At 68.8% G+C, this 109,006-nt stretch carries 118 protein-coding genes, 4 tRNA genes and 3 pseudogenes (2 of these 125 only partly in view); 56 read left to right on the top strand and 69 right to left on the bottom strand.

The window, feature by feature from the left end; all coding sequences use genetic code 11:
* The 3 genes and pseudogenes from AC5Y2S_RS07460 to AC5Y2S_RS07450 all read left to right on the top strand — a co-directional run.
* Window positions 1–927: the 3' end of an adenosylcobalamin-dependent ribonucleoside-diphosphate reductase gene (locus tag AC5Y2S_RS07460; protein ID WP_499955054.1), read on the top strand. 1,149 nt of this gene lie to the left of the window's left edge; the window shows 927 of its 2,076 coding nt (coding positions 1,150–2,076); the start codon falls outside the window, past its left edge; its stop codon occupies window positions 925–927.
* Between the two features lie 170 nt (window positions 928–1,097).
* A complete protein-coding gene (locus AC5Y2S_RS07455; protein ID WP_499955052.1) occupies window positions 1,098–2,222 on the top strand; it encodes an Rv2629 family ribosome hibernation factor in 1,125 nt (374 codons plus the stop codon).
* 13 nt (window positions 2,223–2,235) lie between these two features.
* Window positions 2,236–2,886 (top strand): annotated as a pseudogene (locus tag AC5Y2S_RS07450) (dienelactone hydrolase family protein); the annotation flags it as partial.
* Here AC5Y2S_RS07450 and AC5Y2S_RS07445 read toward each other — a convergent pair.
* Window positions 2,861–3,673, bottom strand: coding sequence for a sigma 54 modulation/S30EA ribosomal C-terminal domain-containing protein (locus AC5Y2S_RS07445; protein ID WP_499955050.1), 813 nt, complete (start codon window positions 3,671–3,673; stop codon window positions 2,861–2,863). The pseudogene AC5Y2S_RS07450 and the gene AC5Y2S_RS07445 overlap by 26 nt on opposite strands.
* Window positions 3,674–3,703: 30 nt before the next feature.
* A complete protein-coding gene (locus AC5Y2S_RS07440) occupies window positions 3,704–3,985 on the bottom strand; it encodes a DUF1876 domain-containing protein (protein ID WP_499955048.1) in 282 nt (93 codons plus the stop codon).
* Window positions 3,986–4,224: 239 nt separating this feature from the next.
* Here AC5Y2S_RS07440 and AC5Y2S_RS07435 point away from each other — a divergent pair, with 239 nt between their 5' ends.
* Entirely contained in the window at window positions 4,225–4,872 is a 648-nt protein-coding gene (locus AC5Y2S_RS07435; RefSeq protein WP_499955046.1) for a TetR/AcrR family transcriptional regulator, read from the top strand.
* Here AC5Y2S_RS07435 and AC5Y2S_RS07430 read toward each other — a convergent pair.
* The 5 genes from AC5Y2S_RS07430 to AC5Y2S_RS07410 are packed head-to-tail and all read right to left on the bottom strand — an operon-like array spanning window position 4,859 to window position 8,792.
* Window positions 4,859–6,073 (bottom strand): lyase family protein, encoded by a 1,215-nt coding sequence (locus tag AC5Y2S_RS07430; protein ID WP_499955044.1) that lies wholly within the window; start codon window positions 6,071–6,073, stop codon window positions 4,859–4,861. The genes AC5Y2S_RS07435 and AC5Y2S_RS07430 overlap by 14 nt on opposite strands.
* Entirely contained in the window at window positions 6,070–6,594 is a 525-nt protein-coding gene (gene pcaG, locus AC5Y2S_RS07425; protein ID WP_499955042.1) for a protocatechuate 3,4-dioxygenase subunit alpha, read from the bottom strand. The genes AC5Y2S_RS07430 and pcaG overlap by 4 nt, the downstream gene beginning before the upstream one ends.
* Window positions 6,587–7,342, bottom strand: a complete 756-nt coding sequence (gene pcaH / locus AC5Y2S_RS07420) for a protocatechuate 3,4-dioxygenase subunit beta (RefSeq protein ID WP_499955040.1) — start codon at window positions 7,340–7,342, stop codon at window positions 6,587–6,589. The genes pcaG and pcaH overlap by 8 nt, the downstream gene beginning before the upstream one ends.
* 29 nt (window positions 7,343–7,371) lie before the next feature.
* Window positions 7,372–7,857 carry a hemerythrin domain-containing protein gene (locus AC5Y2S_RS07415; protein WP_499955038.1) on the bottom strand — a complete coding sequence of 162 codons (486 nt, stop codon included), beginning with the start codon at window positions 7,855–7,857 and terminating at the stop codon, window positions 7,372–7,374.
* Window positions 7,854–8,792: a Rieske (2Fe-2S) protein gene (locus AC5Y2S_RS07410; protein WP_499955036.1), complete on the bottom strand. Its 939-nt coding sequence runs from the start codon at window positions 8,790–8,792 to the stop codon at window positions 7,854–7,856. Before AC5Y2S_RS07410 ends, AC5Y2S_RS07415 begins: the two co-directional genes overlap by 4 nt.
* 302 nt (window positions 8,793–9,094) lie before the next feature.
* On the opposite strand from AC5Y2S_RS07410, the gene AC5Y2S_RS07405 reads away from it, so the two are divergent.
* The 5 genes from AC5Y2S_RS07405 to phtC are packed head-to-tail and all read left to right on the top strand — an operon-like array spanning window position 9,095 to window position 12,645.
* Entirely contained in the window at window positions 9,095–10,390 is a 1,296-nt protein-coding gene (locus tag AC5Y2S_RS07405; protein WP_499955678.1) for an aromatic ring-hydroxylating dioxygenase subunit alpha, read from the top strand.
* Complete coding sequence (locus AC5Y2S_RS07400; RefSeq protein ID WP_499955034.1) at window positions 10,387–10,902, top strand: 3-phenylpropionate/cinnamic acid dioxygenase subunit beta; 516 nt, start codon at window positions 10,387–10,389, stop codon at window positions 10,900–10,902. Before AC5Y2S_RS07405 ends, AC5Y2S_RS07400 begins: the two co-directional genes overlap by 4 nt.
* Window positions 10,903–10,952: 50 nt before the next feature.
* The gene (locus tag AC5Y2S_RS07395; RefSeq protein WP_499955677.1) at window positions 10,953–11,129 is read left to right on the top strand and encodes a dihydrodiol dehydrogenase; all 177 of its coding nucleotides are present in this window, start codon (window positions 10,953–10,955) and stop codon (window positions 11,127–11,129) included.
* Window positions 11,126–11,920, top strand: coding sequence for a 3-(cis-5,6-dihydroxycyclohexa-1,3-dien-1-yl)propanoate dehydrogenase (hcaB, locus tag AC5Y2S_RS07390; protein ID WP_499955032.1), 795 nt, complete (start codon window positions 11,126–11,128; stop codon window positions 11,918–11,920). The genes AC5Y2S_RS07395 and hcaB overlap by 4 nt, the downstream gene beginning before the upstream one ends.
* Window positions 11,917–12,645, top strand: a complete 729-nt coding sequence (gene phtC / locus AC5Y2S_RS07385) for a 3,4-dihydroxyphthalate decarboxylase (RefSeq protein ID WP_499955030.1) — start codon at window positions 11,917–11,919, stop codon at window positions 12,643–12,645. Before hcaB ends, phtC begins: the two co-directional genes overlap by 4 nt.
* Here the strand turns inward: phtC and AC5Y2S_RS07380 are convergent.
* Window positions 12,633–14,462 carry a PE family protein gene (locus tag AC5Y2S_RS07380; RefSeq protein ID WP_499955028.1) on the bottom strand — a complete coding sequence of 610 codons (1,830 nt, stop codon included), beginning with the start codon at window positions 14,460–14,462 and terminating at the stop codon, window positions 12,633–12,635. The genes phtC and AC5Y2S_RS07380 overlap by 13 nt on opposite strands.
* A 203-nt stretch (window positions 14,463–14,665) precedes the next feature.
* Between AC5Y2S_RS07380 and AC5Y2S_RS07375 the strand changes: the two genes are divergently transcribed.
* Window positions 14,666–15,499, top strand: a complete 834-nt coding sequence (locus AC5Y2S_RS07375) for a polysaccharide deacetylase family protein (protein WP_499955676.1) — start codon at window positions 14,666–14,668, stop codon at window positions 15,497–15,499.
* Here the strand turns inward: AC5Y2S_RS07375 and AC5Y2S_RS07370 are convergent.
* Together AC5Y2S_RS07370 and AC5Y2S_RS07365 are read right to left on the bottom strand one after the other, a co-directional pair.
* Window positions 15,487–16,275 (bottom strand): IclR family transcriptional regulator, encoded by a 789-nt coding sequence (locus tag AC5Y2S_RS07370; RefSeq protein WP_499955026.1) that lies wholly within the window; start codon window positions 16,273–16,275, stop codon window positions 15,487–15,489. The genes AC5Y2S_RS07375 and AC5Y2S_RS07370 overlap by 13 nt on opposite strands.
* A gap of 22 nt (window positions 16,276–16,297) precedes the next feature.
* The gene (locus tag AC5Y2S_RS07365) at window positions 16,298–17,365 is read right to left on the bottom strand and encodes a permease (protein ID WP_499955024.1); all 1,068 of its coding nucleotides are present in this window, start codon (window positions 17,363–17,365) and stop codon (window positions 16,298–16,300) included.
* A 110-nt stretch (window positions 17,366–17,475) separates the two neighbouring features.
* On the opposite strand from AC5Y2S_RS07365, the gene AC5Y2S_RS07360 reads away from it, so the two are divergent.
* Entirely contained in the window at window positions 17,476–18,306 is an 831-nt protein-coding gene (locus tag AC5Y2S_RS07360) for an SGNH/GDSL hydrolase family protein (RefSeq protein WP_499955022.1), read from the top strand.
* Window positions 18,303–18,962 carry a DedA family protein gene (locus AC5Y2S_RS07355; RefSeq protein WP_499883580.1) on the top strand — a complete coding sequence of 220 codons (660 nt, stop codon included), beginning with the start codon at window positions 18,303–18,305 and terminating at the stop codon, window positions 18,960–18,962. Before AC5Y2S_RS07360 ends, AC5Y2S_RS07355 begins: the two co-directional genes overlap by 4 nt.
* 106 nt (window positions 18,963–19,068) lie before the next feature.
* On the opposite strand, the gene AC5Y2S_RS07350 is transcribed toward AC5Y2S_RS07355, so the two are convergent.
* Window positions 19,069–19,689: a TetR/AcrR family transcriptional regulator gene (locus tag AC5Y2S_RS07350; RefSeq protein WP_499955020.1), complete on the bottom strand. Its 621-nt coding sequence runs from the start codon at window positions 19,687–19,689 to the stop codon at window positions 19,069–19,071.
* Window positions 19,690–19,846: 157 nt separating this feature from the next.
* On the opposite strand from AC5Y2S_RS07350, the gene AC5Y2S_RS07345 reads away from it, so the two are divergent.
* Window positions 19,847–20,284, top strand: coding sequence for an anti-sigma factor antagonist (locus tag AC5Y2S_RS07345; protein WP_499955018.1), 438 nt, complete (start codon window positions 19,847–19,849; stop codon window positions 20,282–20,284).
* 41 nt (window positions 20,285–20,325) lie between these two features.
* Window positions 20,326–21,417 carry a glutamate--cysteine ligase gene (locus tag AC5Y2S_RS07340; RefSeq protein WP_499955016.1) on the top strand — a complete coding sequence of 364 codons (1,092 nt, stop codon included), beginning with the start codon at window positions 20,326–20,328 and terminating at the stop codon, window positions 21,415–21,417.
* Window positions 21,418–21,421: 4 nt separating this feature from the next.
* On the opposite strand, the gene AC5Y2S_RS07335 is transcribed toward AC5Y2S_RS07340, so the two are convergent.
* The 3 genes from AC5Y2S_RS07335 to AC5Y2S_RS07325 are packed head-to-tail and all read right to left on the bottom strand — an operon-like array spanning window position 21,422 to window position 23,958.
* Window positions 21,422–22,192, bottom strand: a complete 771-nt coding sequence (locus AC5Y2S_RS07335) for a sulfite exporter TauE/SafE family protein (protein WP_499902630.1) — start codon at window positions 22,190–22,192, stop codon at window positions 21,422–21,424.
* A 36-nt stretch (window positions 22,193–22,228) separates the two neighbouring features.
* A complete protein-coding gene (locus AC5Y2S_RS07330; RefSeq protein WP_499955014.1) occupies window positions 22,229–23,152 on the bottom strand; it encodes a catalase family peroxidase in 924 nt (307 codons plus the stop codon).
* A 17-nt stretch (window positions 23,153–23,169) separates the two neighbouring features.
* Window positions 23,170–23,958 carry an SDR family NAD(P)-dependent oxidoreductase gene (locus tag AC5Y2S_RS07325; RefSeq protein WP_499955012.1) on the bottom strand — a complete coding sequence of 263 codons (789 nt, stop codon included), beginning with the start codon at window positions 23,956–23,958 and terminating at the stop codon, window positions 23,170–23,172.
* Window positions 23,959–24,067: 109 nt separating this feature from the next.
* Here AC5Y2S_RS07325 and AC5Y2S_RS07320 point away from each other — a divergent pair, with 109 nt between their 5' ends.
* The gene (locus AC5Y2S_RS07320; protein ID WP_499955011.1) at window positions 24,068–25,636 is read left to right on the top strand and encodes a long-chain-fatty-acid--CoA ligase; all 1,569 of its coding nucleotides are present in this window, start codon (window positions 24,068–24,070) and stop codon (window positions 25,634–25,636) included.
* 6 nt (window positions 25,637–25,642) lie between these two features.
* On the opposite strand, the gene AC5Y2S_RS07315 is transcribed toward AC5Y2S_RS07320, so the two are convergent.
* From AC5Y2S_RS07315 to AC5Y2S_RS07285, 7 genes are read right to left on the bottom strand one after another with little or no spacing between them, the layout of a single operon-like run.
* Window positions 25,643–26,848: a TetR/AcrR family transcriptional regulator gene (locus AC5Y2S_RS07315; RefSeq protein WP_499955009.1), complete on the bottom strand. Its 1,206-nt coding sequence runs from the start codon at window positions 26,846–26,848 to the stop codon at window positions 25,643–25,645.
* Entirely contained in the window at window positions 26,848–28,389 is a 1,542-nt protein-coding gene (locus tag AC5Y2S_RS07310) for a long-chain-fatty-acid--CoA ligase (RefSeq protein WP_499955007.1), read from the bottom strand. The genes AC5Y2S_RS07315 and AC5Y2S_RS07310 overlap by 1 nt, the downstream gene beginning before the upstream one ends.
* A 25-nt stretch (window positions 28,390–28,414) precedes the next feature.
* Window positions 28,415–29,563: an acyl-CoA dehydrogenase family protein gene (locus tag AC5Y2S_RS07305; protein ID WP_499955005.1), complete on the bottom strand. Its 1,149-nt coding sequence runs from the start codon at window positions 29,561–29,563 to the stop codon at window positions 28,415–28,417.
* 9 nt (window positions 29,564–29,572) lie between these two features.
* On the bottom strand, window positions 29,573–30,400 hold the full coding sequence (locus AC5Y2S_RS07300) for an SDR family NAD(P)-dependent oxidoreductase (protein WP_499955003.1): 828 nt from the start codon (window positions 30,398–30,400) through the stop codon (window positions 29,573–29,575).
* Window positions 30,401–30,419: 19 nt separating this feature from the next.
* Complete coding sequence (locus tag AC5Y2S_RS07295; RefSeq protein ID WP_499955001.1) at window positions 30,420–30,830, bottom strand: MaoC/PaaZ C-terminal domain-containing protein; 411 nt, start codon at window positions 30,828–30,830, stop codon at window positions 30,420–30,422.
* Window positions 30,827–31,285, bottom strand: a complete 459-nt coding sequence (locus tag AC5Y2S_RS07290) for a MaoC family dehydratase N-terminal domain-containing protein (RefSeq protein WP_499954999.1) — start codon at window positions 31,283–31,285, stop codon at window positions 30,827–30,829. The genes AC5Y2S_RS07295 and AC5Y2S_RS07290 overlap by 4 nt, the downstream gene beginning before the upstream one ends.
* Window positions 31,286–31,287: 2 nt before the next feature.
* Entirely contained in the window at window positions 31,288–32,475 is a 1,188-nt protein-coding gene (locus AC5Y2S_RS07285; RefSeq protein WP_499954997.1) for a lipid-transfer protein, read from the bottom strand.
* Window positions 32,476–32,618: 143 nt separating this feature from the next.
* On the opposite strand from AC5Y2S_RS07285, the gene AC5Y2S_RS07280 reads away from it, so the two are divergent.
* The gene (locus AC5Y2S_RS07280; RefSeq protein WP_499954995.1) at window positions 32,619–33,395 is read left to right on the top strand and encodes an MBL fold metallo-hydrolase; all 777 of its coding nucleotides are present in this window, start codon (window positions 32,619–32,621) and stop codon (window positions 33,393–33,395) included.
* On the opposite strand, the gene AC5Y2S_RS07275 is transcribed toward AC5Y2S_RS07280, so the two are convergent.
* Both AC5Y2S_RS07275 and AC5Y2S_RS07270 read right to left on the bottom strand, forming a co-directional pair.
* Window positions 33,390–34,217 carry an enoyl-CoA hydratase/isomerase family protein gene (locus tag AC5Y2S_RS07275; RefSeq protein WP_499954993.1) on the bottom strand — a complete coding sequence of 276 codons (828 nt, stop codon included), beginning with the start codon at window positions 34,215–34,217 and terminating at the stop codon, window positions 33,390–33,392. The two genes, AC5Y2S_RS07280 and AC5Y2S_RS07275, sit on opposite strands and share 6 nt — an antisense overlap.
* 55 nt (window positions 34,218–34,272) lie before the next feature.
* Window positions 34,273–34,566 (bottom strand): hypothetical protein, encoded by a 294-nt coding sequence (locus AC5Y2S_RS07270; protein WP_499954991.1) that lies wholly within the window; start codon window positions 34,564–34,566, stop codon window positions 34,273–34,275.
* A gap of 100 nt (window positions 34,567–34,666) precedes the next feature.
* Between AC5Y2S_RS07270 and AC5Y2S_RS07265 the strand changes: the two genes are divergently transcribed.
* Window positions 34,667–35,593, top strand: coding sequence for a heme o synthase (locus AC5Y2S_RS07265; RefSeq protein ID WP_499954989.1), 927 nt, complete (start codon window positions 34,667–34,669; stop codon window positions 35,591–35,593).
* A 24-nt stretch (window positions 35,594–35,617) separates the two neighbouring features.
* Window positions 35,618–36,220 (top strand): isopentenyl-diphosphate Delta-isomerase, encoded by a 603-nt coding sequence (gene idi, locus AC5Y2S_RS07260; RefSeq protein ID WP_499954987.1) that lies wholly within the window; start codon window positions 35,618–35,620, stop codon window positions 36,218–36,220.
* Here the strand turns inward: idi and AC5Y2S_RS07255 are convergent.
* The 7 genes from AC5Y2S_RS07255 to AC5Y2S_RS07225 form a co-directional block, all read right to left on the bottom strand.
* The gene (locus AC5Y2S_RS07255; RefSeq protein WP_499954985.1) at window positions 36,155–38,491 is read right to left on the bottom strand and encodes an ABC transporter permease; all 2,337 of its coding nucleotides are present in this window, start codon (window positions 38,489–38,491) and stop codon (window positions 36,155–36,157) included. The genes idi and AC5Y2S_RS07255 overlap by 66 nt on opposite strands.
* 9 nt (window positions 38,492–38,500) lie before the next feature.
* Window positions 38,501–39,211, bottom strand: a complete 711-nt coding sequence (locus AC5Y2S_RS07250; protein WP_499954983.1) for an ABC transporter ATP-binding protein — start codon at window positions 39,209–39,211, stop codon at window positions 38,501–38,503.
* Window positions 39,212–39,218: 7 nt separating this feature from the next.
* Window positions 39,219–40,076: a class I SAM-dependent methyltransferase gene (locus AC5Y2S_RS07245; RefSeq protein WP_499954981.1), complete on the bottom strand. Its 858-nt coding sequence runs from the start codon at window positions 40,074–40,076 to the stop codon at window positions 39,219–39,221.
* Window positions 40,077–40,137: 61 nt separating this feature from the next.
* Complete coding sequence (locus tag AC5Y2S_RS07240) at window positions 40,138–40,527, bottom strand: PAS domain S-box protein (protein WP_499954979.1); 390 nt, start codon at window positions 40,525–40,527, stop codon at window positions 40,138–40,140.
* 80 nt (window positions 40,528–40,607) lie between these two features.
* Window positions 40,608–41,204 carry a TetR/AcrR family transcriptional regulator gene (locus AC5Y2S_RS07235; protein WP_499954977.1) on the bottom strand — a complete coding sequence of 199 codons (597 nt, stop codon included), beginning with the start codon at window positions 41,202–41,204 and terminating at the stop codon, window positions 40,608–40,610.
* Window positions 41,205–41,208: 4 nt separating this feature from the next.
* Window positions 41,209–44,073 (bottom strand): MMPL/RND family transporter, encoded by a 2,865-nt coding sequence (locus tag AC5Y2S_RS07230; RefSeq protein WP_499954975.1) that lies wholly within the window; start codon window positions 44,071–44,073, stop codon window positions 41,209–41,211.
* On the bottom strand, window positions 44,070–44,507 hold the full coding sequence (locus AC5Y2S_RS07225; RefSeq protein ID WP_499902352.1) for an MmpS family transport accessory protein: 438 nt from the start codon (window positions 44,505–44,507) through the stop codon (window positions 44,070–44,072). Before AC5Y2S_RS07225 ends, AC5Y2S_RS07230 begins: the two co-directional genes overlap by 4 nt.
* Before the next feature lie 306 nt (window positions 44,508–44,813).
* Between AC5Y2S_RS07225 and AC5Y2S_RS07220 the strand changes: the two genes are divergently transcribed.
* The 3 genes from AC5Y2S_RS07220 to AC5Y2S_RS07210 all read left to right on the top strand — a co-directional run bounded on the left by AC5Y2S_RS07220 (window position 44,814) and on the right by AC5Y2S_RS07210 (window position 48,942).
* Window positions 44,814–46,076: a TolB-like translocation protein gene (locus AC5Y2S_RS07220; protein WP_499954973.1), complete on the top strand. Its 1,263-nt coding sequence runs from the start codon at window positions 44,814–44,816 to the stop codon at window positions 46,074–46,076.
* A 1-nt stretch (window position 46,077) separates the two neighbouring features.
* Window positions 46,078–47,736: an NHL repeat-containing protein gene (locus AC5Y2S_RS07215; protein ID WP_499954972.1), complete on the top strand. Its 1,659-nt coding sequence runs from the start codon at window positions 46,078–46,080 to the stop codon at window positions 47,734–47,736.
* A gap of 180 nt (window positions 47,737–47,916) precedes the next feature.
* A complete protein-coding gene (locus AC5Y2S_RS07210; protein ID WP_499954971.1) occupies window positions 47,917–48,942 on the top strand; it encodes a beta-propeller fold lactonase family protein in 1,026 nt (341 codons plus the stop codon).
* A gap of 124 nt (window positions 48,943–49,066) precedes the next feature.
* On the opposite strand, the gene AC5Y2S_RS07205 is transcribed toward AC5Y2S_RS07210, so the two are convergent.
* Window positions 49,067–49,138, bottom strand: a tRNA-Val gene (locus AC5Y2S_RS07205).
* A gap of 177 nt (window positions 49,139–49,315) precedes the next feature.
* Here AC5Y2S_RS07205 and AC5Y2S_RS07200 point away from each other — a divergent pair.
* From AC5Y2S_RS07200 to AC5Y2S_RS07190, 3 genes are all read left to right on the top strand, one after another.
* Window positions 49,316–49,388 (top strand) — tRNA-Gly (locus tag AC5Y2S_RS07200).
* Window positions 49,389–49,417: 29 nt separating this feature from the next.
* Window positions 49,418–49,491, top strand: a tRNA-Cys gene (locus AC5Y2S_RS07195).
* A 14-nt stretch (window positions 49,492–49,505) separates the two neighbouring features.
* Window positions 49,506–49,580, top strand: a tRNA-Val gene (locus AC5Y2S_RS07190).
* A 28-nt stretch (window positions 49,581–49,608) separates the two neighbouring features.
* On the opposite strand, the gene AC5Y2S_RS07185 is transcribed toward AC5Y2S_RS07190, so the two are convergent.
* Window positions 49,609–49,950, bottom strand: a complete 342-nt coding sequence (locus AC5Y2S_RS07185; RefSeq protein WP_499954970.1) for a hypothetical protein — start codon at window positions 49,948–49,950, stop codon at window positions 49,609–49,611.
* Window positions 49,951–50,121: 171 nt separating this feature from the next.
* Here AC5Y2S_RS07185 and AC5Y2S_RS07180 point away from each other — a divergent pair, with 171 nt between their 5' ends.
* Entirely contained in the window at window positions 50,122–50,511 is a 390-nt protein-coding gene (locus tag AC5Y2S_RS07180; RefSeq protein ID WP_499902379.1) for an Rv1352/Rv1906c domain-containing protein, read from the top strand.
* Between the two features lie 21 nt (window positions 50,512–50,532).
* Here the strand turns inward: AC5Y2S_RS07180 and AC5Y2S_RS07175 are convergent, their stop codons facing one another.
* From AC5Y2S_RS07175 to AC5Y2S_RS07150, 6 genes are all read right to left on the bottom strand, one after another.
* Entirely contained in the window at window positions 50,533–50,817 is a 285-nt protein-coding gene (locus AC5Y2S_RS07175) for a hypothetical protein (RefSeq protein ID WP_499954969.1), read from the bottom strand.
* A gap of 76 nt (window positions 50,818–50,893) precedes the next feature.
* Window positions 50,894–51,394 (bottom strand): Rv2253 family sensor-like surface protein, encoded by a 501-nt coding sequence (locus AC5Y2S_RS07170; protein WP_499954967.1) that lies wholly within the window; start codon window positions 51,392–51,394, stop codon window positions 50,894–50,896.
* A gap of 97 nt (window positions 51,395–51,491) precedes the next feature.
* On the bottom strand, window positions 51,492–51,839 hold the full coding sequence (locus AC5Y2S_RS07165) for a DUF732 domain-containing protein (RefSeq protein WP_499954966.1): 348 nt from the start codon (window positions 51,837–51,839) through the stop codon (window positions 51,492–51,494).
* 105 nt (window positions 51,840–51,944) lie between these two features.
* Entirely contained in the window at window positions 51,945–52,247 is a 303-nt protein-coding gene (locus tag AC5Y2S_RS07160; protein WP_499954965.1) for a hypothetical protein, read from the bottom strand.
* 138 nt (window positions 52,248–52,385) lie between these two features.
* Window positions 52,386–52,673: a hypothetical protein gene (locus AC5Y2S_RS07155; RefSeq protein ID WP_499954964.1), complete on the bottom strand. Its 288-nt coding sequence runs from the start codon at window positions 52,671–52,673 to the stop codon at window positions 52,386–52,388.
* Window positions 52,674–52,725: 52 nt separating this feature from the next.
* A complete protein-coding gene (locus tag AC5Y2S_RS07150) occupies window positions 52,726–53,892 on the bottom strand; it encodes a glycosyltransferase (protein WP_499954962.1) in 1,167 nt (388 codons plus the stop codon).
* 50 nt (window positions 53,893–53,942) lie between these two features.
* Here AC5Y2S_RS07150 and AC5Y2S_RS07145 point away from each other — a divergent pair, with 50 nt between their 5' ends.
* Window positions 53,943–54,863 carry a cation diffusion facilitator family transporter gene (locus AC5Y2S_RS07145; RefSeq protein WP_499954960.1) on the top strand — a complete coding sequence of 307 codons (921 nt, stop codon included), beginning with the start codon at window positions 53,943–53,945 and terminating at the stop codon, window positions 54,861–54,863.
* Here the strand turns inward: AC5Y2S_RS07145 and AC5Y2S_RS07140 are convergent.
* From AC5Y2S_RS07140 to AC5Y2S_RS07125, 4 genes are all read right to left on the bottom strand, one after another.
* Entirely contained in the window at window positions 54,860–55,822 is a 963-nt protein-coding gene (locus AC5Y2S_RS07140) for an alpha/beta fold hydrolase (protein WP_499954959.1), read from the bottom strand. The genes AC5Y2S_RS07145 and AC5Y2S_RS07140 overlap by 4 nt on opposite strands.
* Window positions 55,819–56,454 (bottom strand): hypothetical protein, encoded by a 636-nt coding sequence (locus AC5Y2S_RS07135; RefSeq protein ID WP_499954957.1) that lies wholly within the window; start codon window positions 56,452–56,454, stop codon window positions 55,819–55,821. The genes AC5Y2S_RS07140 and AC5Y2S_RS07135 overlap by 4 nt, the downstream gene beginning before the upstream one ends.
* A gap of 139 nt (window positions 56,455–56,593) precedes the next feature.
* Entirely contained in the window at window positions 56,594–56,953 is a 360-nt protein-coding gene (locus AC5Y2S_RS07130) for a DUF732 domain-containing protein (RefSeq protein ID WP_499902389.1), read from the bottom strand.
* Between the two features lie 49 nt (window positions 56,954–57,002).
* Window positions 57,003–57,920: a cytochrome c oxidase assembly protein gene (locus AC5Y2S_RS07125; protein ID WP_499902390.1), complete on the bottom strand. Its 918-nt coding sequence runs from the start codon at window positions 57,918–57,920 to the stop codon at window positions 57,003–57,005.
* Between the two features lie 399 nt (window positions 57,921–58,319).
* On the opposite strand from AC5Y2S_RS07125, the gene AC5Y2S_RS07120 reads away from it, so the two are divergent.
* From AC5Y2S_RS07120 to AC5Y2S_RS07110, 3 genes are all read left to right on the top strand, one after another.
* On the top strand, window positions 58,320–58,838 hold the full coding sequence (locus AC5Y2S_RS07120; RefSeq protein ID WP_499902391.1) for a DUF5994 family protein: 519 nt from the start codon (window positions 58,320–58,322) through the stop codon (window positions 58,836–58,838).
* On the top strand, window positions 58,835–59,032 hold the full coding sequence (locus AC5Y2S_RS07115; RefSeq protein WP_499902392.1) for a hypothetical protein: 198 nt from the start codon (window positions 58,835–58,837) through the stop codon (window positions 59,030–59,032). Before AC5Y2S_RS07120 ends, AC5Y2S_RS07115 begins: the two co-directional genes overlap by 4 nt.
* Before the next feature lie 355 nt (window positions 59,033–59,387).
* Complete coding sequence (locus AC5Y2S_RS07110) at window positions 59,388–60,191, top strand: transglutaminase-like domain-containing protein (protein WP_499902393.1); 804 nt, start codon at window positions 59,388–59,390, stop codon at window positions 60,189–60,191.
* Window positions 60,192–60,261: 70 nt separating this feature from the next.
* Here the strand turns inward: AC5Y2S_RS07110 and AC5Y2S_RS07105 are convergent, their stop codons facing one another.
* From AC5Y2S_RS07105 to AC5Y2S_RS07095, 3 genes are all read right to left on the bottom strand, one after another.
* Window positions 60,262–61,896 carry a fatty acyl-AMP ligase gene (locus tag AC5Y2S_RS07105; protein ID WP_499954955.1) on the bottom strand — a complete coding sequence of 545 codons (1,635 nt, stop codon included), beginning with the start codon at window positions 61,894–61,896 and terminating at the stop codon, window positions 60,262–60,264.
* 234 nt (window positions 61,897–62,130) lie between these two features.
* Window positions 62,131–63,618: an alanine/glycine:cation symporter family protein gene (locus AC5Y2S_RS07100; RefSeq protein ID WP_499954953.1), complete on the bottom strand. Its 1,488-nt coding sequence runs from the start codon at window positions 63,616–63,618 to the stop codon at window positions 62,131–62,133.
* A 103-nt stretch (window positions 63,619–63,721) separates the two neighbouring features.
* A complete protein-coding gene (locus AC5Y2S_RS07095) occupies window positions 63,722–64,051 on the bottom strand; it encodes a DUF732 domain-containing protein (RefSeq protein WP_499902396.1) in 330 nt (109 codons plus the stop codon).
* A gap of 106 nt (window positions 64,052–64,157) precedes the next feature.
* Between AC5Y2S_RS07095 and AC5Y2S_RS07090 the strand changes: the two genes are divergently transcribed.
* The 3 genes from AC5Y2S_RS07090 to AC5Y2S_RS07080 are packed head-to-tail and all read left to right on the top strand — an operon-like array spanning window position 64,158 to window position 65,935.
* Window positions 64,158–64,895 carry a Clp protease N-terminal domain-containing protein gene (locus AC5Y2S_RS07090; RefSeq protein ID WP_499954952.1) on the top strand — a complete coding sequence of 246 codons (738 nt, stop codon included), beginning with the start codon at window positions 64,158–64,160 and terminating at the stop codon, window positions 64,893–64,895.
* A gap of 21 nt (window positions 64,896–64,916) precedes the next feature.
* Window positions 64,917–65,426: a hypothetical protein gene (locus AC5Y2S_RS07085; protein WP_499954951.1), complete on the top strand. Its 510-nt coding sequence runs from the start codon at window positions 64,917–64,919 to the stop codon at window positions 65,424–65,426.
* A complete protein-coding gene (locus AC5Y2S_RS07080; RefSeq protein ID WP_499954949.1) occupies window positions 65,414–65,935 on the top strand; it encodes a GNAT family N-acetyltransferase in 522 nt (173 codons plus the stop codon). Before AC5Y2S_RS07085 ends, AC5Y2S_RS07080 begins: the two co-directional genes overlap by 13 nt.
* On the opposite strand, the gene zapE is transcribed toward AC5Y2S_RS07080, so the two are convergent.
* Window positions 65,892–66,968 (bottom strand): cell division protein ZapE, encoded by a 1,077-nt coding sequence (gene zapE, locus AC5Y2S_RS07075; protein WP_499954948.1) that lies wholly within the window; start codon window positions 66,966–66,968, stop codon window positions 65,892–65,894. The genes AC5Y2S_RS07080 and zapE overlap by 44 nt on opposite strands.
* On the opposite strand from zapE, the gene AC5Y2S_RS07070 reads away from it, so the two are divergent.
* The 4 genes from AC5Y2S_RS07070 to msrB are packed head-to-tail and all read left to right on the top strand — an operon-like array spanning window position 66,967 to window position 71,024.
* Complete coding sequence (locus AC5Y2S_RS07070) at window positions 66,967–67,722, top strand: pyrimidine reductase family protein (RefSeq protein WP_499954947.1); 756 nt, start codon at window positions 66,967–66,969, stop codon at window positions 67,720–67,722. The genes zapE and AC5Y2S_RS07070 overlap by 2 nt on opposite strands.
* Window positions 67,719–69,296, top strand: a complete 1,578-nt coding sequence (locus AC5Y2S_RS07065; protein ID WP_499955675.1) for an alpha/beta fold hydrolase — start codon at window positions 67,719–67,721, stop codon at window positions 69,294–69,296. The genes AC5Y2S_RS07070 and AC5Y2S_RS07065 overlap by 4 nt, the downstream gene beginning before the upstream one ends.
* Before the next feature lie 4 nt (window positions 69,297–69,300).
* Complete coding sequence (gene aftC, locus AC5Y2S_RS07060) at window positions 69,301–70,605, top strand: arabinofuranan 3-O-arabinosyltransferase (RefSeq protein WP_499954945.1); 1,305 nt, start codon at window positions 69,301–69,303, stop codon at window positions 70,603–70,605.
* Window positions 70,602–71,024 (top strand): peptide-methionine (R)-S-oxide reductase MsrB, encoded by a 423-nt coding sequence (gene msrB, locus AC5Y2S_RS07055; protein WP_499954944.1) that lies wholly within the window; start codon window positions 70,602–70,604, stop codon window positions 71,022–71,024. The genes aftC and msrB overlap by 4 nt, the downstream gene beginning before the upstream one ends.
* A gap of 100 nt (window positions 71,025–71,124) precedes the next feature.
* On the opposite strand, the gene AC5Y2S_RS07050 is transcribed toward msrB, so the two are convergent.
* Window positions 71,125–72,615: a PE family protein gene (locus AC5Y2S_RS07050; RefSeq protein WP_499954943.1), complete on the bottom strand. Its 1,491-nt coding sequence runs from the start codon at window positions 72,613–72,615 to the stop codon at window positions 71,125–71,127.
* Between the two features lie 127 nt (window positions 72,616–72,742).
* Between AC5Y2S_RS07050 and AC5Y2S_RS07045 the strand changes: the two are divergent.
* Window positions 72,743–73,015, top strand: a pseudogene (locus AC5Y2S_RS07045) (amidohydrolase family protein); the annotation flags it as partial.
* On the opposite strand, the gene AC5Y2S_RS07040 reads toward AC5Y2S_RS07045, so the two are convergent.
* Genes AC5Y2S_RS07040 through hemE form a run of 4 tightly spaced genes read right to left on the bottom strand, consistent with a single transcriptional unit; the run spans window position 73,012 to window position 76,916 of the window.
* Entirely contained in the window at window positions 73,012–73,764 is a 753-nt protein-coding gene (locus AC5Y2S_RS07040) for a class I SAM-dependent methyltransferase (protein WP_499954942.1), read from the bottom strand. The pseudogene AC5Y2S_RS07045 and the gene AC5Y2S_RS07040 sit on opposite strands and share 4 nt — an antisense overlap.
* Before the next feature lie 25 nt (window positions 73,765–73,789).
* Window positions 73,790–74,485, bottom strand: a complete 696-nt coding sequence (gene hemQ / locus AC5Y2S_RS07035; protein ID WP_499954941.1) for a hydrogen peroxide-dependent heme synthase — start codon at window positions 74,483–74,485, stop codon at window positions 73,790–73,792.
* Between the two features lie 5 nt (window positions 74,486–74,490).
* A complete protein-coding gene (locus AC5Y2S_RS07030) occupies window positions 74,491–75,846 on the bottom strand; it encodes a protoporphyrinogen oxidase (protein WP_499954939.1) in 1,356 nt (451 codons plus the stop codon).
* A complete protein-coding gene (gene hemE / locus AC5Y2S_RS07025) occupies window positions 75,843–76,916 on the bottom strand; it encodes a uroporphyrinogen decarboxylase (RefSeq protein ID WP_499954937.1) in 1,074 nt (357 codons plus the stop codon). Before hemE ends, AC5Y2S_RS07030 begins: the two co-directional genes overlap by 4 nt.
* Before the next feature lie 57 nt (window positions 76,917–76,973).
* Between hemE and AC5Y2S_RS07020 the strand changes: the two genes are divergently transcribed.
* From AC5Y2S_RS07020 to AC5Y2S_RS07010, 3 genes are all read left to right on the top strand, one after another.
* Window positions 76,974–77,780 carry an enoyl-CoA hydratase/isomerase family protein gene (locus AC5Y2S_RS07020; protein WP_499954936.1) on the top strand — a complete coding sequence of 269 codons (807 nt, stop codon included), beginning with the start codon at window positions 76,974–76,976 and terminating at the stop codon, window positions 77,778–77,780.
* A gap of 164 nt (window positions 77,781–77,944) precedes the next feature.
* Complete coding sequence (locus AC5Y2S_RS07015) at window positions 77,945–78,481, top strand: DUF3000 domain-containing protein (RefSeq protein ID WP_499955673.1); 537 nt, start codon at window positions 77,945–77,947, stop codon at window positions 78,479–78,481.
* Between the two features lies 1 nt (window position 78,482).
* Window positions 78,483–79,781, top strand: coding sequence for an HRDC domain-containing protein (locus AC5Y2S_RS07010; protein WP_499954935.1), 1,299 nt, complete (start codon window positions 78,483–78,485; stop codon window positions 79,779–79,781).
* A gap of 15 nt (window positions 79,782–79,796) precedes the next feature.
* Here the strand turns inward: AC5Y2S_RS07010 and dxs are convergent, their stop codons facing one another.
* Entirely contained in the window at window positions 79,797–81,719 is a 1,923-nt protein-coding gene (gene dxs / locus AC5Y2S_RS07005) for a 1-deoxy-D-xylulose-5-phosphate synthase (protein ID WP_499954934.1), read from the bottom strand.
* Between the two features lie 53 nt (window positions 81,720–81,772).
* On the opposite strand from dxs, the gene AC5Y2S_RS07000 reads away from it, so the two are divergent.
* Both AC5Y2S_RS07000 and AC5Y2S_RS06995 read left to right on the top strand, forming a co-directional pair.
* A complete protein-coding gene (locus AC5Y2S_RS07000; protein ID WP_499954933.1) occupies window positions 81,773–82,216 on the top strand; it encodes a CBS domain-containing protein in 444 nt (147 codons plus the stop codon).
* 24 nt (window positions 82,217–82,240) lie between these two features.
* Window positions 82,241–83,530 (top strand): ArsB/NhaD family transporter, encoded by a 1,290-nt coding sequence (locus tag AC5Y2S_RS06995; protein ID WP_499954932.1) that lies wholly within the window; start codon window positions 82,241–82,243, stop codon window positions 83,528–83,530.
* A gap of 6 nt (window positions 83,531–83,536) precedes the next feature.
* Here the strand turns inward: AC5Y2S_RS06995 and AC5Y2S_RS06990 are convergent, their stop codons facing one another.
* From AC5Y2S_RS06990 to AC5Y2S_RS06970, 5 genes are all read right to left on the bottom strand, one after another.
* On the bottom strand, window positions 83,537–84,286 hold the full coding sequence (locus tag AC5Y2S_RS06990) for an Rv2686c family ABC transporter permease subunit (RefSeq protein WP_499954930.1): 750 nt from the start codon (window positions 84,284–84,286) through the stop codon (window positions 83,537–83,539).
* Entirely contained in the window at window positions 84,280–84,990 is a 711-nt protein-coding gene (locus AC5Y2S_RS06985) for a fluoroquinolone export ABC transporter permease subunit (RefSeq protein ID WP_499954928.1), read from the bottom strand. Before AC5Y2S_RS06985 ends, AC5Y2S_RS06990 begins: the two co-directional genes overlap by 7 nt.
* A complete protein-coding gene (locus AC5Y2S_RS06980) occupies window positions 84,987–85,853 on the bottom strand; it encodes an ABC transporter ATP-binding protein (protein WP_499954927.1) in 867 nt (288 codons plus the stop codon). Before AC5Y2S_RS06980 ends, AC5Y2S_RS06985 begins: the two co-directional genes overlap by 4 nt.
* A 194-nt stretch (window positions 85,854–86,047) precedes the next feature.
* Window positions 86,048–87,274, bottom strand: a complete 1,227-nt coding sequence (locus AC5Y2S_RS06975) for a class I SAM-dependent RNA methyltransferase (RefSeq protein WP_499955671.1) — start codon at window positions 87,272–87,274, stop codon at window positions 86,048–86,050.
* A complete protein-coding gene (locus AC5Y2S_RS06970) occupies window positions 87,271–89,265 on the bottom strand; it encodes an APC family permease (protein WP_499954925.1) in 1,995 nt (664 codons plus the stop codon). The genes AC5Y2S_RS06975 and AC5Y2S_RS06970 overlap by 4 nt, the downstream gene beginning before the upstream one ends.
* Before the next feature lie 90 nt (window positions 89,266–89,355).
* Between AC5Y2S_RS06970 and AC5Y2S_RS06965 the strand changes: the two genes are divergently transcribed.
* Window positions 89,356–90,039 carry a potassium channel family protein gene (locus AC5Y2S_RS06965; protein ID WP_499954923.1) on the top strand — a complete coding sequence of 228 codons (684 nt, stop codon included), beginning with the start codon at window positions 89,356–89,358 and terminating at the stop codon, window positions 90,037–90,039.
* The gene (locus AC5Y2S_RS06960; RefSeq protein WP_499954921.1) at window positions 90,036–90,710 is read left to right on the top strand and encodes a potassium channel family protein; all 675 of its coding nucleotides are present in this window, start codon (window positions 90,036–90,038) and stop codon (window positions 90,708–90,710) included. Before AC5Y2S_RS06965 ends, AC5Y2S_RS06960 begins: the two co-directional genes overlap by 4 nt.
* A 139-nt stretch (window positions 90,711–90,849) precedes the next feature.
* Here the strand turns inward: AC5Y2S_RS06960 and AC5Y2S_RS06955 are convergent, their stop codons facing one another.
* Entirely contained in the window at window positions 90,850–91,479 is a 630-nt protein-coding gene (locus tag AC5Y2S_RS06955; RefSeq protein WP_499954919.1) for a DUF3159 domain-containing protein, read from the bottom strand.
* On the bottom strand, window positions 91,476–91,844 hold the full coding sequence (locus tag AC5Y2S_RS06950) for an OB-fold nucleic acid binding domain-containing protein (RefSeq protein ID WP_499879717.1): 369 nt from the start codon (window positions 91,842–91,844) through the stop codon (window positions 91,476–91,478). Before AC5Y2S_RS06950 ends, AC5Y2S_RS06955 begins: the two co-directional genes overlap by 4 nt.
* A 135-nt stretch (window positions 91,845–91,979) precedes the next feature.
* On the opposite strand from AC5Y2S_RS06950, the gene AC5Y2S_RS06945 reads away from it, so the two are divergent.
* Window positions 91,980–92,678, top strand: coding sequence for an alpha/beta hydrolase (locus tag AC5Y2S_RS06945; protein WP_499954917.1), 699 nt, complete (start codon window positions 91,980–91,982; stop codon window positions 92,676–92,678).
* Between the two features lie 3 nt (window positions 92,679–92,681).
* On the opposite strand, the gene AC5Y2S_RS06940 is transcribed toward AC5Y2S_RS06945, so the two are convergent.
* The gene (locus AC5Y2S_RS06940; RefSeq protein WP_499954915.1) at window positions 92,682–93,419 is read right to left on the bottom strand and encodes a DUF3710 domain-containing protein; all 738 of its coding nucleotides are present in this window, start codon (window positions 93,417–93,419) and stop codon (window positions 92,682–92,684) included.
* On the bottom strand, window positions 93,419–93,883 hold the full coding sequence (gene dut / locus AC5Y2S_RS06935) for a dUTP diphosphatase (RefSeq protein ID WP_499954913.1): 465 nt from the start codon (window positions 93,881–93,883) through the stop codon (window positions 93,419–93,421). The genes AC5Y2S_RS06940 and dut overlap by 1 nt, the downstream gene beginning before the upstream one ends.
* Window positions 93,884–93,908: 25 nt before the next feature.
* On the opposite strand from dut, the gene AC5Y2S_RS06930 reads away from it, so the two are divergent.
* The gene (locus AC5Y2S_RS06930; protein WP_499954911.1) at window positions 93,909–94,394 is read left to right on the top strand and encodes a DUF3093 domain-containing protein; all 486 of its coding nucleotides are present in this window, start codon (window positions 93,909–93,911) and stop codon (window positions 94,392–94,394) included.
* Between the two features lie 4 nt (window positions 94,395–94,398).
* Here the strand turns inward: AC5Y2S_RS06930 and AC5Y2S_RS06925 are convergent, their stop codons facing one another.
* Window positions 94,399–94,701, bottom strand: a complete 303-nt coding sequence (locus AC5Y2S_RS06925) for a DUF4193 domain-containing protein (RefSeq protein WP_003919098.1) — start codon at window positions 94,699–94,701, stop codon at window positions 94,399–94,401.
* A gap of 171 nt (window positions 94,702–94,872) precedes the next feature.
* Between AC5Y2S_RS06925 and cei the strand changes: the two genes are divergently transcribed.
* Complete coding sequence (gene cei, locus AC5Y2S_RS06920; protein WP_499902423.1) at window positions 94,873–95,523, top strand: envelope integrity protein Cei; 651 nt, start codon at window positions 94,873–94,875, stop codon at window positions 95,521–95,523.
* A 5-nt stretch (window positions 95,524–95,528) separates the two neighbouring features.
* Here the strand turns inward: cei and AC5Y2S_RS06915 are convergent, their stop codons facing one another.
* On the bottom strand, window positions 95,529–96,416 hold the full coding sequence (locus AC5Y2S_RS06915) for an inositol monophosphatase family protein (protein WP_499954909.1): 888 nt from the start codon (window positions 96,414–96,416) through the stop codon (window positions 95,529–95,531).
* 103 nt (window positions 96,417–96,519) lie between these two features.
* Here AC5Y2S_RS06915 and ppgK point away from each other — a divergent pair, with 103 nt between their 5' ends.
* Both ppgK and AC5Y2S_RS06905 read left to right on the top strand, forming a co-directional pair.
* On the top strand, window positions 96,520–97,326 hold the full coding sequence (gene ppgK, locus AC5Y2S_RS06910) for a polyphosphate--glucose phosphotransferase (protein WP_499902425.1): 807 nt from the start codon (window positions 96,520–96,522) through the stop codon (window positions 97,324–97,326).
* 178 nt (window positions 97,327–97,504) lie between these two features.
* A complete protein-coding gene (locus AC5Y2S_RS06905; RefSeq protein WP_499954907.1) occupies window positions 97,505–99,049 on the top strand; it encodes an RNA polymerase sigma factor in 1,545 nt (514 codons plus the stop codon).
* Between the two features lie 8 nt (window positions 99,050–99,057).
* On the opposite strand, the gene AC5Y2S_RS06900 is transcribed toward AC5Y2S_RS06905, so the two are convergent.
* From AC5Y2S_RS06900 to AC5Y2S_RS06890, 3 genes are read right to left on the bottom strand one after another with little or no spacing between them, the layout of a single operon-like run.
* Complete coding sequence (locus AC5Y2S_RS06900) at window positions 99,058–101,703, bottom strand: FAD/NAD(P)-binding protein (RefSeq protein WP_499954905.1); 2,646 nt, start codon at window positions 101,701–101,703, stop codon at window positions 99,058–99,060.
* 28 nt (window positions 101,704–101,731) lie between these two features.
* Window positions 101,732–102,154, bottom strand: coding sequence for a nuclear transport factor 2 family protein (locus AC5Y2S_RS06895; protein ID WP_499954903.1), 423 nt, complete (start codon window positions 102,152–102,154; stop codon window positions 101,732–101,734).
* Window positions 102,151–102,303 (bottom strand): hypothetical protein, encoded by a 153-nt coding sequence (locus AC5Y2S_RS06890; protein WP_499954901.1) that lies wholly within the window; start codon window positions 102,301–102,303, stop codon window positions 102,151–102,153. Before AC5Y2S_RS06890 ends, AC5Y2S_RS06895 begins: the two co-directional genes overlap by 4 nt.
* 74 nt (window positions 102,304–102,377) lie before the next feature.
* Here AC5Y2S_RS06890 and AC5Y2S_RS06885 point away from each other — a divergent pair, with 74 nt between their 5' ends.
* Window positions 102,378–102,800 carry a RidA family protein gene (locus AC5Y2S_RS06885; protein WP_499954899.1) on the top strand — a complete coding sequence of 141 codons (423 nt, stop codon included), beginning with the start codon at window positions 102,378–102,380 and terminating at the stop codon, window positions 102,798–102,800.
* Here AC5Y2S_RS06885 and AC5Y2S_RS06880 read toward each other — a convergent pair.
* Entirely contained in the window at window positions 102,740–103,120 is a 381-nt protein-coding gene (locus AC5Y2S_RS06880; protein WP_499954897.1) for a DUF952 domain-containing protein, read from the bottom strand. The genes AC5Y2S_RS06885 and AC5Y2S_RS06880 overlap by 61 nt on opposite strands.
* Before the next feature lie 108 nt (window positions 103,121–103,228).
* Here AC5Y2S_RS06880 and AC5Y2S_RS06875 point away from each other — a divergent pair, with 108 nt between their 5' ends.
* A complete protein-coding gene (locus AC5Y2S_RS06875; RefSeq protein WP_067156959.1) occupies window positions 103,229–103,414 on the top strand; it encodes a DUF7455 domain-containing protein in 186 nt (61 codons plus the stop codon).
* A gap of 65 nt (window positions 103,415–103,479) precedes the next feature.
* Window positions 103,480–104,466 carry a YihY/virulence factor BrkB family protein gene (locus AC5Y2S_RS06870; RefSeq protein ID WP_499954895.1) on the top strand — a complete coding sequence of 329 codons (987 nt, stop codon included), beginning with the start codon at window positions 103,480–103,482 and terminating at the stop codon, window positions 104,464–104,466.
* Here the strand turns inward: AC5Y2S_RS06870 and AC5Y2S_RS06865 are convergent, their stop codons facing one another.
* Window positions 104,467–104,706, bottom strand: a complete 240-nt coding sequence (locus AC5Y2S_RS06865; protein ID WP_066935025.1) for a DUF3039 domain-containing protein — start codon at window positions 104,704–104,706, stop codon at window positions 104,467–104,469.
* 45 nt (window positions 104,707–104,751) lie between these two features.
* On the opposite strand from AC5Y2S_RS06865, the gene AC5Y2S_RS06860 reads away from it, so the two are divergent.
* The 3 genes and pseudogenes from AC5Y2S_RS06860 (at window position 104,752) to AC5Y2S_RS06850 (ending at window position 107,096) form a co-directional block, all read left to right on the top strand.
* Complete coding sequence (locus AC5Y2S_RS06860) at window positions 104,752–105,153, top strand: DUF3099 domain-containing protein (protein ID WP_499902433.1); 402 nt, start codon at window positions 104,752–104,754, stop codon at window positions 105,151–105,153.
* A gap of 146 nt (window positions 105,154–105,299) precedes the next feature.
* Window positions 105,300–106,262, top strand: a pseudogene (locus tag AC5Y2S_RS06855) (sigma-70 family RNA polymerase sigma factor); the annotation flags it as partial.
* Between the two features lie 138 nt (window positions 106,263–106,400).
* Window positions 106,401–107,096 carry an iron-dependent transcriptional repressor DtxR gene (locus AC5Y2S_RS06850; RefSeq protein WP_499902434.1) on the top strand — a complete coding sequence of 232 codons (696 nt, stop codon included), beginning with the start codon at window positions 106,401–106,403 and terminating at the stop codon, window positions 107,094–107,096.
* A gap of 29 nt (window positions 107,097–107,125) precedes the next feature.
* On the opposite strand, the gene AC5Y2S_RS06845 is transcribed toward AC5Y2S_RS06850, so the two are convergent.
* Window positions 107,126–108,181: a DUF4192 domain-containing protein gene (locus AC5Y2S_RS06845; protein ID WP_499954893.1), complete on the bottom strand. Its 1,056-nt coding sequence runs from the start codon at window positions 108,179–108,181 to the stop codon at window positions 107,126–107,128.
* Window positions 108,182–108,295: 114 nt separating this feature from the next.
* On the opposite strand from AC5Y2S_RS06845, the gene sthA reads away from it, so the two are divergent.
* Window positions 108,296–109,006: the 5' portion of a Si-specific NAD(P)(+) transhydrogenase gene (sthA, locus tag AC5Y2S_RS06840; RefSeq protein WP_499902634.1), read on the top strand. It continues 696 nt past the right edge of the window; only the first 711 of its 1,407 coding nucleotides appear in the window; its start codon is at window positions 108,296–108,298; its stop codon lies beyond the right edge, outside the window.

Genomic DNA, 109,006 nt, shown 5'->3' with positions numbered 1-109,006 from the left:
TACGAGTCGTGCAACCTCGGCTCGATCAACCTCGCCCGGATGGTCACCGGTGGTCGCGTCAACTGGGATCGGCTGGCCGCGGCGACGGGGATGGCGGTGCGGTTCCTTGACGACGTCATCGATGTCAGCCGGTACCCATTCCCCCAGTTGGGCGAGGCCACCCGGGCGACCCGCAAGATCGGGCTGGGCGTGATGGGTCTGGCCGAACTACTTGCCACGCTGGGCGTCCCGTACGACAGTGAGGATGCCGTGCGGTTGACGGGCCAGGTCATGCGTCGCATTCAGCAGGAGGCACACGCCGCGTCGAGGCAGCTGGCAGAAGACCGGGGCTCGTTCCCCGCGTTCGCCGACAGCACGTTGGCGCGCTCAGGGCCGCGGCGAAACGCACAGGTCACCTCCGTCGCTCCGACAGGCACCATCTCGCTGATCGCCGGCACCACCGCCGGGATCGAGCCGATGTTCGCCATCGCCTTCACGCGCGCCATCGTCGGCAGACACCTACTGGAGGTCAACCCGTGCTTTGACCGGCTGGCCCGCGACCGGGGCTTATACAGCGACGAGCTGATTGCCGAGATCGCACAGCGCGGTGGAGTGCGAGGCTATCCGCAGCTGCCGGACGAGGTACGGTCGGCCTTCCCGACCGCAGCCGAGATCGCCCCGGCGTGGCATCTGCGTATACAAGCCGCCGCGCAGCGTCACGTCGACGCCGCCGTTTCCAAGACGATCAACTTGCCCGCGACCGCGACTATCGATGACGTCCGCTCGATCTACCTGGCCGCCTGGAAGGCTAAGGTCAAGGGCATCACGGTGTATCGGTACGGTAGCCGCGGGAACCAGGTGTTGGCCTACGCCGCGCCGCAACCGGCGCTGGCCCAGGCCGACACCGAGTTCAGCGGCGGCTGCGCCGGGCGATCCTGCGAATTCTGATGGCATTTCCTAGCAGCGAGGACGCGTCAGAGCTGGGCAGTTCATTCCGGTCCGGAAATCGCGCCTCGGTGACCTAAGACCCGAATTCGGGGGCTAACGGCCCTCCCGCCGCCACGTCCGTCGTCCATACGGTTGCCAACGTCAATGCTGCAACAGCGGAGAGGGACGGCATGCGATCAGATCGCCTCAGGTGGCTGGCAAACGCGGAAGGCCCGTTTGCCTCGGTCTATTTCGACGACTCACACGACACCGCGGATGCTGGCGAGCAGCTCGAAGCGAGATGGAGCGACATCCGCAAACATCTCGACGGTCTGGGGGCGGGAGCGGACATACTCGGCACGCTCGAGGAGGCCGTGCTGAACCATCGACCGGCGGTCGGTCGGCGCGGCCGCGCCGTGATCGCTACCGCTGATCAGGTCCTGATCAACGAGCCCCTGATCGACCCACCGCCGACGCTGGTGGTTCGCCTGTCGGATTATCCGTACGTGGTGCCGTTGATCGAACTCGAGATGGACCGGCCGACATACATTTTCGCCGCGGTTGACCACGCCGGCGCCGATGTCACCCTGTTTCAGGCAGACAGCGTCAGCTCCACAACGATCGAAGGCGCCGGGTATCCGGTGCACAAGCCGTCGACCGCCGGCTGGAACGGCTACGGCGACTTCCAGCACACCACCGAGGAAGCCATCCGCATGAACTGCCGTGCGGTTGCGGACGAGATCACGCGGCTGGTGGACGAGGCGGACCCGGAGGTGGTGTTCGTGTCCGGCGAGGTCCGCTCGCGTGCGGGCGTTGTTGCCGAATTGCCGCGGCGCGCGGCCCGGCGGGTGTCGGAGCTACACGCCGGATCCCGCAAGAGCGGCATCGATGAGGAGCAGATCCGCCGGCTGACGGCGGGCGAGTTCGACCGGCGCCGCGGCATCGAGATGACCGCGATCGCTGACCGGTTCGAAGCCGAAATCGGGCGCGGGTCGGGCTTGGCGGCCCAGGGCATCGCCGCCGTGTGCGCGGCGCTCCGTGAGGGCGACGTCGACACGCTGTTCGTCGGTGAGCTCGGCGACGCGACCGTCGTTACCGGCAAGGCGCGCACCATGGTCGCGCCCGACGCCGACGTGTTGTCCAGCTTCGGCGAACCGGTGCAGCGCGTGGCACGGGCCGACGAGGCTTTGCCGTTCGCCGCGATCGCGGTGGGCGCATCATTGACGCGGGCAGACGACCGCATCAGACCAGCGGACGGGGTCGGTGCGTTGCTGCGATATGTCGCCACTGAGGCGGCCAATCGCCGTGGCGCATAACCTCTTTCGGGAGCCGCCGCCTCTCCTGCGCGACGAAGAAATCCGAGTCACCTCTGGACAGGTCTCGGTGGCCGGACGCCTGACGATCCCCGAGCACCCGAAGGGTGTTGTCGTGTTCGCGCACGGCAGCGGAAGCAGCCGGCACAGCCCGCGCAACCAATTCGTCGCCGCGGTCCTCAACCGAGCGGGGTTCGCCACGGTGCTCTTCGACCTGCTGACGCCCGACGAAGAGCGCGACCGCACCAACGTCTTCGACATCGAACTACTCGCCCGACGATTGGTTGACGTCACGGGCTGGCTGGCCGGTCAACCTGACACTGCATCACTGCCGGTCGGTTACTTCGGCGCCAGCACCGGTGCGGGCGCGGCGCTGGCCGCAGCGGCGCATCCCGCTGTCAAGGTAGCGGCGGTGGTATCTCGCGGCGGGCGGCCCGACCTGGCCGGCGAGTCGCTTCGCGACGTGCACTCCCCGACCCTGCTGATAGTGGGCGGACGCGACGAAATGGTCCTAAAGCTGAACCGGCTGGCGCAAACGTTGATACCGGCCGAGTGTCAGGTCGCCGTCGTCCCCGGTGCCACCCACGTGTTCGAGGAACCCGGCGCGCTCGAGCAAGTGGCTGTGCTGGCGCGCGACTGGTTCATCGACCATCTAGCGCGGGCGTGATGAGCCCGTAGTGCCCGTCGTAGCGGTGATATATGACGCTGCCACGATCGACCGCGGCGTCGACGAAGAACAGGAACGGCAGGCCCGTCAGTCCGATCCGCTCGATCGCCTCGTCCACGGTGAGTCGCGGCGCGGGTTGGGGGCTGATGCTCAGCGATATCTCGACCGGGGCCAGCTCGTCCGCGAGATCCGGATTGACTTGTGCCAGGCGGTATTCCGCGGGAGATTGGCGATACAGCACGCTGTCCTGATTGGTGCCCGCCTCGGTGAACAAATGGAAGTCGTAGTCAAGCAGCTCCATCTCGAGGGCCGCCTCGTCGACGGTGCAGGTGGGCAGGCTGTATGACTTGTGCCGCATGACGCGGCGTTCGCCTACGGGCCTCGGGAAGTAGTGCGGCCGGTGGCTGGGCTCGGACTGATGCCGCCATTCGTGCGGGTCGGTCTCGGGAAGGCGCCCGCGCCGGGCCTCCCAGTGTTCGGCGCCGCGTTCTAGCCGTCGACGCAGCCGCGCCTCGAGGCGATCGACCGCCTCGGTCGCGGTGACGCCGTCGACCTGCGCGCGGACCGGCCGCCCGTTGACGTCGAGGTTGGCTTGTGCGACCACCCTGCGGGCCACCGCGGGATCACCGTGCTGGGTCAGCCTCACCCGAGCGTGCAGCACCGGTGCGTGGGTGAGGTGGCCGAGCTCGCCGATCTTTTTGCGCGCGTAGTCCGCGGCACCGGGCAGCTGCTCGTGCGTCGTCACCTCAACCTCAAGGACGGCCGGTAAATCGGGTCTCTGTCTCACGATTCGTTCACTACGCTTCCTGTGTCGCAGTCAGCGGTGCAGACCGATGACCGGCTGGTGGGTGCTGGCCTGGATATCGGTTGAGGTCAAGGCCATTAGCTGGTTCGACAGATCGGACAGCGCGCGGGCGATCGCCAGTTCGTCGCCGATCCGGGCCACCGGCTGGTCGGCGGGATCGAGTCGCGCCAGACCAATCCCGACGTAGTCCTTGCCCGCCCAGGACAGCCGGGCCTTCGCCCGCGTGCGCTCTTCGTACTCTTCGATCACCAGGTCGATTTGGCAGGTCTTGGTGCCGTCATCCTTGCCCGTCATCGCCGGTCTCCTCGTCTAGCCGGGTGTTTACCCACCTAGATGCGACCACCACCGGGCGCCACGAAGTAGGGGCGAAAGTCACCAGTGATCGACGGGCCGACGACGATTCAACAAATTGGTCGATAAATCAACCGTCGATATTAATCGACAATATTGTTGGTTGTAATCAACAATTCGTTGACTTATATCGACGCGTCCATAAAGTAACGTTCGTGTCCGACCTCAGGCAGGCCGAGTAGATGCACGCGTCCCGGGGCCGCCGTTCGGCGCATCATTTGGGCGACGACCGGGAACGAGCCATTCTGGCCACCGCCGAGCGCCTGTTGCAGGAGCGGCCGCTGGCCGATTTCTCCGTCGACGACCTGGCCAAGGGCGCGGGCATCTCCCGTCCCACTTTCTACTTTTATTTCCAGTCGAAGAATGCCGTGTTGTTGTCGCTGCTGGACCAGATGAACGGCAAGGCGCACGCGGCGCTTACGGCGCTGGGCGGCAAGCTGTTCGGCGACCCCACCGCGCTGTGGCGGGCGCGCATCGAGGCGTTCTTCGAGGTGTCGGGCTCGCACCGGGCGGTCGCCGTGGCGGGTGCCGCGGCGAAGGCCACCAACCCCGAGGTGCGGCAGCTGTGGTCGACGCTGATGCAGAAGTGGATTTCCCACACCACCGCGGCGATCAAGGCCGAGCGCCGGCGCGGCGCCGCCCCCGACACCTGCCCCGCCGAGGATCTGTCCGTCGCGCTGAACATGTTGAGCGAGCGGGTGATGGCCGCGACGTTCACCGCCGAGGAGCCGGCGATCCCCGAGGACCGGGTAATCGACATGCTGGTGCACATCTGGCTGGCCAGCATCTACAAGGCCGACGCCGAGGCGTTGGCGACTAGCGGTTTCTGAGGATCCGCCCGGCGCGGTCCAGGCTCTGGTCGATCAGCCGGTCGACGTCACCGAAGTAGGTCGGCGACGGGGCCCTGCCCGCCAGTTCCGAGACCGCGCGCTGTTCACCGTAAACGTCCGCCAGGCGCAGGTTTTCGGCCATCCGCTCCGAGCGCACCGCCAGCCCGGCCAGCAGTTCGCCACACTGCGATCCCGCGACGACGGTCCGCCGGGTCAGCGTGCGCAGGGTGTCCCATTCGGCGTGCCATGGGCCGTCGGGCCGTTCGTCGTTGGCCAGCGCGGCGGCGGTGTGCAGCGTCGCCGCCAAATGCGGCGCCGCGACGGCGGCCCGCCGGATCAGGATGGACAGCACCGGATTGCGCTTGTGCGGCATCGACGACGACCCGCCGCGGTTTTCGGCCGCCGGCTCGCCCAGTTCGCCGATCTCCGGGCGGACCAGGGTGACGACGTCCGACGCGATGCGGCCCCAGGCGTCGGTGCACCCGACGAAGGCGTCCCCGGCCGCGGTGACCGGCGTCCGCGTCGTGTGCCACGGCGGCCGGTTGCTCAGCCCCAAAGACGTTGCGACGCTTTGTGCCAGGCGATCGGGGTCGGCCGCCGCGCCGAGCAGCACCGCCAGTTCGGTGGTCGCGGCCCGCGTTCCGGCGGCGCCGCCGATCTGGATCGGGGTGACCAGCCCGGCGAGCCGCTGGTAGGCATCGACGACTCCGTCCAGCCACCCCGCCGCCTTGGCGCCGAACGTGGTGGGCGCCGCGTGCTGCGTGAGGGTGCGCGCCACCATGGGCGTGCCGCGGTGCGCGGCGGCGAGGTCGGACAGCGCCGAAATCTGCCGTGCGAGTTGGGCTGCGAGCTCATCGGCGGCGGCGCGCACGCCGAGCATCAGGGCGCTGTCCAGGACATCCTGGCTGGTGAGTCCGCGGTGGATCCACGGTGCGACGGCCGGGGCGGCCCGCCCGCGCAGCAGGTCGACCAGGCCGATGACCGGGTTGCCGCCGTCCTCGGCACCGGCCGCGAGTGACTCGCGGTCGCCGTCGCGCAGCAGGGCCGCCAGGTCGGCTCCGGCGCAGTCGGCGGGCGCCAGGCCGGCGGCGGCCAGGGCCGCCAGCCAGGCGGATTCGACCGCGACCATCCCCGCGAGCAGCGCGGCGTCCGTCATGTGCGCGCCCGCCCGCTGGTCGCCGGGCCACAGCAGGTTGGTCATCGCCGATACTCCAAAAAGACGGTCTCGTTCGGGCCCTGCAGGTGGATGTCGAAACGGTATCCCGCGCAGCCGCTTTCGGGGATACACACCAGGCCGGCCAACGCCGGGTCGACGGCGTCGTGGGGCAGGTAGGCGCGGGTGAACAGCCGGTCCAGCAGGCCGCGCGCGAAGACGGCCAGCGCGAAGAACGGGGCGGCGCCGGGTTCATGCGGGCCGGGCGCCACCGTGGTGAAGCCGTAGCGCCCGGCCTCGTCGGTCGCGCACCGGCCCCAACCGGTGAACGACGTTTCGTCGCGCCGCAGCGAGCCGGCCAGTCGCGGGATGCGCCCCGTGCCGTCCGGCTGCCACAGTTCGACCAGCGCGTCGGGCACCGCGTGGCCGGCGCCGTCGTAGACCGTGCCGTGCAGCCGGACCGCCTGCGGATGCCCGTCGGCGACCAGTTGGCCGTCACCGGGATACGGCAGCCCCAGCCCGAGAAAGGGGCCGACCGTTTGCCCTGGGGTGCACGCCAATTCAGCCATCGTCCGCGGTCCAGGTCCGGTGGGCGCCGCAGACCACGATGTCCCAGCGGTAGCCCGTCGCGTACTCCGGCTGGGTGAGGTCGTGGTCGTAACGGGCGATCAGCCGCCCCCTGGCGGCGGGATCGAGGACCGATTGGAAGATCGGGTCCAGGTCGAACAGCGGGTCGCCCGGGAAGTACATCTGGGTGACGAGGCGTTGGGTGAAAGTCGTTCCGAAGACCGAGAAGTGGATGTGCGCGGGGCGCCACGCGTTGCGGTGGTTGCGCCACGGGTACGGGCCGGGCTTGATGGTCAGGAACCGGAACGAGCCGTCGGGTCCGGTGAGGCAACGGCCGGCGCCGACGAAGTTCGGATCCAGCGGCGCCGGGTGCTGGTCGAGCCGGTGGCGGTAGCGGCCGGCGGCGTTGGCCTGCCAGATCTCGATCAGCTGTCCCGCCACCGGCTTGCCCGAGTCGTCGAGCACCCGCCCGGCCACGACGATCCGCTGTCCGATCGGCTCACCGGGATGGCCCGCCGTCAGGTCGGCGTCGCGAGGGTCGACGTCGTGGGCGCCGAAGCACGGCGCGTGGCGTTCGAGTTCCTCCGGGTCGACGACGAGCGCGGGGCGTTTCGGATGGCGCAGGGCGCTGCTGCGATAGGGCGGATAGTCGAGGCGCGGACGGGCCGGATCCCCGAGCCGGGCGTCAACCGTGATCGCGGCCATCTCCGCCGTGATGTCGTCCTGGGACGCGACATCCTCGGCGGTCATGAGCCGTGAGGCTACTCCCGATCGCCCGCCTAGAGGGCGCGAACCAGCGAGGCCCTGCCCCTGGTGCGCAGCCGGTGCAGCGCGGAGCCGCGGTATTGCTCCATCTTCGCGGCCATCTTGTCGCCCAGCTCCTCGAGCTCGGCGTCGGTGATCTTCACCTCGGGGGGCGCGGGAATCAGGTCGCGCTCCTCCTCGTCGGCGTGGGCCTCCAGCACGGTCTTGAAGGAGTTCCACTCGTCGGTATAGCCGGGCGCGCTCTGCGGCGTCTTCAGCAACACGGAAAGCTGGTCGACCACCTGGCGGTGCTCGGCGTGCGCGACCGCGATCAGCTTGCCGGCGTCCTTGAGCGCCGGGTAGTACAGGTCGTCCTCGATGCGGAAGTGGATGTCGAGTTCGATCAGCATCTCGTCGAAAAGGTCGTGGCGCTCTTCGCTGTTCACCGGCGCCTCGCTGACCTTGCGGCCGAGGCCCTTGATCACGACGTGGTGCTCCTTCAAGACGTCATAGGCGTTCACTTCGCTACCTCCTCGGCGCGTACCTCAACCATTCCGTCGGCCAACCTGGCCTCGTAGCACGGCAGCGGCGCCGCCGCGGGACCGCGCAACACCTCGCCGGACTCGGCGGCGAACCACGAACCGTGCCAGGGGCACACGACCCGCCCCCGATCGACCCAGCCGTCGGCCATCGGCGCGGCCAGGTGCGGGCAGAACTCGCCGAACGCCGACACCTCCCCCGGCTTGGTTTGGCACACAACCAATCCCACGCCGTCAACCTCCACGCGGACCGGCTTTCCGTTCAGCGAGCCGGCGGGCAGCACCGGCGTCCACTCGGTGGCGCGCAGCCGCTCACCCGACCGGTCGATGCCGATGCCGGACTCGAACACCAGGGACCCGCCGAGGTAGCTGCCGCCGAGGGTGATCGCGTAGCCGAGCGCGGTCAGCGCGATGCCGCGGCGGTGGCGGCCTTGGCGGCGGTCCCACCAGGATTGCGCGTAAAGCGCCGTGGCGGCGAGGTTCACCAGCCCGTGCACCAGCCCCACCCGGCGGTCCTCCTCGTGGGTGTGCTGCCAGTCGGTGGTGCCGGTGATCGCCGACCCGATGCTCGCCAGGATCCCCACCCCCAGCGCGCGGGAGGCGAACCGCGACGCGTCACGGACCTCGCTGGGCCGTTGGCCGGGCAGCAGGCTCAGCGCGTCCAGCGCGACCGTGGTGCCGAGCGCTCCGCTCGTCAGCGACGCGAGCGGCGGATGCACCGGATGCCCCAGCCAGACGCCGTGCAGGGCGTTGGTAACGGTGTCGCGGGCGCCGCCCAGCGCGTTGTAGCCGAAGCTGAACAGGTGTTCGAGGCGATAGCTCGGCCGATCCAGCCACTCCTGACGCCCGATAGCTGACAGCACTCGCGGTCCGAGTTCCCGCAGCCGACCACCGGCCCCCCGGGACCGATCAACCATGACACCGCCCTTCCTCAGATAGGGAGATAATCGCCGATACCACCCGTGAAATCGGCGATTATCCCGGCGTTACGTCGCGCTCACGTTCGTGGTGAGCCCGACGTGACCCACCGTAGCGGCGTCACCTGGTTCGTCGGTTGTGTGACGCCTGTGAGTTAGCCACCAGGATGCTCCGAGGTCGCTCGCCATGGGGATTGACCGGGCGGGCGGTGTGCGGGATTCTATTGAGCAGAACGTATTTCTGCATAACAGAGGGCCGAGTGAGCGATCTTCGCAGCGTTTTCGACAACGTCCGGCGCGGAATGATCCCCGCCCACATCTACAACGACGGGCAGCTGTTCGCGCTGGAAAGGGAGCGCCTCTTCGGCCGGGCGTGGACGTTCGTGGGCCACGAATCGGAGATCCCGCACGACGGCGACTACGTGGTGCGCCGGGTCCTCGACGACTCGTTCATCGTCGCCCGCGACTCGAACGGCGAGGTGCGGGCCTTGTTCAATATGTGCCTGCACCGCGGGATGCAGGTGTGCCGCGCCGAGCTGGGCAACGCCTCGAACTTCCGCTGCCCGTACCACGGCTGGTCGTATCGCAACGACGGCCGGCTGATCGGTCTGCCGTTTCACCGCGAGGCCTACGGCGGCGACGAGGGGCTGGTCCGGGACGCCCAAAGCCTGCTTCCCGCACCGAGTTTCGCGAGCTACAACGGGTTGCTGTTCATCAGCATGGACCCGGCGGCCGAACCGCTGGAAGATTACCTCGGCGACTTCCGGTTCTATTTGGACTTCTACACCAAGCAGAGCGCGGCCGGCCTGGAGGTCCGGGGGCCGCAGCGCTGGCGCATCAAGGCGAACTGGAAGATCGGCGCCGAGAACTTCGCCGGCGACATGTACCACACGCCGCACACGCACGCGTCGATCGTCGACATCGGCCTCTTCCGCGAGCCAAAAGCCCAGAAGCGCAAGGACGGAGCGACCTATTGGGCGCACCGCGGCGGCGGCACCACCTACAAACTTCCGCCGGGCGACTTCGATCGGCGGATGCGCTACGTCGGCTACCCCGACGAGATGATCGGTCGCATCAAGCAGGCCTGGACGCCGCGGCAGCAGCGGGTGGTCGGCGAGGACGGCTTCATGATCTCGGCGGCCACCTGCTTTCCCAACCTCAGCTTCGTGCACAACTGGCCGAAAGTGCGCTCTGGTCCGGGGGACCAGAAAGATGAAGTCTTGCCCTTCATCTCGATCCGGCTGTGGCAGCCGATCAGCGAGAACGAAACCGAGGTGTGTTCCTGGTTCGCGGTGGACGCCGCGGCGCCCGAACAGTTCAAGAAGGACTCGTACAAGGCCTATTTGATGTGCTTCGGGTCGACGGGCATGTTCGAACAGGACGACGTGGAAAACTGGGTCTCGCTGACCACCACCGCGGGCGGTTCGATGGCGCGGCGGCTGTTGCTGAACAGCCGGATGGGGTTGCTCGGCGACGGCAGCCCCGTGGTTCAGGCGCTGCCCGCTGACGCTTTCCACGGGCCCGGGCGCGCCCAGGTCGGCTACAACGAGCACAACCAACGCGAACTGCTCAAGCTGTGGGCGGACTACCTGCAATGAGAAAACCCCTGTCCTTCAACGATATTCGGCACATGGCGGCCCACCAGTTCCTGGTCGACGAGGCCTACCTGCTGGATGCCCAGCAATACGAGGCGTGGCTGGACACCCTGACCGACGACGTCCGCTACGTCATGCCGGTCCGGGTGACGACGGCGCGCGGCGCAGGGTTCGACACGTCGCCGGGCATGGCGCACTTCGACGAGGACAAGTATTCGCTCCGCCAGCGAGCCGCTCGCTTCGCCACCGAGCACGCCTGGACCGAGGACCCGCCGTCACGGTTGCGCCACTTCATCACCAACGTGCGCACGTATGCCGATGACGACACACACCTCATCGTCGAGTCGGCCGAGCTGCTCTTCCGCAGCCGCGGCGACGTCAACGAGAGCGCGCTGGTGTCCTGCGGCCGCGAGGACCTGCTGCGCTGGTGCGACGATCGATGGAAACTGGCCCGGCGCAACATCTTTGTCGACGAGTCGGTGCTGCGGATGCAGAATCTGGCGGTGTTCCTGTGAGCGAACCCATCTCGATAACCAACGAATTCACCGAAGTGCTGATCCAGCGGATGGACACCCGCAACGGGTCGCGGCTGCTGATCAGCGCACCCAAGACCGGGCGCTCGATCTCCCTCGACGCGCTCGAGATCGAGGCGCTGACCCGGCAGAACACCCGTACGCTGGCGGCCATGGTCGGCAATCCCGATGGCCCGCTGCTGCCCGACGAACCGCAGGCCCAACCGTGACGGCCTGGCTCGACGGCAAGCGGGCGCTGGTGGTGGGCGCCGGTTCGGGGATCGGCCGCGCCGTGGTGGACGCGTTTCGCGCCGAGGGCGCCAAAGTCGCCGTGCTGGAACGGGACTCCGGCAAGTGCGAACGCTTGCGGCAGGAAGTGCCCGACGTTCCGGTGGTCGACGGCGACGCCATCACCCGCGAAGCCAACGAGCGCGCCGTCGCCGCGGCGGTGGATGCGTTCGGCGGGCTGGACACCCTGGTCAACTGCGTCGGGATCTTCGACTTCTACAAGGGCATCGGCGACATCGACGCCGACGACCTCTCCCCCGCGTTCGACGAGATGTTCCGCACCAACGTGCTGAGCCACCTGCAGTCCGTCAAAGCCGCCCTGCCCGCGTTGCGGTCGGCCGGCGGGTCGTCGATCGTGTTGACCGAGTCGACGTCGTCGTACCATCCGGGGCGCGGCGGCGCACTGTACGTGTCGTCGAAGTTCGCCGTTCGCGGGCTGGTCGCCACGCTGGCTCACGAACTGGCACCGCGGATTCGGGTCACCGGGGTGGCCCCCGGCGGCACCCTCAACACCGACCTGCGCGGCCTAGCCAGCTTGGGGCTCGACGGTGTCCGCCTCGACGACACCCCCGACCGGGCGCGCGACATGGCGGCGCGCAGCCCGCTCGGCGTCGCGCTGACCGGCGTGGACCACGCCTGGAGCTTCGTGTTCCTCGCCTCCGACCGATCCCGCGGCATCACCGGCGAAACCGTCCACCCCGACGGCGGATTCGGGCTGGGCGCACCGCGATGACGCGCCTCGACGAGCAACGCGAGCTGGTGGCGCAGGGCTGCCGGGTAGCGGCGGCGCGCGGTTTGGTCGACGGCGTCCTGGGCCACCTGAGCCTGCGCGTCGACGACGAGCGGCTGCTCGTCCGCTGCCGAAGCGACACCGACCGCGGGGTGGCGTTCACGCGGCCCGGCGACATCCGGCTCGTCACATTCGACGGAACCGCCGGCGCCGCAGGCGAACTCGACGGCTACCGGGTGCCCAACGAGCTGCCCATCCACACCGAAACCCTGGTGTCCAACCCAGCGCACCGGGCCGTCGCGCACCTGCACCCGCCCGCCGTCGTCGCCGCCGACCTCGCCGGCATCGCGCTGAGGCCGATCTACGGGGCCTTCGACATCCCCGGCGCCTGGCTCGCGCGCGGCGGCGTGCCCGTCTACGAACGCGCCGTGCTGATCCGAAACTCCGCGCTGGGCAAGGAAATGGTCGGGGCGATGGGTGGTCGGCCGGTGGTGATCCTGCGCGGGCACGGGATCACCAGCGCGGCCGACACCGTTCAGCGGGCGGTGCTGCAGGCGATCGGCGTCGACGCGCTGGCGCGCATGTCGCTGCGGGTGCGCGCGGCCGGCGGCACGCTGCGCGACATCGATGACGCGGATTGGGATGACTTGCCGGACTTAGGTTCTGGCTTCAACACCGATGCCGCGTGGCGGCACGAGGTCGCGCGCTTGGACACTCAGCCGGTTTGACCCGGCGAACCGTCGCTGCCCGCGGTGCCGGCCGTGCCGTCGGCTCCGTGCGTTGCCCCGGTCCCGTGCGTGCCCGCGTCTCCGCCGTTGACCCCGCTGCCGCCGCCACCGCCGGTGCCGCCGCTGCCCACCGCGCCGTTGGTGCCCGCCTGGCCCAAAAGCCCACCGGTGCCACCGATGCCGACCGTGCCGGCGCCGCCGCCGTTGCCACCGTTGCCGCCGCCACCACCATGGCCGCCATTGCCGCCACCACCGCCGAAGGTCGACGTGTCGCCCGAGGTCGCCGAGGTATCCCCGCCGTGGCCGCCGCCACCGCCAATTCCCCCGCCGCCGCCCGCACCGCCTTGGCCGCCCAACCCGGCGTTGCCGCCGGCGCCGCCGTCGCCGAAGAGGCCTCCGGCACCGCCGGTTCCGCCGGCACCGCCCGCACCGCCGGTTCCGCCCGTGCCACCGGAACCACCCGCGCCACCGTCGCCACCCGGAGCGCCAACGGCCTGCGCAGCATTGAGCCCGGTATTGGCCGAACCGGCGTCGCCGCCAACGCCGCCGATCCCGCCAGCGGCTCCAATGCCGCCAGCGCCGCCCATACCCCCTGCGCCGCCCGCCCCGCCGGTGCCGGCCATCATCCCGCCATGACCACCGTTACCGCCCGCGCCGCCGACGCCACCCGTGCCGCCCGACATGCCCGTGGCGCCGCCGCCGCCACCGCCACCGGCCCCGGAGAAGGCGGAGGTACTAGAACCGAGTGCCACGGCCCGCCCGCCGTCGCCGCCGGCGCCTCCCGCCCCGCCGGGGGCCGAAGCGTTGGTCCCGTTACCGCCCGCGCCTCCTTGTGCCGTCAGGCCAAAGGTGGCATTCCCGCCAACGCCGCCGGCACCCCCGTTGCCGCCCGCGCCTCCGGTGCCGCCATTGCCCGCGACCGCCTCAGCGACCGTGCTATTGCCCGCCAACGCGCTTCCGCCGGTGCCGCCGGTGCCGCCGGTGGCGCCGAGGCCGGCGTCGGCGCCGTCGCCACCGGTCAACCCGAACGAGGAGCCGTCGCTGCTGTTGAAGATGTTGCCGCCGGTGCTGCCGGTTGCGCCCTGCCCGCTGACGATGGGGTTGACTCCGTTTGCCCCGGCCAGGCCGGTGCCGCCCTGACCACCGGCACCGCCGGCGCCGAACAGCATGGCGCTGCCGCCGTCGCCGCCTCGCCCGGGCATGCCGCCGCTGAAGCCCGCCGCGGCGGCGCCGCCCTGTCCGCCGCTGCCGCCGTTACCGCTCAGCCAGCCGCCGTTGCCGCCCCTGCCCCCCGCCTGGCCCGCACCGCCCGCGCCGCCCGACCCGCCGTTGCCGAGCAGCCCCGCGCTGCCGCCGTTGCCGCCCGCCTGGCCCGCCCCGCCCGACCCGCCATTGCCGCCGTTGCCCCACAGCAGTCCGCCGGCCCCGCCGTTCGCGCCGCTTCCGGCGGCGCCGTTGGCGCCGTCGCCGATCAGCGGGCGCCCCAGCAATGCTTGTGCGGGCGCGTTCACCGCACCCATCACCGCCTGCTGCGCGTTGGTCGCCTCGGCGGACGCGTACGCGCCCGCGCCCCCGTTGAGAAGCTGCACGAACTGCTCGTGGAACGCCGCCGCCTGCGCGCCGACCGCCTGATAAGCCTGCGCGTGGCTGCCGAAGATCGCGGCGATGGCCTCTGACACCTCGTCGGCTGCGGCCGGCAACAACTCCGTCGTCGAGGCCGCCGCGGTGGCATTGGCCGCACTGAGCGCCGAGCGGATACCCGCCAAATCGGTAGCCGCGGCCGAGACCATCTCGGGCATCGCAATGAGGAAAGACATGGGAGGCTCCCATCGACAGAGGACGATTCGACTCATACCCGGACGGGGCGAACCACCGCCAGGCGCAAACTGTATGCCCCTTCCTGCCGCTTATCGGTACTTTCCGCATTAACGGATGGCGCACCGAAGGTCACAGGTTCATATCCGGCGCGCCCTGCACGGTTGGCGGGGGCAGCGGGCTTAACCTGGCCGACGTGAGCGAACTGGACCGGCGGCGCTTCCTGGTCGCGGTGGCCGCGACGGTGGCCGTCACCGGGATCTCGTTGTGCTCGGAAGGCGGGCCCCGGGGGACGGTCGCCCGCGCCGAGGTCCCCGGACCCACGCCGACCCCCGCGGCCCCGGCGCTGCCGCCGTTGCTGTCGCCCCCGGACCGCGCATCGCGGGTCGCGCTGCCGGGCGGCGCGGCGCTGAGCAAGCTCCCCGGCAACGGTGACCTGCTGGCGTGGACGGTCGACGACGGCGTCAACACCGACGTGGTCCGGCTTTACACGGAATTCGCCCGGGACACCGGCGTGCGGCTCACCTATTTCGTCACCGGCTCCTTCCGCTCGTGGACCGATAACGCCGAGTTGCTTCGGCCGCTCGTCGAATCCGGGCAGATTCAGCTCGCCAACCACACGTGGTCGCATCCGGACCTGACGAAGCTTTCGGCGAACGAGGTCGCCGACGAGCTCGGCCGCACCGACCAGTTCCTGCGCGACACCTACGGTGCGGACGCCACCCCGTACTTCCGGCCGCCGTACGGCCGCCACAACGCCGTGGTCGACGCGGTGGCCGCCGACATGGGCTACCAGGTGCCCACGCTGTGGTCCGGCGACCTGCGGGATTCCGCGGTGCTGACCGAAGACCAGATCGTCAAGATGGCCGACCTGTCCTTCACCCCGCAGAACATCGTGATCGGGCATCTCAACCACACACCGATCACCCGCGTTTACGGGCAGCTGGTGGACATCATCCGGGCCCGCAGGCTGCGCACCGTGACGCTCAACGACGTCTTCCTGAAGCCCGAAATCCCGCACCGGCTTCAGCCGAGCTGATCGCCGATCTCCTTGGCCGCGTTGACAAGTGCGGCCGCCACCGATGGGTAGCGGGCGCTGTCGAGCCGGTCCTGCGGCGCGGAGGCGTTGAGCGCGAGCCGCACGCCCGGCGCTCGCGTCGGGATCGGCACCGCGACCGAGGCGACGCCGTCCTCGCTCTCCTCCCGGTTGATGGCGTAGCCTCGCTCGCGGATGCGCGACAGCTCGGCCTCCAGCTCGGTGCGGCTGCCGATCGAATGCGCGGTGACCCGTTCCAGTTCCTCGTGCGGAAACAATTGGCGCAGTTCGGTTTCCGACAGTTGGGCGAGCATCGCCTTGCCCGTCGAGGTGCAGTGCGCCGGCAGGGTGCGCCCCAGCCGGGATGCCACCCGGACCGCCGCCGGGCCCTCGACCGCGGCCACGAAGTGGACGTGGGCACCGTCGAGCATCCCGACATGAATCGTCTCCCGCAGTTGCTCGCCGAGGGCGCGCATGACCGGGGCGGCCGACCGCTGAATGTCGAGGCGGCCGAAGACCGCGAACGCCACGCCGGTGAGCGAGGGGCCCGGCAAATACGCCTTGGACACCGGGTCCTGGCGCACGAAGCCGCGGTAGGCCAGCATCGCCAGCAACCGGTGCGCGGTCGAGGGGGCGACACCCAGGTCCCGGGCCGCGTCGCTCAGCCGGATCTCGGGGCGCTCCCCCAAGAGCAGCAGCAGCTTCAGCGCCTTGTCGACCGACTCGATCGGATACTGCGGCGCGAGCGGGTCGGCGGCCGGCTGCCCCTTTTCCCGCATAGACAGTGACGGTACCCGCCGCTCACAGCGCGCTGAGGACGATCGCCCCGGCCAATCCCGCCCCGATCACCCCGACGGTTGCGGCGGCGACGGCCTTCCATCCGAAGCTGCGCGCGACCATCACCGCGCCCGGCATGCTGACCGCCGGCAGCGTGATCAACAGCGCGCCGAGCGTCCCCGACGAGACGCCGAGCAGCGCGAGGCCCTGCAGGATCGGGATCTCCCCGGCCGTCGGAATGACGAGGAGCGTGCCGACGACGGCGGCGAGCACGACGATCAGCAGGCCCCCGTGCGGGAGGCGGCCCAAGCCGAGCACCCAGCCCCGGAACGCGCCCAGCACCAGCACGACGACCGCATACTCCGGCAGCAGGATCACGGACAGCCTGAGCAGGGCTCGCGCGAACCTGCGGGCGGGCGCCTCGGGTTGGTGCCCGTCCCCGGCCGCCGGGCCGGGCGCCGGTTGCCCGGTGCGGGTCACCAGCGCCACGGCCGCCCCGACGCCGACCACCGCGGCGATCCCGACCACCATCCTGGTCAGCGTCCACTGCCACGGAGCGACGAAGAGCAAGAACACCAGCACCGCCGGGTTCAGCAGCGGATTGCCGAGCCAGTACGCGATGGCGGCGACGCGCCCGACACCGTTGCGGCGCAACGTGACGGCCACCGGGGCGGCACAGCACGTGCACATCATCGACGGCATGCCGGCCGCCCCACCGGCCAGCGCGCTCGAAATCACGCCGCGCCGGTTCAACAGCCGCGGCAGCCACGACGGCGGCATCAGGGCCTGAATCGACGCGCTGATCAGCAGCGCCGCCAGCAGTGCCTGCCAAATCGAGAGGAAGTACGCGTGGAAGAAGGTCGTGGCGGCGTGCCAGGTCGGGCCGTCGCCGGCGCGGACCCCGCCGACGGCGAGGATGTTCGACCCCGACCAGTGGTGGGTCCGGTGGGCCCGCAGGGCCTTGGCCGTGTAGGGCATCCACTTGGCCCACAGCAGCCCGGTGACGAACGCCGCGAGCGTCAACGCGACGCCAATGGCGACGCCCGTGCGGTCCCGACCGCGAATTGCGTTGACCCTCAACGACGCCGCCATGGTCAACGACGCTAGCCGACAAACCACCCACGGGCTGGACGAGAGGGACCGCGCGCGCCACACCCCCGGTAGAGCACCCGGAAACGAAGTTTCCGGTTAGTCTCTGCATCGTGTACGGGGCTACCGAGACCGGATACAGCCGATACGTCGCCATCGGGGACAGCCAGACCGAGGGCCTGTGGGACGGTAACGACGCCGTCGGCTTCCTCGGATTCGCCGACCGGCTCGCGGCGATCATCGATTCGCTGTATCCGGGCCTGCACTACGCCAACCTGGCGATTCGCGGCAAGCTGGTGGCCGACGTGCTGCACGAGCAGGTCCCGCCCGCGCTGGCGATGCGGCCGGACCTGATCACCGTGTGCGTCGGGATGAACGACGTCATCCAGCCGGGAAACTCGTTCGGCCGCGCCCTGACCAACCTGGAGCGCATGTACGCGGCGCTCGCCGACTCGGGGGCGACGGTGGTGACCACCACCTTCCCGAACGTCGCGCAATTCCTGCCGCTGGGCCGGCTCGTGTCCGGGCGGCTCGCCCGCATCAACGACGCGATCGCGGCGGCCGCCGACCAGTACGGCTTCCGGCTCGTCGACCTCTACGACGCGGCCTCGATGCGCGACCTGGACACCTGGGACGTCGACCGCGTGCACGCGTCCACCAAGGGGCACATGCTGTTCGCCGCCGCGGCCGCGGAGGCGCTCGATCTGCCTGGCAGCAACCATGATTGGGCCGAGGCGAGCGGCAGCGCCACGCGGCTGCCGTTCGGGTCGCGCACCTACGGACAGGTTCGCTGGGCGCAGGAGAAGTTCATGCCGTGGGTGTGGCGGCGGCTGCGCGGCATGTCGTCGGCCGACGGGCGGGTGCCCAAGCGGCCGCGGATGGAGCCCCTGACCGCGCCAAGTGCGGCGCGCTTTGTCCGCCGGTCAGGCATCCTTGACCCATGAACGTGGAGGCTCTGCTGCAGTCGATCCCGCCGCTGCTCGTCTACCTGGTGGTCGGCGGTGTGGTCGGGGTGGAGAGCCTGGGCATCCCCCTTCCCGGTGAGATCGTCCTGGTCAGCGCGGCGCTGATGTCGTCGCACCACGACCTGGCCGTCAATCCGATCGGCGTCGGCGGCGCCGCGGTGATCGGCGCGGTGATCGGCGACTCGATCGGCTACTCGGTGGGGCGCCGGTACGGGTTGCCGCTCTTCGACCGGCTCGGCCGGCGATTCCCCAAACACTTCGGCCCCGGGCACGTCGCCCTCGCCGAAAAGCTGTTCAACCGTTGGGGAGTTCGCGCGGTGTTCTTCGGCCGCTTCATCGCCCTGCTGCGGATCTTCGCCGGCCCCCTGGCCGGCGCGCTCAAGATGCCCTACCCGCGCTTCCTCGCGGCCAACGTCTCCGGCGGCATCTGCTGGGCGGGCGGCACCACCGCGCTGGTGTACTTCGCCGGGATGGCCGCCGAACGGTGGCTGGAGCGGTTCTCCTGGATCGGGCTGGTGATCGCCGTCGTGTGCGGAATCGCCGCCGCGATCCTGCTGCGCGAGCGCACGTCGCGGATGATCGCCGAGCTGGAGGAAGAGCACTACCGGAAAGCCGAAGCCACCGACGCCGCGTGAATCCACGGCTTTGCGCGTGCGTCCAGGGCGGAAAAGTCGCCCGGATCCCGCCATCAGCTCACACTGAAAGCCCAGAATTCACACGCAAAGCGCTGGGCAGCTTGAACTAGCCGACCGCCTCGCCGATGTCGGCGGGCTCCGCCGGGCGGTGCTCCTTGATCAGGGAGACGCCCATCCTGCGGGCGCGCCGCGCGGCGTCCAGGTCACCCACGGCCGCGAGGATCATCGCGCCCTTCATCAGGATGTGCCAGGACGACGCGAAGTCCTCGACGTCGGCCAGCCCGGCCGCGACGGCGCGGCGGCGCACGATGTCGCGGACGTGGTCGATGTGGGCGATGCATGCCTGCCCGGCAGGGTGACCCGCCCCCAGCTCCAGGAAAACGTTGATGAACGAGCAGCCCTCGTAACCGTCGCGCGACTGGAACCAGTCGTGCATGACGTCGAAGATCGCGAGCAACTGTTCCTCGGGCGTGCTGCCCCGCTGCCGGGACTGCTCCTCGATCAGGCCGTGCGTCCACACCTCCTCGCGGCGCTGTAACACGGCCAGGACCAGCGCGTCCTTGGTCGGGAAGTGGCGGTACAGGGTGGCCCGCGCGACGCCGGCCCGCACGATCACCTCGTCGGTGCCGACGGCGCGGATTCCACGCCGGCTGAACAGCTCATAAGCCGCGGTCAGGATGCGCTCGCGGGCCGAGCTGGTGACAGGAGTGACATCGTCGCTTGTCATACCGGGCCTTACCGTACTCTTAACGGCCCGATGTAGACAGACCGCCCTGTCTCGTTATACAAATGAGATTCGCGCACATCGCGCACAGTCTGTCTTCAGACGGAAGGACGGGCACCCCGCCCGGCGTCCCCTCGCCGGTAGCTTAGGAGAGTCCATCATGAGCCCGATCACCGCGGAACAGATGTCCAGCCCCCCGCCGACGCTCAGCACGCGTCTGGTCCACGAGCTGGGTGACCCGCACAGCACGCTGCGGGCGACCACCGACCGCAACGGCGCGGCGGTGATCGTCAACGCCGGCGGAGAGATCGACGCCTGCAACGAGCACACCTGGCGCCGGCTGATCGGCGAGGCGGCCGGCATCGTCATCCCACCCGGCCCCTTCGTCATCGACGTCAGCGGCCTCGAATTCATGGGCTGCTGCGCATTCGCGGTGCTCGCCGACGAGGCGCGACGGTCCCGCGAGCGCGGCATCGAGTTGCGCCTGGTCAGTTGCGAGCCGTTCGTCGCCCGAATCGTCGACGCCTGCGGGCTGAACCGCCTGCTGCCGGTGTACCCCACCGCGGACGACGCGCTCGCGTCGACCACTCGCCGGTAAGCCCGCCTCGCAACGAGTCAATCGGCCGATAATCGGCTGAAATGAGCGGCCTTCCCACCTTCGGTGCGGAGGAAGAATTCCTCCTCGTCAACCCGCGAACCGGCGAACCGGCCCCGCGCAACACCGCGGTGGCCGAGGAGGCCAAGCGGCGGGGCGCGACCCTGCAGCTGGAACTGAGCAGCTGCCAGGTCGAAACCAACTCCGACGTGACGGCGACCAGCGCGGAACTCGGCGAGCAACTCACCCGGCTGCGGCGCGCCGCCGCCGAGGCGGCCGAGGCCGCCGGGGTGCAACTGCTGGCCGCCGGCCTCCCGCCCGCCACGCCGCACGAGTTCCCCGTCACCGACACGCCCCGGTACCGGCGGATCGGCGCGGCGTATGGGATGGTCGCGCACGAGCAGGGCATCTGCGGGTGTCACGTCCACGTGCAGGTGCCCGACCGGGCCGGCGCCATCCGGGTCAGCAACTGGCTGCGGCCGTGGCTGCCGTCGTTGCTTGCGCTGTCGGCCAATTCGCGGGTGTATCGCAACGCCGACAGCGGCTACGCGAGCTGGCGCAGCGTGCTGTGGCGGCGCTGGCCGGTGGCCGGGGCGCCGCCGTTCTTCCCGGCGCCCGACGAGTACGACCGCACCGTACGCATGCTGATCGACAGCGGGGTCATCCTCGATCACAAGATGGTCTATTGGGACGTGCGCGCGTCGGAGCACTTCCCGACCGTCGAGATCCGGGTGTCCGACGTGCCGGCGACGGTCGCCGAGACGGTGCTGCTGGCCACGCTGGTCCGGGCGGCGGTGATGACCGCGCTCGACGAGCGGGGCGCGGACGCCGAGCGCCTGCCGCCCGCGGCGCTGCGGGCGGCGTACTGGAAGGCCGCGCACGACGGGCTCGCGGGCGACGCGCTCGACCTGATCCACGGGCGCGGCGGCGCGGTGCCGGCGCGCGAGGTCCTGGGCGCGCTGGTGCGACGGGTGCGCCCGGCGCTGGAAGCGCTCGATGAATACGACCGCGTCACAACGGAACTCGACCGCGTCGTCGCCCAGGGCAACGGCGCGATGCGGCAGCTGCGGGCGTGGCAGAAGCGCCACGAGGTGATGGACGTCGTGGCGGAAGCCGCCGCCGCCACGCTGAGTTGACCCGTCAGCCCACGGCGAGCAGGCGGTACAGGCCGATCAGCCCGACCACCACGATGGCCGAGCGCAACGCCGTCGGCGAGAGCCGCCGCCCGTAGCGCGCCCCGACCAGTCCCCCGACCAGCGAGCCCGCCGCGATGAGCCCGGCGACCGGCCAGCTGATCCGGCCGAAGGCCACCAGCGAATAGCTCACCGCCGCAACGACGTTCACCACCAGCGTCAGCAGGTTCTTGGCGGCGTTCATGCGCTGCACCGACTCGGGCAGCAGCGCGCCCATGATGCCGACCAGGAGGATGCCCTGCGCGGCGGTGAAGTAGCCGCCGTAGACCCCGACCGCGAAGGTCCCGAACACGAGCACCGCCATCCGGGCCGGCGTGATGTGTTCGGCCGAGCGCCCCTGTTGTTCGGCGCGCTGGGCCGCCCACCGCTGCAGCCGCGGCCCGAGCACCACCAGCACCAGGGCCAGCACCAACAACACCGGCACGACGCGGGCGAACACCGTGGGGGGCAGGTGCAGCAATAGGAAGGCGCCCAGCACCGCGCCGGCCAGCGACGCCGGCAGTTGCCAGCGCAGCCGGTCCCACTGCCCGGCCAGCTCGGCCCGATAGCCCCAGGTGCCCGACACGCTGCCCGCCACCAGGCCGACCGCGTTCGACATGGTGGCGGTGACCGGTGGATAGCCGAGGGCGACGAGAGTCGGGAAGGTGATCAGGGTGCCCGATCCGACGAGGGCGTTGATGGCACCGGCGCCGAACCCGGCCACGGCGATCAAAACCATATGGGAGAGCAGCACTCCCGAAAAGCTTAGTCGCCCTTAGACGTGCGGCGCTTCGGGGCCGCGGTCGACGCCGGTGCGCAGCTTGACCGACGCAGAATAGGCGAGGCTGCGGAAGTGCAGCACCGGATCGTCGGAGGGTTCGATGCCGTCGGTGACACGCATCGGGTCGAACACGACGATGTCGCCGTCGTGCTCGCGCTGCGTGTCGAGGCCGTCGATCTCCAGGATGCCGACGGTGGCGATCTGCGTGCTCTCCCAGGCGGCGGACGGGTCGACCGTCGAGTCGTTGGGCCCGGCGATCTGGACACGGAAGTCGAACCGCACCGGCCCGCTCGCGAGGCGGGCATTCAGCTCGTCCGTCAGAAAGTCGGGGCCGTCGCCCTCGGCGGCCGGCCGCTTTTCCCCCACAACCGGAACCCAGTGGTAGCGAACGAATCTGGCGCTGCCGTCGGCGGCGACCCAGCGGAAGGCGTGCAGGCCGTGGTACTCGATGGTGGCGTAGCTCGTCGGGACCTTGTTGGCGTCGCGCAGCACGGGCAGCGCGCCGAACAGCCGCGGATGGGTCAGGAAGTACTTGGCCATCCGCAGCGGCGTCGTCGGGCTGGGCCGCATCGCCTTGAGCAGATCGACGAATCCGTCCGGCGTGCTGGAGACGAACAGCCGCGCGGTCTGCGTCGATACGTCGGTGGTGGACCCGTCGGGCAGCGTGAACTTCACCGCCATCCCCCGCACCCCGGGCGCGCCGTCACGCTGCGACGGGTTGCCCGAACCGTTGGAGAAGCGGATCAGCGCGGGAACCGACGAGCCGTCGAAGTGCTTGGCGCGCGAAAGCCCCGCCGCCTCGGGGGCCGCGGTGAACGTCCCGCGGTACAGCGTGCCTTTGGCGTGCAGCGCGCGACAACCGGGCTGCGCGCCGCCGGTGCCTCGAATCGCCGCAATCGCCTCGTCGGGAGTGACCATTCGCGAATCTTAAGGCGCTAGTCGGGCAAGCCGAAGAGTTTGACGACACCGTGATCGCGACCGGCGGTGTAGCCGCCGTCGACGGCGATGGCCTGGCCGCTGACGAACGAGGCGTCGGGCGAGAGCAGGAACGCCGCCATCGCCGCGACCTCCTCGGGCCGGCCGAACCGTTGCAGCGCGTGCTCCTCGGTGATCGAGGCCAGCGGGCCCTCCATCCCGGGCAGGCCGAAAACGTTTTGGGCCATGGGAGTTTCGATGAAGCCGGGGCAGATGGCGTTGGCGCGGATGCCGCTGGGCCCGTAGTCGAGCGCGATGTTCTTGGTGAGCAGCACGACGCCGCCCTTGGCCGCGTTGTACGAGCTGCCCCCGGCCGTGCCCTCCAGGCCCTCGATGCTGGCGACGGTGACGATCGAGCCCCGTTCGCCGTCGACGCGGGGTTGCTCGATCATCCTGGCCAGCGCCGCCTTGGCCACCAGGAACGTACCGGTGAGGTTGATCCCGATCACCCGCTCCCATTCCTTGCGGTCGAGCAGGTGCACGGGGCCGCCGCCGGCGACGCCCGCCGCGTGGAACACGCCGTCGAGGCGGTCGGGCACGGCGGCCAGCACCGCGTCGATCGCGGCCTCGTCGGTGATGTCGGCGGTGACGAAGTGGAAGTCGGCCCCGAGGTCGGGCGGGGCGGCGATGTCGGCGCCGACGACGGTGCCGCCCTCGGCGAGCAGGCGCCGCGCGGTGGCCAGGCCGATACCGGACGCCGCTCCCGTCACGACGAAGGTGCGGGAGCGGGCGCGATCGGCGTTGACCATGGCAGTGATAGTGGCACACCGGCGCCCGGTGTGCGCCGACGGCGTCGCGTGTGAGCCCAGGGCGTCGCGTGTGAGCCCAGGGCGAGAAACTGACCCCCGGATTCCCGCCATGTGCGCACACGCAAAGCCGCCAAGGCACACTCAACGTGTGGAACACACTCACGCCGACGGCACGCTCGCCGGGTTCGTCGAGCGACACGCCCAGCAGCGGCCCGACGACGTCGCGATTCGCTACGGCGAGCGGCAGTGGACGTGGGCCCAGTGGGCATCCCGGATTCGGCGCGCGGCCGGGGCGCTACAGGCCGCCGGCGTGCGGCGCGGCGACTGCGTCGCGTTCCTGGACAAGAACCACCCGGCGTGCCTGGAGACCCTGTTCGCCGCGGCGTCGATCGGCGCCGTTACCACCGTTGTCAACTGGCGGCTCAGCGGCGACGAGCTCGCCCACGTGCTCGAGGACAGCCGCCCGCGGTTGCTGTTCGTCGGCGCCGAACTGCGCCCCGCGGTCGAAGCCGCGGGCGTGGACCGCATCGTGGTGATCGACGACGAATACGAATCCCTGCTCGCCGCGGCGCCATCCGCGCGGACCGCCGAGGTCGACGAGCGCGACACCGCGCTGGTGATCTACAGCTCCGGCACAACCGGGCGACCCAAGGGTGTGCTGCTGAGCCAGCGCGCGCTGGCCAATCACCCGTCGAACCTAGCGCCGGCGTTCCCGTTCGCCGACGGGGACGCGAATCTCGTCGCCATGCCCCTGTTCCACGTCGGTGGGATCGGCTATGCGCTGTTCGGCATCGCGGCGGGGGTGCCGACGATCATGGCCCGCGAGCCCGACGCCGCGGCGTTGATCGGGGCGGTGCGCGCCGGCGCGACCCACGCGTTCTTCGTGCCGCCGGTGATCGCCCGGTTCCTGGAGGCCGGCGAGGCGGCGACCGCAGCGCTCGCCGGGCTGCGCTACATCGTGTACGGGGCCGCGCCGATGCCGCTGCCGCTGCTGAACCGGGCGCTGGAGACCTGGCCCGAGACCGGCTTCGTCCAGGTGTACGGGCAGACCGAACTGTGCGGGGCCGTCACCGCGCTCGGCGACGACGACCATCGCGACCCCGACCGGCCCCACCTTCAGCTGTCGGCCGGAAAGGCGGTGCTGGGCACCGAGATTCGGGTGGTCGATGTCGAGACCGGCGACGTGCTGCCCGTCGGGCAGCCGGGCGAGATCTGGGTGCGCAGCAACCAGAACATGACCGGCTACCTGAATCGCCCGGAGGCGACCGCCGAGACGATCACCGACGACGACTGGGTGCGCACCGGCGACGTGGGCCGCCTGGACGCCGACGGCTACGTCTACATCGAGGACCGGCTCAGGGACATGATCATCACCGGCGGCGAGAACGTGTACGGGCCCGAGGTGGAAAGCGTGCTGATCGAACACCCCGCCGTCGCCGACGCCGCGGTCATCGGCGTGCCCGACGACTTCTGGGGCGAATCGGTGAAGGCGATCGTCGTGGCCACCGAGGAGGTCGACGCGCAAGACATCATCGAGTTCTGCCGACGGCACCTGGCCGGCTACAAATGCCCGCGGACGGTGGACTTCGCGTTGTCACTGCCCCGCAACGCCAGCGGCAAGATCCTCAAAACCGCGCTGCGCGAGCCGTATTGGCGGGACCGCCCGCGGGGAATTTGAGGCGACTCAGGCCTTGACCGCACCTGCGGGCGCAGCCAACAGGTCGACCGCGATGTCGACCAGAACGGTCGGGACTCCCGGAAGCGCGCGGAACCGCGGAATCACCACGACGTCGTTGATCATGATTTGGGCCGCCTGCACCCGGATCCGCGCCTCGGTAAGCGTCCAGTTCGGGTGCAGTTGTCGCGCCAGGTGCACCCATTCGTCGATATAGGCTCGCTGCGCGCTCCTGACGCTGTGGCTCTCGGATGCCGGGAGATGCGCGACCTCGGTGATGAGGACTTCGACAATGTCCGGGTTGGCGAATGCGAAGGTCTGGTAGCTCAACACCACGCGGCGCAGTGCTTCGGCCGCGTCGGGGGCGTCGGCAACGGCACGATTGAAGTCTGTCCAGAGCAGTTCGTTACCGCGGAACATCGCCGCTATCAGAATGTCGGCCTTGGAGGCGAAGTGGTTGTAGACACTGGGTCCGGCGATACCGACAGCGGCGCCGATGTCGTCGACGCTGACCCCTGAGAAGCCCCTTTCGGCGAACAGCGCCGCGCCGGCCGACAGAATCGCCTCTCGTCGTGAGCGGGTAGTCAGCGCGCCACCCGACCCACTGCCGCCCGCTTCGCCGCGCAGCTCGGCGTCCGCGCTAAGTGGCACCGCGATCAAGGCGGCGAGGAGAGCCGAAAATCCCGGCTCTGGCATCGAAAGTCGGTGAAATGAAACGCTATTCGCGATGCCGAGCGCACACCATGCCAACAGGTCGGCCTGCGTCGCCGCCAGGTCCGGTCGCCGATATCGAATATGTTGGGCGAGCCGATCACCGATCCGCCGGGCGACCCGGCGCAGTCGTCTGCGGTCCTGCTCGGTCAGGTGACGACCTTCTCGCCGCCACAGCACGCCGACGGTGCGATGATCCAGCACCAAGCGGGCCAAGACGGACGCCAAATCCGCGGAGGCGTCGGCTGCCTTCAAAGCCTGGTCCAAGGTGCCGAGCGCGTCCTCGATCACCGTTGCCAGTAGCGCCTGTTTGCTCCGGAAGTGCCGGTACAGCGCCGACGCGCCGACGGCGACGGCGTCAGCGACATCGCTCATCGAGACACTGCCGTATCCCTTGTCGCAGAACAGGGCGGCCGCCGCGTCAATGATCAGCTGGCGCCGATTGCGGGGCCGCGTTCCCCTGGCGGGCGGACTGGACGATAGGGGCTGGCGTGGGCTACCCATTATCGGTCGTCGGCGGGGCTCCGATAGCGTTCCCGCAGCTCACGTTTGAGAACCTTGCCCGCGCCGGAAATGGGTAACTCGGTGACGAATTCCATGCTGCGTGGCACCTTATACCCGGCGATGAGCTCCCGGCAGTGCCCCCTTATCGATTCCTCCGTGGTCTCGCTCCCGGGGCGCAACACGATGACGGCGTGGACCCGTTCACCCCATTGATCGTCGGGCACGCCGATGACCGCCGCGGCGGCGACCGTGGGATGGCCGGCGAGGGCGTTCTCGACCTCGGCCGAGTAGACGTTCTCGCCGCCGGTGATGATCATGTCTTTGAGGCGGTCGATGAGGAACAGGTAGCCCTGCTCGTCCATGCGCGCCATATCACCCGTGTGCATCCAGCCGTCGCGAACCGTCGCGGCCGTATCGTCCGGTCGGTTCCAGTAGCCGAGCATGACGTTGTCGCCGCGCACGATCACTTCCCCGATGTCGCCCACGGGCACCTCAATGTCGTTCGCGTCCACGACCCGCACTTCGACATGAGGGAGGGCCCTGCCGGCGGATCGCTGCAGTCTCGGGTTGTCATGGTCAACGGGCGCGAGGAAAGTGGCCGCCGGGGCCAGCTCGGTCATCCCGTACGCCTGCGCCAAACCGGTAGTCGGAAACGCCTTTTGGGCGCGGTCAACCAGCGCTTCGGAGATCGGTGAGGCCCCGTAGATGAGGTGGCGCAGTGAGGTGAGGTCGAATCCGGCGGCGTCGGGGTGGTCGATCAGCATCTGGATCATCGTCGGTACCAGCAACACGTCGGTGATGTGATGGTTGCTGATCGCTTCGGCCGCGCCGCCGGGGGTGAACGACGGCACCATCACGTGGGTCGATCCCGCGACATTGCCGGCAATCCACATACCAATCGCGGCGAGATGAAACAGTGGCGCGGCGTGCAGAATTCGGCCGTGATCGGTGAGGAACCGGCCGGTGGCCAGGCAGCCCAGCGCGGAGGTCATCACGTTGTCATGGCTGAGCATCACTCCTTTCGGATGCCCGGTGGTGCCGCCTGTGTAGAAGATGCCGTAGAGCTCGTCACCACCGCGTCGCGGGTCGGGGATCGGCTGCGCGCCGTCGATGAGCGATTCGTAGTCGAGCATCCCCGGCGGGCAGGGGCCATCGCCGCAGTAGATGAGCGTCGACAGCTCGGCGCCCGCCGCGCTCACCTGTGGGATGGCCGGGGCGAATGCGTCGTCGACGAGTAGCACGGTGCTTTCCGAATCACGGAGGGAGTAGGCGATTTCGGCGGGGCTCCAGCGAATATTGACGGGATTCACGGCCGCGTCCGCCCATGGCACCGCGCACAGGTATTCGTGGTACCGGTCGGAGTTCAGGCCCAAGAATGCCACCCGCTCCGAACGTCGCACGCCGTGCGCTTGCAGAGCGCCGGCCAGCCTGGCGATGCGATCGGCGGACTGGCGCACCGTACGTTGGCGGTCGGCGAACACCGTCAGCGGCATGTCCGGACACTGCTGGAGCATGCGGTGAAGCGACTGTGTCACATACATTTTCTTCTCCATGCTGGGACTGCGGTCACAGCGAACGCGCGACCAGCTCCTTCATGACCTCGTTGGTGCCGGCATAGATCTTCTGGACGCGTGAGTCGGCGTACATCCGGGTGATCGGGTACTCCAGCATGTAGCCGTATCCGCCGAACAACTGCAAGCACCGGTCGATGACCGCACACTGCATGTCGGTGACCCACGCCTTGGCCATCGACGCCGTCGCGGCATCGAGTTCACCGCGCAGGTGCTTGACGATGCAGTCGTCGACAAAGGTTCGCGCCACCTTTGCGATGGTCGCGCAATCGGCGAGTTCGAACCTGGTGTGCTGCATGGTAAACAGCGGCGCTCCAAAGGCGTAACGCTGCTTGGTATAGGCAACGGTTTCGGCCACCGCGGTTTCCAGCGTCGACACGCCGATGATGGCGATGATCAAGCGTTCGTGGGCGAGCTGCTTCATCGCATAGCCGTAGCCCGCGCCCTCCTCGCCGAGCAGGTTGCCGACGGGGACCCGCACGTCGTCGAAGAACAGCTCCGCCGTGTCCTGAGCTTTCATGCCCAGCTTGTCCAGTACACGCCCAACCCGGAAGCCCTGCGCCCCGGCGGTTTCCAGGACGAGCAGGGAGGTGCCCTTGGCGCCGGCCGATGGGTCGGTCTTCACCACCAGCACGATCAGGTCCGCGCTGGCGCCGTTGGAGATGAACGTCTTGGATCCGTTCAATCGGTAATGATCACCGTCTCGAATCGCGGTCGTGCGCAAGGCTTTGAGATCCGAGCCGCCCCCGGGCTCCGACATCGCGATCGCGCCGATGTATTCGCCGGACGCCATCTTGGGCAGCCACCGCCGTTTTTGTTCCTCTGTGCCGTAGGCGAGCAGGTAGTGAGCCACCAGGCCGGTGTGGACTTGGTTGCCGAATCCGCTGTCGCCGCATTCGGCCTGCGCCTCGAAGATGGCGAAATCATGTGCCAGCGTTCCGCCGCCCCCGCCGTACTCTTCGGGAATCGATGCGCATAACAGGCCCAACCGGCCCGCGGCTAACCAAAAGTCGCGGTCGACGCGCTTTTGCCGCTCCCAGCGTTCCCGGTTCGGAACGGCTTCGGCCTCGAAGAACTTGGTCGCCATGTGTTTAAGGTCGGCGACCTCATCGTCGACCCATGGCGAACGGTGTACCGCGCCCACATCGTCCTCCTAGATGTTGACTCCGCCGCCACAGACGAGGGTCTGCGCGCTGACGTAGTCCGATTCGGGCGTGCACAGCAGGTAGACCGCACCCGCGGCTTCGGCGGGAGTGCCAGCCCGTCCCAACGGGATCAATTGTTCCATCGCGGCGAGCAGACCCGGGTTGACTCCAACCTGAATCTCCTTGCCCTGCACGGTGATCTTGCCGCCGCCGGCCGTCGCCTCTGTCAGCCGAGTCTTGATGAATCCGAATGCCACCGAGTTGACGGTGACGTTGTAGCGGCCCCACTCCTTGGCCAGGGCCTTGGTGAGGCCGAGGATGCCGGCCTTGGCCGAAGCGTAGTTGGCCTGCCCGGCGTTGCCGCCCACGCCGGCCAGCGATGAGATGTTGACCACCTTGCGGCATGGCACCGGCCCGCCGGATTCTCTGGCGCGCTTGACCAACCCACTGATCACCGGTTGCGCGGCGCGCAGGATGTGAAAGGGCGCCTTGAGGTGCACGTCAAGGATCGCGTCCCACTGTTCATCGGTCATCTTCTGGATCACCGAATCCCAGGTGTAGCCTGCGTTGTTGACGATGATGTCGAGGCCGCCGAAGGTGTCGACGGCGGTTTGTACGAACCGCTCGCCGAAGCCGGTATCGGTGACACTGCCGACACAGGTGACGGCCTTGCCGCCGACCGCCTCGATGGCGGCGAGGGTCTCGGCGGCGGGGTCGGCGTCGAGGTCGTTCACCACCACGCGTGCCCCTTCGGCTGCCAGCTTTACCGCGATCTCACGGCCGATGCCGCGACCGGAACCTGACACGATCGCCACTTTGTTTTCCAGAGTTCCCATGCTTGACAGTGCCTTTCGATCAGACGGCGACAACGGCATCGCCGGTGAGAGTGGTGGTCCCGTCCGGGAGCCGCACGGAAAGTTCGACGGTGGCTCGCCGTTCGCCGTCGACGTCGTCCACGCGCGTTACCCGGCCGGTGCAGGTCGGCTCGCCGTGCGCCGGGGTGATCGCCACAAACCGGACCCGGTAGGAGCGGAGGCGCTGCTGGGGAACCCAGTTCGTCAGCAACCGGCCCAGGTACGCCATGGACAGCATTCCGTGTGCGAAAACGTCCGGCAGGCCGACCGATCTGGCGGCGTCAATGTCAACGTGCATCGGGTTGTGGTCGCCGGAAGCTCCGGCGAACAACGTCAGCGTCAGCCGCGAGATCGGTTCAACCGGCAGCGGCGGCAGTTCGGTGCCGACGGTTACGGACTCGGCGAGCGTCATGGTGCTACTCCGGGGTTTTGGATGACGATGACGGATTGCAGTTCGGCGATCGGCGTCCCGTCGGCCCGGGTGATCGCGGTCTCCTTGACCACGAATTCGAGCGCACCGCCCTTTTTGGCGTACACGTCAGTGATGCGCGGCGTGGCGACGAGTTCGTCCCCGGGATAGGCGATGGCATGGTAGGTGAAGGACTGCTCACCGTGCAGAACCATCCGCAGGTCGACGCCCAGCGATGCGAGGAACGCGAACGGGTCCGGGTTCTCCAGTTCGACCGAGAACAGAAAGGTGGGGGGCGCCGGAATATCCGGGTGGCCAGCCTTTTTGGCGGCTTCGACATCGAGGTAGACCGGATCGGTCTCGCCGATCGCCTTGGCGAAGAATCGCAGCCGCGCTCGTTCGACGGTCAGCATGGCGGCAGGCAGGGTGGTTCCGATGACGGCCTTGTCGATCGCCACGATCAGGCCACCGTCTCGTAGAGCGTGACCACGGCCGCTCCACCGAGTCCGATGTTGTGCTGCAGCGCCACGCTGACATCGTCGACCTGCCGCGCCCCCGCCTGACCGCGCAGCTGCCACACCAATTCGGCGCACTGGGCAAGGCCAGTTGCCCCGAGGGGATGTCCCTTCGAGAGCAGTCCGCCCGACGGGTTGGTCACGACTCGTCCCCCGTAGGTGTTGTCGCCGTCGAGGATGAATTTCTCCGCGGTGCCCTCTGGCGTCAGGCCCAGGCCTTCGTACGTGAGCAGTTCGTTGGCGGTGAAACAGTCATGCAGTTCCACGACCCGGATGTCTTCCGGTGCCACACCGGAGGTTTCGTAGACCTGATCCGCGGCGGCCTTGGCCATGTCGTAGCCCACGACCTTGATCATGTCGGCGCCTTCGAAGGTGGAGGGGAGGTCCGTCGTCATCGCCTGAGCCTTGATGGCGACCTTCGGCGACAACCCGTGCCTGCGGGCGAACTCCGCGCTGACCAGGACCGCCGCGGCGGCGCCGCAGGTCGGTGGGCAGCACTGCAGCCTCGTCAGCGGCCCGTAGATGTGCGGCGATGCCAGCACCTCGTCGACGGTGACCTCGTCGCGAAACACCGCATAGGGATTGTTCTTCGCGTGCCGGCGCGCCTTGACCGAGATCCGGGCGAACGTCGCGGGATCTGTGCCGTACTTGTCGGCGTACTGGCGGCCCGCGCCACCGAAGTACTGGGCGGCCATCGGCGCGGCATCGTCCCACCCTTGTGCGGCTCGGGTGACGTCGTCGAAGCGGGTGAAGGGGCTGGGCCTGTCGGTCCACATCGATCCCAGCGCGCCGCGCTGCATCTGCTCGAACCCCAATGCCAGGACGCAGTCGGCCGCACCGTTCTCGATGGCCTGGCGCGCCAGCCACAGCGCCGTCGACCCGGTTGAACAGTTGTTGTTGACGTTGACGACCGGAATGCCGGTCTGTCCCAATCCGTACAGGGCCGCCTGTCCTGATGTCGAGTCTCCATACACATAACCCACGTAGGCCTGTTGGATCGACGCGTACTCGACCGCAGCGTCGGCCAACGCAGCCCGCACCGCTTTTTCGGCCATTACCTGGTATGTCTCGGAACGACTCGGGGTGGTGAAAGGGATCATCCCGACACCGGCCACCATGACTCGATCGGCCACGACGCCTCCACGGATAACTAGGGAATATTCACTTATGTGTAGCAGGCGGCGCCATGAGAAAGCAAGATGGAATCCGCGGCGGCGTTGGTGCGCGTGGTAATCGGTTGCCTAGAATTCTTGGCCGACGGTTAGGGAGGTAGCGGGTGGACGAGTGGCGACGCGATTGCGCCATCAGCGTGCTGGGCGGCCCGACGACGGTGATCGACATCGCCGGGCACCGGATCGTGATGGACCCGACCTTCGATCCACCCGGTGAGCACGCCTACCTGACCAAGCTCGCCGGGCCCGCGGTGGGCGACGACGCGCTGGGGCCGGTGGACGCGGTGTTGATCAGCCACGACCAGCATCCCGACAACCTGGACGACGCGGGCCGCCGGATGGCGCTGGCCGCCCCGCTGGTGCTCACCAATCCCGGCGCCGCCGATCGGCTGGGCCCGCCGGCGGTCGGGGTGCCGGCCTGGGAGTCGTATGAATTATCGGGTTCGCTTGCGGTGCAAGCGGTGCCGGCGGTCCACGGCCCGGCCGACGGGCAGCGCGACGCCGGCGGCCACGTCAATTGCGAGGTGACCGGATTCGTGCTGTCGGGCCCCGGCATGCCCACCGTGTACCTCAGCGGCGACAACGCCTCGATGAGCGCGGTCAGGCAGGTCGCCGACCGCGTCGGCGAGATCGACGTCGCGGTCCTGTTCGCGGGGGCGGCACGCGTGCCGGCGAAGGAGAACGGCCGGCCGTTGACGCTGACGTCGGCACGGGCGGCCGCCGCCGCCGAGGTGCTCGGCGCCAAGGTGGTGATCCCGGCCCACGTCGACGGCTGGGCGCACTTCAGCGAGGGCGTCGACGAATTCGCGGCGGCATTCGATCAGGCCGGGATCGGCAGCGTGCTGCGGGTCGCGGCCCACGGCGAGTGGATCGACCTATAGCCGTCCTTCGGCGCGCAGCTCCGGGTGCACCCAGTCCGGCGAGCGGCGCTCCTTGAACGCGCGGAAGCCGTCGCGGGCCTCGGCGTCGGTGAGGCTGGCGGCCATGCCGATCCGGTCGTACAGGCCGAGGTAGTTGTCGATGCTGGCCTTGATGACGCCGCGGGCGCGCGGCGCGGTCCGACACACCTGCGCCAGCAGGTCTTTGGCGGTGGCGAGCAGCTCGTCGTGGGGCACCACCCGGGTGACCAGGCCCCAGTCGAGGGCCTCGGTGGCGGTCAGCACCCGGCCGGTGAACATCAGGTCGCGGGTGCGCACCGGCCCGATCAGCCGGACCAGCATCTGGCTGTAGTAGGTGTCGGCGAAGCCGCGGAACAGCTCGGGCACCCGGAAGGTGGCCCGCTGGCTGACCACGGACAGGTCGCTGCACAATGCGATCTGCATGCCGCCGCCCTGGCACAGCCCGTTGACGGCGGAGACGACGGGTTTGGCCGACGTCCGCACCGCGTCGAACGGCGTGACGTCCATGCCCAGGGCCGAGCCGAAAGTGATCCAGTTGTCCGTGGCTCCCCCGCCGCCCATGTCGCCGCCGGGCGCGAAGACGTCACCGGTTCCGGTGAGCAGCAGCCCGGCCAGGTCCGGGTCCTCGTTGACACGCCCTACGGCATAACGGATTCCGAAGTACATCGCCGGGGTCAGGGCGTTGCGCGCCTCGGGGCGGTCGATCGTGCATACCGCGATCGGCCCCTGGCGCTCGAAGGTCAGGTACGGGGTGCCCAGCCAGTCGCCTTCGGGAGGACGGGGGCTGCTGTCCGGTGTCGCCACGGGGCTCCTCTCACGCGTGCGCGCGTAACATCTCGCCCCCAGACTGTAACCCTCCCTAGACGAACTGCATCGTGACGGTTCCTATCGTCTGCGAGGCGTCGGCGACCAGGGTGGCCAGTTGGCCCTGCAGGGTGCTAGTGGCTTCGCCCACCGGCTTGTCGCAGAAGCGGCAGTGCGTTTTGAACTGTGGCTGGTCCTCCTCGTTCGGCCAGAATCGGCGTTCTCCAGCCATTGCGCCAGGGTCGTACATGACCGACTGGTGCGGGGCCTCCTTGAGGATCCGGCCCACGGGGTGGCGTTGCGGGCATTCGAGTTTCAGCACGCCGATGCCCTCTTGGTTGGCTGCCATCGTCCACCGTCCTTGTCGGTCTGGTCCGCTTGTTGCTCATTGAACGCTATTCGCTCGCCATTCGTGTTCCTAATGTCGCGGAGCATTGGGGGATGCCATCGTGAGCATTTCTGACCGGGGAGTCGTTTCTAGGCGCGATCGAGTCCGCACCACGCTGTCCGATTACCTGGCCCTGACCAAACCGAGGTCCATCCATCTCGTGGTCGGCGCGATTCCCGCAATGCTGCTCGCCGACCGTGGCGTGGTGGCCCCGGTGCCGATGATGAGCGCGCTCACGGGCTTGATCCTCATGACGGCGGGCGCCAACACGCTCAATTGTGTCGCCGACGCCGACATCGACAAGCTGATGGAACGCACCGCAAACCGGCCGCTGGCGCGCGGCACGATCTCGACCGAGCATGCGCTGATGTTCGGGTTGGCGCTCAGCGTCGGCGCTTTCGCGTGGCTGTGGTCGACCGCGAACCTGTTGTCCGGTCTGCTGGCGGTGGCAACGATCGTGTTTTACGTGGTGGTCTACACGTTGTTGATCAAGCGGCGCACCGCGCAAAACGTCGTTTGGGGCGGCGCGGCCAACGGTATGCCGGTGCTGATCGGCTGGTCCACCGTCACCGGCGGCATCGGGTGGCCGGCCCTGGCGATGTTCGCGATCATCTTCTTCTGGACCCCGCCGCACAGCTGGGCGTTGGCCATGCGGCGCACGGAGGACTGCCGCGCCGCGGGGGTGCCGATGCTCCCGACCGTCACGAGCGAACGTCACGTCGCCACCAGGATCTTCGAATACACCGCCTTTACGGTGTCGGCGACCCTGTTGCTCGCGCTGGCGACCGGCTGGCTGTACGACGCGGTCGCGTTGCTCGCCTCGTCGTGGATTCTCGCGATGGCCTACCAGCTCTACGCCCGAGCGCGTGACGGCCGGCCGGTCCAATCGCTTCGGTTGTTCCGGCGCTGCAACAACTACCTATCCGCGGTGTTTTTGGCGCTCGCCGTGGATTCGGCGCTGGGGCTACCGACGCTCCTGGGTCGCTGACCATGAGATGGCGGAGGCACGGCCTTGAGTGAAGAGGACCGACTGGTCTTGGTGGATAGCGACGACCGCGAAATCGGCTCCCTCGCAAAGGCCGACGCGCACTTCGGCAGCGGAGTGTTGCACCGCGCGTTCTCGTTGTTCGTTTTCAATCCCGACGGCGAGCTGCTTGTGCAGCAGCGCGCGCCGGGCAAACGCCTGTGGCCGGGCTACTGGTCCAACACCTGCTGCTCGCATCCCCGCAGCGGTGAGCGGATGGACAACGCCGTCACGCGTCGCCTACGCGAGGAACTCAGCATGAGGGCGGAGTTGGGGTTCCTCTTCAAGTTCGAGTACCAGACGCAGTACGACGCGCTCGGCGCCGAGCACGAGCTCTGCTGGGTCTATGCCGGATGGAGCGCCGACCGGCCGTGCGCGAATCCCAGCGAGATCGCGGCCTGGCGCTACGTGGCGCCGCAGGATCTGCAGGATGAAATGATATGCGCGCCTGAGCGATTCACGCCATGGTTCAAGCTCGAATGGGAGCGCGTCCGGCGCGCCCACTCGTGGGTGCTGGGCGCGAATTTACTGCGAGCGCTCCCGAACGACTCGGGCCACGTCAATCCGCGTTATCAGCCTTGCCGCGGGTAGCTGAGAGACCGCGGCGGCCACCGTCACCGTAACGGTGGCGAGGACAAGCACGGTGGCGCCGACGGACAGGTGCAGGCTGAACAGGTCGTTGTTGAACGAGCGCAGGAACATCCATCCGGCCCCTAGGCCGGCCGCGAGGCCGATCGGAACGGCGAGCAATGTGGCAGCGAGGTTCTCGATGGCCACTGTGGCGGTGAGTCGGCGGATCGGTGCGCCGGTAGCCCGCAGCGTGGCGAGTTCGGTGGTCCGTTCGGCGAGGTTGATGGTCATCGTGACGTAGATGACGGTGAACGCGAGCAGGGCCCCCAGCACCAGGGTGGCGCCGGCGAACACCCAGAAGATGACCAGGTAGCTCCGAAGTTGGCGTTCGACCGCGTGATTGTCGGTGTAGGCGGCCACACCGGCGAGTGCCGTGGCATCGGCCCGGATTCGGTCGCGGTTGACTCCCTTGTCGAAGCGAAGCAGGTACCCGCCGGGTTCGCCGTTCGTGATGGCTCGAGCGGTGTCGTTGGTGGCGTACACCGCGGTACCCAAGGGTTCGTCTACGAGCCCGGCGAGCCGGACCGTCCGGGCGGGTCCGGCAGCGGGAATAACGGTCAGGTCGTCACCGACGCGCACGCCGAGCTTGTTCGCGAGGGCCGCGCCGGCGAGAACGCCGTCGGCAGGCAGCGTCCGGAAGGTACCGTTCGGGTTGCGGAATCCGTGCATGACCGTCGCCGGTTGCAGCCCGGTCAGTGACGTCGGGTACGTGTGCCCATTGGCGGCGACGGCCACCCGCGCTATGGTTGCCGGTTCGACGACCGCGACACCGGGAAGCGAATTCAACTTGTCTCCAACGTCATTCGCCCCCCGCGTGGCCAGGACGGTGGCGTCCTGGCGCTGCACCTGGGCGAACTCGACGTCGACCATCGCACGCACACTGGCGAGCAGGGCTGCCGTGGCGAGGATCAGCACCAGCGCAAGGACACCGCCGACCATCGTGGCGACCGTGCGGCGCCGGCTGCGGGTCAGGGAACGCAGCGCCAACCGGAACACGACGGGCACTCGCGTCCACCGCGCGGACACCCTAGTCAGCAGGCCGATGCGGGCTGGGCGGTCCCCGTCGCCGCGCATCGCCTCGGCGGGCGCGGTCCGGGCGGCCGCGATCGCGGGCATTAGCGCCGCGATCACGCCGGTGACCAGTCCGAGCACGAAACCGATGACCGCGGTCGGGATTCGGTGCTCGATCACGGTGTCCGGAAGGTTCAGCAGGGACGCGTAGGCCCGCGTGTAGACGGACGTCGCGACTCCCCCGACCAGGACGCCGGCCAGCGCGGCGACGGCCGCGACGACCGCGCCGTACCACGCGTAGTGCCACACCACTGCGCGTCGACGCGCCCCAAGCGCGAGCAGTGTCCCGATGACCGGTCGTTCGGTGTAGATCAGGCGGGCCAGCAACAGGTACTCGGCGATCGCCGCGGCGCTGAGGAACATCGCCGGAAACCCGATCGCCATCCCGCGGAAGCCGTTGAAGTTCTGCCGAAGCGCGGCGTTGGAAGGTTGGTCGGCACGGTCCTCGATATCAGTGGCACCGGCCGAATGCAGCAGGCGGGTGATCCGGTCGCGATCGGATTGCGTAGCAACGCTTGTCATCTCGACGAGAACCTGATTGGGCGCCGCGCGCGCCGACAGCGTCCTGGCCAGTGATTCGGGTGCGAACAGCACGGCGAACGCATGGGGGTCACCGAGGATGTCCTGCCGGTTCCGCGCGGGCCAGAGGTATTCCGGGGACTGCACGACGCCGGAGACGATCACGTCGCGCCATCCCGTGTCGTCGGACACCCGCATGCCCTTGCCCGGGGTGAGGCCGAAGGTGTCGGCGGTGTGCCGCTCGACGGCCACTTGGTCGTGGTCGAGATCGGGAAGGTGCCCGGAGACGAGGTCGACCACGTTGATGCCGTTTTCCGTCGGCATTCCGACGACTCGGCCGACGAGTTTGGTGCCACCGATCGCCAGCGGACGATCGGCCTGGGTGCGGATCGCGACGCGGCCGACGCCGCCGGCGTTACGGACCGCCGCGGCGATCGCGGCCGCATCGCCGCCCGTCACGGTCAGGTCGGCGAAATGCGTTCTGGCGTAAGTCCGGTCGTACGACGCCTGCACGTTGCGGAAGGAGTCGTAGCTGGCTACGAACAGCAGCACCCCGAGCAGCACCGTCGCGCCGATCGCGGCGACCTGTGGCAGTCGCCGCCGCAAGTCGCGCAGGGCCTTCTTGTACAGTGCGGTGCTCATCGTGGCGCGTCACCATCGAATGGTCGCGGCGTCGGCCGGCGAGCTGTTTCGGTCCGTGGACACGATGGCGCCGTCGCGCATCCGCACTACGTGATCGGCGACCCCGGCCGTGGCCTCGTTGTGCGTGACCATGATGACGCCGCATCCGGTGGTGCGGCTGGTCTGCTGCAGCAGCTCCAAAATGCGACGCCCGGTCGCCACATCAAGCGCGCCCGCCGGTTCATCGGCCAGCAACAGATCCGGATCCGTCGCGAGCGCGCGGGCGATCGAAACCCGCTGCTGTTCCCCGCCCGACAGCTGAGCCGGGAAATGCGAGGCACGGTCCGACAGGCCGACCGCGGCAAGCAAATCGGGAACGCGACCGGCGTCGCCCCGGCCGGTGAGTTCCATCACGACCTGCACGTTTTCCCGGGCGGTGAGGGTGGAGATCAGGTTGAAGAACTGGAACACAAAGCCGACGTGTTCGCGGCGGAAGGCGCCCAGGTTGCGCGGCTGCTGTCCCGAAATATCCTGTCCAGCAACGACTATCGTACCGCGATCCGCCGATTCAATGCCGCCGACGATGTTGAGCAGCGTCGTCTTGCCCGACCCACTCGGACCGAGGACCGCGACGAATTCGCCGGCACGGAAATCGATATTGACCTCGCGCAGCGCAGGTACCGCCGCCGCGCCCTCGCCGTAGGTCTTGCTGACCCCGCGTAGCCGGACCCCGCCGCGCACAGACGGCCTAAGAGCCAATCGCCCTGCCATGCGCCCGCCACCTGGTGGATCGGATGTGCCAGGGGTCGCTCTCCGGCTCCGGCCGTCGCGCCATGACGAATTGAGATATTCCGTGTAGCTGCTGCTCGATATCGACCAGTCCGGCCGCCGCAAAGAAGCCAGGAACGGTGGTGCGGTCGAATACGCGCACCCCACACATTTCGGCCCCGATCTCGAGACCCTTGCGTATCAGCAAGGACTCGCGACCATAAGTCGTCATCACGGCGATCCGCCCACCGGGCGAAAGCACCCGGATCATCTCTTGGAGCATCCGGATCGGTTCTTGGACGAGATGCAGCGCGGCAAAGCAGCACACGACGTCGAAAGTGCAGTCATTGAAGGGAAGGCTGAGCGCATCGGCGCGCATGTAGACCGCCCGGGCCGCGCTGTTGTCACGGACGGCCCGCTCCATCATCGCGATGGAATTGTCCAGCCCAATGACGAACCCGTCCCCACTGAGCTGGTCAGCGAAGAAGCCGGTGAAATTGCCCGGGCCGCATGCCACGTCGAGCACGCGCTGCTCACCGCCCAGATATAGTGCTTCGGAAGCCCTTTGACGTTCAGCGTCGATCGAAATTCCATGTAGTCGCATGATCGCGACCATGATCGGGCGCCAGAAACGCTCGTACAACGCCGCCACCATGGGGCTCTGCATGAATCGCTGCGCCAAGCTTGGCCGGGTCGGGACGCTACAGCCCAGCAGATCGGTATACCCGTCGCGGTAGTGCATCGAGCGCATGAAATCGTCGCGGATCAACCCGCGCGCTAGCGCCGGCGACCACATCGCATCGGGGACGGCCTCCGCCCCCGGCTGTCGGGCGGTCATACCTTAGGCACGCAGCCTGGCGTTCGATGGTTCACCGCAAACGGCACAAAATTTGTAGCGTCTAGTGTGCTCGGGCCCTCTGCCAGGCGCGATGCGCGAAATCGATTGGGGCGAGCGCGACTTGCCAAGCCTTGCCGCGCCACGGAGCCCCGACCCCGACAAAGGTGACCACGGCGCCATCCGCGCCCCGGCCCTTTCCGGGGATCAGGTCGATGGTCGCGTGGGCGACGATGACGCGCCCGTCCTTGCGCAAGGCCGGGACCTTGAACAGCTTGCAGTGCAGCCGGCCGGTCTTCATTGCGTAATCGAAGCCCCACCAGTGCACAGGGCGAAGGGCGGGCGGTATCACCACGTTGAGACTTTCCCCCAACGCGTCGTTGGCCGAATGACCCACGACGTCGGTGACCGCATCACCCCATTGATGGATGATGCCGTCGCGGTCGACGGTCACCGTGGCACGGCCCTCATGGGCTGGCCCGGAAGCGTCCATACTCGGATCACGACCGGCGCCGCCGCCGGGTTCAAACCGTTCTAGGTGGACAGCGCGGGAAGAACGAGTGTGTCGATGACCTGTCGGAAGAAACCCGCGTCGACGGTTTGTCCGTTGAGCACCCGGAACAAACTCGTCGCGGTGAGCACGTCGGCGACCAGGGACCAGTCGCGGTCCGCGGCGATTTCGCCGCGCTCCGCGGCGCGGGCCAGGATCGTCGACATAATGCGCCTGCCCTTTAGCAGCAGCAGGTCACCGAGGGCCTCGGCGAGCTGGGGGTCGTGGGTGGCTTCCAGGGCGACGCGGAGCACCAAATCGTTGGTGATCAACTCGTTGTCGTTGCGCACCGCGCGCTCGACGACGGCGTCCAAGTCACCGGCCAAGCTGCCGGTGTCGGGGACGTCATCGGTGCACAGATCGGGCCGCCAGTAGACGAGGACGTCGGTCATCAGCGCCGCTTTCGATGACCACCGCCGGTAAATCGCGGCCTTGCCGACGCCGGCGCACGCCGCGATGTCGTCCATGTTCGTGGCGTCGTACCCGTGCTCCGTCAGCGCGGCCAGGGCGGCGTTGAGGATCGCGGGATCGCGGGACCGGTCCAGCCGGCCCTCCGTGCGCTGGCGGAGCTTCGATTCCATTGCGCTACACCCCCGTCAGTTGCGGGACGGGCGCGGTGTCACCCTCCGGCTCCGGCTCAGGGGCCTGCCTCTTCCTCATGGCGAACGTGTCCAGCGGCCACCAGAACCAGCGGCCCAGCGCGGCGGCGATCGCCGGAGTCATGAACGCCCGCACGATAAACGTGTCGACGAGCAGGCCCAACCCGATCGCGGTGCCGAACTGCCCGATCACCACCAGGTCGCTGACGATCATCGACGCCATGGTCGCCGCGAATATCAGGCCGGCCGCGGTGACCACCCGGCCGGAGGCTCCCATGCCCCGGATGATGCCGGTGTTGAGGCCGGCCGGGATTTCCTCCTTCAGGCGAGAGACCAGCAGCAGGTTGTAGTCGGACCCGACGGCCAGCAGGATGATGACCGTCAGCGGTAGCACGATCCATTGCAGGCCCACCCCGAGGATGTCCTGCCAGAGCAGCACCGACAGACCGCACGCGGTGCCCAGCGACGCGAGCACCGTACCGACGATCACCAGGGATGCCACCAAGCTCCGGGTGATCAGCAGCATGATCGAGAAGATCAGGATCAGCGTCGCGATGCCGGCGATCGTCAGGTCGATCTTCACGCCGTCCTGCATGTCGCTGTACATCGAGGCGGTGCCGGCCAGCGAGACCTTCGCAGACTCCAGCGGAGTTCCCTTGACCGCGTCGGCGACCGCCTGCTTGATGCCCTGCACGTGCCGGATCCCATCGACCGAGGCGGGGTCGCCCTGGTGGGTGATGATGAACCGGACCGCCTTACCGTCGGGCGAGACGAACATTTTCAAACCGCGCTTGAAGTCGGGGTTTTGGAAGACTTCGGGCGGAAGGTAGAAGCTGTCGTCGTTCTTGGCTTCGTCGAAGTAGTTCCCCATCATCGTGGAGCCTTCGGCGTTCTCTTGCATATGGCGCTGGATGCCCGCCATGGCGCTGTGGGTGGACAGCATGAAGTCGCGCATTCTTTGCATCGACTCGATGGTCTTGGGAAAGTCGGCGAGCAGCTGTGGCATCAACCGGTCCAGGGCGTCGAAATCGACTGTGAGGCCGGCGAATTTGTCGGAAAGCTCGTCGATGCCGTCGAGCGCATCGAAGATGGAGCGCATGGACCAGCACATGGGAATGTCGAAACAGTGTCTCTCCCAATAGAAATAGCTGCGAATGGGCCTGAAGAAGTCGTCGAAGTCCGCGATGCGGTCCCGCAGCTCGTTGGTGGTGTTCACCAGGTCGTGCGTTCGGCCATCCATGCTGTGGGTCGTGGCCGTCATCTGCTGCATGACGCCATACATGTGCTGCATGACGCTGATCGTTCGGCCCATCTCGTCGGCCTGCTCGAGCATCGACGCCATGCTGTCGTTCATGAATTTCGCGGTTTGCAGGGTGCTGGAACTGTTCATGGCGATAACGAAGGGGATCGAACTGTGCTCGATCGGCGCCCCGAGCGGGCGGGTGATGGTTTGCACCCGCCCGATGCCGCGCTCATGGAAGACGCTTTTGGCGATCCTGTCGATGATCAGCATGTCCGCCGGATCGCGCAGATCATGGTCGGCCTCGACCATCAGTAATTCCGGATTCATGCGCGCCGGGCTGAAGTGCCGCTCGGCCGCCGTCTGCGCGACGTTCGCCGCGATGTCCGGCGGGGTGAACTTCCTGTCGTTGTAAGTCGGGACGTAGGTCGTCAGGCTGACGAAACCGATAATCGCGACAAAGGACGCCACGACGATGATGGGTACCGGCCACCTCGTCACCATCGTGCCGACTTTGCGCCAACCTCGTTCCGACACTTGACGTTTCGGATCGAAGAAACCGAACCTGGACGCGACCGCGAGCAACGCGGGAGCCAGCGTCAGGCCCGCCAGCATCGTCACCACCAGGGCGATGGCGCACGGGATGCCCATCGTCTGGAAGTACGGAAGCTTGGTCGCGGTCAGGCACAAGCAAGCGCCCACGATCGTCAGACCCGACCCCAGGATGACGTGCACCACGCCGTTGTAGGCGCTGTAGTACGCCTGCTCTCGATCCTCGCCACGGGATCGGGCTTCGTGATAGCGGCCCAACAGGAAGATGAAATAGTCGGTTCCCGTGGCGATGGTCAGCATCGTGACCATGCTGACGGCGTACGGGGTCAGACCGATGATGTCCAGGTTCCCGGCCGTCGCCACGATGCCTTCCGCGGCATAGAGCTCGAACCGGACCAGGATCAACGCCAAAATCGCGTTCTTCAGCGAGCGATAGATGATCAGCAGCATCACGAAGATGACGCCGATCGTGACCATCGTCATCAGTTCCATGCTGTTGTGCGCGGCGATCAGCGTGTCGGTATTGAGCGCGGTGTTACCGGCCACGTAGGCCTTGACCCCCGGCGGCGGCGGGACGCTTTTGACGATCTTGCGGACCTCGGCGACCGACCTGTGGGCGGGCGTGGTGCCCTGCGCGCCGTCGAGGAAGACCTGCACGTAGGCGGCTTTACCGTCCGGACTCTGGGAGCCGGCGGCGGTCAGCGGGTCACTCCAGAAATCCTGCAGGAACTGGACATGCTTGCTGGCCTTGAGCTTGGCGACGATCTTGTTGTAGAACTCGTGCGCGCTGTCGCCGAGTTTGTCGTCGCCTTCCAGCACGACCATCGCCGTGGAGTCGGTGTCGAACTCCTGGAACTTGTGGCCGATTTTCATCATGTCTTTGAACGCGGTCGCGTCCCGAGGGGTCATGGGCACCGAGTGCCTGCCCGCGACGTCGCCGAGCGAGGGCGTGAACAACGTGGTGCCGAGCGCGACGAGCAGCCAGAGCAGGATGATCGGCACCGCCAGGACGCGGATCATCCGGGCGATGCGGGAGCGAGAGCCAGGTTCGTTACTCATACGGATTTCACCAGGCAGTAGATGAAGGGTTCGTATTCGTCGATGGTGCGGTCGTCGCGGACTTGGCCGTCGACGACGACCCGACATCGGATGTTGCGCAGGCCTTTGTCACCTTGGGCGACGATGTTGGCCGACATCGACGGCAGGGTCGTCACGATCGTGTACGACCATGGCAGCGGGGCGTGCTCGACCAGATGGGGTTGCCCGTTCTCGTCGAGGTAGTTGGCGCTGACGCTGCCCCCCGTTGGCGACGTGACCTCGTAGGTGATGTGTTTCGGGTTGAACGGTTTCGTATCGTCGGCGTTGGCGTCGTGGCTGGAGGCGTGTGCGGTGGCTCCGAAACTGGCGCGGACCCGAAGCACGACATAGGAACCGAGCGCGACGACGACGACGAGAAGTAGCGGGATCCACACCTTCTTGAAGAGTCGATACACCCGCCATCTCCTCCCTACCGCCACCGCCGAAGTCGACACGCCGAGCCGCACCCACGCGGAACGCCAGTTCCATGCTCGGTCGGTCAGGACATTACCGCATCGCCGAGCGCGCCGCCCGAGAAGGTCGGTGGGCACTGCGGCTGTCGGTACTGGGATGCCCGGCCGGCTTGAATCCTTTGACTACTGCGGTATTTCGCGCGATGTCCCGGCGGCGCACAAGAACCGCGCAAGAATCACGCAAGGTATCAGCGACATCGTTGCGGTGACTGCTCCCGACCACCTACCGCTCGCGGGAAAGGAACCGAAATGCTCACGAGTTCGCGCCACTCCACCGGCGGCCACGAAGCCCTAGGGCGGACATGGCGACGGCGCGCAGGCCTCATCGCGCTGACCGCGGTTCTGGCGGCCGGCTGCTCGTCGAACGATGCGACCGCATCGCACCAAGCGCCGGGTAACCCCGCGACATCCGTGCCGACCGCGGCTACCGAGATGGCGGCTCACGGTGTCGAGAAATCGATCGGCGACGTGCCATGGTCGCAAGTCGGTCCGGGCTGGATGCTCGCCACCTGGAGCCCGGCCGCGAGCGTGCCTCCCGGCGTGTCGCCACCTCCGGGCTCGCCGGCGCCCGACACGGTCCCCGTCACCCTGTACCTCGTCGACCCGGTGGGCGGTCGCTACGCGATCACCACCTTCCCACCGAAGGCTGGACCCCATGGGGTCGAGTGGTCGGGCGACGGCAGCCACGCCCTTTGGGCCTCCGCGGGCCCCGAAAAATCGACGGTGATCACCGAGCTCGACCTGCACAACGGCACCCGCACCACGTTCACCGTTAACGACTCGTCCGTCACCCCTCGCTTCACGCGCCCCGACGGCAAGGCGCTGCTGCTGACAGTGGGCAAAAAACTGATGCGGGTCGACCTGGCCGGCAATCCGCAGCTGACCTATCCGACCGACAAGCTCCCGAGCGCCTTCGGCGGCCAGTACCTCTCAACCCCGGACGGCACGCAGCTGGTGCTGGGTACCGCCTCCGGTCTTGCTCTGATGGGCAACGACGGAACAGTCGGTAAGGAGCTGTCGTCTACGGGCGGAAGCTGCTCACCGGTGCGATGGTGGGACACCGGCGCGAAAACCGTCCTCGCCAACTGCAGCGCCGCAAACCAGCGCGGACGGCTCTGGCTGGTCCCCATCGACGGTTCAGCACCGACCGCGCTGACCGCGCCGATAACGGACCCGGCGTCGCACGACACCGGCGACATCAGCGCATGGCAACTGCCGGCCGGCACCTACGTCCAGTACGCGGGCGGATGCGGCGCCATCCACCTCGGCAAGCTCAACCCCGATGGCACGGTGTCCAAGGTGGCGGTGCCCAACGTCGATCCGAGTCACAGCATCTACGTGATCGGCGTCCACGGCGCCAACCTCGACCTCAAAGCCACGGTCGCCGGTTGCGGGCCCGCCCAGTCGCTGCTCGAGTACGACCCCGCCGCCGGCACCACCAACGTTCTGTTGGGACCGCCGCTCAACGGCGGCGCGGTCATCAGCGCGGTGCCTTACCCGGGCGAGAAGTAGCGTGCGACCGCACCAGCGGCGGCGGCGGCAACGCCGAAACGCCACGATCGTCGCCCTCGCCCTCGCCGTCGCCGTCATCGGCGTCGCCGCATGCCACTCGTCGCCGCCGTCGACGCCAGCGCCCCAACAAACCGTGCTGCCGCTGGGCGGTCTCAACCACCCCGCCGGCGTCGCGGTGGACACCAACGGCGCGGTGTATGTCGCCGATAGCGGCAACAAACGAGTGCTGAAGTTGGCCCCCGGGTCGAACAGCCCGACGGTGCTGCCGTTCACCGGGCTCAACTACCCCGACAGCGTGGCGGTGGACGCCGCCGGCGCCGTCTACGTCACTGACGACCACAACAACCGGGTGGTGAAGCTGCCGGGCGGGTCCAACACCCAGACGGTGTTGCCGTTCACGGGCCTCAACGGCCCGGATGGCGTGGCAGTGGATGCGGCCGGCGCCGTTTACGTCGCCGACTACCTCAATGCTCGGGTGGTCGAGTTGGCCGCGGGGTCGACCACCCAGACGGTGCTGCCATTCACCCAACTCGGGCTCCCGCGCGGTGTCGCGGTGGACGGCGCGGGCACCGTCTACGTCGCCGACTTCGGCCGCAAGCGGGTGGTGAAGCTGGCGGCCGGTGCGACCACCCAGGCCGTACTGCCATTCGACGGCCTCCGAGGCCCCATCGGGGTGGCGGTCGACACCGCCGGAAGGGTTTCTGTCACAGACTATTTCAACAACGCCGCGGTGACGATGGCGGCCGGATCGTGCGCCCAGACGACGCTACCGTTCACCGGCCTCACCGGCCCCGAGAGTGCGGCGGTCGACACCGCCGGAAATGTGTATGTGGTCGACGCCCAAAACAACAGAGTCGTGAAGCTTTCGTCGGCGCAATCAACGGCGCCGGCGTGCCGGCAGACGGTGCTGCCGTTCACCGGCCTCGACGATCTCTGGGCCGTGGCGGTGGACACCGCCGGCAATGTCTATGTCGTCAACAACACCTCGGGCGACCACCGCAACCGCGTAATCAAGCTGGCGGCCGGGTCCAACACCCAAACCGATCTGCGGTACACCGGCCTCGGCTTCCCCGAGAGCGTGGCGGTCGACACCGCCGGCAACACGTACGTCGTCGACAACAAAACCAATCGAGTGTTGAAGTTCGCGCCAGACTCCAACACCCAGACCGTGCTGCCGTTTTCCGGCGTCGCCCCCCGCGCTGTTGCGGTCGACACCGCGGGCGATGTATTCGTCACCGATTACCGCAAACATCGGGTGCTGAAGCTGGCCGCCGGGTCTGACACGCCAACTGCCCTGCCGTTCACCGGAATCGGCGACCCTTGGGGGATTGCGGTGGACACCGCCGGCGACGTCTACGTCGTCGACTTCGACAAGGTCCTGAAGCTGGCGGCCGGGTCGAACACGCCGACGGTCCTGCCGTTCACCGGCCTCAGCCGAGTCGACGGCGCGCATGGCGTAGCGGTGGACACGGCGGGCGCCGTCTACGTCGCCGACTCCGCCAACAAGCGCGTCCTGAAGCTCGCGGCCGGGTCGACCACCCAAACTGTGCTGCCGTTCGCCGGCCTCGGCGAGCCTTGGGGGGTGGCGGTGGACGGGTCGGGCGCCGTCTACGTCACCGACCGCGACAACGCCGAGGTGGTGAAGCTGGCGGCGGGCTGATGCGTCGAAGTGCCGGTTCGCTCGCTTTTCCTGCGCTGCACTGTCTTTGACAGCGAACCGGCACAAGAACCAAGCAAGAAACATGCAAGGCGCCCACCGCAGCCTTGGCGTGACCGACCACAACAGCCGCCGTCGCGGCATCCCAGCCCGGACACGTTCGGCGGAAAAGGAAAGCAAACCATGAAGAACGCAAGAATCGCGGCGCTCTCCATCGCCGCGCTCGTGCTGCTCGCCGTTACCGCCATCGGCGTCACCGGATGCAGTAAGACGCCTCCGACTTTCCGGGTTGCCGCCACGGTGCCCGTCGGCAAGTGGGCGTCGGGGGTGGCGGTGGACCCGGTCACCCACACCGTCTACGTCACCAACCGCGACGACGACACGGTGTCGGTGATCGACGCCTCGACGCGCACCGTCACCGGCACCGTGCCCGTCGGCAAGCCGTTCTATGGCCCGGAGGGGGTGGCGGTGGACCCGGTCACCCACACCGCCTACGTCACCAACTACGGCGTCACGGTGTCGGTGATCGACGCCTCGACGCGCACCGTGACCGCCACCGTGCCCGTCAGCACGGGGCCGGACGAGAACCCGGCGGGGGTGGCGGTGGATCCGGGCACCCACACCGTCTACGTCGGTCGACTTCGAACGGCGGCTGCCCACGTCGGCGACTACGACGGCACCGTTTCGGTGATCGACGCCCCGACGCGCACCGTCAGCGCCACCGTGACCGTCGGCAAGCAACCACACGAGGTGGCGGTGGATCCGGGCACCCATACCGTCTACGTCACCAACGTCACGGACAACACGGTGTCAGTGATCGACGCCTCGACGCGTACGGTCGTCGCCACCGTGCCCGTCGGCAAGAGCCCGGGCGGCCTGGCGGTGGATCCGGGCACCCACACCATCTACGTCACCAACGGCGGCGACAACACGGTGTCGGTGATCGACACCTCGACGCGCACCGTCAGCGCCACCGTACCCGTCGGCAAGCACCCGGACGGGGTGGCGGTAGACCCGGGCACCCACACCATCTACGTCGCCAACAACGCCGACAACACGGTGTCGGTGATCGACGCCTCGACGCGCACCGCCACCGCCACCGTGCCCGTCGGCAAGCACCCGGGCGGGGTGGCGGTAGACCCGGGCAGCCACACCGTTTACGTCACCAACGGCGGCGATAACACGGTGTCGGTGATCGAATCTCGATAGTGGTTGTGGACAAGGCCCCGGGCAACGGATTGTCTTGTCCGCCAAGGATCGTGGGTGTACCAAGAACCGGACGGATCCAACCAATCACAGAGTGCACAAGCCGTGTTCGTGCAGGTCAGCAGGGTGGTCCCGGCTGGGATCGAACCAGCGACCTTCCGCGTGTGAAGCGGACGCTCTTCCACTGAGCCACGGGACCCGGCGCCGAGGGGCGGACGACGTCGAAGGGTAGCACGAATCGCAGAGCGCCGAACTCGCCGCGTGCGTCGCCGGGCGCGCTAGCCTAGAGCCGCAACGTAACCAAGAGATTTGTGCGTGCCCGCTCAGGTGGACTATCGTCGTCCTTCGCGACGGGCGACGATCTCGCCCGTTGCGCGCGGACGTAGCGCAGTTGGTAGCGCATCACCTTGCCAAGGTGAGGGTCGCGGGTTCGAATCCCGTCGTCCGCTCGAAGGTGCAAGTGGCATCAATCCCCCGCGGTGGAGTGGCCGAGTGGTGAGGCAACGGCCTGCAAAGCCGTGCACACGGGTTCGATTCCCGTCTCCACCTCCAAGTTTGATCCCCAGGCGCGATTAGCTCAGCGGGAGAGCGCTTCCCTGACACGGAAGAGGTCACTGGTTCAATCCCAGTATCGCGCACCAGATAACTGCTGGTCAAAGCCACTTTTCGTCAGGGCGCTTTCGTCAGTCGGAAGTTCAAGGTATATGACTGCGGCGGATGGTCACAGACGCCCCGGTTTTGGATGACTTGGACCGTGCCGGTCAGGGTGTTCGCATCCCACGTGTAGTGCGCGCTCGCCGCATTGCCTTCTGTGATACCGCCCTTACATACGATGTCCTCGGTGCTATCAATCGTCCATTGACCATCCACCAACATCGCCCGGCCGCTGACGCCGGACGCTGGGCTCGACATGTCGGCGCACCCGTCACCACATGGAGTGAAGTACCAGTTCTCGGTGTACGTGCGGCCGCCGCCCGGATCGGTGGTGGTCTTGAGGTAGTGGCCAATCATCACCGGAGCGGCGGATGCGGGAGCGGCCGCCCCGACAGCTACTGCGGCGAAGGTGGCCGCGGTGGCAAATCTTCGGGCGGCGGGTAGATCAGCCCTCGACACGCGTTTAGCTTGACACCACCACCAGCGCCTGCACTGGAGGTCCGAGCATCCGATGCTTACCCTCCTTCAATGCACGGCAAGCACATCGCAATCGCGGGCGCGGCGATAGTTCTCGCGGGTTGCGGCGGGTCGGGCAAGACGGCGACGACGGTGACGTCCGCGGTGGAAATCACGAAAACCGTCACCGTGACCGCTCCGCCGCCACCGTTCGCCCCCAGGACCGTCATCGAAACCGACGGCACCTATCGCGTCGGCATCGACATCGTGGCGGGCACCTATCGCTCGGGCGGTCCCAGCCCCGAAGGCGGATCCGATTGCTATTGGGCGCGGCTGAGCAGTCTCAATGCAACCCACATCATCGATAGCGACATCGGCACCGGTCCTCAGGTGGTGATGATCGCGCCAACCGACAAGGCGTTCCTGACGCGGAGCTGCCAGACCTGGCACAAGACCGACTGACTGGCCCTCAACGCGTCGCGACTATGGGTTCTCCTCGATGACGCACTGCACAATCGTGGCGGCGGTCTGCTGGTCGAATCCCATCCGCGCTACCTTCTGGGCTTCCGCGTCGGGGGAAACGCCCGATTTGAGGTCCTGCTCAATAACTCCGGCGCGCTGGAAGTTTTGTGGGTCCGGTTCACTCAGCGGGAGTTGCTTGATGCCCGCGACGCAACGATTGAAACCGCTGATGTCGGCATGAGCGGGCGACGCGCCGAGCAGCGCAAGAGCCGTGCCGACCGCGGCAGCGAAATAGGGGAAACGCATGCCCGCATCGTATCGCCGAGCATGCCGCAGGCAAAGGGCTAACCGAATTGAATTGCAGCGCAATCGCTTAGGGAATTCACGCCCGCTCGGCCTTCATGTCCATGTCGATCGTGCCCTGGCACGCGCCGCTGAGGATCTCGGTGTGCATGACGCCGGAAAGCGATCCGTCGGGTTGGGGCGTGTAGCGCACGGTGGAGTGGGCCGGATTCCATTGGATGCTGGTGTCGGGCATCATGCAGTCCCACTGAAAATCGCTGACCTGCGTCCATGACGACCCGTCCCAGGTGAATTGGACCGGCTGGGGAACCGTCGGGTTGCTCGGCGGGGGGCCGCTGACGATCGTGGCGACGCATTTTCCGCTCGAACAGCTCGAGCGGAACCCGTAGGTATCGGTGTGCTGCACCTCGGGGTCGCCGACCGCCATGCTGGTCCCGGACTTCGGGCCGACCATGAACGTGATCGCATACGTGCCGTTCCACGACGCGGCGTCGGCGGCTGCGGTCGGGGCAAATAACAGGGCGACAGCGAGCGGTGCGGCACACAAACCAACGAGACCGCTGCGACCGTTTGGGGCCATCGGCTTTCTCCTCTCAGTCCGCGACAACTGCGGAACTAGAGCGAAGTGCATATACCCCTTCTATACCCTTATTCCACGCCGGAAAAGGGACGGGGTATCAGCAATGAGCGGCCCAGCACTGCTGCAGCGGGCAATAGGTCGCGTGCGCGATTCTCACCATGGACCCGATCTCCCCGAGCGTGACGTTCCTCGGGTCCAAGGTGGAATGAATGTTTTGCGCGATCTGGTCGTAGGTCCAACCCCACCCGAGGTCGTCGCAGATGAGCCGCCCCATCGCGGTGAGGGCCTCGGCGTGGTCGGGCGGCCAGCTGAAGCCGGCCCCGCGCAGCTGGGTGAGGTACGCGTCGTCGGCGGGATCGGCGTTCGCGACCGCAGCGCCGGAAACCAGGGCGGCGCCGGTCATGACGGGAATGGCCAGTGTGGCCAGCCAGCGAAGTGCGGACATTTGCTGCGCTCTCTTTCTCCTCGGCGTTGAGGGGGCCGTAGAAGAATAGAGACAGCCGGCAAAAAGCAGCTTATGCGCTGAATAGTCGGCTTTTCGGGCGATTATCTACGCGGCGTGGGGGTGATGCGGCAGCGCTTGCGCCGCAGCCTCATTCGCGTCGTATTGGCCGAGCCACTCCAAACGAAGCCGAGTCACCGCAGCCTCAGGCGCGTCGTGCCGCTCGAAGCGGCGCTCGATCTTCCGGTAGATCCACGCGACCGCGGTCAGCATCGCGACCGCGGCAACCAGGACGGCAACAGCGTCGCCGAAGGCGATCAGGAGGATGACGCCGCCGAAGACCCAGAACGCGGCGGCCTCCAGGTCGCGGTTGCCGTGGTGTCCATTGATCGTGCTCGTGATGTGCCGCATGTCCGCCTCGCTCCGATTCGGGTCGCCGTCCGTTGAGACAACCGTCCCGTGCAACACCGGAGCGATGGCAGGGCTGCCCAAATCCGCCGCAGTCGTGACCGACGTCACGAGGCGGGGCCACTCAGATGAAAACGACGCCTATTCGTCGCCCTCGTCTTCGTGGTCTTCTTCGCCGAGATCGTCGTCGTCTTCGTAGTCCTCGTCGTCTTCGTCGTCGAACACGTCGAGTTCCAGGTCGAGGGGGTCGTCGCCGTACGGGTCGACCACGTACTGCTGCCAGTAGCCCGGGGAGAAGTAGATCTTGTCGGCGTGGTCGGCGTCGTCGCCGACCTCGACCATCAGGATTCCGTCTTTGATGTCGTAGCCGAATGCGTTGGGGTATTGGACACCGCCGTCGGCGGTTCGGATGTGAACGTCATATGCCACGGGCGGAAGTCTACGGAGTCGGCGGCTGCGGTGGCGGGTCAGGCGGCGGGGGCTACCCGCAACTCGAGGCGGCGTCTTCCAGCAGATCCGCGGCGCGGGCGACGCTCTCGGCCGACGCGGTCATCCGGGCGGCGACGTCCCGGACGCGCACGGCGTAGTCCGGGGCGAGAATAGACCGCAGGTCGGCAACCAGCGTTTCCCGGTTCGTCATCGAAAGTTGACGCGCGACACCGACTTTCAGCCGTTCGATGCCGGCCGCCCACAGCGGCTGGTCGAGCCAGAGCCACAGGACCACCGCCGGGATGCCGGCCCGCAGGCCCGCCGCCGTCACACCGGCGCCGCCATGGTGCACGACGGCGCGGCACGCCGGCAGCACGACCGCATGGTTCACCGCGTCCACGATCTTGACGTGATCGGAGCGCGGCAAATCGGCAAAGTCGTTGGGGCCACTGCAAATCAGCGCCCGCTCCCCCAGCTGCGCGCAGGACGTATCGATCATGGCGACCAGCTCCGCCGGAGCCGAGACCGGCGTGCTGCCCAGGCCGAAGCAGATCGGCGGCGTCCCGGCGGCGATCCACGCCAACGCCTCGTCGTCGGCCGGAGCCGGCAACTCGAGCGTCAGCGCGCCGACGAAGGGCCGCCGGCCGTCCGGCTCGACCCAGTCGGCGGCCGGACCGGGCAAGCAGAGCTCGTCGTAGGCCTGGATCTCCAGCGACGTCGGTGCGGTCCCTTCCGGCAACCCGACCTCCCGGCGCTGGGCCGCCGCGATGTCCTTGACCATGTTCGAATACAGCACCCCGGTGGAGAACACCCGCGTCGGGAAGAGATGCAGCGCGGCCAGCGGAATGCCGCGATGCTCCGCGACGGTGGCGGCCAGCTCCTGCTCGTTGAAGCCGGCCACCAGCAGGTCGGCGTCCTTCGCGGCCGACGTCAGCGTGGCGGTCTTGTCCGCCCAGACCCGGGTGAGTTGGTCCATGACCTCGGGCAACGCGGCGAACGGGTTGTCGACGCGGCGCACGAAATTCGCGGCCGAGTCCATCCGCTCCCGCGTATCCGGTCCGTAGGCGACCGCGGTCAGCCCCGCCGACGCGACGAAGCCGACCTTGTCGGGCGGCACCGCCATGCGAACGTCGTGGCCCCGGCGCAGCATTTCGCGCGCCGCCGCCACGCAGGGCTCGACATCGCCCCGGCTTCCGTAGCCCACCACCACGACCTTCACGGACGGAACCTAACCCACGCCGTAGGCGGCAAGCTCGTAGCCTTGGCGGTATGCACGTGGTCAACGGAGTCCGCGACCCGGCGGCGAGCTTCCCTCTGGAGATCCTGGCCGACGACGCGGGCGAGCGCCGCCAGGCCAACCGCGCCGTCGCCGTCAGCGCGGTCGGATTGGCGCTGACCGGCCTTGTCGAACTGGCCATCGCGCTGGTGTCCGGGTCGGTGGCGTTGCTCGGCGACGCGCTGCACAACCTGTCGGATGTTTCGACCAGCGCGCTGGTGTTCGTCGGTTTCCGGGCGTCCCGCAAGCTGCCCACCGAGCGCTATCCCTACGGCTATGAGCGCGCCGAGGACCTCGCCGGAATCGGTGTGGCCCTGGTGATTTGGGGCAGCGCCGCGGTCGCCGGGTTCGAAAGCGTCACGAAGCTGCTCCGCCACGGCGGGACCGGACACCTGGGCTGGGGCATCGCCGCCGCGGCGGTGGGCATCGCGGGCAATCAGCTGGTGGCCCGCTACAAGCTGGTGGTGGGCCGGCGGATCCGCTCGGCGACCATGGTGGCCGACGCCAAGCATTCCTGGCTCGACGCGTTGTCCTCGGCGGGCGCGATGCTGGGGCTGATCGGAGTGGCGCTGGGCTGGGGCTGGGCGGACGCGGTCGCCGGGATCGTCGTCACGGCGTTCATCTGCCACGTCGGCTGGGAGGTGACCGCCGACATCGCGCACCGGCTGCTCGACGGCGTCGACCCGGAAATCATCACGACGGCCGAGACCGCAGCCGCCGCGGTTCCGGGCGTCATGCACGCCCACGCCCGGGCCCGCTGGACCGGGCGCACCCTGCGGGTCGAGGTGGAAGGCTTCCTGGACCCGAAAACCCCACTGGCGGAAGCCGATCGGATCGGTCGCAGCGTGGCCGCGGCGCTGACGCCGCAGATCCCCGAGATGCACAGCTTCAGCTGGACCGCGCGGGCCGCCTAAACGCGTTGCGCCGGAAACGATTCGACGACCTTGATCAGTTCGTCGGGCGCTTCCCAGTTCAGCAGGTGTCCCGCGTCGGGCACGGTGACGAGCCGCGCGCCGGGAATGCCCTCGGCGAGCCGGCGCGAATGACTCGTCGGCGTCGTGCGATCCGCGGAGCCGACCATCACGGCGGTCGGTACTGCGATCTCGCCCAGCCGCGGGTAGCGATCCTCCTGTGAGAAGGCCCGCACGATCGGCAGCAGCGGCCCGTGTTCGTCCAGGTGTTGGTTGAAGAAGTCGATGAACACCGAGATCATCGCCGGTGACGGGCGCGCGCCGCACTGCGCGGCACCGAACAGTGTCCCAATGGTCTGGTTGCGCATCAGCCGTTGCAGGATGCCGTATTGCAGCAGCGGGATCTGCAGCCGGTTCTGCGGCGCCCCGTCCAGGATGCGGCCCGCCCAGGTGGCGAACAGCACCAGCCCGCGCAGCCGCGGCGCCACGTCGGCGTGGTCGAGCACGGCGCGGATGGTGACGAATCCGCCCATCGAGTGCCCGACGAGCACGCCGTCGCGAACGTCGAAGTGCTGCAGGACCGCGGCGAGGTCGGCCGCCATGGGCTCCGACCCGATGCCTTCGGAGCCCAGCGTGGAGCGCCCGTGGCCGCGTTGGTCGAACGCGATGACGCGAAATCCTCTGGCCTGCAGCTCATCCCACACGAAATTCCATTCGAGGACCCGCGCGGTGTAGCCGTGGACGAGGATCACCGGCGGCCCCTGCCCCGCGACGAGCGCGTGCAGCACCGTCCCGTCGGGTCGGGCGATCCGGACGGGCTCGCCATCCTGCTCGGCGAGAAGCCGTTCGCGCGGGTACGGATCCGGGTTGCGCGCTATCCGCGCGGCCATCGCCCGCGCGGCGCCCCAACCCAGCAACCCGGCCGCGCCCAGCGCGGTCCCGGCGCGCAAATCGGCCCTCACGACGGCCGGGCGGCGCAGCAGTCGGGCAGTCCGCTCTTGATCGCGGCATCCTGCTTCTTGGCGAGATCGAGAACGAAGTCCGATTGCAGCGGATCGTTGGGCCCGCTCTCGAACTCGAGGACCGCAAAGACTTTGCCCTCGGTGAACATCACGATCGCCTTCGACTTGGCGCCGTCCGGCGACGGCCCCACGGCGATCTGGCCGCCCGTTCCCACGTCGGCCGGCCCCGGCGCCGCCTTCACGCTCAGCTCCTGGATGCCCTTGCCGCTCTGATCGAGTGCCTGCGAAGCGGCGGCGGCATCGGGATAGATGTAGATCGTGTCGTCGACCTTGCGGGTGCCGGCCTGGTTCATGAACACGCCCTCGGTTCCCCCCGGGTTGGGAACGGGCAAGGTCTGAGACAGGGTGAAGGTGTCGCCCGGCACGACGATGTCGGTCGGCTTGATCAGCATGTTGCTGTAGTCGGAGGGCTGGACGGTCGGGCTGCTCGATGTCGCCGCGGTCGAGGTCGACGTCGCGGAGGCCGACGTGGCGGACGACGCGGATGACGGCGGGCCGGACGACTTGTTGCCACCACATCCTGTCGCCGCGGCGCCAACCACCAACGCGCTCGCGGCCAGGCCGGCCGCCACCACCGATACCTTCATTCCCATTGGCTCCTTACGGTGCTGCCGATCTTTCGCGCAACATAGCCGATGCCAAGCGGGTTCGCGCAGTGGAACGTCCAAGAACCCGGCAATCGGTGCGAGACTCCGGGCGGTTTAGCCGGGGTTAGTCGCCGACCGCGCCCTCGGGCTTGGGGCCCCGGCCCTCGCCGGTGATGTACTTGGGGCAGTAGGCGCCGAGCGCGATCACCGTGAATTTGGCCGCGCCGTTGCCGGTAAACCCGTTGCGCTGCTGAAGGTTTCCGATGATCTCGTCCTCGGTCGACCCGGTGTCCTCCAGCTGGCACAGCGTCTTGGCGGCCGAAATCGCGGCGTTCGGGTCCTGGTAGGTGATGCCGGCGAACTTGAGCGCGGACAGGAAGTCGGCGTCGGTGGCGGGATCGGTGGCGGCGTCGGGGTCGGCGTACGCCGGCGCGGCCAGGCCGAGCACGGCGACCACGGTTGCCATCCCCCACAGCAGTCTCATGACGCCGCCATCGTGCCAGACCCGCGCCCTTCCCGCATCCCCGGCCGACCTAGCGGTGCCGGAATCGCTCGCGCAGTTGGGGATCGTTTTCCCACCACAATCCCGACGGCGCGGCGCTCTCGGTTTCGGTCGCGTCCAACTCGGCGTCGACGGCGGCCGCGTGCGTCTTCTCGTCCCGGGACAGCGCGCGCATCAGCAGCAGCACGAACGGCCACCCGACCAGGTCCCCGAGAATCCACAGAACACCGGCGCCGATCGTCTGGTCGAGCCGCTGATCGGGCCCCCACGATCGGTGCAATTCCGCGTAGTACGCCGCGCCGATCAACGAGCCCTGCCAGATGACCAACCCCAGCACCCCGTCACCCAGGGCTTCGACGACCGTGATCAGCAACGAGATGGCCTGCGAATACCTGCGGGGAACGGGATCCGCTTGCAGTCGGGCGTAGAAATAGCCAAAACCGATCGCCACCAACAGGATTCGCGTGGGTGCGCCGACCCACTCGTTCTGCAGGGACGCGGTGTACCAGGGCGTCAGGTAGAGCAGCCAGGGTGTGCCCAGCATCGCCAGCGATGTGGTCAGCGGGTGCGCGAGCACCCGCGCGAGCCGCGTCGCCAGTAGCCCGTCGATGCGGTCGCGCCCGGCCGCAGCGAGCGCGTCACGCAGCACGGTGACCGGCTTGGCCTGCGCGATGAAGAAGGGCACGACGTACAGCAACAGCAGCACTTGCAGCGCCCGCATCCAGAACAGGGCGTAGGCGTACGCGCCGATCGCGCTCATCGTCGCCAGCGCCCACAGCGCCGCGCCGGCCGCGAAGCAACCGGCCTGCGCCGGTCGGACCGATCGCCCGCGCCGGTAACACCAGGCGTACGCGGCGCCCACCAGCACGATCACCGCCGCCGAGGCAAGGTCCACATGCCAGGTCTGGGCCAGGGCGGACCACGTCAGCGGTCCAGGATCGACGCGCATGGCCTCTTAGCCTATTGCCGCCCGCCCGCCTGGCGGCGCCCCGCCCGTCGCGAACGCCGTCTTGCTCGGGCTGCGGGCAGTTTTCCCGGCGTTCCCCAGCACCTCGGAGGCGTACGATCAACACACTGGGGCCATCCGGACCCAGTCATCAAAGGGTTAGTAATGCCGGCATTTCCGAAGAAGCGGGCAGTCAAGCGGGCCAAGGCAAGCGCGCATGGTCGACTGCCAACCCGCCTTGCATCCGGAACCGTTGATATACAACACCTTTGACGAGGCTTTGCACCCCTTCGGGATGCGAGGTGCATCGGGTCGGTGGTATGTCGCGCGCGACCATCTGAGATCGCGCCGTCGCCGATTCGGCTAAGTTGGCCGGTTCGCGGCCAAGACGGGATCGTCGCTATGACACGACACGAAGGCCGCGCGGTTTCCGGCGGCCACCGCGCAGGACCGGAGAACACGCCGCGGCTGCGTATGAAGCCGAAGGCGCGGCCGACCGGGCACGTCGACGGGGCATGGTGGCCGCACACCGATGATCTGCAAAACGAACTGCCTGATCTGTTGGCGGTGCTGTCGGTGCGACTGGGCTCCGTTGCGCGGGTCATGTACGACCTCTCCGCATGGGCGAAGGCGCCGACACGGCTCACGACCGGTGGACGATCCGTCCGACTCGACGGCTTCGGTTACCAACCGGCCAACACCCTCGAAGTGGTCGGGCTCGGCCGCGAGAGGATCCTCCTGATGGTGGTGCCCCCGAGCACTGATCCAGACGTCGCACACAAGGCGATGATGACAGCGGCGGCGCCGGACAACGCTTCCACGGTCGGCGACATGCTCGGGATCAGCGACGGCGGCCAAGCAGCGCCGGTCGCGGCTTACCGACCGGCATTTCACCGGCGTGTCCGGAGCTTTCGGGCATGACGGTCACCGTGGCGCTGCCCGGCGGGGGGAGCGACAAGTACATGCGGTTCGGTGACGTGTACGTCGAGCACAGCAACGGCACGCTCGACGTCTTCCGGGTCGGCGCCAAGGACGCATACAGCTACGCCTGCGGTGAGTGGACCGACGTGGAGGGCGACCGAAAGAGGATCAAGAGGCGCAGTTTCTGGAGTTGATCAACGCCGCCCGTGGTTCGGCGAGACGTCTTACCAGCGGCTCACGTGTAGATTGATTGGTAAGCCGTTCGTTTTCGCGCTGCCACCGTCCACATTTTTGTGTGTAGATGCAGCTCACGAATCGATCGCCCGAACCAATTTGAGGACCACGCATACATGAATTCGTCCGATTTGTTTTCACACCGCTACGAGCCCGAGGTCGTGTCCGACACCCCTCGCGACTCGGAACCGGTGCAACTTCCCACCTTCTCCGACCGCCCCAAGAGCGATTCCTCGGCTACGCCACCGTCGTAAAAGGCGCGGCGCCGCGCTTGGCCGCGACCGAGGGTTGACTGTCAGGCGACAGGAGGGACAGATGAGACGAGAGGTCGCCGCTGAACTCGAGGTCGAGATCACCGCCCCGACGACCTTGGAGTTCCAGATCGCCGTTGCACCGCATCCCAACACCGAGGTGTCCGAGTCGATGTCATTTGTCTTGGATGGAAATCTTCTGCGGCCGTTGGAGATCAGCGGTGTGCATGGTAACCGCATCCACAAGCTGGACGTCCCTGTGGGTAAACTCAAGGTCGACTACGCGGCCACGATCGTTGGGCAAACCGACCCGGCACCGGTGACCGAGTATGACCTATCGATGTACCTGCGTCCGAGCCGCTACGCCGAGTGCGACAAGTTTTTCGGTTTCGCCGCAACCGAATTCGGCAGTTATATCGATTCGACGACTCTGTTGGAGAAGGTTTCCCTTTGGGTCGGCAGCCGGCTGAACTATGTACCAGGCTCGAGTGACGCCATCGACGGCGCGGTGGATACGTTGCTCTCCGGTGCCGGCGTATGTCGAGACTTCGCGCATCTCGTGGTGGCGCTGTTACGGGCTGTCAAGGTGCCGGCCCGCGTTGTTTCGGTGTATGCGCCCGGCTTGTACCCGATGGACTTTCATGCGGTAGCCGAGGCGTTCGTCGAGGGCCACTGGCGAGTGGTTGACGGCACTCTCTTGGCGCCGAGGCAAAGCCTCGTGCGCATCGCCACTGGACGCGATGCCGCCGACATCGCCTTCCTCGACAACCACAACGGCGCGATCACACTGGACAAATTGGTGGTGACCGCGGTCGTTGACGGCGACCTGCCCAGGGACTCGATCGGCCAGCTGGTGTCGATCCGCTGAAGGCGGGCCTCGTCGTTGCGAAAGCTGTCGTGGGTGCCGAAATACTCGCCCTGCGACGGGATGCGCCGATTCAGCTGACGAGGCCCAGCGCATGGGCGCGCCGCAGCTTGCCCGACGGGGTTTTCGGGATCATCCCGGGCTGCAGCACCACCACGTTTCGGGGGCGGACATCGACCTCGGCGAACACCTCGTGCGCCACCTGGCGCTCGATGCGGCGCACTTGCGCCTGGTCGTCGCACTCCTTGGATTCCACCGCCACCGCGAACGTCTCCCGCGATTGCCCGGCGTCGAGGCGCACCGCGACCGAACAGCCCGGCCGCACCCCGGCCACCCGGCAGGCGGCGCGCTCGATGTCGGTCGGGTAGATGTTGCGGCCAGCCATGATGATCACGTCCTTGAGCCGCCCGCACACCACGACATTGCCGTCCTCGGTGAGATAGCCCAGGTCGCCGGTGTCATACCAGCCCCGCTCATCCTGCGCGGCGATGAACCCGGCCACCGTGGTGTAGCCATCGGTCACAGGCTCGCCGCGCACCTCGATGACGCCGACGCCGCGCGGCGGCAGCACGCTCCCTTCCTCGTCGAGGATCCGCAGCTCCAGCCCCTCCAGCGGCCGGCCCAGTGAGACGAGCCGGCGGGTATGTCCCCTGCTCGCGGGGACGGCGCGGTGCAGGATGGCCAGCAGGTCGGCGTCCACCTCGTCGACGAGCATGCCCCCGCCGCACGCGGAGAACGACACCGCAACCGTCGTCTCGGCCATGCCGTAGGCGGGGATGATCGCCTCGGGCTTCAACCCGAACGGCGCCCCGGCCACGCAGAGGTCCTCGACGTCGAGCGGATCCACCTGTTCGGCGCCCGAGAGCGCCCACCGCAGCGAGGACAGGTCGAAGTCCCCGGGCGTCGCCTGTCGGCGTAACCGCTTGGCCAACAGGTTGTACGCGAAGTTGGGCGCGGCGGTCATGGTGCCCTTGTATTTGTCAATCAGCTTGGCCCACAATAACGTATCGCGCAGGAAGTCCATCGGCGTGACCTTTACCAGCTCGGCGCCGACGTACATCGGCACCGTCAGATAGCCGGTCATGCCCATGTCGTGGAAGCACGGCAGCCAGCTCACGATCACGTCGTTATCGAGGTCGAAGTTGCACCCGACCATCATGGCTTCCGCATTGGCGACGATATTGGCGTGCGTGATCTGAACCGCCTTGGGCGATCCCGTCGAGCCCGATGTCAGCTGCATCAGCGCCACATCGCCGTCGCAGGTGTCGACGGGCCCGATGGGGGCGCTCGCAAGCAGCGTCTCGACGGTGAGCACCGTCACACCGAGACCCGACAGCACCGGCGCGGCGGCCATGAACGGCTCCGAGATGACAACGGCTTTCGCCGACATCATGTCGACGACGCCGGTTGTCTCCTCGGCCCAACGTGCCAGGTCGGTGCGCGGGGTGGGCTGATGCAACATGGTCACACTGGCGCCGCGCATCCAGATGCCTTGCGCGGTGGGCGCGATCTCGACCGGTGCGCCCGCGAGCACGGCGACGGCGTCGCCGGGCCCGATGCCCGCCGCCGCCAGCCCACCCGCCACCCGGCGAGCCCGCGCGTGCACTTCTGCCCAGGTATGCCGGGCGGGCGCATGCGGCTCGCCGGTGACCATCCCCTTGGGGCTTGACCGCGCGTTTTCGTACATCGTCTCGGTAAATCGGCTCACGGCGATCCTTTGGCTTAGGTGTTTGCGGGCGCGCTAGGGGTTTTTGAAGCCGCTGGGGTTCGGCCGTCGTCGAGCACTGGTCGGCGTCGACGATGACGTCGGGAGCACTAAACCCTTCGTATTCAGCCCAGATGGCAGGTCAGACGGGCTGACTGTATCGAGCCAATGCCCCGCGCACCGCGGAGCGCGCGGAACTCGGTACAGATCGTGACAATTGGGCCGAAGCGGCGACGGCTACGCCGCCGGCCGGCTCAGCCGCAACGAGTCGGGCAGCGCACCGACCTGCCGGCGCCCGGGGGCTTCCCAGATGTCGCCGGGCAGAACGCCGGGCAGCCCGGCCTCGCTGGCGATGAAGACGGGATGGTCGCCGCGCATGGACTGGCGGTGAAAGTCGCGCACCGTCGCGAACGCCCACTTGCCCAGCAGGCAGATCGCGACCAGGTTGGCGATGGCCATCAGCGCCATCGTCAGATCCGCGAACGCCCACACCAGCTTGAGCTGAGCCATCGCTCCGAACACGATCGCCCCCAGCGTCACGACTTTCAACGCGTTGGTCGCCAGGTGCCGACCCCCCAGGAAGAACAGGTTGGCCTCGGCGCACACGTAATTGCTGAGCACCGAGGCGAATCCGAACACGCATACCACGGCGGTCATCACCACGGTGGTCCACGATCCCAGGCCGGCGGCGATCGCCGACTGCGTCAGGCTGGCACCCGCGACCGAGCCGGTGTGAGCCGGATCGTAAACGCCGGGACCCGCCATGAGCACGATGAACGCCGTCGCCGTGCAGATCACTATGGTGTCGACGAAAACGGCGAGAGACTGAATCAGACCCTGCTCCACCGGATGTGACACCGTCGCAGCGCCCGCGATGTTGGGCGAACTGCCCATCCCCGCCTCGCAGGCGAACAGGCCGCGCTTGACCCCGGTCAGCATTGCCGTCGCGATGCCGCCGGCGAAACCGCCCGCCAGCTGCCTGATTCCGAATGCGCCGCCGACGATCTCCTCGAGGACGGCCGGCAGCGCGGAGATGTTGACGGCCACGATCGCCAACGCCAGCAACGCATACGTCAGCGCAGCGGCCGGGATGACCCATTCGGCGAACTTGGCGACGCTGCGCACCCCGCCGAAGAGGACCGCCGCCAGCACGGCCAACCCCATTGTGGTCCAACCGATATCGATGCCATGCGACGACTTCAGCACCCCGCTGATCGCGTTGGTCTCCACCATGTTGAACGCTGTCGAGAACGTGACCACGAGCAGCACGGCGAAGAAGACGCCGCCCGTCCGGGAATGCAGGCCGCGCTGGATGTAGAAGGCGGGGCCGCCCCGGAAGGCGCCGTCGTCCGAGCGGACCTTGAAGACCTGGGCGAGGGTGGCCTCGATCAGCGCGGTCGCCATGCCGACCCCGGCCACCACCCACATCCAAAAGATCGCGCCCGGGCCGCCAACGGTGAGCGCGATCGCGACGCCGGCGATGTTTCCGGTGCCCACCCGGGACGCGAGGCCGACGCAGAAGGCCTGAAAAGACGAGATCCCACCGTCTTGGCGGTGGGACCTGCGGAGCTGGCGAACCATGCGCCCGAAGTACCGGATCTGAATGAATCGAGTGCGCACCGTGAAGTAAATGCCGACACCGATGAGCAGGTAAACCAGGACGTGACAACTCAGGGCATTGCTCAGCGGCTCGATCAACCGTGCCTGAACGAAGTCCAAATCCATCCCCAACCTGGGCCGTTTGTCCGCAGCAGCGTAAACGCGAAATGTTGAGGACAGGTTTCGTTAACCGGCCGTTGGCCGGCGTGTTTGTAAAAATCCAGTGACGCTAGCCGCCGCTGACCTTGCCGCCGCTGGCCGCAAGCGTTTGCGGGCAGTACACGTTGGCCGCGATCGCGCTGAATCGCGCCGCGTTGTCCCCGTGCAGCCCGGGGTTCTGGGCCTGGACCGTCTTGATGACGTCCGCCATCTGCGTCCCCTTGCCCATCGCGTCGCACACCCACCTTCCGGCCCCGATCGCCGGCCCCGGGTCGGGGAAGGTGATGCCGACCGCGCGCAGCGAGACGAGGAACGCGTCGTCAGTGCTGTCCGCCCGCGCGGGCCCCGCCATGCCGACCAAGGCGGCAAGGCTCGTCAACGTCAAGAGCAGCGGTTTCACGGCCCTGATCGTGCCAGAGCGAATCGACGGCCGCACCCCAAATCGCGAATTGCCTGCGTCAACCCAGGGTTGACAGCATTGCCGTCGTCAACCTACTGTTGACGGCATGTCCGAGCCGACCCCGATCGCCTACCCCGTCCGACTCGACGAACTGATCAACGCCATCAAACGGGTGCACCCGGACGTGCTGGACCAGCTCGCCGACGCCGTCCTGGCCGCCGAGCACCTGGGCGAGGTCGCCGACCACCTGATCGGGCACTTCGTCGATCAGGCCCGCCGCTCCGGAGCCTCCTGGACCGACATCGGCAAGAGCATGGGCGTCACCAAACAGGCTGCCCAGAAGCGGTTCGTCCCGCGCGCCGAGCCCACCACCCTGGACCCCGAGCAGGGCTTCGGGCGGTTCACGGCGCGGGCCCGCGGCGCGGTGGTGGCGGCCCAGAACGCCGCGCACGAAGCCGGCAACGGCGAGATCACCCCCGACCACCTGCTGCTCGGCCTGCTCACCGACCCGGCCGCCCTGGCGACGGTTCTGCTGAAACGGCAACAGGTGGAGGCCGACACGATCCGGGCCGCCGTCAGCCTGCCCCCGGCCGCCGGCGAACCCCCCGAGCTCATCCCGTTCAGCGGCCCGGCGCGCAAGGCGCTTGAGCTGACCTTCCGCGAGGCACTTCGGCTGGGCCACAACTACATTGGCACCGAACACCTGCTGCTGGCGCTGCTCGAACTCGAGGACGGCGCGGGGCCGCTGCACCGGTGCGGCGTCGACAAGGACCGCGTGGAGGCGGATCTGGTCGACGCGCTGGAGTCGCTGAGCGCCGGAACCGACCCCTCCCGTTCGCCATAGACCCTGTGCGATCATGCGAGGATGCATCGCTGGCTGATCGCCCTGTCCGTGTTGATCGTCGCGACCGCGAGCGTTTCGGCGCCGCGCGCGTGGGCGTCCGATGCGCCGATCGGTCACATCGGTGACACCCTGCGGGTGGACACCGGCAAGTACATCGCCGACATCACGGTCAGCAGCGTGGCCCCGTGCGACCCGCCGCCGGGATTCGGCTACACCCGCGAGGGCGTTCCGATCAAAAGCTTTCCGGGCAGCACCGTCGACCGCGCCGACGTGACGGTCCGCGCGGTCCGGGTGCCCAATCCGTTCATCATGGCGACCGAGTTCAGCTTCGACGGCGTGACCCCGTTCGCCGACGCCTACAAGCCGCGCGCGTCCGATGCGCCCGACGCGCTGGACAACGTGCTCGTCAACGCGCCGAACGGGGCGATCGTGCGGGGCGCGGTGTATTGGGACGCCTACCGCGACCCGGTCTCCACCGTCGTCCTGCTGGACAAGAAGACGGGCTATCACCTCGCGCAGTGGAATCTCTGACGCTCGCGAGGGGTAGTGTCGACGCCGGGGACCTGGCTGCCGTTGCCGCACAAACCTTTCCGCTGGCCTGCCCGCCCTCGACGGCTGCCGAAGACATCGCGTCGTTCATCGAGACCAACCTGTCGGCCGAGCGCTTCGCGCAGTACCTGGCCGACCCGCGCCGCGCGATCCTCACCGCCGCGCGCGACGGCCGAATCCTCGGCTACGCCATGGTCATTCGCGACGCCGACGACGCCGCCGCCGAGCTGTCGAAGATCTACGTGCTGCCCGACCACCACGGCTCCGGCGTGTCGGCGGCGCTGATGGACCTCGCCGTCGCCACCGCGCAGCAGTGGGGCGTGCGCCGCGTGTGGCTGGGCGTCAACCAGGCGAACGAACGCGCGCAACGCTTTTATGCCAAGCACGGCTTCACGGTCACCGGCACCAGGACGTTTCGAGTGGGCGCCCGCCTCGAGAACGATTACGTCATGGTTCGCGAGCTTGGGTCAGCGCCACCAGCCGCGACGTAGCCCGCAGGTACTTCTTTCGATAGCCACCGGCCAGCATCTCCTCGCCGAAGACGCTGTCCAGCCTCGCGCCGGAAGCGGCCACCGGGATGCCCGCGTCGTAGAGCCGGTCGGTCAGCGACACCAGCCTCAGGGCGACGTTCTGGTCGTCGATGCGGTGCACGCCGGTCAGGAAGACCGCGGTCACGCCCTCGATCAGCGTCAGGTACCGCGACGGGTGCATGGTGGCCAGGTGCGCGCACAGCGCGTCGAAGTCGTCCAGCGTCGCCCCGTCGACGGCCGCGGCGCGCGCGGTGACCTCCTCGTCCGACGGCGGCTCCGGCGCCGGGGGCAGGCCGCGGTGCCGGTAGTCGGGCCCGTCGATCCGCATTGTGGTGAAAATGCTTGCCAGCGTGTTGATTTCGCGCAGAAAGTCCTGCGCGGCGAAACGGCCCTCGCCGAGTTGCTCGGGCAGGGTGTTCGAGGTGGCGGCGATCGACACCCCCCGCTCCACCAACGACGAGAGCAGCCGCGCGATCAGGGTGGTGTTGCCGGGGTCGTCGAGCTCGAACTCGTCGATGCACACCGCGGTGTAACCGGCCAGCATCTCGATGCATTCGGCGAAGCCGAACACCCCGGCGAGCTGGGTGAGCTCGCCAAAGGTGGCGAACGCCTTGGGAGTTGGGGGCTCGGGCCCACTGCCGGGCAGCTGGTAGTAGGCCGAGGCGAGCAGGTGGGTCTTGCCCACGCCGAAGCCGCCGTCCAGATACAACCCGACGCCGGGTGACACGGCCCGCTTGCCCAACAGTTTTCGCCGGCCGGCCCGGCGCTCCACGGCCTGCCGGCAGAAGTCCCGGCAGGCCGCGACGGCGGCGGCCTGGCTCGGTTCGGCGGGGTCCGGGCGATACGTCGCGAAGCTCACGTCGGCGAACGTTGGCGGCGGCCGCAATTGGGCGATCAGCCGCTCGGGCGACGCGCTCGGATGCCGATCCACCAGACGCCCCACGCGGCCCCCGTGCATGCAGGAACTGTAGCGGCGTGCTGCAATCAAGCTCATGCCAGAGACCCCGCTGACGCTGCTCGGCTCGGCGCGGGAGATCGACGACGCCGAACTCGCCCGGCTCTACGGGTATCCGGAGGGCGACGGCACGTGCGTGCGGGCGAATTTCATCACCAGCGTGGACGGCGGGGCCACCGCCGACGGCAACAGCGGCACCATGGGCGGGCCGGGCGACCGGCACATCTTCAACCTGCTGCGCGAACTGGCCGACGTGATCGTGGTCGGCGCGGGCACGGTGCGCATCGAGGGCTATTCCGGCGCGCACCTGGCCGTCGCGCAGCGCCAGGGACGGCAGGCCCGCGGGCAGAGCGAGGTACCGCAGCTCGCGATCGTCACCAAGTCGGGCCGCCTCGACCGCGACATGGCGGTGTTCACCCGCACCGAGGTGCCGCCGCTGGTGCTCACCTGCACCGCGACGGCCGCGGAGACCAGCCGGCGGCTCGGCGACCTGTGCGAGGTCCTCGACTGCTCCGGCGGCGATCCCGGGCAGGTCGACGAGGCCGCCCTGCTGGCGGGCCTGGCGGCGCGCGGGATGCGCCGCGTGCTGACCGAGGGCGGCCCGATGCTGCTCGGCGCGTTCGTCGACCGCGGCCTGCTCGACGAGCTGTGCCTGACCATCGCGCCCTACCTGGTCGGCGGCCTGGCCCGGCGCATCGCGACGGGCCCAGGCCAGGTGCTGACCCACATGCGGCGCGCCCACCTCCTCACCGACGACGACGGCTACCTTTACGCCCGCTACGTCAAGGCATAGCTACTGTTGTCGGCATGAGTCGGCAGATCGCGTCCGCCACGATCCTGGTGGCGGTGACCGCGCTCGTCGCCGGCTGCGTTCCCGGCCTGGGCGCGGACCCGCGCTTCGCCACCAATTCCGGCGCCCGGCCGCAGGGCGCGGCCACCACGAAACCGCCGCCGGCCGGCCCGCCGCCGATCGCCGCGCCCAAGAACGACCTGTCATGGCGCGACTGCACGGCGAAGGTGTTCGGCGACGCGGCCGTGCCCGCGGCACCGGACGTGCAGCTGGACTGCGCGACCTACGACGCCGACCTCGACCCCGTCAACGGTGGGTCGGGGACGCTCAGCATCGGCGTGGTCCGCGCCCGCTCCTCCAAGACGCCGCACGACGCCGGTCCCCTCGTCTTCACCACCGGCTCGGACCTGCCCTCCTCGACGCAGTTGCCGGCCTGGCTCGCCCGGGGCGGCGCCGACGTGCTGCAAACCCACCCGATCGTGGCCGTCGACCGCCGCGGCATGGGGATGTCGAGCCCGATCGACTGCCGCGACCAGCTCGACCGCCAGGCGATGCGCGACCAGGCGCAGTTCCAGAGCGGCGACGACCCGGTCGCCAACCTGTCCGACATCTCCAACACCGCGACCACCAACTGCACCGACGCCATCGCCCCGGGCTCCTCGGCCTACGACAACTCGCACGCCGCGTCCGACATCGAACGCCTGCGAAGCCTGTGGGACGTGCCCGCCGTCGCGCTGGTCGGGATCGGCAACGGCGCGCAGGTCGCGCTGGCCTACGCCGCGTCGCGGCCCGACCGGGTCGCAAGGCTGATCCTCGACTCCCCAATTGCCTTGGGCGTCAACGCCGAAGCCGCCGCCGAGCAACAGGTCAAGGGCCAGCAGGCCGCGCTCGACGCGTTCGCCGCCCAGTGCGTCGCCGTCAACTGCGCGCTGGGCCCGGACCCCAAGGGCGCCATCAGCGCGATGCTGGCCGACGCCCGCGCGGGCAAGGGCCCCGGCGGCGCGCCGGTGTCCGCGGTGGCCAACGCCATCACCGTCGCGCTGGGCTTCCCCTCCGGCGGACGCGTCGGCGCCACGCAGGCCCTGGCCAACGCGCTGGCGGCCGCCCGCTCCGGGGACGCCAACCAGCTGAACAACCTGATCGGCCACGCGTACTCCCTCACCGACTCGGACGGCCAGTTCGTCAACTCCTGCAGCGATGCCATCAACCGGCCGACCCCGGACCGGGTGCGCGAACTGGTGGTGGCGTGGGCGAAGCTCTATCCCCAATTCGGCACCGTCGCCGCGCTCGGCTTGGTGAAATGCGTGCACTGGCCCACAATTCCGCCGCCCGCGCCGCCCAAGGACCTCAAGGTCGACGTCCTGCTGGCGGGCGTGCAGAACGACCCGATCGTCGGCAACGAGGGCACGGCCGCGACGGCGGCGATGATCATCAACGCCAACGCGGCCAGCAAGCGGGTGATGTGGCAGGGCATCGGCCACGGCGCCAGCATCTATTCGCCCTGCGCGGTCCCGCCGCTGATCGGCTATCTCAACAGCGGCAAACTGCCCGGGACCGACACCTACTGTCCCGCCTGATACTTTGCGCTTCGTGACGGCAGCTGACTCGACCCGAACCGGCCTGCGCGACCGCCTGCTGGCCGCGTTCCGTCCCCGCACCGGCGCACCGAGCACCGCGACGATCGTGCGGTCGGTGTTGTGGCCGTTGGCCATCATGTCGGTGCTGCACCGCAGCATCGTGCTCACGCTCAACGGCAACATCACCGACGACTTCAAGCCGGTCTACCGGGCGGTGCTGAACTTCCGGCGGGGCTGGGACATCTACAACGAGCACTTCGACTACGTCGACCCGCACTACCTGTACCCGCCCGGCGGCACGCTGTTGATGGCGCCCTTCGGCTACCTGTCCTTCACGCCGTCGCGGTATCTGTTCATCCTGATCAACACCGTCGCGATCCTGCTCGCCTGGTACCTGCTGCTGCGGCTGTTCAACTACACGCTGTCCTCGGTCGCCGCCCCCGCGCTGCTGCTCGCGATGTTCTGCACGGAATCCGTGACCAGCACGCTGGTGTTCACCAACATCAACGGCTGCGTGCTGCTGGCCGAGGTGCTGTTCCTGCGGTGGCTGCTGGACGGGCGGGTGGGCCATCAGTGGTGGGCGGGTGTCGCCATCGGGCTGACGCTGACGCTCAAACCCGTGCTCGCGCCGCTGCTGTTGCTGCCGCTGCTGAACCGCCAGTGGCGGGCGCTTGTGCCCGCGGTCGTCGTCCCGCTCGTCATCAACGCCGCGGCGTGGCCGTTGGTCAGCGACCCGATGGACTTCGTCACCCGCACGATGCCCTACATCGGCGGCGTGCGGGACTACTTCAACAGCTCGATCGAGGGCAACGGCGTGTACTTCGGGCTGCCGACCTGGCTGATCGTATTCCTGCGGCTCCTGTTCGTCGTGCTCGCGATCGGCGCGCTGTGGCTGCTGTACCGCTACTACCGGACCCGGGACCCGCTGTTCTGGTACACCAACTCGTCGGGCGTGCTGCTGCTGTGTTCGTGGCTGGTGCTGCCGCTGGCCCAGGGCTACTACTCGATGATGCTGTTCCCGTTCCTGATGACGGTGGTGCTGCAGAACTCGCTGATCCGCAACTGGCCGGCCTGGCTGGGTGTCTACGGCTTCCTGGCGCTGGACGACTGGCTGATCTACCAACACATGCGCTACGGCCGCGCGCTGCACTACCTCAAGATCACCTACGGCTGGTCGCTGCTGCTGATCGTGGTGTTCACGGTGCTCTACTTCCGTTACCTGGACGCCAAGGCCGAAAACAGGCTGGACGAGGGCATCGATCCGGCGTGGCTGTCTGTCGACCGCGAGCGCGCTAGCGTGGAGGCATGACCTCCCCCGATGCGTCGCCGAAGGTGCAACTCTCCGACGACGAGTGGCGCCGAAAGCTGAACCCGCAGGAGTTCGAGGTGCTGCGCCGCGCCGGCACCGAGCGCCCGTTCACCGGTGAGTACACCGACACCAAGACCGAAGGCATCTACCAATGCCGGGCCTGCGGCGCCGAATTGTTCCGCAGCACAGAGAAATTCGAGTCGCACTGCGGCTGGCCGTCGTTCTTCGACCCGGCGAACTCCGACGCGGTGATCCTGCGTCCCGACCATTCGATGGGGACGACGCGCACCGAGGTGCTGTGCGCGAACTGCCACAGCCACCTGGGCCACGTGTTCGCCGGGGAGGGCTATCCGACGCCGACGGATCAGCGGTACTGCATCAACTCGATCTCGCTGAGGTTGGTGCCGACGGGCGCGTAACTCGCCGGCTCGTCCGCGTCGAGATCGACGCTGGCGCGAAGAAGTGCGAGTGCGGCCCACGCTGACGTCGATCTCGGCGGTCCAAGTACCCGCCCGGTGCCTAGACCCCGTCCATCCCGGGCTGGCCGAACAGGCTGCCGCCCGCGCCTCCGGTGCCGGGCGTGCCCGGAGTGGGACCGCCCCCGGCGCTGCCGCCGTTGCCGCCGTTGCCGACCAGCACGGCGACGCCGCCGTTACCGCCGTTGCCCCCGGTGACCAGGCCCTCCCCGCCGGCGCCGCCGACCCCGCCGTTGCCGATCGGCCCGGCGGTGCCGCCGACCCCGCCGTTCCCGCCGGTCGTGTAGCCGAACCCGCCGATGCCGCCGGCCCCGCCGGAGCCGTTGAATCCGGCGCCGTTGCCGCCCGCCCCGCCGTCGCCGCCGGTGGTGGCGCCGACGCCGCCGCGGCCGCCGGCCCCACCGGCGCCCTGGTAGGGATTGGAGTTGCCGCCGGCGCCGCCGTTACCGCCGTGTCCGGTGACGCCCGTGCCGCCCGCGCCGCCAAGCCCGCCGTTGCCGGAGACGCCGCCCGCGGTGCCGCCGTTGCCGCCGGTGCCGCCGTTGCCCCCGACTCCGGTGCCGCCCGCGCCGCCGATACCGCCGCCGCCCTCGAACGGGCCGCCCGTGCCGCCGGTGCCGCCGTTGCCGCCGTCGCCCGTGCTGCCGGTGCCCCCGGGGCCGCCGGGCCCGCCGTTGCCCCACAGCAGGCTGCCGCCGCCGGCGCCGCCGTTGCCACCGGTTCCGCCGTCCCCGCCGGGGCCGCCGAACCCGCCGGAACCCAGCAGCCCGCCGGTCCCTCCGGCTCCCCCGGTCCCGCCTGTTCCACTGGACCCCGCGGGACCGCCGGCGCCACCGGCGCTGCCATGCGTCTGATCGGGTCCGCCGAAGCCGAGCAGCCCGCCGGACCCGCCGGGCCCGCCGTTACCGCCCTGGAGGAGCCCGTACCCGCCGGTGCCACCGGTGCCGCCGCCGCCGAACAGCAGCCCCGACCCGCCGGCCCCGCCGTTACCGCCGGCGCCCGTCGGGCTGGCGCCGCCGGCACCGCCCGGGCCGCCCACGCCAAACAATCCGGCCGCCCCGCCGTTGCCGCCCGGCGCTCCAGGCGTGGTGCTGTTCCCGCCGGCCCCGCCGTTGCCGACCAACAGCCCGCCGGGCCCGCCCGGCTGCCCGATCCCGTTGACGGTGCCGCCGTTGGCGCCGTTGCCGATCAGCGGGCGCCCCAGCAGCGCCATCGTGGGCGCATTGACGGCGTCGAGCAGACTGTCCTGCACGTTGGCGGCCTCGGCGCCGGCGTACGCGGCCATGCCCGATGTCACGTTCTGCACGAACTGCGCGTGAAAGGCAGCGACCTGGGAGCTCAGCGCCTGGTATTCCTGCCCTTGGGCGGAGAACAGCTCCGCGACCGCCGCCGACACCTGATCGGCTCCAGCCGCGACCACGCCCGTCGTGGCGGCCGCCGCGGCCGAGTTGGCCGCCCTGATCGCCGAACCGATGCCCGCCAGATCGTTGGCCGCCGCCATCACCGCGTCTGGAGCCGCGATCACGAACGACATGGAATACCTCCGCAATTCGATGCGCCATGACCAACAGGTCATCTCCCCCGGCGCCGGTCACCAGAGAACGCAGCCTACGCGCTCCGGCGGCGCGACATGCGGGTTCGGCGCGAAGATCGAGCTCGGCGACTCGATGTGGCCCGGCGCGCCCGAGGAACTCTGGGATGTGCTGGGCCAGCACGACGTCTCGGACACCGACATCAACAAGATGACCCACGAAAACGCCATGCGCTGGTACTCATTCGACCCGTTCGCCGACCATCCGCGCGAGCAGGCCACGGTGGGCGCGCTGCGGCGGGCGGCCGAAGGCCATGACGTGTCGATCCGGGCGCTGAGCCATCACCAGAAGGGCGAGCGGGTTGCCAACGCCCTGGCCGACGCGACGCGCGGCAACAGTTAGTCGACCCGGGTGGCGTGCACTTCCCAGAACGGCGCGTGCACCTGGCCGCCCTGAAGCCACGGCTCCACCGCGCGGAAGCAGTCCATCATGGTCTTCGTCTGTTCGGCCGCGTCGGGATTGCGCGCGGCCATCATTTCGAGCGTCTCGATGCTCATGTTGACCCGATACGTCGTCGGGCCGAGGTAGGTGATCTCCCAGCCGCCGACCGGCAGCACATCGCGAAAGTCGGCCTCCGACAACGACCGCGGCATCTTGACGCCGTTGACGTTGCCCTCGCCGAACTCGAACATGTACAGCCGCGCGCCCGGCTTGGTCGCCCGGTGCAGCGCCCGGGCGTAGGACTTCTGCAGCTCGGGCTCGGTGCTGAAGGTGTGGTAGAAGGCGCAGTCGACGACGGTGTCGAAGCGGCCGTCGAACCCGTCCAGCTTCGTGGCGTCGGCCACCTCGAAATTGACTGACACGCCGGCCTTCTGCGCGTTGGCCCGGGCGCGCTCGATCGCGCCGGCCGACCCGTCGATGCCGGTCGCCGAGTATCCCTTGGCGGCGTAGTAGATCGCGTGGTGGCCCGGGCCGGTGCCCGGGTCGAGCACCTCACCCTTGATGGCGCCCAGCGCGACGAGCTGCTGCACCACCGGCTGCGGGCCACCGATGTCCCACGGCGTGGCGGCCGGCAGTCCGTTCGACAGCCGGTCGTCGCGGTACATCTCCTCGAAACGGGTGGGATCGGTCGGGTCGAATTGAGTAGTCATGTGTCCCCCTCGATTTCGGCTTAACTCAAGGCAAAGCGTTCACCAACTGCTCGACCGGAACCCGCGGCCCGGTGAAGAACGGCGTCTCCGCCCGGGTATGCCGGCGGGCGTCGGTGGCGCGCAGCTCGCGCATCAGGTCCACGATCCGGTCCAGCTCTGGGGCCTCGAACGCGAGGATCCATTCGTAGTCGCCCAGCGCGAACGCCGGCACGGTGTTCGCGCGGACGTCCTTGTACTCGCGGGCGGCCATGCCATGTTCGGCGAGCATCCGGCGGCGTTCCTCGTCGGGCAGCAGGTACCACTCGTAGGACCGCACGAACGGATACACGCAGATGTAGGCGCCGGGCTCCTCGCCGGCCAGAAACGCCGGGATGTGGCTCTTGTTGAACTCCGCGGGGCGATGCAGCGCCACGCTGCTCCACACCGGCGCGCAGGCCCGGCCCAGGGCGGTGGTGCGGCGGAAGTCGGCGTAGGTCGCCTGCAGCGCTTCGACGCGTTCGGCGTGGGTCCAGATCATGAAGTCGGCGTCGGCACGCAGGCCCGCCACGTCGTAGAGGCCGCGCACCACGACACCGCGTTCCTCCTGCAGCTTGAAAAACGTCGTCGCGTCGTCAATTACGGCGTCACGCTGCTCGCCGAGCTCGCCCGGCCGCACCGAGAATACCGAGAACATCAGGTAGCGCAGCTGCGAGTTCAGGGCGTCGTAATCGAGTTTGGCCATGACTCCTATCGTGCCACTTCCGTCCGCAGTGCCTCGACCGCCCGGCCCGCCGCCCCGACGCACGCCGGCACGCCGATGCCGTCGAGGTAGCTGCCGGCCACGGCGAGGGTCGGCGGCAGGCCGGCGCGCACCTCGGCGACCACCTCGGCGTGGCCGGGGCCGTACTGCGGCATGGCGTCGATCCAGCGCTGGACGCGGGCATCGACGGGGTCGACGGTCAACCCGAACACGTCGACCAGGTCGCTCAGCGCCCAGCCCAGCAATTCGTCATCGGGGGTGCCGGCAGCCACATCGTCGCCGAACCGGCCGAACGACAGCCGCAGCAGCTGCGTGTCGCCGCGCGTGCCCCATTTGCGCGACGAGAGCGTGATCGCCTTGGCGCGCAAGGATTCTCCGCTGGCGACCAGGACCCCGGAGCAGTTCGGGAACGGGGTGTCGGCGGGCACGGCCAGGGCCACCACCGCCGACGACGCGCTCTCGATCCGCCGCGCCGCGGCGGCGCTGCGTGGGGCGATCTCGTCGAACAGGGCCGCCAGCCGCGGGGCCGGAATGGCCAGGATCACCGCGTCGGCGTGCCAGCGGGTGCCGGTGTCGTCGAGCAGCGACCAGCCCGGCTCGGCGGGGTCGAGGCGTTCCACCGCGGCCCGGACCCAGCGCGGCCGGGCACGCCCAACGAGCTCGTCGACCAGCACCTGGTAACCGCCGTCGATCGCCCCGAACACCGGCGCGCCGGTGGCCGGCGGCAGCGCCTGCCGGACGGCGTCGGTCAGGCTGGCGGCGCCGCGGTCGAGCGCCGCCGCCACGCCCGGGGCGGCCGCGCGCAGGCCGATCGTCGCCGCGGAGCCGGCATACACCCCGCTCAGCAGCGGATCCACCGACCGCGCCACCACCTGCGCGCCGAACCGGTCGCCGACCAAGTCGGCCACCGCGGGATCGCCGCCGGGCCGCCAGCCCAGCGGCCGAGTCGGCTCGGCGTCGATGCGCGCCAACGTCGCCTCGTCGACCAAACCGGCCAGCGACGCCGCCGACGACGGGATGCCCACCACCGTCCCGGCGGGCAGGGGGTGCAGCTGGTGGCCGCTGTAGATCAGCGGGCGGGCGCCGGTGGTGCCGATTTGGTGCCCGGACAGGCCGAGCTCGGCCAGCAGCGCCGGCATCTCGGGGCGGCGCAACACGAACGCCTCGGCGCCCAGGTCCATCGGCCGGCCGCCCACCCGCTCGGTGCGCAGGATGCCGCCGAGCCGGTCGGCGGGATCGAACAGCGTGATGGTCGCGTTGTCACCGGCGGCCGCGCGCAGCCGGTATGCCGCCGTGAGCCCCGAAATCCCCCCGCCCACAACACAATACGAGCGGGTGGTCATAGCGAGTGGACCAGCGCGACCAGGTCGGTCAGCACGCCGGGGTCGGTCTCGGGCAGCACCCCGTGGCCGAGGTTGAAGACGTGGCCGGCCGCGCCGGCGTCCACCGCGCGGCGCCCGTCGTCGACGACGGCCCGCGCCGCGCGTTCGGCCACCGGCCAGCCCGCCAGCAGCACCACCGGGTCGAGGTTGCCCTGCAGCGCCGTGCCGGGTTCGACCCGGGCGGCGGCGTCGGCCAGCGAGGTCCGCCAGTCCACCCCGACGACCGTGGACTGGCCGGGTTTCATGCCGCACTTCAGCGCCGCGGACATGGCGCCCAGCAGTTCGGCGGTCCCGACCCCGAAGTGGGTCATCGGCACGCCGTATTCGGACAGCTCCGCGAAAACCCTTGAGCTGTGCGGCAGCACGTACCGGCGGTAGTCGGCCAGCGACAGCGTCCCCGCCCACGAGTCGAACACCTGGATCGCGTCCACGCCGGCCTCGAGTTGCCCGCGCAGGAACGCGACAGTGAGGTCGGCGAGCTTCGACATCAGCGCGTGCCAGCTGGCCGGCTCGGCCAGCATCATCGCCTTGGTGCGCGCGTGGTTACGGCTGGGGCCGCCCTCGACGAGATAGGACGCCAGCGTGAACGGCGCCCCGGCGAAACCGATCAGCGGGACGTCGCCCAGCTCGCCGACGAGCAGCGAAACCGCCTCGCAGATCGGCCGGATCGCTTCGGGGTCAAGGGGTTTGAACGCGTCGATGTCGGCGTCGGTGCGGATCGGGTGCGCGATCACCGGCCCGACGTCGGCGACGATGTCCAGCTCGATGCCCGCGGCCCGCAGCGGTACCACGATGTCGGAGAACAGGATCGCCGCGTCGACGCCGTGGCGGCGTATCGGCTGCAGCGTGATCTCGGCGGCCACCTCGGGCTCGAAGCAGGCCGCCAGCATGCTGTGCCGTTCGCGCAGCGCGCGGTACTCGGGCAGCGAGCGACCGGCCTGCCGCATGAACCACACCGGCACCCGGCTGGGCTTGCGCCCGGTGACGGCGGCCAGGTACGGCGACTCGGGGAGGTCGCGACGCGTGTTCATCGGCTCCAATGCTGCCACGACGGTCCGCCGGCATCGCCGCTGCGTAACATCACGCCAATGCCGATCAGTTACGACGAGTTCCCCAGCCTGCGCTGTGAACCCAGCGAGAGCGGCGTGCTGACCCTGGTTCTCGACGCGCCGGGGCTGAATTCGGTCGGGCCCCAGATGCACCGCGACCTGGCCGACATCTGGCCGGTGATCGACCGCGACCCCGCCGTGCGCGTCGTGCTGGTCCGCGGCGAGGGCAGGGCGTTCTCCTCGGGCGGCAGCTTCGACCTGATCGACGAGACCATGAGCGACTACCAGGGCCGGATCCGCATCATGCGCGAGGCCCGCGACATGGTGCTCAACATGGTCAACTTCGACAAGCCGGTGGTCTCGGCGATCCGCGGGCCCGCCGTCGGCGCCGGCCTGGTGGTGGCGTTGCTCGCCGACATCTCGGTGGCCGGCCGGACCGCAAAGCTGATCGACGGGCACACCAAGCTCGGGGTGGCCGCCGGCGACCACGCCGCGATCTGCTGGCCGCTGCTGGTCGGCATGGCCAAGGCCAAGTACTACCTGCTGACCTGCGAGACGTTGCTCGGCGAGGAGGCCGAGCGCATCGGCCTGGTCTCCACCTGCGTCGACGACGACGACGTCCTGGCCACCGCGAAGCGCCTGGCCGAGGACCTGGCCCGGGGCGCGCAGGACGCGATCCGCTGGACCAAGCACAGCCTCAACCACTGGTATCGCATGTTCGGGCCCGCCTTCGAAACGTCGCTTGGCCTGGAATTCCTCAGTTTCAGCGGCCCCGACGTCCGGGAGGGCCTCGCCGCGCACCGCGAGAAGCGCCCGGCCCGATTCACTGGGGGAACAACGCCCTGATCAGGCACGACGTCCTTGGAGGGACCGCGAAAACCCCTGGTAACGGCTTGGTCGCGACGGGCGCGAAACTCGGCGCGCCTGTTTTCCCGTGTCGGGTGATGGGTCTAGCGTCGAACGCTGTGAGCTCGACTGAACCGGCCCCATTCCGCGAGGCGGTCGCGGCGATGAACACCGTCTCCGTGCGGCCGGAGATCGAGCTGGGCCCGATCCGTCCACCGCAGCGCCTGGCGCCCTTCAGCTACGCCCTGGGCGCCGAGGTCAAGCACCCCGACCTCGAAATCGTCCCGGAGCGATCCGAGGGCGACGCGTTCGGCCGGCTCATCCTGCTCTACGACCCGGACGGCGCCGACGCGTGGGACGGGACGATCCGGCTGGTCGCCTACATCCAGGCCGACCTGGATCCCAGCGAGGCGGTCGATCCGCTGCTGCCGGAGGTGGCGTGGAGCTGGCTGGTCGACGCGCTGGAGTCGCGGCTCGAGCACACCACGGCCCTCGGCGGCACCGTCACCGCCACCACGTCGGTGCGCTACGGCGACATCTCCGGACCGCCGCGGGCCCACCAGCTGGAGCTGCGGGCATCGTGGACGGCGACGACCCCCGCCGTCGGGGCCCACGTCGAGGCGTTCTGCGAGGTCCTCGAGCACGCCGCGGGCCTGCCGCCGTCCGGAGTCACCGACCTGAGCTCCCGGTCACGCGCCTGACATGGGGGAACCGGGGGCCCCCGGGCCCGACAGCAGCGCGCCCGAAAGCACCCCACCCGAAGCGACCCCGCTACTGCGCCCGGCCGAGGGGGTGCCCGACCTCGCGGTCAGCGCCCGGCAGATCGAGGCGGCGGCGCGCCTCCTGGACCGGGGACGTGGGCCGTTCGCGGTCGACGCCGAGCGGGCGTCGGGCTTCCGCTACTCCAACCGGGCCTACCTGATCCAGATCCGGCGCGCCGGGGCCGGCACCGTGCTGATCGACCCGGTCAGCCACGGCGGCGACCCGCTGACCGCGCTGCGGCCGGTCGCCGAGGTGCTGGGCAGCGACGAGTGGATCCTGCACTCCGCGGATCAGGACCTGCCGTGCCTGGCCGAGGTGGGCATGCGGCCGCCGGCGCTCTACGACACCGAGCTCGCCGGGCGGCTGGCCGGCTTCGACCGGGTGAACCTGGCGACCATGGTGGAGCGGCTGCTGGGGCTCGGGCTGGTCAAGGGCCACGGCGCGGCCGACTGGTCCAAGCGCCCGCTGCCCGGCGAGTGGCTGAATTACGCGGCGCTGGACGTGGAATTGCTGATCGAGCTGCGCGCGGCGATCTCCGGCGTGCTCGACGAGCAGGGCAAAACCGGTTGGGCCGCAGAGGAATTCGACTATCTGCGAGATGTGGGCGCCCGGGACGCTGCTCCGGTGGTGAAGCGGGACCGCTGGCGCCGAACGTCGGGCATCCACCGGGTCCGCGACCGACGGGGCCTGGCGGCGGTCCGCGAATTGTGGACGACGCGCGACCGGATCGCGCAGCGCCGCGACGTCGCGCCGCGGCGGGTGCTGCCGGATTCGGCGATCATCGACGCCGCCCTCGCCAACCCGAAGACCGTCGAGGACCTCGTCGCGTTGCCGGTGTTCGGTGGGCGCAACCAGCGCCGCAGCGCCGAGGTCTGGCTGGCGGCGCTGAAAGCGGCCCGGCAGACCCAGGACCCGCCCGACGAGGCCGAGGCGCCCAACGGGCCGCCGCCGCCGTCGCGGTGGAGCCGGCGCAAGCCGGAGGCCGCGGCGCGGCTGGAGGCGGCCCGGGCCGCGCTGGGCGAAGTGTCGGAGCGGGTGCACGTCCCCACGGAAAACCTGGTCGCGCCGGACCTGGTGCGACGGCTGTGCTGGGACTGGGAAACCCTCAGGCAGGGATTGCCCGACCCGGACGAGGCGGTCGACGCGTTTCTGCGCGCTGGGCAGGCGCGGGCCTGGCAACGACAACTCGTCGACCCGGTGTTGGCGCGGGCGCTGCAGCCGCCGGAAGACGCCGACTAGCGGCGCCCGCCGCCACTAGTCGAGGTGTTCGCGGATCTCCGCTTCGGTGACGCTGCTACCCAGCGCCGCGACCCAACCGGTGATGCGGCGGGCGATGTCCTGGTCGGTCAGCCCGAAATCGGCGAGCACCTCGCCGCGCGAGGCGTGCTCGTAGAACCGTTGCGGCAACCCGACATCGCGGCAGGGCGTGTCGATCTCCGCGCGGCGCAGCGCGGCCGACACCGCCGATCCCACGCCGCCGTTGACGCCGTTGTCCTCGCACGTGACGACCAGCTTGTGTTGCGCCGCCAGTTCGACGACGGCGTCGGACACCGGCAGCACCCAGCGCGGGTCGATCACCGTCACGCCGATGCCCTGGTTGTGCAGCCGCTTGGCCACCTCCAGCGCCATCGGCACGAACGCGCCGACGCCGACGAGCAGCACGTCGTGGTTCAACCCGGGGCCGGGCACCGCGAGCACATCGATACCGGAGATCCCACCGCGCCGCTCGATGGCCGGAATGTCTTCGCCCACATCGCCTTTGGGAAAGCGGAGGGCCGTCGGGCCGTCGTCGATATCGAGGGCCTCGCCGAGCTCTTCGCGCAGCCGGGTGGCGTCGCGGGGCGCGGCCACCCGGATGCCGGGCACGATGTTCAGCATCGACAGGTCCCACATGCCGTTGTGGCTGGCGCCGTCGGAACCGGTGATCCCCGCGCGGTCGAGCACCATGGTGACGGGCAGCTTGTGCAGCGCCACGTCCATCATGATCTGGTCGAAGGCGCGGTTGAGGAACGTCGAGTAGATGGCCACCACCGGGTGCATGCCACCCATCGCCAGGCCGGCCGCCGATGTCATCGCGTGCTGCTCGGCGATGCCGACGTCGAACAGCCGATCCGGGAACTGCTGGCCGAACGCCGTCAGCCCGGTGGGGCCGGGCATCGCCGCGGTGATCGCCACGATGTCGCGGCGCTTGCGGGCGTAGCCGATGAGCGCGTCGGAGAAGGTCGCCGTCCAGCCCGGGCCGGCGATCTTGGTGGCCTGGCCGGTGGCCGGGTCGATCACGCCGCACGAATGCATCTGCTCGGCCTCGTCGTCCTCGGCCGGCGCGTAACCCATGCCCTTGCGCGTGACGACGTGCACGATCACCGGTCGCCCGAAGCCGCGGGCGTGCCGCAGCGCCATCTCGACGGCGTGTTCGTCGTGGCCGTCGACCGGGCCGACGTACTTCAGTCCCAGATCGGTGAACATCAGCTGCGGCGACAGCGAGTCCTTGATGCCCGCCTTGACGCTGTGCATGAAGCGGTACGCGATCTTGCCGAACAGCGGCATGGAGCGCACGACCTCGCGGCCCTTTTCCAGCACCTGCTCGTAGGCGGGCTGCAGCCGCAGCGAAGCCAGGTGGTCGGCGACGCCGCCGATGGTGGGCGCGTAGCTGCGGCCGTTGTCGTTGACGACGATGATCACCGGGCGGTGCGAGGCGGCGATGTTGTTCAGCGCCTCCCAGCACATGCCGCCGGTGAGCGCGCCGTCGCCGACGACGGCCACCACGTGCCGGTTGCGGTGCCCGCTCAGCTCGAACGCCTTGGCCAGGCCGTCGGCGTACGACAGCGCGGCGCTGGCGTGGCTGGACTCGACCCAGTCGTGTTCGCTCTCGGCGCGCGACGGGTACCCCGACAGCCCGCCTTTTTTGCGCAGGCTCTCGAAGTCGTTGGCGCGCCCGGTCAGCATCTTGTGCACGTAGGCCTGATGGCCGGTGTCGAAGATGATCGGGTCGTGCGGCGAGTCGAACACGCGGTGCAGCGCCAGCGTCAGCTCGACGACGCCGAGGTTGGGCCCGAGATGCCCCCCGGTCGCAGCGACCTTGTGGATCAGGAACTCGCGAATCTCGGCTGCCAGGTCGCGGAGCTGCTGTTGGGAGAGGTACTGCAGATCAGCGGGCCCGCGGATCTGTTCCAGCATCCCGCCAGTCTACGCAGGCACGGCCGGATCACTACCCGACTATTGTTTGCCCTATGCGCGCCGAGGAACTCGCCGAGGACTTCCCGGTCGTGACGGTCGACTCCGACGCCATCGACGCCGCCCGCCTGCTCGCCGAGCACAGGCTGCCCGGGATCGTCGTCACCGACGCGTCCGGCAAGCCCTCCGCGGTGCTGCCGGCCTCCCAGGTGGTGCGGTTCATCGTCCCGAAATACGTGCAGGACGACCCGTCACTGGCCGGCGTGCTCAACGAGTCCATGGCCGACCGGGCCGCCGACAAGCTGGGCGGGAAGACGGTCGGGGACATGCTGCCCGACCACCTGACCGATGTGCCGTGGGCGCACGCGGACGACACGATCATCGAGGTGGCCGCCATGATGGCCCGGCTGCGCAGCCCGCTGATCGCCGTGGTCAAAGACGAGACACTGGTCGGCGTCATCACCGCATCGCGTCTATTGGCCGCCGCACTCAAACACTGAAACCTTGAGCACACAGGACATTCGATGAGCGTCGTCGCGGTCGTCGTGTTCGTCGTCGCCTACGCGCTGATCGCCAGCGACCGCGTCAACAAGACCCTGGTCGCGCTCACCGGCGCCGCGATCGTCGTCGCGATGCCGATCATCAACTCCGACGACGTCTTCTACTCGCACGAGACCGGAATCGATTGGGACGTCATCTTTTTGCTGCTGGGCATGATGATCATCGTCAGCGTGCTGCGGCAAACCGGTGTGTTCGAGTACGTCGCGATCTGGTCGGCCAAGCGGGCCCGCGGCTCCCCGCTGCGCGTGATGATCCTGCTGGTGCTGGTGACCGCGATCGCCTCGGCCCTGCTCGACAACGTCACCACGGTGCTGCTGATCGCCCCGGTGACTCTGCTGGTGTGTGACCGGCTGGCGATCAACGCGGCGCCGTTCCTGATGGCCGAGGCGTTCGCGTCGAACATCGGCGGCACGGCGACCTTGATCGGCGACCCCCCGAACATCATCATCGCCAGCAAGGCCGGCCTGAGCTTCAACGACTTCCTGATCCACCTGGCGCCGATCGTGATCATCGTGATGGCCGTCCTGATCGCGGTGCTGCCGCGGCTGTTTCGCGGTTCGTTCGCCGTCGACCCCGAACGGGTCGCCGACGTCATGTCGCTGGAAGAGAAGGAGGCGATTCGCGATCGCCGGCTGCTCATCGCCTGCGGGGTGGTGTTGGTGGCGGTGTTCGCGGCGTTCATCGGCCACTCGGCGCTGCACATGGAACCGTCCATCGTCGCGCTGCTGGGCGCCGGCATCCTGATCGTGGTGTCGCGGCTGGAACATTCCGACTACCTGTCCAACGTCGAGTGGGAGACGCTGCTGTTTTTCGCCGGCCTGTTCGTCATGGTCGGCGCGCTGGTGAAGACGGGCGTCGTCAAGCAGCTGGCGCACCTGGCGATCACCGCCACCGGCGGCAACACCCTGCTGGCCACCATGGTGATTCTGGTTGCGTCGCTCGTCATCAGCGGCGTCGTCAACAACGTGCCGTACGCCGCGACGATGGCCCCCATCGTCGCCGACCTGGTGCCGGCGCTGGGAGACCACGTCAACCCCGGGGTGCTGTGGTGGGCGCTTGCGATCGGGACCGATTTCGGCGGCAACCTGACCGCCGTCGGCGCCAGCGCCAACGTCATCGTGCTCGGGCTCGCCGCGCGCGCCGACAATCCCATCTCGTTTTGGGAATTCACCCGCAAGGGCGCGATCGTCACGGCGATCTCGGCCGCACTGTCCGGGCTGTACCTGTGGCTGCGGTATTTCGTGCTGGCCTGACGCAGTCTACGTATGCTTGGCGCGGAATCGGCCGAACAGCAGCCAGCCGATGGCCAGGTTATAGATAACGCCCGCAACGAGATACGGCCACCACGTGTGATGCTCACTTGCAACCCAGAATGCCTTCGCGGCCCAATATGGCGGTAACACACCGAACGCGAGGTTCCAGTTGGAGTGGATGAACCAGGGCAGGCAGGGCAGGCCCGCAATGAGCATTCCCAGCGCGCGGACCGCGGCCAGACCCTGAACCTTGTTGTTCGCCATGGCGATAATCAGCAACAGGGTCACGACCGCCGACAGTCCCGAGAGCAGCCCGATCGGAATCAACTGCGGTATCAGGCTCAAGTCGAGGATCCCGCTGAACGACATCGTCGCGACGACGTAGATCGTCGTTACCACCATGACGGTGGCCGCGCGATAAGCAAAGAAGACCGACAGCGGTACAGGGGTGACCCGCAGCGCGGTCAGCGTGCCGGCGTCGACCTCATCCAGGACGAGGAATGCGGCCAGGCCGCCCACGATGATGACGCTCGTCAGGAGCAGGAATGCGGTGAGGATCAAAGGGTAGTACGGAACCAGGTCAAACCCGTTGCGATCGGCCAACATCGACGTGACGCGCGGGGTCAGCAGTGCGACCGCGCTGGTCCAGATGACCGGCGCGACAACGATCATGACGAGCAACGGGTCGCGGTAGGTGCCGCGAAGGTCGTTGCGTCCGAAGGTAGTCAGGGCCCGCGCGTGGTTGGCCCTCACCATCCACCGCCCTTGGCGACGACGCACCGAGCGAATACCGCCTGCGCTGCCCGGTACAGTCCCGTCACGCACACCATCGGATACAGCACCGCGTACCCGACCTGCCAAGGCTGTAGCCGCAGCTGGTCGAAGGCCGCCGCCAGCAGCAACAGCGGTCCCTGCGTGGGCAATAGGTACAGCATCGGGTTGGGCCATACGCCGGACAGATACAAGATCGGCAGGTTCATCACGGCGAGCGGGATGGTCGCCGCCAGAAACCAGTCACTGACCGAGCGGAACGGCAACGAGCTGGTGAAGCCCACCAACAGCATGAGCATGGTTCCTAACACCACCCCGAGAACCATCGGCAACGGATGGTACGAGAACCCGTGCACGATGGTAGCCACTGCGACCGCCACCCCCAGCGAAATAACCAGCAGCACAGCAAGTTTGGCGGCCAAGTATTCACTGAACCGCAGTGGGCTCGCGATGACCGCACTGAGCGTGCGTTCCTGCTTTTCGAAGAACACCGTCCCCGCGACGAAGAAGAACCCGATGATGGTGACGTCGCCCGCAAGCACGTAGGGCTCGGCGGCCGAGCGCAGCTGCGCCGGCATCGGCAGCAGGACGGCCAGCCAGATCAACCCGGAGAAGGTGGCCGCGTATAAGAACCGCTGCCGCAACTGCAGCGTCAGCTCCAACCGCAGCGCTCGCACCAGCCGCATCACGACAACCGCCTGCCGGTGACCTCGACAAACACATCATCGAGGCTCGCTTCCATGCTGTGAATGGTCTCAACCTGGTGTCCACGCAGCACGGTGTGGAACGCCGCGTCGTCGGCCAGGGTGTCCATCGAGAAGTCGGCGGCCTGCAGATCACCTCCGTCGCCGCGATATTCGACCCTGACCGACCGCCGGCCGCGGGCGATCTTCAACTCAACGGGTCGATCCAATGCCGCGATCGTCCCGTCCACGACGAAGGCCACCCGATCACACAGCTCGTCAGCCGTTGCCATGTCGTGCGTGGTGAGAAAGACCGTGCGGCCGCGCGCCTTCAAGTCCAAGATCATGTTCTTGACGACGCGGGCGTTGACCGGATCCAAGCCCGAGGTCGGCTCGTCGAGGAAGAGCAACTCGGGATCGTTGAGCAGCGACCTTGCGAAGGTCAGCCGCATTTGCATGCCCTTGGAGTAGTTGCCCACCCGGGTATGAGCATCCGCGCCCAGGCCGACGGCATCCAGCAGCTGGATCGGGTCCCTCGTGGCGCGTGCGTAAAGCGACGCAAAAAATCGTAGGTTCTCCAGGCCGGTGAGCTTCTGGTAGTGGTTGGGCAACTCGAACGACACGCCGATGCGCTCGTAGTAGTCGGATCCCCATGCCGCGGGTTCCTTTCCCCAGACGGCAGCCTTGCCGCCGTGGCCACGAAGCAGACCGATGAGAAGCCGCTGCGTCGTCGATTTTCCCGCGCCGCTGGGGCCGAGGAACCCGAGGATCTCGCCGCGATCGACGGTGAAGTCCAAGCCGCGCAGCGCGGGTGCCGACGCTTTTGGATAGGTGAAGGTGAGGCCGCGGACCTCGATTACCTCGGTCATGACGCACGCTCCCAACCGGTGAGCGCGGCATGCCGGGCCGGGCCGTCGTGCCGCGCGGAGGCGGATTCAGTTCCGACCAGACTTCCCGGAGCGCCATCGCCAGCATAGTCAAGATTCGGGCTCCCGCCGAGACTGCGTGCAGATCGCCCGAAACGCCCCGAGGCACGCTCTGAGCGCAGTCTCGATGCGGAAAATTAAAGCGTCAGCAGCGCCACGCTCTCGGTGTGGTGGGTCAGCGGGAACGCGTCGAACACCCTGATCCGCTCGACGGCATAGCCGTGGCCGCGGTACAGGCCGATATCGCGCGCGAAAGACGCTGCCTCGCAGCCGATGTGGACCACGCGCGGGACCCCGGCCGCGGCCAGCAGGTCGATGACGTCGCGCCCCGCACCTGCCCGCGGCGGATCCAGCACCGCGACGTCGGCTTTCGAGGCGCTCGCGCCCCGCGTGGTCAGCGCTCGGCGGACCGAGTCGGTGACGACGTCGACCTGCGGCAGGTCGGCCAGCGCGGTCCGTGCGGCCCGCGTCGCCGAGCGCGAGGTGTCGACGGTCATGACCCGCCCCGACTCCCCCACCGCGTCGGCGAGCGTCGCGGCGAAAACGCCCGCGCCGCCGTAGAGGTCCCAGACGGTCATGCCGGTGGTGGGTTGCGCCCAGTCGGCGATCAGGCCGCTGTAGACCTCGGCCGCGTCCCGGTGCGCCTGCCAGAACGCGGTGACCGGCACCCGCCAGGTGCGCCCGCCCACCCGCTGCACTGCCTCGTAGCCGCCCTCGGCGACCGCGGTCGCGGTTTGCCCGCCCTGGCGAAGGGTGCGCACCACGTGGCGCTGGCCGTCGTCGTCGACGGCCACGTGCAGCTGCGCGCCCGCGGGCCAATCGGCACCGGACGAATCATGAGCCAGCCCGTCCAGCATCCCCGGCAGTAGCTGCGCGCAGCGCAGGTCGGGCACCAGCTCGTCGCTGTGATACCGGTGGAAGCCGGGCCGGCGATCCGCGCCCACGTCCAGCCGGACCCGGGTGCGCCAACCGCTGGGGCCGCAGTCCGACAGCGGCTCTGCGCCCGCCTCCGCGCCGCCCCATTGGTGGCCGCCCAGCCGCTGCAACTGATTGGCCACCACGTGCGCCTTGAGCGCGCGGGCCGCCTGCGGCGCGGCGAACGCCAGGTCGCAGCAGCCGGCGCCGCCCACGCCGGCGATGGGGCACATCGACTCGACCCGATCGGCCGACGGCTCGATCACCTCGACTACCTCTGCGTGCCAATAGGATCCGCGCTCGGCGGTGACGCGCGCCCGCACCCGTTCGCCGGGCAGCGCGTAGCGGACGAACACCACCCGGCCCTCGTGGTGCGCCACGCAACTGCCCCCGTTGGCCGGGGCGCCGGTCACCAGCGTCAGTGTGTTGGGGTTCAACGCAGTGCTCAGTCGAAGATTCCGCGTCGGGCGTCGCCGGGTGCCGCGTGCGGCTGGAGGGCCTTGAGCCGCTCCGACGAATTCAATTGCCACGGAACGGAAGTCACCATAACGTTGGGCATGAACAGCAACCTGCCCTTGAGCCGCAGCGCGCTCTGGTTGTGCAGCACCTGCTCCCACCAGTGGCCCACCACGTACTCGGGGATGAACACCGTCACCACGGTGCGCGGGGAGTCCTTGCTGATCCGTTTGACGTAATCCAGTATCGGGCGGGTGATTTCGCGATACGGCGAGGCGATGACCTTGAGCGGCACACTGATATCGCTTTCCTCCCACCTGTGCACCAGGTCGCGGGTTTCCGCGTCGTCGACGCTGACCGTCAGGGCCTCGAGCGTGTCCGGGCGGGTGGCGCGCGCGTAGGCCAGCGCGCGCAGCGTCGGCAGGTGCAGCTTGGACACCAGCACCAGCGCGTGGTTGCGGCTGGGCAGGACGACGTCGTGCTGGGCGGCCTCCTGCTCCTCCAGCTCCCGGCTCACGGTGTGATAGTGCTTGCGGATCAGCTTCATGATGATGAACAGCAAACTCATCGCGAAGAGCGCGATCCAGGCTCCGGCGACAAACTTGGTCACCAAAACGACCAACAACACCGCGCCGGTGGCGATCAATCCGACCGTGTTCACCACCCGGGAGCGCATCATCTGGCGCCGCGCACGCGGGTCGGTCTCGCTGCGCAGCAGCCGGGTCCAGTGGCGGACCATGCCGATCTGGCTCAGCGTGAAAGAAATGAACACGCCGACGATGTAGAGCTGGATCAGCGCGCTGAGCTCGGCGCGGAACGCGATGATCGCCAGCAGGGCGGCCCCGGACAGGAACAGGATTCCGTTGGAGAAAGCCAACCTGTCTCCGCGCGTGTGCAACTGGCGCGGCAGGTAGCTGTGCTGCGCCAGGATCGACCCAAGCACCGGGAATCCATTGAATGCGGTGTTGGCGGCCAGCACCAGAATCAGCGCGGTCACAGCCGCGATCAGCAGGAAGCCGATGTGAAAGCTCCCGAACACCACCTGCGCGAGCTGCGCGACGAGAGTCTTCTGGTAATAGTGCGGCGGCGTTCCCGCCAGCTGCCTGGCGGGGTCATCGACGACTTGGACACCAGTCTTCTTGGCCAGCAGGATCATGCCCATAAACAGGCTCACCGCGATTGCGCCGAGCATCAGCAGTGTGGTGGCGGCGTTGCGCGACTTGGGTTTCTGAAACGCCGGCACCCCGTTACTGATCGCCTCCACACCGGTCAGCGCCGCGCAGCCCGAGGAGAACGACCGCGCCACTAAGAACGCCAAGGCGAAACCGATGATCTGGCCGTGCTCGGCATGCATCTGGAAACCCGCTGATTCGGCCCGCAGCGGATCACCGAGTACGAAAGCCCGGAACAGTCCCCAGCCGATCATGACAGTCAAACCGACGATGAACGCGTAGGTCGGAATGGCGAATGCCAATCCGGACTCGCGGACGCCGCGCAGGTTCATCGCCATTACCAGCAGGATGGCCGCCACGCAGAACCACACTTTGTGTTCGGCCACGATCGGGATGGCCGAGCCGATGTTGGACATCGCCGAGGCGGTCGAAACGGCAACGGTGAGAATGTAATCCACCAATAGGGCACTGGCGACCACCAGGCCGGCGGTGTCGCCGAGGTTGGTGGTGACCACCTCGTAGTCGCCCCCGCCCGACGGGTAGGCGTGCACGTTCTGCCGGTAGCTGGCCACCACGACCAGCATGACCGCGGCCACGGCGAGACCGATCCACGGCGCCAGCGCATACGCGGACAGGCCGGCAACCGAGAGCATCAGGAAGATTTCCTCGGGGGCATAGGCCACCGAGGACAACGCGTCGGAGGCGAACACCGGCAAGGCGATCCGCTTGGGCAGCAGTGTGTGACTCAGCCGGTCGCTACGAAACGGCCGGCCGATGAGCAACCGGCGTGCAGCGGTCGAAAGTTTGGACACGAGAGCCAAGAGTAAGCCCACCCGAGCTTGCTAGCGTTTCGTAGGCAACAATGTTCTCCGACGGGCGGGACCCAGCCGAGAGGACCTCAAGTGCGTGTGGTTGTGATGGGTTGCGGCCGGGTGGGCTCTTCGCTGGCCGACGGGCTGTCCCGGATCGGCCACGACGTGGCGGTGATCGACCGCGACAGCACCGCGTTCAACCGGCTCAGCCCCGAATTCGCGGGCGAACGGGTGCTGGGCCAGGGCTTCGACCGCGACGTGCTGCTGAGCGCGGGCGTCGAGGGGGCCGACGCGTTCGCCGCGGTGTCCTCCGGGGACAACTCCAACATCATCTCGGCCCGGCTGGCCCGGGAGACGTTCGGCGTCCAGCGGGTCGTCGCCCGCATCTACGACGCCAAGCGCGCCGAGGTCTACGAGCGCCTCGGCATCCCGACGATCGCCACCGTGCCCTGGACCACCGACCGCCTGCTCAACCTGCTTACCCGGGAAGGCGAAATGACCAAGTGGCGCGACCCGACCGGCACGGTCGCCGTGGCCGAGGTCGAGTTGCACGAGGACTGGGTGGGGCACCGGGCCACCGAGCTGGAGCAGGCCACCGGCGGCCGGGTCGCGTTCCTGATCCGGTTCGGCACCGGGGTGTTGCCCGAGCCGAAGACGGTCATCCAGGCCGGCGATCAGGTTTACCTCGCGGCGATTTCCGGTCGCGCCGCCGAGGCGGTGGCCATCGCGGCGCTGCCCCCCAGTGAGGACCTCGACGCGGGAGCCGGCAAATGAAAGTGGCCGTCGCCGGAGCGGGCGCGGTCGGCCGGTCGGTCACCCGCGAACTGTTAGAGAACAACCACGACGTGACGCTCATCGAACGCAACCCCGAGCACGTCGACGTCGACGCGATCCCGGCCGCGCACTGGCGCCTCGGTGACGCCTGCGAACTGAGCCTGCTGCAGTCGGTGCACCTGGAGGATTTCGACGTCGTCGTCGCCGCGACCGGCGATGACAAGGTCAACGTGGTGCTGTCCCTGTTGGCCAAGACGGAGTTCGCCGTGCCGCGGGTGGTGGCCCGGGTCAACGACCCGCGCAACGAGTGGCTGTTCACCGACGCCTGGGGCGTGGACGTGGCGGTGTCCACGCCGCGGATGCTGGCGTCGCTGATCGAGGAGGCCGTGGCCGTCGGTGATCTGGTGCGGCTCATGGAATTCCGCCGGGGTCAGGCCAACCTGGTCGAGATCACCCTGCCCGACGACACGCCGTGGGGCGGCAAGCCGGTGCGCCGGCTGCAGCTGCCGCGCGACGTGGCGCTGGTGACGATCCTGCGCGGCCCGCGGGTCATCGTGCCGGAAGCCGACGAGCCGCTCGAGGGCGGCGACGAACTGCTCTTCGTCGCGGTCACCGAGGCCGAGGAGGAGCTGCAGAAGCTGCTGCTGCCGGAAGCGGCGCCGCGCGACTAGTCGGCCAGGTTTCCGCGCTTTGCGTGTGCCGTGGCGGTTTTCGGCGTGCGTTCAGGGCGGGATTTCGCCGATTTTTGCGCCCAGGGCTCACACACAATGCCCACGATTCACACCCAACGCGCGCTCCCCGCGCGACCGGTCAGTCGACCGCGGCGTCGGCTTCCTCAGGGGCCGGCAAGGCACGCTGCGCGGCCTTGATCGCTGCGTACGTCGCCAGCGCGGCCAGCGCCGTCAGCGGCCAGCCCATCGCGATCCGCGCCACCCCCAGCCAACCGGTCTGGTCGGCGTCGTAGAGCAGCCGCTGGACCACGAAGCGCGCCGCGAACACCAGCGTCCAGCACAGCGTGGCGATGTCGAACGCGTAAACGGCCCGCGACACGGCGCGCCAGGCCCGGTCACGGCCGGTGGCCCAGCTCCACGCGTAGCCGACCAGCGGCCGGCGGATCAGCACCGAGCCCGCGAAAGCCACCGACCACAACAACGACATCCAGATGCCCAGCAGGAAATAGCCCTTGGACTGCCCCACGAGGTAGGCGATCAGTGCGCAGATGGCGACGCCGAAGAACCCCGAAAATGCCGGCTGGGTCGATTCCCGCCGGATGAGCCGCCACACCAACACCAGTGCCGCCACGCCGAGCGCTGACGCGATGGCGGCCAACAAGCCGGAAAGGCTGGACACCGCCACGAATACGACCACCGGCAGCGACGAGTAGATGACGCCGCTCACCCCGCCGACCTGGTCCAGCAAGCGTTCGCTGGAAAGGGTCACCGCTGAATTTCGTAGTGCGGGTTGTAGATGGCCTTGGTCCCGTTCTCGAGCTTGCCCAGCCGGCCCCGCACCCGAAGCGTGCGGCCGGAGTCGATGCCGGGGATGCGGCGTTGCCCCAACCACACCAGGGCGACCGTGTCGGTGCCGTCGAACAGTTCCGCGCGGACCCCGCCGGAACAACCCTTGCCGTTCGTTTCCACGCTGCGCAACGTGCCGATCATGGTGACCTCCTGGCCACGCTCGCAATCGATCGCACGCTGCGCGCCGGCGCTGTCGACTTCGCCCGACAGCTCTTCGGAGTCACGTTGCTCCGGGTCCTCCGTCAATCGACGGGTGAGCCGGCGTAGATACCCTTGGGCCCCCATGGCCCCTCCTGACAGTGGTGATAAAGCCTCGGCGCTTCTCTATGCCAACGGACACCGTAGACCTCTTGGTTCCCCGGTGCCAACCGAACGAAACGTGATGTTGGACGCTCTGTGACGGCCGGGCAATATCGAAGGGTGACTGTCGATCTGCGCGGTGTCGCGACGGTGTTGTTGCCCGGAACCGGCTCCGACGACGACTACGTCTACCGGGCGTTTTCCGGCCCGTTGCGCGAGATCGGCGCCACGCTGGTGGCCCCGCCGCCGCGCCCGGAGGGATTGGTCGAGGGCTACCTGCGCGCGCTGGACGACGCCGCCCGGGACGGCCCGATCGGCGTCGGCGGGGTCTCGATCGGCGCGGCCGTGGCGACCGCGTGGGCGCTCGCCCATCCCGGGCGCACGGTCGCCGTGCTGGCCGCGCTGCCCGCCTGGGCGGGCGCCCCGGACGACGCGCCGGCGGCGCTGGCGGCGCGGCATTCCGCGGCGCAGCTGCGGGCCGACGGATTGGCGGCGACGACGGCGCAGATGCGGGCGTCCAGCCCGCCGTGGTTGGCCGACGAGCTCACCCGGTCCTGGCGCGCCCAATGGCCGCAATTGCCCGACGCCATGGACGAGGCGGCGGCCTACGTCGCGCCCAGTTGCGCCGACCTGGCCCGGCTGACCGCGCCGCTGGCGGTGGCCGCGGCGGTCGACGACCCGATCCACCCGCTGCGGGTGGCCGTCGACTGGGTGGCCGCGGCGCCGCGCGCGGCCCTGTGGACCGTGACGCTGGATCAGATGGGTACGGACACCGCCGCGCTGGGCGCGGCCTGCCTGGCCGCGCTGGCCAGCCTGTAAGCCTTATCCGCCGGTCGTCGTGCGTAGCTGCTGCATCGCCGAGCCCTCGGCGCTGCGGCGCGCGGCCGGTTCGTCGGAGGGCTGCGGCTGCTCCTGGGCCTGCTGCTGCTGCGCGGCGGCGGCCGCCCGCAGCTGTTCGGCCATCGGCTCGGGCAGCTGCACGGGCAGCGGCGTCCGCACCGGCAGCGGTGTGTCGCCGCGGCGAACCACGGTGTCCGCCAACGCCGTTCGCGCCTCTTGCTCCAGCGCTTCCATGGTCTCGTGCGAACCGTTGACGACGCAGCGGATCATCCAGCGGTAGCCGTCGACCCCGATGAAGCGCACCACGCCCGAGGCGGTGCCGACCACCTCCCGGCCCCACGGGCCGTCCTTGATGCTGACCTTCGCCGAGTCCTTGCGCAGCGACTCGGCCAGCTCGCCGGCCACCTCGCGCCACAGCCCGCCGGTCTTCGGGGCCGCGTAGGCGGCGATCGTGAACCGGCCGTTGGCCGTGACGACCCACACCGCGCTGGGCACCCCAGTCTCGGTCAGCTCGACCTGCAGCTGGCCGGCCTCCGGCATGGGAATGAGCACCGAGCCCAGGTCGAGGCGGGCCAACTCGGCGACCGCGGGGTCGTCGAAGTCGTCGATGTCGAACGGGCCCTCGAGCTCTTCCTCGAACTCGTCGTCGACCGGATCCGCGGCGGCGTCCGTCTCAAGGGCGTCGTCGCTGTCGCCTTTGCCTGATCTACCAAGTGCCATCACAAACTCGCATGTCCGCCGGAGGAACCGTGGCCACCGTCGCCACGGGATGTTTCGGCCAGCCCGGCCTCGTCGAACGACGACACCTCGACCAGCTCGACCAATTCGACCCGCTGCACCAGCAATTGGGCGATCCGGTCGCCGCGGTGCACCACGATCGGCTCGGTAGGGTCGAGATTGATCAGCGCGACCTTGACCTCGCCGCGATAGCCGGCGTCGATGGTACCCGGGCTGTTGACGATCGAAAGCCCAACCCGCGCAGCCAATCCGGAGCGCGGGTGCACCAAGCCCACCATCCCGAACGGAATGGCGACGGCCACGCCCGTTCGCACCAACGCGCGCTGCCCGGGGTCGAGCTTCACGTCTTCCGCGCTGTACAGATCGACGCCGGCGTCGCCGTGGTGGGCGCGGCTGGGCAGCGGAAGCTCGGGATCAAGGCGGACGATGGCCAGACTGGTCGACACGGGGCCACAGACTACCCTTGACCGCGTGTCTGCCACGCGCGTCGCGCCGCACAGTGTGCGATATCGCGAACGACTTTGGGTGCCATGGTGGTGGTGGCCACTGGCGTTCGGGCTGGCGGCGCTCATCGCGTTCGAAGTCAACCTCGGGGTTCGGTCCCTGCCCGACTGGCTGCCGTACGCAACGCTGTTCGTGGTCGCGGCCGGGACCCTGCTGTGGCTGGGCCGGGTCGAGATCCGTGTCACCGCGGACCCCGCCGCCCCGGGCGGCGTCGAACTGTGGGCCGGCGAGGCGCACCTGCCGGTCACCGTGATCGCCCGCTCCGCGCAGATCGCCCCCGCGGCGAAATCCGCAGCCCTCGGCCGGCAGCTCGATCCGGCGGCCTTCGTGCTGCACCGGGCATGGGTCGGCCCGATGGTTCTGGTGGTCCTCGATGACCCAGACGATCCGACGCCGTACTGGCTGGTGAGCTGCCGTCACCCGGAGCGGGTGCTGTCGGCATTGCGCAGCTGACCGATCAGGCTGCGCAGTCGGTACAGATCATCACGCCGTTCTTCTCGCTGGCGAGACGGCTGCGGTGTTGAACCAGAAAGCAGCTCGAGCAGGTGAACTCGTCGGCCTGCTTCGGAATGACGCGTACGGACAGCTCCTCACCGGACAGGTCGGCGCCGGGAAGCTCAAAAGATTCGGCGGATTCGGATTCGTCGACGTCGACCACGGCCGAGGCCGCCTCGTTCCGTCGCGCTTTGAGCTCCTCCAGCGAGTCTTCCGAAACGTCGTCCGTCTCGGTGCGCCTCGGAGCGTCATAGTCGGTAGGCATCGTCTCGTCCCCTCGCAGCCCTCTCGTACCTCAAGCAACGCTTTGTACCAGCGTCGAACGCATCCACCAAACGATTCGTGCCCGTATCACGTGCCATTAACGTGTGATTTACGTCACAACCCCGGATTGACCCTTGTCTTGAGTCCTAAACGGTGCAGTTAGAGTTCCCCTGTGGTCGCGCAAATCACCGAGGGTACCGCTTTTGACAAGCATGGACGGCCCTTTCGGCGCCGCAACCCCCGGCCCGCCATCGTCGTCGTGGCGCTGCTGGTGGTGGCCACCGCCGTGGTGTGGACGGTGGCGCTGACGCGACCGGCGAAGGTGCACGAGGCCGTGGTGTGCAACCCGCCGCCGCAGCCGCCCGGGTCGGCGGCGCCCCAACTCGGGGAGCAGGTGTCCCGCAGCGCCATGGCCGACGTCAACCCGGCCAAGCTCGGCGACACCAAGGTCCGCGTCCTCAACGCCAGCGGCCGCGGCGGCCAGGCCGGTGACGTCGCCGGCGCGATGAAGGACCTGGGCTTCGCCCAGCCGACCGCCGCCAACGACCCCCTCTATGCCGGCACCCGGCTGAACTGCGTGGGCCAGATCCGCTTCGGCACCGCCGGACAGGCGAGCGCGGCCGCGGTGTGGCTGGTGGCGCCGTGCGCCGAGCTGTTCAACGACAACCGCGCCGACGACTCCGTCGACCTGTCCCTCGGCACCGAGTTCGGCGCGCTGGCCCACAACGACAACATCGACGCGGTGCTGGCCAGCCTGCGCCCGGGCGCCACCGAGCCGTCGGATCCCGCACTGCTGCAAAAGATTCACGCCAGCAGCTGCTGATCCCTTCAGTCCGGCAGCGGCGCCAGGCCGCCGCAACGTTCCAGCGCGGCCAGCAGCTCGTCGGCGATTCCGGGGGCGGCGGCCACCACCAGTGCCTCGCCGCCCACGGCGCCGTTAGGCTCCGGCACCAGGACGCGGGCGCCCGCCTCGGCCGCGATCAGCGCGCCCGCCGCGCGGTCCCACACCTGCAGCCCGTGCTCGTAGAAGGCGTCCAGCCGGCCCGCCGCGACCATGCACAAATCCAGCGCCGCCGAACCGATGCGGCGCACGTCGCGCACTGCCGGCAAAATGTGCGCAAGTAGCGCCGCCTGGCTGGCCCGGCGCCGCCGCGAATAGCCAAACCCGGTGCCCAGCAACGCCATCGACAACTCGTCGACGGCGGAGCAGCGCAGCGGGCGCGTCTCGCCGCCGTCGGTGACGTGCGCGCCCAGGCCGGTCGCCGCGGAGTAGACGCGCCCGGCGACGACGTCGGCGACCGCCCCCGCCACCGACACGCCGTCGATCTGCGCGCCCACCGACACCGCGTAGGCGGGGATGCCGTAGACGAAATTCACTGTGCCGTCGATGGGATCGAGCACCCAGGTGACCGTGTCGGGCGGCGCGGCATCCGCGGGCCCGCCGCCCTCCTCCCCGAGGATCGGGTCGCCGGGCCGCAGCTGCGCCAACCGGTCCCGCAGCAGCCGCTCGGTCTCGGTGTCGACGACGGTCACCGGATCGGTCGGGGTGGTCTTCGACCGCACCGCGTCGCTGCGCGCGCCGGACCCGCCGGGCGCCGCCGGCCCGAACACCTCGGCGCGCCGGCGGCGCACGAACTCGGCGGCCTCGGCGGACAACTTTTCCGCCACCGAACGCAGCTGCCCGGGCTCGGCCCGCTCGTCATTGCCTCGCGTCACCCAGCCATCGCATCACAGACGCCACGGCCGCGCGCAGACCCCCAGCCGGGGTATCGGTGGAGCTAAGGTGATCGGACAGGCCAAGTCTCGCCGAGGAGTTTCGATGACCAGCACCGACTCGATCACGGGCGCGCCACCCGACGCGGCCACCGGCAAGCCGCAGCGCCGGGGCTTCGGCGTCGACGTCGGCGGCAGCGGCATCAAGGGCGGCATCGTCGACATGGACACCGGGCTGCTGATCGGCGAACGCATCAAGGTGCTGACCCCACAACCGGCGACACCGCCGGCGGTCGCCAAGGCCATCGCCGAGGTCGTCAACGGGTTCGGCTGGACCGGGCCCCTGGGGGTGACCTATCCCGGCGTCGTCACCCACGGCGTCGTCCAGACGGCGGCCAACGTCGACAAGTCGTGGATCGGCACCAACGCCCGGGACATCATCAGCGCCGAACTGAACGGCCAGGACGTCACGATCCTCAACGACGCCGACGCCGCCGGGCTGGCCGAGCAGCACTACGGGGCGGGCCGGGACAAAGCCGGGGTGGTCGTGTTGCTGACCTTCGGGACCGGTATCGGGTCGGCTCTCATCCACAACGGGATCCTGATTCCCAACACCGAGTTCGGCCACCTCGAGGTGGGCGGCAAGGAGGCCGAGCAGCGGGCCGCGTCGTCGGTCAAGGAGCGCAACGGCTGGAGCTACGAAAAGTGGACCCAGCAGGTCACACGGGTGCTGGTGGCCATCGAGAACGCGATCTGGCCGGATTTGTTCATCGCGGGCGGCGGCATCAGCCGCAAGGCCGACAAATGGCTGCCACTGCTGCAAAATCGCACCCCGGTGGTGGCCGCCGCCCTGCAAAACACCGCCGGCATCGTGGGCGCGGCGATGGCCTCGACCTCGGACGTGACGCACTGAATTTTGCCCGGTAGGCCGGTGGGAGCGCCCGCTGTCGTTACAATGGTGCTCGGCGACCGCCCGACTGAAAGCGTGCAAGCACTCACGCTGATCTCCAACGCCGACATTCGACATAGCAGACACTTTCGGTTAACCATGCCCAGACCCACCGAAAGTGCGTCCGACCGAAGGGGTGTAAGTGGCAGCGACCAAGGCAAGCCCGGCGACCGATGAGCCGGTGAAACGCACCGCCACGAAGTCTCCGTCGTCCCCCGCCAAGCGACCGCCGGCGAAGGCCGCCAACGGCGCCGCCGCCCCGGCGAAACGGGCCGCCAAGGCCGCGCCGGGGGCCACCAAGTCCACCCGGGGCCACGAGGCCGAAGCGGCCGCCGAGGCCCCGAAGAAAACCCGTTCCGCGGCCAAGGGCGCCAAGGCGCCGGCCGGCCGCGGCACCAAGGCGGCGTCCAAGGCCGCCCCGGATGCCGACGAGCTCGACACCGACGGCGCCCAGGTGGAGGTCGAGGATCTCGACGCCGAGCCGGATCTCGAGGTCGAGCCCGGTGAGGACCTGGACATCGACCTGAATCTCGACGACCTCGAGGTCGACGAAGCCGCCGACGGCGAAGACGCCGACGTCGAGGCGGACGACACCGAGGAGGGCGAGGAGGACGCCCCGGCCGCGCCCGCCGCGAAGACCAAGGCCGCCCCCGCCGAGGAGGAGATCGCCGAGCCCTCCGAAAAGGACAAGGCTTCCGGCGATTTCGTCTGGGACGAGGACGAATCCGAGGCGCTGCGGCAGGCCCGCAAGGACGCCGAACTCACCGCCTCCGCGGACTCGGTTCGCGCCTACCTCAAGCAGATCGGCAAGGTGGCGCTGCTCAACGCGGAGGAAGAGGTCGAGCTCGCGAAGCGGATCGAGGCCGGCCTGTACGCCACGCAGCTGATGACCGAGCACGCCGAGCGCGGCGACAAGCTACCCGCCGCCCAGCGCCGCGACATGATGTGGATCTGCCGCGACGGCGACCGCGCGAAAAACCATCTGCTGGAAGCGAACCTGCGCCTGGTGGTGTCGCTGGCCAAGCGCTACACGGGCCGCGGGATGGCGTTCCTCGACCTCATCCAGGAAGGCAACCTGGGCCTCATCCGCGCGGTCGAGAAGTTCGACTACACAAAGGGATACAAGTTTTCCACCTACGCGACGTGGTGGATCCGCCAGGCGATCACCCGGGCGATGGCCGACCAGGCGCGTACCATCCGCATCCCGGTCCACATGGTCGAGGTGATCAACAAGCTCGGCCGCATCCAGCGCGAGCTGCTTCAGGACCTGGGCCGCGAGCCCACGCCCGAAGAGCTGGCCAAGGAGATGGACATCACGCCCGAGAAGGTGCTCGAGATCCAGCAATACGCGCGCGAGCCGATTTCGCTGGACCAGACCATCGGCGACGAGGGCGACAGCCAGCTCGGCGACTTCATCGAGGACAGCGAGGCGGTGGTGGCCGTCGACGCGGTGTCGTTCACGCTGCTGCAGGATCAGCTGCAGTCGGTGCTGGAGACGCTGTCCGAGCGCGAAGCCGGCGTAGTACGGCTGCGCTTCGGGCTCACCGACGGCCAGCCGCGTACCCTGGACGAGATCGGGCAGGTGTACGGCGTGACCCGCGAGCGCATCCGCCAGATCGAGTCCAAGACGATGTCAAAACTGCGCCACCCCAGCCGTTCCCAGGTGTTGCGCGACTACCTCGACTGAGCAACAGGTCAGTTCACGGCACCACGGGTCACCGGCGGGCCGGGCGCGGCGCGATGCCGCGACAACAAGCGCGCCGCTTGACCCGGCGCCCCGAGCTGGAGCATCGCGGCCAACGCCGTTTCGAGCACCACTTCTTGCTGCACCCGGCTACCCCCGATCGACGGAAGCCCGGGCAGCGATTCCAGGAGATAGTCGAGCGCGGCGCGTGGCTCGCCCTCGGTCAAGGCGATTAGGCCTTCGCCGATGAGGCGCAGGGTCGTTGCCTGCGCGTCGGTCGCGCCCGGAACGTCGATCGCGCGGATCGCGGCCGGGTCGTTCGCGGCGGCCAGCACCAGCAGCGCGTGAAACGCGATGAACGGCGTCTGCGGCGAGTACGCGAGCGAGCCGGCCTCGGCGAGCACCGCCATCGGGTCGGGCGGGGTAACCCAGTCCGGATGCAGGCGCGCGCGCCACGCCAGCGAACCGGCGTCGACGAGACAACGAACGTCCGTGGAGTGCGGCGGCGCGAGAAACGCGGCGTACCGGCGCGCCGCGGCGGCCGCATCGCCCATCGCCAGCTCGTGCAGCGCGGCGTGCCACTGAAAGTGCGGGACATAGCGCTGGGTGCGACCCTCGCCCGCGATCCAGTCCGTCAGCCACTTCAACCCGGCGCCGTGCGCGTCGGTCTCGTAGTGCACGTGCGCCAGCGCGTGCGCGGCGTTGCCGTTGCCCGGATCGAGTTCGAGCGCGGCGTCCGCCAGGTCGGCCGCGTCGTACCAGAGGCCCTGCTCCGTCCGGCCGTAGGCGCGCAGACCGAGATACCACGGCGCCTCGCCGTGCACGCCGGTGAAGCGCTCGACGTAGTGCCACGCGTCGGGCAACGCGTCGCCGGCGCCCGCGAACGCGATCGACGGCGCCAGCACGAGCAACGCGACCGCGTCGTCCGGCACGCGGTCGAGGTGATCGATGAGCGCGTCGGTGCCCGCGGAATTGCCTTTCTCGCACCACGTGGCGATGGCTTCGACGTGGCTGCGGTCCTCGTCGCTGCCGTGGGCGAGCGCCGCGCGCGCCCGGGCGAGGTGGCCGGTGACCGCGTCGGGACCGCCCGCGCGGTCGGGCCGTTCGGTGGCGATCATCGCGAGGGCGACGTGCGCCCGCGCGTGGCGAGGATCCTCGGCGACCGCGGCGGCGAAGGCCGCCGACGCGCCGTCCTGGACGGCGAGCAGGCGACGCACCCCCTCGGCGTACAAGGCCTGCGCGCCAACCAATCGGGGCGCGGCCCTGATGAGACGGGGCGCCCGGACCGGACGGTCGCGGGTGTCGCCGGCGAGCAGCTGCGCGATGGCGGCCGCCTGGGCTCGGATTTCGGGGATCGCGGTGGTCTCCCACTCCTCGCCCTGGCGGATCGAGCCCAGGCACACGATGCCCGGGACCGTCGCCCCGGCCCCGTCGATGAGGTGGCCGTCGGGGTCGAGGCGCACTCCGACGCCGGACGGGTGCGGCGACGCGATGTTGGTGCCCAACAGGTTCGCCCAGAGCGGGGAGCGTTGCAGGGCGCGCCGATCCCACGCCGCGCCCGTGGCGACGACGACCGCGTCACCGCGGCGGCGCACCGATCGCCAACTTGTCGTCACGACCAGTTCAACACCGTCGCCGCGCAGCGAGACGTCGGCGACGTCGCCCGCGTCGATGATCAGTTGGCCGTTGTTGATCGCGGCGTAGATCGCGGCGGCGATCGTGGGCGGCATGCGATGGCGCAGGACCTCCCAGTCGCGCAAGTCCTCACGCAGGAACCGGCGTTGGTCCTCCCACCCCAACGATCGCCACAGCCGCACCGTGCGCGGCCGGACCGCGTCGACCACTTGCCGCCAGTCGCAACCGGTTTCGCGCGCGTGCGCGAGATCAGCCCAAAGCGCGGCGCGCAACTCGTCGAGCGAGACCTCGGCGCCGAGCGCGTCGAGGTTCGGCACTTCCGTCGGCGGCCCCGTGTCGCGGAATCGCCGCGGGAGCGCCCCGTGACGCGACAGCAGCGTGACGGCGGCGCCGCGCGCGATGAGGTGCAGCGCGACGTCGACGGCCGTGAGTCCCGAACCGACCACCAAGACGCTCGCGGGACGGCGCGCACCGAGGGCGGCGAGCGCGCCGGGCGCCCACGGGTCCACCACGACCCTGCCGTCGGCGGCCGAGTCCGCGCCCAGGGCCAACACCGGGGCGAAGGCTCGTTCCAGCGACTCGGGCATGCCGCCCGCGGGCCGCCCGGTCGCGAGCACGACGGCGTCGGCGGGCAGCGAACGCCCGTCGTTCAGCTTGACGTGCGTGGGCGCGCCCGGCTCCAACCCGACAACCTCGGCGAACTCGATCCGCACGTCGGCGGTCGCGAGCTGTTCTCGCAGGTAGCGGCCGTACGCGAGGCGCGGCGCGAAGCCCTCGACCGGCGTGACGGCCCGCTCGTCGAGCCAGCGGCAAAAGTGATCGGGATCGTCCGGCCAGGCGGACATGCGCTGGGCGGGCACGTTCAGCAGGTGGGTCGGGTCGTCGGTGCCGTACGCCGCGCCGGTGCCGGGTCGGCCCGACGCGTCGATCAGCGTGATCTGCGCGTCGGGTTTACTGCGGCGCAGCTGGACCGCGGCGAGCACACCGGCGGCGCCCCCACCCACGATCGCGACACGCATCATGGCGGAATGCTATATCGGCCGTCACCGGTTAGTCGCGGTTCGGACGGACTCGCTCCAGCGCACCGCTGGGGTCGTAGTACAACTCCTGGCGGGCTATCCGGCCGTCGCGGTAGCGGTAGCGGACCGCGTACGTCGAGCGCAGCCGTTCGTCGCCCACGGTCCAGTCGAACCGCACCAACACAAACGCGGCGTCCGCGCCTGGCGTGATGGCGTAATCGATTGCCTCGTAATGGATTTCCGCGCAGTCGCGAATGGTCAGCGCGATGAACTCGAGCGTGCGCTCGACGCCGTCGATCCGTTCGGGCCAGTCGAAAAGGCGCACCGTCGGGCTCACGTACACCACGTCGGGCCGGTAGAGGTCCCGCGCCAACGACAGATCGTGGGCGGCGAACGCCCGCGCGAAGCGAGCCTCCTGCGTGACGAGCGCGTCTTCCGAGATGCCGGGCGTCATCTGATCACTCCTAACCCGTGCACGGTCGCGCCCGCGGAATACGCGCGGTCATCGAAAACGCCTTGCGCCGTGCGGATTCCGACGTTCGGCGTGCCGATGTTGACCCGGGTCACCGAGCCCTGCCGCTCATCCGCGGCCGCTTTGCCCACACAGCACTCCTACCACCGGCGGTTGCGCGCGTAAAGCCTTTGGCGGCCACGCCAATCGCGCGTACCGTGACCGCATGCCAACCAACCGCACAATCGTGTCGTCCGGCTCCGACTACGAATCGGCGGTCGGGTATTCGCGCGCGGTGCGCGTCGGGCCGCACGTGGCGGTGGCCGGAACGACCGGCGCCGGACCGGCCGGTGACATCGCCGCCCAGGCCCGAGACGCTCTGCGGCGCATCGAGATTGCGCTGCGGCAGGCGGGCGCCGCGCTCACCGACGTGGTGCGCACCCGCGTCTACCTGACCGACATATCGCGCTGGCGTGAGGTCGCGGCGGTGCACGCACAGGTCTTCGGCGAGATCCGTCCGGTGGCGACCATGGTTGAGGTTTCGGCGCTGATCGCGCCCGAGTTGCTGGTGGAGATCGAGGCCGACGCCTACGTCGAACCCGCAGGCCGCGCGACCGGCGCGAAGGTGCCGTCGGGCCCGGGCGGATAGGCGGTGACCGCGATCACAGCCCGGACCGGCAGCGGCCCGTACAGATGCGGGAACAGCATGGACTCCGGATCCGTCGCCACCCCGGGCTCCCAGCGCACCGGCGAGTCCAGCCGGGCCGGGTCGATCTGCAGCAGGACCAGGTCGTCGCGGCCGCGGTAGAGCCGGTTGGCCGGCAGATGCACCTGCTCGGGCGCCGACAGATGGATGAACACCGACCCGTCCGGACCCGGCGCGTCGGGCGAAATCCCACCTCGATCGCGGGCACGGGACCACTCCTCGCGCCCGCACAGGTGCACCAGGACGCCGGCGGGGACGGTCACAGTCGGTCAGCTTAAAACCCGTGAGAAACGACACACCCGACAACGATCGGGGAACAAGGCGAAAACGCCACACGTCTGAGACAGTGAATGAACGAGAACGGAGAAGCCATGTATGCAACTCTGACCAGTCCCGAGCTCACCAGAGCGGACCGCTGCGACCGCTGCGGTGCCGCTGCTCGAGTCCGCGCCAAGCTGCCTTCAGGACTTGAGCTTCTCTTCTGCCAGCACCACGCGAACCAGCACCAGTCGAAGCTGACCGAGCAGGACGCCGTGCTGGAGGTCAGCGAAAGCTAGTCCAGCCGAACTCACCCCTGGGCAATGTGGGCTGCGCGGGCGGTCATCGGTAATGCTGGACGGGTATGAGCGTCCAAGCCGCACGGCCGTCCCGCCACCATGTCTGGCAAATCAGCCTTAGAGCCCTGGCCAAAAGCTGGGACGACTCCATTTTCTCCGAGTCGGCCCAGGCGGGATTCTGGTCGGCGCTTTCCACACCGCCCCTGCTGTTGGGAATGCTCGGCAGCCTGGCCTACGTCGCGCCGCTGTTCGGGAAGGACACGCTGTCCGCGATCGAGAAAAGCATCATCTCCACCGCGCACAGCTTCTTCTCGCCGAGCGTCGTCAACGAGATCATCGAGCCCACCATCCGCGACATCACCGCCAACGCGCGTGGCGAGGTGGTGTCGCTCGGTTTCTTGATCTCGCTGTGGGCCGGATCGTCGGCGATCTCGTCGTTCGTCGACGCCGTGGTGGAGGCCCACGACCAGACCCCGCTGCGACACCCGGTGCGGCAGCGCTTCTTCTCGCTGTTCCTCTACGTGGTGATGCTGGTGTTCGCGGTCGTGGCCGCACCGGTGATGGTGGTGGGACCGCGCAAGGTCAGCGAACACATCCCGGTCGGCCTGTCCAACGTCCTGCGCTACGGCTACTACCCGGCGCTGATCCTGGGCCTGATGATCGGGATCATGCTGCTGTACCGGGTGGCGCTGCCGGTGCCGCTGCCGAGTCATCGGCTGGTGCTGGGCGCCATCCTGGCCACGGCGGTGTTCCTGATCGCGACGCTGGGCCTGCGCTTTTACCTGAGGTGGATCACCAGCACCGGCTACACGTACGGCGCGCTGTCGACGCCGATCGCGTTTCTGCTGTTCGCGTTCTTCGGCGGTTTCGCGATCATGCTCGGGGCCGAGCTCAACGCCGCCATCCAGGAGGAGTTTCCCGCGCCGAGGACCCATGCCCATCGGCTGCGCAACTGGCTGCTGACGCGCCGGCCCGGACCGAAGCGGATCACCGATTTGCCCGCGGCGCCGGTAACGCCGCCCGACGTGGCGACGGCCGAGCCGCCGGCCTGATCAGCCCTTCTTGAGGTGCTCGTAGATCCGCTTGCACTCCGGGCAGACCGGGGAGCCGGGCTTGGCCGCCCGCGTGACGGGAAACACCTCGCCGCACAGGGCCACCACGTGGTTGCCCATGACCGCGCTCTCGGCGATCTTGTCCTTCTTGACGTAGTGGAAGTACTTCGGGGTATCGCTGCCGGTCCCGTCGTCGACGCGTTCGTCGGTCTCGGTGCGTTCGATCGTCTGGGTCTGCATGCCTCACATTGTGCCCCCTGACTCGCCGGTACCGGAATCGGTTGGTTGTGGGACAGTGGACATATGAAGCGCGGCGAAGAGCCAGGGTTCGACGGCTTCGACGACACCAGCCGCCCCGTCTTGATCACCTCGGCCGCACCCTCGTACGAGGAGGAGCATCGCGCCCGGGTGCGGAAATACCTGACCCTGATGGCGTTTCGGATTCCGGCGCTCATCCTGGCCGCGGTCGCGTACGGTGCCTGGCACAACGGATTGATCTCGCTGCTCATCGTGGCGGCCTCGGTGCCGTTGCCGTGGATGGCGGTGCTGATCGCCAACGACCGGCCACCGCGCCGCAAGGATGAGCCCAGGCGGTTCGAGCAGGAGCGGCGGCGCACTCCCCTGTTCCCGACGGCGGAGCACCCCGCGCTCGAGCCGCGGCGACCGCGCCGCGACGGTTCCGGCTAAGCGTCCGCGCGGCGCACTTCTCAGGACATTCTCAGGTCGTCGGTACATCTGTGCACGTCAAGGCGTGTGAGATCGCAACTTGGCGGGAACTCCCAGGGCGGATCCATCGTTGGACTTCTTGACAGTGCAAAGCCGAACGGGAGGTCGCTATGGCGAACGCCAGCACAAGCAGGATCGACGGCGATCTGGATGCTCAAAGCCCCGCAGCGGACCTGGTGCGCGTGTATCTCAATGGCATCGGTAAGACGGCGCTGCTGAACGCGGCGGGCGAGGTCGAGCTGGCCAAGCGGATCGAGGCCGGCCTGTACGCCGAGCATCTGCTGGAGACTCGTAAGCGCCTTGGCGAGAACCGCAAACGGGACCTCGAGGCCGTCGCGCGCGATGGCCAGGCGGCGCGCCGCCACCTGCTGGAAGCGAACCTGCGCCTGGTGGTTTCGCTGGCCAAGCGCTACACGGGTCGGGGGATGCCGCTGCTGGACCTCATCCAGGAGGGCAACCTGGGTCTGATCCGCGCAATGGAGAAGTTCGACTACACAAAGGGATTCAAGTTCTCCACCTACGCCACCTGGTGGATCCGCCAGGCCATCACCCGCGGCATGGCCGACCAGAGCCGCACCATCCGGCTGCCGGTCCACCTCGTCGAGCAGGTCAACAAGCTGGCGCGGATCAAGCGGGAGATGCACCAGAACCTGGGACGTGAGGCCACCGACGAGGAGCTCGCCGCCGAATCCGGCATCCCGGTCGAGAAGATCAACGACCTGCTCGAGCACAGCCGCGACCCGGTGAGCCTGGACATGCCCGTCGGCTCCGAGGAAGAGGCCCCGCTGGGCGACTTCATCGAGGACGCCGAGGCGATGTCCGCGGAGAACGCGGTGATCGCCGAGCTGCTGCACACCGACATCCGCAGTGTGCTGGCCACTCTCGACGAGCGCGAGCACCAGGTCATCCGGCTGCGCTTCGGCCTGGATGACGGCCAGCCGCGCACGCTGGATCAGATCGGCAAGCTGTTCGGGCTGTCCCGCGAGCGGGTCCGCCAGATCGAGCGTGACGTGATGTCCAAGCTGCGCAACGGCGAGCGCGCCGATCGGCTTCGGTCGTACGCCAGCTGATACCCCCAGAGCTAGTAGCAAGCCGGTATGCCCGTCGCGCGAGCGGCGGGCATACTGCTTGCCGGGGACATCCGCAAGAGGCGTTGGACCCATTCGTGCAGCTGGCCAAGTAGACTCAGCGTCAATGGAGGGTGCTGGATGAACGAGCTGGTTGATACCACCGAGATGTACCTGCGGACCATCTACGACCTGGAGGAAGAGGGCGTGACGCCGCTGCGCGCCCGGATCGCCGAACGCCTCGAACAAAGCGGTCCGACCGTCAGCCAGACCGTGTCCCGCATGGAGCGCGACGGATTGCTCCACGTCGCCGGCGACCGCCACCTGGAACTCACCGACAAGGGCCGGGCGCTGGCCATCGCCGTGATGCGCAAGCACCGCCTCGCCGAACGATTGCTCGTCGACGTCATCGGCGTCCCCTGGGAAGAGGTGCACGCCGAGGCGTGCCGCTGGGAGCACGTGATGAGCGAGGAGGTCGAACGGCGGCTGGTGAAGGTGCTCAACAACCCGACCACCTCCCCGTTCGGCAACCCGATTCCGGGCCTGCTGGACCTCGGCGTGGGACCCGACTCCGGCGCCGACGGGGTCAGTCTCGTCCGGTTGACCGAGCTGCCCGCCGGATCGCCGGTGGCGGTGGTCGTCCGGCAACTCACCGAACACGTCCAGGGCGACATCGATCTGATCACCCGCCTCAAGGACGCCGGCGTGGTTCCCAACGCACGCGTCACCGTCGAGACCAGCCCGTCCGGCGGCGGGGTCACCATCCTCATCCCGGGCCACGAGAACGTCACCCTGCCGCACGAGATGGCGCACGCCGTCAAAGTCGAGAAGGTCTGAGCGCCTAGCCCGATGGTGGTGACCCGCCACTAGCCCGCCCGGCGCCCGAACGCCCGTCGCGGCGGCAGCCGCACGCCCAGCTGCTTGGCCAGCCGGTAGCCGGTGGCCGCCAGGTCCCGGATGTCGCCCGGCTTCATCCCGGACTGCAACGCCTGATCCAGCATGCCCGCCATCCGGTGGCCGGGGTCGCAACGCAGCGCGGCCTCCAGCGACACACCGGCGAGCGGGCCGTCGCCGCGGACGTACGCGCTGAACGCGAGCAGCACCAGCGCCTCGACGCGCCAGGGCGGCGGCAGGCAGCGGGCCAGCAGCGCCCACAGCGACTCGGCCTCGTCAGCCCGCTCGCCGACCGCCAGGGCATACAGCGTGTCGCGCACCTGCACATCGCTCAGCGCGCAGCCCAACGCCGCGAGCTGGGCGCGCGACGGCATCTCGCCGGCGGCGACGCGCCGCGCGACCGCCATGGCGCGGCGCACGTCACGGCGGGCACAGGCCACGGGATCGTCGCGCTGCGCCGCCTCCCGCTTGGCCGCCTGTCGCCGGACCGCGTCGGCCAACCCGGCGCTGCGCGCCGCGTCGGGCACGATGACGGCCTGCAGGTCGGCGCGCCGGGCGTAGAGTCGCCGGCCGTCCAGCACCGCCGCCGCGGCCAACGGCGACGCCGATGGGTCGTCGACCGCGCCGCCGGCGCCGCAGCCGTCCACGCAATGCCAGCGCCCGCCGCGGGCCACCCGATCCACCACGTGCGCGGCCCACAACTGAATCCCCCGCTGTGCCAACGCCTCTGCGAGCTCCGCGCACAACAGCCGGTATTCCTCGTTGCAGCTCGGACAATGCGCGCCGTCGGCGTCGACGATCACCGCGATCGCCGCCTCCGGCCGCGCCGCGCCGGCGACCTCGGCCAGGTGCCCGACGCGCTCGACGAGATGCTGAGCGAGATCGACCCGCATCACCGATCCCAGTTCGCCCTGTTCCAGGGACACCAGGACCAATGAATTCTCCGGAACGAAGCCGAGAACGGCCGGTAGCGCGGCGATCAGCGCTCCGGGGCGATTGAGCTTGAAATCAGGTTGATGCGTCGTCATGGGCACCAACGCTGACCGCCGGCACCGTCACACCGTGCCCGCGCAACGGGATCGCGCCGCTCGTCTGTGGAGAAAGTCTGGACTGTGGGCCTTATCGTCTATGCCATGGGTTCGATGCAGGAGTACGACATCGTCGTCATCGGTTCGGGACCGGGCGGCCAGAAGGCCGCCATCGCCTCGGCCAAGCTAGGCAAATCGGTCGCCATCATCGAACGCGGCCGAATGCTGGGCGGTGTCTGCGTCAACACGGGCACGATCCCGTCAAAGACGTTGCGCGAGGCGGTGCTTTACCTCACCGGGATGAACCAGCGCGAGCTCTACGGGGCCAGCTACCGCGTCAAGGACCGGATCACCCCGGCCGACCTGCTGGCGCGCACGCAGCACGTGATCGGCAAGGAAGTCGACGTGGTGCGCAACCAGTTGATGCGCAACCGGATCGACCTGCTGGTCGGTCACGGCCGCTTCGTCGACCCGCACACCGTCGTCGTGGAGGACCCGGGCCGCCGCGAGATGACCACTGTCAGCGGCGAATACATCGTCATCGCCACCGGCACCCGGCCGGCGCGGCCGTCCGGCGTCGAGTTCGACGAGGACCGGGTGCTCGACTCCGACGGGATCCTCGATCTCAAGACGCTGCCGGGCTCGATGGTCGTCGTCGGCGCCGGCGTGATCGGCATCGAGTACGCGTCCATGTTCGCCGCCCTGGGCACCAAGGTCACGGTCGTCGAAAAGCGCGACGACATGCTGGACTTCTGCGACCCCGAGGTGGTCGAGGCGCTCAAATTCCACCTGCGCGACCTGGCGGTGACGTTCCGGTTCGGCGAG

It is taken from the genome of Mycobacterium sp. NGS69 (assembly GCF_059812165.1).
Note: the sequence above shows the minus strand (reverse complement) of the source record. Positions and strands in the feature narration are given on the sequence as shown.

Bases quoted from the DNA above. Each gene is read 5' to 3' on its own strand.
- AC5Y2S_RS07455 (WP_499955052.1), top strand. From the start codon at position 1,098: ATGCGATCAGATCGCCTCAGGTGGCTGGCAAACGCGGAAGGCCCGTTT.
- AC5Y2S_RS07440 (WP_499955048.1), bottom strand. From the start codon at position 3,985: ATGACGGGCAAGGATGACGGCACCAAGACCTGCCAAATCGACCTGGTG.
- AC5Y2S_RS07435 (WP_499955046.1), top strand. From the start codon at position 4,225: ATGCACGCGTCCCGGGGCCGCCGTTCGGCGCATCATTTGGGCGACGAC.
- AC5Y2S_RS07430 (WP_499955044.1), bottom strand. From the start codon at position 6,073: ATGACCAACCTGCTGTGGCCCGGCGACCAGCGGGCGGGCGCGCACATG.
- pcaG (WP_499955042.1), bottom strand. From the start codon at position 6,594: ATGGCTGAATTGGCGTGCACCCCAGGGCAAACGGTCGGCCCCTTTCTC.
- pcaH (WP_499955040.1), bottom strand. From the start codon at position 7,342: ATGACCGCCGAGGATGTCGCGTCCCAGGACGACATCACGGCGGAGATG.
- AC5Y2S_RS07410 (WP_499955036.1), bottom strand. From the start codon at position 8,792: ATGGTTGATCGGTCCCGGGGGGCCGGTGGTCGGCTGCGGGAACTCGGA.
- AC5Y2S_RS07405 (WP_499955678.1), top strand. From the start codon at position 9,095: ATGATCCCCGCCCACATCTACAACGACGGGCAGCTGTTCGCGCTGGAA.
- AC5Y2S_RS07400 (WP_499955034.1), top strand. From the start codon at position 10,387: ATGAGAAAACCCCTGTCCTTCAACGATATTCGGCACATGGCGGCCCAC.
- AC5Y2S_RS07395 (WP_499955677.1), top strand. From the start codon at position 10,953: ATGGACACCCGCAACGGGTCGCGGCTGCTGATCAGCGCACCCAAGACC.
- phtC (WP_499955030.1), top strand. From the start codon at position 11,917: ATGACGCGCCTCGACGAGCAACGCGAGCTGGTGGCGCAGGGCTGCCGG.
- AC5Y2S_RS07380 (WP_499955028.1), bottom strand. From the start codon at position 14,462: ATGTCTTTCCTCATTGCGATGCCCGAGATGGTCTCGGCCGCGGCTACC.
- AC5Y2S_RS07370 (WP_499955026.1), bottom strand. From the start codon at position 16,275: ATGCGGGAAAAGGGGCAGCCGGCCGCCGACCCGCTCGCGCCGCAGTAT.
- AC5Y2S_RS07365 (WP_499955024.1), bottom strand. From the start codon at position 17,365: ATGGCGGCGTCGTTGAGGGTCAACGCAATTCGCGGTCGGGACCGCACG.
- AC5Y2S_RS07355 (WP_499883580.1), top strand. From the start codon at position 18,303: ATGAACGTGGAGGCTCTGCTGCAGTCGATCCCGCCGCTGCTCGTCTAC.
- AC5Y2S_RS07350 (WP_499955020.1), bottom strand. From the start codon at position 19,689: ATGACAAGCGACGATGTCACTCCTGTCACCAGCTCGGCCCGCGAGCGC.
- AC5Y2S_RS07345 (WP_499955018.1), top strand. From the start codon at position 19,847: ATGAGCCCGATCACCGCGGAACAGATGTCCAGCCCCCCGCCGACGCTC.
- AC5Y2S_RS07340 (WP_499955016.1), top strand. From the start codon at position 20,326: ATGAGCGGCCTTCCCACCTTCGGTGCGGAGGAAGAATTCCTCCTCGTC.
- AC5Y2S_RS07335 (WP_499902630.1), bottom strand. From the start codon at position 22,192: ATGGTTTTGATCGCCGTGGCCGGGTTCGGCGCCGGTGCCATCAACGCC.
- AC5Y2S_RS07330 (WP_499955014.1), bottom strand. From the start codon at position 23,152: ATGGTCACTCCCGACGAGGCGATTGCGGCGATTCGAGGCACCGGCGGC.
- AC5Y2S_RS07325 (WP_499955012.1), bottom strand. From the start codon at position 23,958: ATGGTCAACGCCGATCGCGCCCGCTCCCGCACCTTCGTCGTGACGGGA.
- AC5Y2S_RS07320 (WP_499955011.1), top strand. From the start codon at position 24,068: ATGTGCGCACACGCAAAGCCGCCAAGGCACACTCAACGTGTGGAACAC.
- AC5Y2S_RS07315 (WP_499955009.1), bottom strand. From the start codon at position 26,848: ATGGGTAGCCCACGCCAGCCCCTATCGTCCAGTCCGCCCGCCAGGGGA.
- AC5Y2S_RS07310 (WP_499955007.1), bottom strand. From the start codon at position 28,389: ATGTATGTGACACAGTCGCTTCACCGCATGCTCCAGCAGTGTCCGGAC.
- AC5Y2S_RS07300 (WP_499955003.1), bottom strand. From the start codon at position 30,400: ATGGGAACTCTGGAAAACAAAGTGGCGATCGTGTCAGGTTCCGGTCGC.
- AC5Y2S_RS07295 (WP_499955001.1), bottom strand. From the start codon at position 30,830: ATGACGCTCGCCGAGTCCGTAACCGTCGGCACCGAACTGCCGCCGCTG.
- AC5Y2S_RS07270 (WP_499954991.1), bottom strand. From the start codon at position 34,566: ATGGCAGCCAACCAAGAGGGCATCGGCGTGCTGAAACTCGAATGCCCG.
- AC5Y2S_RS07255 (WP_499954985.1), bottom strand. From the start codon at position 38,491: ATGAGCACCGCACTGTACAAGAAGGCCCTGCGCGACTTGCGGCGGCGA.
- AC5Y2S_RS07245 (WP_499954981.1), bottom strand. From the start codon at position 40,076: ATGACCGCCCGACAGCCGGGGGCGGAGGCCGTCCCCGATGCGATGTGG.
- AC5Y2S_RS07235 (WP_499954977.1), bottom strand. From the start codon at position 41,204: ATGGAATCGAAGCTCCGCCAGCGCACGGAGGGCCGGCTGGACCGGTCC.
- AC5Y2S_RS07230 (WP_499954975.1), bottom strand. From the start codon at position 44,073: ATGAGTAACGAACCTGGCTCTCGCTCCCGCATCGCCCGGATGATCCGC.
- AC5Y2S_RS07220 (WP_499954973.1), top strand. From the start codon at position 44,814: ATGCTCACGAGTTCGCGCCACTCCACCGGCGGCCACGAAGCCCTAGGG.
- AC5Y2S_RS07210 (WP_499954971.1), top strand. From the start codon at position 47,917: ATGAAGAACGCAAGAATCGCGGCGCTCTCCATCGCCGCGCTCGTGCTG.
- AC5Y2S_RS07185 (WP_499954970.1), bottom strand. From the start codon at position 49,950: ATGATTGGCCACTACCTCAAGACCACCACCGATCCGGGCGGCGGCCGC.
- AC5Y2S_RS07180 (WP_499902379.1), top strand. From the start codon at position 50,122: ATGCACGGCAAGCACATCGCAATCGCGGGCGCGGCGATAGTTCTCGCG.
- AC5Y2S_RS07175 (WP_499954969.1), bottom strand. From the start codon at position 50,817: ATGCGTTTCCCCTATTTCGCTGCCGCGGTCGGCACGGCTCTTGCGCTG.
- AC5Y2S_RS07170 (WP_499954967.1), bottom strand. From the start codon at position 51,394: ATGGCCCCAAACGGTCGCAGCGGTCTCGTTGGTTTGTGTGCCGCACCG.
- AC5Y2S_RS07165 (WP_499954966.1), bottom strand. From the start codon at position 51,839: ATGTCCGCACTTCGCTGGCTGGCCACACTGGCCATTCCCGTCATGACC.
- AC5Y2S_RS07160 (WP_499954965.1), bottom strand. From the start codon at position 52,247: ATGCGGCACATCACGAGCACGATCAATGGACACCACGGCAACCGCGAC.
- AC5Y2S_RS07145 (WP_499954960.1), top strand. From the start codon at position 53,943: ATGCACGTGGTCAACGGAGTCCGCGACCCGGCGGCGAGCTTCCCTCTG.
- AC5Y2S_RS07130 (WP_499902389.1), bottom strand. From the start codon at position 56,953: ATGAGACTGCTGTGGGGGATGGCAACCGTGGTCGCCGTGCTCGGCCTG.
- AC5Y2S_RS07125 (WP_499902390.1), bottom strand. From the start codon at position 57,920: ATGCGCGTCGATCCTGGACCGCTGACGTGGTCCGCCCTGGCCCAGACC.
- AC5Y2S_RS07120 (WP_499902391.1), top strand. From the start codon at position 58,320: ATGACACGACACGAAGGCCGCGCGGTTTCCGGCGGCCACCGCGCAGGA.
- AC5Y2S_RS07115 (WP_499902392.1), top strand. From the start codon at position 58,835: ATGACGGTCACCGTGGCGCTGCCCGGCGGGGGGAGCGACAAGTACATG.
- AC5Y2S_RS07110 (WP_499902393.1), top strand. From the start codon at position 59,388: ATGAGACGAGAGGTCGCCGCTGAACTCGAGGTCGAGATCACCGCCCCG.
- AC5Y2S_RS07100 (WP_499954953.1), bottom strand. From the start codon at position 63,618: ATGGATTTGGACTTCGTTCAGGCACGGTTGATCGAGCCGCTGAGCAAT.
- AC5Y2S_RS07090 (WP_499954952.1), top strand. From the start codon at position 64,158: ATGTCCGAGCCGACCCCGATCGCCTACCCCGTCCGACTCGACGAACTG.
- AC5Y2S_RS07085 (WP_499954951.1), top strand. From the start codon at position 64,917: ATGCATCGCTGGCTGATCGCCCTGTCCGTGTTGATCGTCGCGACCGCG.
- AC5Y2S_RS07070 (WP_499954947.1), top strand. From the start codon at position 66,967: ATGCCAGAGACCCCGCTGACGCTGCTCGGCTCGGCGCGGGAGATCGAC.
- zapE (WP_499954948.1), bottom strand. From the start codon at position 66,968: ATGAGCTTGATTGCAGCACGCCGCTACAGTTCCTGCATGCACGGGGGC.
- msrB (WP_499954944.1), top strand. From the start codon at position 70,602: ATGACCTCCCCCGATGCGTCGCCGAAGGTGCAACTCTCCGACGACGAG.
- AC5Y2S_RS07050 (WP_499954943.1), bottom strand. From the start codon at position 72,615: ATGTCGTTCGTGATCGCGGCTCCAGACGCGGTGATGGCGGCGGCCAAC.
- AC5Y2S_RS07040 (WP_499954942.1), bottom strand. From the start codon at position 73,764: ATGACTACTCAATTCGACCCGACCGATCCCACCCGTTTCGAGGAGATG.
- hemQ (WP_499954941.1), bottom strand. From the start codon at position 74,485: ATGGCCAAACTCGATTACGACGCCCTGAACTCGCAGCTGCGCTACCTG.
- AC5Y2S_RS07030 (WP_499954939.1), bottom strand. From the start codon at position 75,846: ATGACCACCCGCTCGTATTGTGTTGTGGGCGGGGGGATTTCGGGGCTC.
- hemE (WP_499954937.1), bottom strand. From the start codon at position 76,916: ATGAACACGCGTCGCGACCTCCCCGAGTCGCCGTACCTGGCCGCCGTC.
- AC5Y2S_RS07020 (WP_499954936.1), top strand. From the start codon at position 76,974: ATGCCGATCAGTTACGACGAGTTCCCCAGCCTGCGCTGTGAACCCAGC.
- AC5Y2S_RS07015 (WP_499955673.1), top strand. From the start codon at position 77,945: ATGAACACCGTCTCCGTGCGGCCGGAGATCGAGCTGGGCCCGATCCGT.
- AC5Y2S_RS07010 (WP_499954935.1), top strand. From the start codon at position 78,483: ATGGGGGAACCGGGGGCCCCCGGGCCCGACAGCAGCGCGCCCGAAAGC.
- dxs (WP_499954934.1), bottom strand. From the start codon at position 81,719: ATGCTGGAACAGATCCGCGGGCCCGCTGATCTGCAGTACCTCTCCCAA.
- AC5Y2S_RS07000 (WP_499954933.1), top strand. From the start codon at position 81,773: ATGCGCGCCGAGGAACTCGCCGAGGACTTCCCGGTCGTGACGGTCGAC.
- AC5Y2S_RS06995 (WP_499954932.1), top strand. From the start codon at position 82,241: ATGAGCGTCGTCGCGGTCGTCGTGTTCGTCGTCGCCTACGCGCTGATC.
- AC5Y2S_RS06990 (WP_499954930.1), bottom strand. From the start codon at position 84,286: ATGGTGAGGGCCAACCACGCGCGGGCCCTGACTACCTTCGGACGCAAC.
- AC5Y2S_RS06980 (WP_499954927.1), bottom strand. From the start codon at position 85,853: ATGACCGAGGTAATCGAGGTCCGCGGCCTCACCTTCACCTATCCAAAA.
- AC5Y2S_RS06960 (WP_499954921.1), top strand. From the start codon at position 90,036: ATGAAAGTGGCCGTCGCCGGAGCGGGCGCGGTCGGCCGGTCGGTCACC.
- AC5Y2S_RS06950 (WP_499879717.1), bottom strand. From the start codon at position 91,844: ATGGGGGCCCAAGGGTATCTACGCCGGCTCACCCGTCGATTGACGGAG.
- AC5Y2S_RS06940 (WP_499954915.1), bottom strand. From the start codon at position 93,419: ATGGCACTTGGTAGATCAGGCAAAGGCGACAGCGACGACGCCCTTGAG.
- AC5Y2S_RS06925 (WP_003919098.1), bottom strand. From the start codon at position 94,701: ATGCCTACCGACTATGACGCTCCGAGGCGCACCGAGACGGACGACGTT.
- ppgK (WP_499902425.1), top strand. From the start codon at position 96,520: ATGACCAGCACCGACTCGATCACGGGCGCGCCACCCGACGCGGCCACC.
- AC5Y2S_RS06900 (WP_499954905.1), bottom strand. From the start codon at position 101,703: ATGATGCGTGTCGCGATCGTGGGTGGGGGCGCCGCCGGTGTGCTCGCC.
- AC5Y2S_RS06895 (WP_499954903.1), bottom strand. From the start codon at position 102,154: ATGACGCCCGGCATCTCGGAAGACGCGCTCGTCACGCAGGAGGCTCGC.
- AC5Y2S_RS06885 (WP_499954899.1), top strand. From the start codon at position 102,378: ATGCCAACCAACCGCACAATCGTGTCGTCCGGCTCCGACTACGAATCG.
- AC5Y2S_RS06875 (WP_067156959.1), top strand. From the start codon at position 103,229: ATGTATGCAACTCTGACCAGTCCCGAGCTCACCAGAGCGGACCGCTGC.
- AC5Y2S_RS06870 (WP_499954895.1), top strand. From the start codon at position 103,480: ATGAGCGTCCAAGCCGCACGGCCGTCCCGCCACCATGTCTGGCAAATC.
- AC5Y2S_RS06865 (WP_066935025.1), bottom strand. From the start codon at position 104,706: ATGCAGACCCAGACGATCGAACGCACCGAGACCGACGAACGCGTCGAC.
- AC5Y2S_RS06850 (WP_499902434.1), top strand. From the start codon at position 106,401: ATGAACGAGCTGGTTGATACCACCGAGATGTACCTGCGGACCATCTAC.
- AC5Y2S_RS06845 (WP_499954893.1), bottom strand. From the start codon at position 108,181: ATGACGACGCATCAACCTGATTTCAAGCTCAATCGCCCCGGAGCGCTG.